The sequence below is a fragment of the Streptomyces sp. NPDC060232 genome (genome assembly GCF_042726555.1).
Classification (GTDB): domain Bacteria; phylum Actinomycetota; class Actinomycetes; order Streptomycetales; family Streptomycetaceae; genus Streptomyces.
On the sequence record NZ_JBHXAG010000004.1, the window covers coordinates 65,890 to 176,627 of the forward strand.

The 110,738-nt window shown below is 70.9% G+C and carries 104 protein-coding genes, 2 tRNA genes and 2 pseudogenes (2 of these 108 only partly in view); 63 read left to right on the plus strand and 45 right to left on the minus strand.

The annotated features are described in order from the left end of the window. Positions 1–354: the 3' portion of a hypothetical protein gene (locus tag ACFWFZ_RS08660; RefSeq protein ID WP_046777816.1), read on the plus strand. 297 nt of this gene lie to the left of the window's left edge; the window shows 354 of its 651 coding nt (coding positions 298–651); its start codon lies beyond the left edge, outside the window; the stop codon is at positions 352–354. 43 nt (positions 355–397) lie between these two features. On the opposite strand, the gene ACFWFZ_RS08665 is transcribed toward ACFWFZ_RS08660, so the two are convergent. After that, entirely contained in the window at positions 398–1,144 is a 747-nt protein-coding gene (locus ACFWFZ_RS08665) for an SLATT domain-containing protein (RefSeq protein ID WP_387118575.1), read from the minus strand. Positions 1,145–1,434: 290 nt separating this feature from the next. Here ACFWFZ_RS08665 and ACFWFZ_RS08670 point away from each other — a divergent pair, with 290 nt between their 5' ends. From ACFWFZ_RS08670 to ACFWFZ_RS08700, 7 genes are all read left to right on the plus strand, one after another. Continuing rightward, entirely contained in the window at positions 1,435–1,779 is a 345-nt protein-coding gene (locus tag ACFWFZ_RS08670; protein WP_075970649.1) for a YbaB/EbfC family nucleoid-associated protein, read from the plus strand. A 54-nt stretch (positions 1,780–1,833) separates the two neighbouring features. Next, entirely contained in the window at positions 1,834–2,433 is a 600-nt protein-coding gene (gene recR, locus ACFWFZ_RS08675; protein ID WP_030648057.1) for a recombination mediator RecR, read from the plus strand. Next, positions 2,426–3,073: a DUF5063 domain-containing protein gene (locus ACFWFZ_RS08680; RefSeq protein ID WP_387118580.1), complete on the plus strand. Its 648-nt coding sequence runs from the start codon at positions 2,426–2,428 to the stop codon at positions 3,071–3,073. Before recR ends, ACFWFZ_RS08680 begins: the two co-directional genes overlap by 8 nt. Before the next feature lie 120 nt (positions 3,074–3,193). Beyond that, positions 3,194–4,468, plus strand: coding sequence for an aspartate kinase (locus ACFWFZ_RS08685; protein WP_053626973.1), 1,275 nt, complete (start codon positions 3,194–3,196; stop codon positions 4,466–4,468). Then, the gene (locus ACFWFZ_RS08690; protein WP_387118583.1) at positions 4,465–5,541 is read left to right on the plus strand and encodes an aspartate-semialdehyde dehydrogenase; all 1,077 of its coding nucleotides are present in this window, start codon (positions 4,465–4,467) and stop codon (positions 5,539–5,541) included. Before ACFWFZ_RS08685 ends, ACFWFZ_RS08690 begins: the two co-directional genes overlap by 4 nt. Before the next feature lie 169 nt (positions 5,542–5,710). Next, positions 5,711–6,523, plus strand: coding sequence for a SigE family RNA polymerase sigma factor (locus ACFWFZ_RS08695; protein WP_387118586.1), 813 nt, complete (start codon positions 5,711–5,713; stop codon positions 6,521–6,523). Beyond that, positions 6,520–7,611, plus strand: coding sequence for a hypothetical protein (locus ACFWFZ_RS08700; RefSeq protein ID WP_387118589.1), 1,092 nt, complete (start codon positions 6,520–6,522; stop codon positions 7,609–7,611). The genes ACFWFZ_RS08695 and ACFWFZ_RS08700 overlap by 4 nt, the downstream gene beginning before the upstream one ends. Here ACFWFZ_RS08700 and ACFWFZ_RS08705 read toward each other — a convergent pair. Together ACFWFZ_RS08705 and ACFWFZ_RS08710 are read right to left on the minus strand one after the other, a co-directional pair. Beyond that, a complete protein-coding gene (locus ACFWFZ_RS08705) occupies positions 7,578–8,432 on the minus strand; it encodes an SURF1 family protein (RefSeq protein WP_387118592.1) in 855 nt (284 codons plus the stop codon). The two genes, ACFWFZ_RS08700 and ACFWFZ_RS08705, sit on opposite strands and share 34 nt — an antisense overlap. Positions 8,433–8,469: 37 nt before the next feature. Further along, positions 8,470–10,281, minus strand: coding sequence for a S9 family peptidase (locus ACFWFZ_RS08710; protein WP_387118595.1), 1,812 nt, complete (start codon positions 10,279–10,281; stop codon positions 8,470–8,472). An 86-nt stretch (positions 10,282–10,367) separates the two neighbouring features. On the opposite strand from ACFWFZ_RS08710, the gene ACFWFZ_RS08715 reads away from it, so the two are divergent. From ACFWFZ_RS08715 to ACFWFZ_RS08735, 5 genes are all read left to right on the plus strand, one after another. Then, on the plus strand, positions 10,368–10,535 hold the full coding sequence (locus tag ACFWFZ_RS08715) for a hypothetical protein (RefSeq protein ID WP_387118598.1): 168 nt from the start codon (positions 10,368–10,370) through the stop codon (positions 10,533–10,535). A gap of 37 nt (positions 10,536–10,572) precedes the next feature. After that, entirely contained in the window at positions 10,573–11,874 is a 1,302-nt protein-coding gene (gene codA, locus ACFWFZ_RS08720) for a cytosine deaminase (RefSeq protein ID WP_387118601.1), read from the plus strand. Between the two features lie 6 nt (positions 11,875–11,880). Beyond that, on the plus strand, positions 11,881–12,465 hold the full coding sequence (locus ACFWFZ_RS08725) for an HD domain-containing protein (protein WP_387118604.1): 585 nt from the start codon (positions 11,881–11,883) through the stop codon (positions 12,463–12,465). Positions 12,466–12,537: 72 nt separating this feature from the next. Further along, a complete protein-coding gene (locus tag ACFWFZ_RS08730; RefSeq protein WP_387118608.1) occupies positions 12,538–13,035 on the plus strand; it encodes a DUF5956 family protein in 498 nt (165 codons plus the stop codon). 431 nt (positions 13,036–13,466) lie between these two features. After that, complete coding sequence (locus ACFWFZ_RS08735; protein WP_387118610.1) at positions 13,467–13,745, plus strand: hypothetical protein; 279 nt, start codon at positions 13,467–13,469, stop codon at positions 13,743–13,745. Positions 13,746–13,816: 71 nt separating this feature from the next. Here the strand turns inward: ACFWFZ_RS08735 and ACFWFZ_RS08740 are convergent. After that, positions 13,817–13,890: transfer RNA gene (locus ACFWFZ_RS08740), tRNA-Pro, on the minus strand. Between the two features lie 100 nt (positions 13,891–13,990). Next, positions 13,991–14,929 carry a metallophosphoesterase gene (locus ACFWFZ_RS08745; RefSeq protein ID WP_387118613.1) on the minus strand — a complete coding sequence of 313 codons (939 nt, stop codon included), beginning with the start codon at positions 14,927–14,929 and terminating at the stop codon, positions 13,991–13,993. Between the two features lie 67 nt (positions 14,930–14,996). On the opposite strand from ACFWFZ_RS08745, the gene ACFWFZ_RS08750 reads away from it, so the two are divergent. Then, positions 14,997–15,458 carry a GatB/YqeY domain-containing protein gene (locus tag ACFWFZ_RS08750; RefSeq protein ID WP_387118616.1) on the plus strand — a complete coding sequence of 154 codons (462 nt, stop codon included), beginning with the start codon at positions 14,997–14,999 and terminating at the stop codon, positions 15,456–15,458. A 77-nt stretch (positions 15,459–15,535) separates the two neighbouring features. On the opposite strand, the gene ACFWFZ_RS08755 is transcribed toward ACFWFZ_RS08750, so the two are convergent. Beyond that, positions 15,536–17,830 carry a transglycosylase domain-containing protein gene (locus tag ACFWFZ_RS08755; protein WP_387118619.1) on the minus strand — a complete coding sequence of 765 codons (2,295 nt, stop codon included), beginning with the start codon at positions 17,828–17,830 and terminating at the stop codon, positions 15,536–15,538. Positions 17,831–18,214: 384 nt separating this feature from the next. Here ACFWFZ_RS08755 and ACFWFZ_RS08760 point away from each other — a divergent pair, with 384 nt between their 5' ends. Beyond that, on the plus strand, positions 18,215–18,565 hold the full coding sequence (locus ACFWFZ_RS08760; protein ID WP_181382488.1) for a WhiB family transcriptional regulator: 351 nt from the start codon (positions 18,215–18,217) through the stop codon (positions 18,563–18,565). A 30-nt stretch (positions 18,566–18,595) separates the two neighbouring features. On the opposite strand, the gene ACFWFZ_RS08765 is transcribed toward ACFWFZ_RS08760, so the two are convergent. Both ACFWFZ_RS08765 and ACFWFZ_RS08770 read right to left on the minus strand, forming a co-directional pair. Next, positions 18,596–19,891 (minus strand): ArsA family ATPase, encoded by a 1,296-nt coding sequence (locus ACFWFZ_RS08765; protein WP_387118622.1) that lies wholly within the window; start codon positions 19,889–19,891, stop codon positions 18,596–18,598. Continuing rightward, a complete protein-coding gene (locus tag ACFWFZ_RS08770) occupies positions 19,888–20,868 on the minus strand; it encodes an ArsA family ATPase (protein ID WP_387118625.1) in 981 nt (326 codons plus the stop codon). Before ACFWFZ_RS08770 ends, ACFWFZ_RS08765 begins: the two co-directional genes overlap by 4 nt. Positions 20,869–20,940: 72 nt before the next feature. Here ACFWFZ_RS08770 and ACFWFZ_RS08775 point away from each other — a divergent pair, with 72 nt between their 5' ends. The 5 genes from ACFWFZ_RS08775 (at position 20,941) to ACFWFZ_RS08795 (ending at position 23,853) form a co-directional block, all read left to right on the plus strand. Further along, positions 20,941–21,102: a DUF4177 domain-containing protein gene (locus ACFWFZ_RS08775; protein WP_007264966.1), complete on the plus strand. Its 162-nt coding sequence runs from the start codon at positions 20,941–20,943 to the stop codon at positions 21,100–21,102. After that, the gene (locus ACFWFZ_RS08780; protein WP_387118628.1) at positions 21,099–21,572 is read left to right on the plus strand and encodes a RidA family protein; all 474 of its coding nucleotides are present in this window, start codon (positions 21,099–21,101) and stop codon (positions 21,570–21,572) included. Before ACFWFZ_RS08775 ends, ACFWFZ_RS08780 begins: the two co-directional genes overlap by 4 nt. A 240-nt stretch (positions 21,573–21,812) precedes the next feature. Further along, entirely contained in the window at positions 21,813–22,712 is a 900-nt protein-coding gene (locus tag ACFWFZ_RS08785) for an NUDIX hydrolase (protein ID WP_387118631.1), read from the plus strand. Beyond that, the gene (locus ACFWFZ_RS08790) at positions 22,709–23,554 is read left to right on the plus strand and encodes an MBL fold metallo-hydrolase (RefSeq protein ID WP_387118633.1); all 846 of its coding nucleotides are present in this window, start codon (positions 22,709–22,711) and stop codon (positions 23,552–23,554) included. The genes ACFWFZ_RS08785 and ACFWFZ_RS08790 overlap by 4 nt, the downstream gene beginning before the upstream one ends. Beyond that, positions 23,551–23,853: a hypothetical protein gene (locus ACFWFZ_RS08795; protein ID WP_387118636.1), complete on the plus strand. Its 303-nt coding sequence runs from the start codon at positions 23,551–23,553 to the stop codon at positions 23,851–23,853. The genes ACFWFZ_RS08790 and ACFWFZ_RS08795 overlap by 4 nt, the downstream gene beginning before the upstream one ends. Here ACFWFZ_RS08795 and ACFWFZ_RS08800 read toward each other — a convergent pair. Both ACFWFZ_RS08800 and ACFWFZ_RS08805 read right to left on the minus strand, forming a co-directional pair. Then, positions 23,834–24,700 carry a nucleotidyltransferase gene (locus tag ACFWFZ_RS08800; RefSeq protein WP_387118638.1) on the minus strand — a complete coding sequence of 289 codons (867 nt, stop codon included), beginning with the start codon at positions 24,698–24,700 and terminating at the stop codon, positions 23,834–23,836. The two genes, ACFWFZ_RS08795 and ACFWFZ_RS08800, sit on opposite strands and share 20 nt — an antisense overlap. A gap of 136 nt (positions 24,701–24,836) precedes the next feature. Then, positions 24,837–25,511 carry a Crp/Fnr family transcriptional regulator gene (locus tag ACFWFZ_RS08805; RefSeq protein WP_003981529.1) on the minus strand — a complete coding sequence of 225 codons (675 nt, stop codon included), beginning with the start codon at positions 25,509–25,511 and terminating at the stop codon, positions 24,837–24,839. A gap of 249 nt (positions 25,512–25,760) precedes the next feature. Between ACFWFZ_RS08805 and nth the strand changes: the two genes are divergently transcribed. The 3 genes from nth to ACFWFZ_RS08820 all read left to right on the plus strand — a co-directional run bounded on the left by nth (position 25,761) and on the right by ACFWFZ_RS08820 (position 28,677). Next, positions 25,761–26,651: an endonuclease III gene (gene nth / locus ACFWFZ_RS08810; RefSeq protein ID WP_387118641.1), complete on the plus strand. Its 891-nt coding sequence runs from the start codon at positions 25,761–25,763 to the stop codon at positions 26,649–26,651. Positions 26,652–26,738: 87 nt separating this feature from the next. Further along, positions 26,739–27,461: an NUDIX hydrolase gene (locus ACFWFZ_RS08815; protein ID WP_387118644.1), complete on the plus strand. Its 723-nt coding sequence runs from the start codon at positions 26,739–26,741 to the stop codon at positions 27,459–27,461. 13 nt (positions 27,462–27,474) lie between these two features. Further along, positions 27,475–28,677, plus strand: coding sequence for a MarP family serine protease (locus tag ACFWFZ_RS08820; protein ID WP_387118647.1), 1,203 nt, complete (start codon positions 27,475–27,477; stop codon positions 28,675–28,677). Between the two features lie 322 nt (positions 28,678–28,999). On the opposite strand, the gene ACFWFZ_RS08825 is transcribed toward ACFWFZ_RS08820, so the two are convergent. The 5 genes from ACFWFZ_RS08825 to ACFWFZ_RS08845 all read right to left on the minus strand — a co-directional run bounded on the left by ACFWFZ_RS08825 (position 29,000) and on the right by ACFWFZ_RS08845 (position 36,864). Beyond that, positions 29,000–29,959, minus strand: a complete 960-nt coding sequence (locus tag ACFWFZ_RS08825) for an alpha/beta fold hydrolase (protein WP_387118650.1) — start codon at positions 29,957–29,959, stop codon at positions 29,000–29,002. Continuing rightward, positions 29,956–30,414, minus strand: a complete 459-nt coding sequence (locus ACFWFZ_RS08830; protein WP_387118653.1) for a phage holin family protein — start codon at positions 30,412–30,414, stop codon at positions 29,956–29,958. Before ACFWFZ_RS08830 ends, ACFWFZ_RS08825 begins: the two co-directional genes overlap by 4 nt. A 100-nt stretch (positions 30,415–30,514) precedes the next feature. Next, the gene (gene nhaA / locus ACFWFZ_RS08835) at positions 30,515–31,978 is read right to left on the minus strand and encodes a Na+/H+ antiporter NhaA (protein ID WP_387118656.1); all 1,464 of its coding nucleotides are present in this window, start codon (positions 31,976–31,978) and stop codon (positions 30,515–30,517) included. Positions 31,979–32,182: 204 nt separating this feature from the next. Then, a complete protein-coding gene (gene acs, locus ACFWFZ_RS08840; RefSeq protein WP_387118659.1) occupies positions 32,183–34,180 on the minus strand; it encodes an acetate--CoA ligase in 1,998 nt (665 codons plus the stop codon). A gap of 161 nt (positions 34,181–34,341) precedes the next feature. After that, positions 34,342–36,864 carry a bifunctional SulP family inorganic anion transporter/carbonic anhydrase gene (locus tag ACFWFZ_RS08845; protein ID WP_387118662.1) on the minus strand — a complete coding sequence of 841 codons (2,523 nt, stop codon included), beginning with the start codon at positions 36,862–36,864 and terminating at the stop codon, positions 34,342–34,344. A 237-nt stretch (positions 36,865–37,101) separates the two neighbouring features. On the opposite strand from ACFWFZ_RS08845, the gene ACFWFZ_RS08850 reads away from it, so the two are divergent. Beyond that, a complete protein-coding gene (locus tag ACFWFZ_RS08850) occupies positions 37,102–38,403 on the plus strand; it encodes a hypothetical protein (protein WP_387118665.1) in 1,302 nt (433 codons plus the stop codon). Here the strand turns inward: ACFWFZ_RS08850 and ACFWFZ_RS08855 are convergent. Further along, complete coding sequence (locus ACFWFZ_RS08855) at positions 38,357–39,415, minus strand: ATP-binding protein (protein ID WP_387118668.1); 1,059 nt, start codon at positions 39,413–39,415, stop codon at positions 38,357–38,359. The two genes, ACFWFZ_RS08850 and ACFWFZ_RS08855, sit on opposite strands and share 47 nt — an antisense overlap. A gap of 107 nt (positions 39,416–39,522) precedes the next feature. Here ACFWFZ_RS08855 and ACFWFZ_RS08860 point away from each other — a divergent pair, with 107 nt between their 5' ends. Beyond that, positions 39,523–40,344 (plus strand): oxidoreductase, encoded by an 822-nt coding sequence (locus tag ACFWFZ_RS08860; protein ID WP_387118671.1) that lies wholly within the window; start codon positions 39,523–39,525, stop codon positions 40,342–40,344. 410 nt (positions 40,345–40,754) lie between these two features. On the opposite strand, the gene ACFWFZ_RS08865 is transcribed toward ACFWFZ_RS08860, so the two are convergent. Next, the gene (locus ACFWFZ_RS08865; RefSeq protein WP_387118674.1) at positions 40,755–41,624 is read right to left on the minus strand and encodes an HAD-IB family hydrolase; all 870 of its coding nucleotides are present in this window, start codon (positions 41,622–41,624) and stop codon (positions 40,755–40,757) included. A 488-nt stretch (positions 41,625–42,112) separates the two neighbouring features. Between ACFWFZ_RS08865 and ssd the strand changes: the two genes are divergently transcribed. From ssd to ACFWFZ_RS08900, 7 genes are read left to right on the plus strand one after another with little or no spacing between them, the layout of a single operon-like run. Further along, positions 42,113–43,324 (plus strand): septum site-determining protein Ssd, encoded by a 1,212-nt coding sequence (ssd, locus tag ACFWFZ_RS08870; RefSeq protein WP_387118677.1) that lies wholly within the window; start codon positions 42,113–42,115, stop codon positions 43,322–43,324. Further along, complete coding sequence (locus tag ACFWFZ_RS08875; protein WP_356810249.1) at positions 43,321–44,469, plus strand: TadA family conjugal transfer-associated ATPase; 1,149 nt, start codon at positions 43,321–43,323, stop codon at positions 44,467–44,469. Before ssd ends, ACFWFZ_RS08875 begins: the two co-directional genes overlap by 4 nt. Then, complete coding sequence (locus tag ACFWFZ_RS08880) at positions 44,466–45,350, plus strand: type II secretion system F family protein (protein ID WP_387118681.1); 885 nt, start codon at positions 44,466–44,468, stop codon at positions 45,348–45,350. The genes ACFWFZ_RS08875 and ACFWFZ_RS08880 overlap by 4 nt, the downstream gene beginning before the upstream one ends. Next, the gene (locus ACFWFZ_RS08885; RefSeq protein WP_387118684.1) at positions 45,350–46,123 is read left to right on the plus strand and encodes a type II secretion system F family protein; all 774 of its coding nucleotides are present in this window, start codon (positions 45,350–45,352) and stop codon (positions 46,121–46,123) included. The genes ACFWFZ_RS08880 and ACFWFZ_RS08885 overlap by 1 nt, the downstream gene beginning before the upstream one ends. Before the next feature lie 47 nt (positions 46,124–46,170). After that, a complete protein-coding gene (locus tag ACFWFZ_RS08890; RefSeq protein ID WP_387118688.1) occupies positions 46,171–46,368 on the plus strand; it encodes a DUF4244 domain-containing protein in 198 nt (65 codons plus the stop codon). A 25-nt stretch (positions 46,369–46,393) separates the two neighbouring features. Beyond that, positions 46,394–46,741: a TadE family type IV pilus minor pilin gene (locus ACFWFZ_RS08895; protein ID WP_387118691.1), complete on the plus strand. Its 348-nt coding sequence runs from the start codon at positions 46,394–46,396 to the stop codon at positions 46,739–46,741. Continuing rightward, complete coding sequence (locus tag ACFWFZ_RS08900) at positions 46,738–47,079, plus strand: Rv3654c family TadE-like protein (protein ID WP_387118694.1); 342 nt, start codon at positions 46,738–46,740, stop codon at positions 47,077–47,079. The genes ACFWFZ_RS08895 and ACFWFZ_RS08900 overlap by 4 nt, the downstream gene beginning before the upstream one ends. Before the next feature lie 122 nt (positions 47,080–47,201). Here the strand turns inward: ACFWFZ_RS08900 and ACFWFZ_RS08905 are convergent, their stop codons facing one another. Then, the gene (locus tag ACFWFZ_RS08905) at positions 47,202–49,676 is read right to left on the minus strand and encodes a DEAD/DEAH box helicase (RefSeq protein WP_387118697.1); all 2,475 of its coding nucleotides are present in this window, start codon (positions 49,674–49,676) and stop codon (positions 47,202–47,204) included. Positions 49,677–49,757: 81 nt separating this feature from the next. On the opposite strand from ACFWFZ_RS08905, the gene bldG reads away from it, so the two are divergent. From bldG to ACFWFZ_RS08965, 12 genes are all read left to right on the plus strand, one after another. Further along, positions 49,758–50,099 carry an anti-sigma factor antagonist BldG gene (bldG, locus tag ACFWFZ_RS08910; RefSeq protein ID WP_030028781.1) on the plus strand — a complete coding sequence of 114 codons (342 nt, stop codon included), beginning with the start codon at positions 49,758–49,760 and terminating at the stop codon, positions 50,097–50,099. Between the two features lie 122 nt (positions 50,100–50,221). Next, a complete protein-coding gene (locus ACFWFZ_RS08915) occupies positions 50,222–50,662 on the plus strand; it encodes an ATP-binding protein (protein WP_387118700.1) in 441 nt (146 codons plus the stop codon). Positions 50,663–50,919: 257 nt separating this feature from the next. Then, entirely contained in the window at positions 50,920–53,319 is a 2,400-nt protein-coding gene (locus ACFWFZ_RS08920) for a sodium-translocating pyrophosphatase (RefSeq protein ID WP_387118703.1), read from the plus strand. Between the two features lie 162 nt (positions 53,320–53,481). After that, positions 53,482–54,051, plus strand: coding sequence for a small secreted protein (locus ACFWFZ_RS08925; protein WP_387118706.1), 570 nt, complete (start codon positions 53,482–53,484; stop codon positions 54,049–54,051). A gap of 146 nt (positions 54,052–54,197) precedes the next feature. Beyond that, positions 54,198–55,727 carry a methyltransferase gene (locus tag ACFWFZ_RS08930; RefSeq protein WP_387118709.1) on the plus strand — a complete coding sequence of 510 codons (1,530 nt, stop codon included), beginning with the start codon at positions 54,198–54,200 and terminating at the stop codon, positions 55,725–55,727. Positions 55,728–56,375: 648 nt separating this feature from the next. Then, positions 56,376–59,204: a type I DNA topoisomerase gene (gene topA / locus ACFWFZ_RS08935; RefSeq protein ID WP_387118712.1), complete on the plus strand. Its 2,829-nt coding sequence runs from the start codon at positions 56,376–56,378 to the stop codon at positions 59,202–59,204. A 195-nt stretch (positions 59,205–59,399) separates the two neighbouring features. Continuing rightward, positions 59,400–62,672, plus strand: coding sequence for a dTMP kinase (gene tmk / locus ACFWFZ_RS08940; RefSeq protein ID WP_387118715.1), 3,273 nt, complete (start codon positions 59,400–59,402; stop codon positions 62,670–62,672). A 72-nt stretch (positions 62,673–62,744) separates the two neighbouring features. After that, the gene (locus ACFWFZ_RS08945) at positions 62,745–63,956 is read left to right on the plus strand and encodes a DNA polymerase III subunit delta' (protein WP_387118718.1); all 1,212 of its coding nucleotides are present in this window, start codon (positions 62,745–62,747) and stop codon (positions 63,954–63,956) included. A 173-nt stretch (positions 63,957–64,129) separates the two neighbouring features. Beyond that, a complete protein-coding gene (locus ACFWFZ_RS08950) occupies positions 64,130–65,701 on the plus strand; it encodes an alpha/beta hydrolase (RefSeq protein WP_387118721.1) in 1,572 nt (523 codons plus the stop codon). A gap of 174 nt (positions 65,702–65,875) precedes the next feature. Beyond that, positions 65,876–65,949: transfer RNA gene (locus ACFWFZ_RS08955), tRNA-Thr, on the plus strand. Positions 65,950–66,205: 256 nt separating this feature from the next. Then, positions 66,206–66,847 carry a hypothetical protein gene (locus ACFWFZ_RS08960; protein WP_387118724.1) on the plus strand — a complete coding sequence of 214 codons (642 nt, stop codon included), beginning with the start codon at positions 66,206–66,208 and terminating at the stop codon, positions 66,845–66,847. 61 nt (positions 66,848–66,908) lie between these two features. Next, the gene (locus ACFWFZ_RS08965) at positions 66,909–67,919 is read left to right on the plus strand and encodes a hypothetical protein (protein WP_387118727.1); all 1,011 of its coding nucleotides are present in this window, start codon (positions 66,909–66,911) and stop codon (positions 67,917–67,919) included. Positions 67,920–68,012: 93 nt separating this feature from the next. Here ACFWFZ_RS08965 and ACFWFZ_RS08970 read toward each other — a convergent pair whose 3' ends face one another. Next, a complete protein-coding gene (locus tag ACFWFZ_RS08970) occupies positions 68,013–69,653 on the minus strand; it encodes a tyrosine-type recombinase/integrase (protein WP_387118730.1) in 1,641 nt (546 codons plus the stop codon). A 2-nt stretch (positions 69,654–69,655) separates the two neighbouring features. Then, on the minus strand, positions 69,656–70,288 hold the full coding sequence (locus ACFWFZ_RS08975; protein WP_387118733.1) for a helix-turn-helix domain-containing protein: 633 nt from the start codon (positions 70,286–70,288) through the stop codon (positions 69,656–69,658). 89 nt (positions 70,289–70,377) lie between these two features. Between ACFWFZ_RS08975 and ACFWFZ_RS08980 the strand changes: the two genes are divergently transcribed. Next, positions 70,378–70,632 carry an integrase gene (locus ACFWFZ_RS08980; protein ID WP_084898236.1) on the plus strand — a complete coding sequence of 85 codons (255 nt, stop codon included), beginning with the start codon at positions 70,378–70,380 and terminating at the stop codon, positions 70,630–70,632. A gap of 286 nt (positions 70,633–70,918) precedes the next feature. Here ACFWFZ_RS08980 and ACFWFZ_RS08985 read toward each other — a convergent pair whose 3' ends face one another. The 3 genes from ACFWFZ_RS08985 to ACFWFZ_RS08995 all read right to left on the minus strand — a co-directional run bounded on the left by ACFWFZ_RS08985 (position 70,919) and on the right by ACFWFZ_RS08995 (position 73,866). Next, complete coding sequence (locus ACFWFZ_RS08985) at positions 70,919–72,451, minus strand: amino acid permease (RefSeq protein ID WP_387118736.1); 1,533 nt, start codon at positions 72,449–72,451, stop codon at positions 70,919–70,921. 56 nt (positions 72,452–72,507) lie between these two features. After that, on the minus strand, positions 72,508–73,464 hold the full coding sequence (locus ACFWFZ_RS08990) for a hypothetical protein (RefSeq protein ID WP_387118739.1): 957 nt from the start codon (positions 73,462–73,464) through the stop codon (positions 72,508–72,510). Between the two features lie 207 nt (positions 73,465–73,671). After that, positions 73,672–73,866 carry a hypothetical protein gene (locus ACFWFZ_RS08995; protein ID WP_387118743.1) on the minus strand — a complete coding sequence of 65 codons (195 nt, stop codon included), beginning with the start codon at positions 73,864–73,866 and terminating at the stop codon, positions 73,672–73,674. A gap of 483 nt (positions 73,867–74,349) precedes the next feature. On the opposite strand from ACFWFZ_RS08995, the gene ACFWFZ_RS09000 reads away from it, so the two are divergent. Both ACFWFZ_RS09000 and ACFWFZ_RS09005 read left to right on the plus strand, forming a co-directional pair. Then, the gene (locus ACFWFZ_RS09000) at positions 74,350–75,750 is read left to right on the plus strand and encodes a helix-turn-helix domain-containing protein (protein WP_387118746.1); all 1,401 of its coding nucleotides are present in this window, start codon (positions 74,350–74,352) and stop codon (positions 75,748–75,750) included. Then, positions 75,747–76,466: an HAD family hydrolase gene (locus ACFWFZ_RS09005; protein ID WP_387118750.1), complete on the plus strand. Its 720-nt coding sequence runs from the start codon at positions 75,747–75,749 to the stop codon at positions 76,464–76,466. The genes ACFWFZ_RS09000 and ACFWFZ_RS09005 overlap by 4 nt, the downstream gene beginning before the upstream one ends. Before the next feature lie 122 nt (positions 76,467–76,588). Here ACFWFZ_RS09005 and ACFWFZ_RS09010 read toward each other — a convergent pair whose 3' ends face one another. The 3 genes from ACFWFZ_RS09010 to tyrS all read right to left on the minus strand — a co-directional run bounded on the left by ACFWFZ_RS09010 (position 76,589) and on the right by tyrS (position 79,280). Further along, a complete protein-coding gene (locus ACFWFZ_RS09010) occupies positions 76,589–77,113 on the minus strand; it encodes a GNAT family N-acetyltransferase (RefSeq protein ID WP_387118753.1) in 525 nt (174 codons plus the stop codon). After that, positions 77,110–77,598 carry an NUDIX domain-containing protein gene (locus ACFWFZ_RS09015; protein ID WP_387118756.1) on the minus strand — a complete coding sequence of 163 codons (489 nt, stop codon included), beginning with the start codon at positions 77,596–77,598 and terminating at the stop codon, positions 77,110–77,112. The genes ACFWFZ_RS09010 and ACFWFZ_RS09015 overlap by 4 nt, the downstream gene beginning before the upstream one ends. Before the next feature lie 278 nt (positions 77,599–77,876). After that, entirely contained in the window at positions 77,877–79,280 is a 1,404-nt protein-coding gene (gene tyrS, locus ACFWFZ_RS09020) for a tyrosine--tRNA ligase (protein WP_387118758.1), read from the minus strand. Positions 79,281–79,687: 407 nt separating this feature from the next. Here tyrS and ACFWFZ_RS09025 point away from each other — a divergent pair, with 407 nt between their 5' ends. Then, positions 79,688–80,518: an RNA methyltransferase gene (locus tag ACFWFZ_RS09025; protein ID WP_387118761.1), complete on the plus strand. Its 831-nt coding sequence runs from the start codon at positions 79,688–79,690 to the stop codon at positions 80,516–80,518. A gap of 10 nt (positions 80,519–80,528) precedes the next feature. On the opposite strand, the gene ACFWFZ_RS09030 is transcribed toward ACFWFZ_RS09025, so the two are convergent. The 10 genes from ACFWFZ_RS09030 to ACFWFZ_RS09075 form a co-directional block, all read right to left on the minus strand. Beyond that, positions 80,529–81,530, minus strand: a complete 1,002-nt coding sequence (locus tag ACFWFZ_RS09030) for a glycosyltransferase (RefSeq protein ID WP_387118764.1) — start codon at positions 81,528–81,530, stop codon at positions 80,529–80,531. After that, the gene (locus ACFWFZ_RS09035) at positions 81,530–82,429 is read right to left on the minus strand and encodes a glycosyltransferase (protein ID WP_387118767.1); all 900 of its coding nucleotides are present in this window, start codon (positions 82,427–82,429) and stop codon (positions 81,530–81,532) included. The genes ACFWFZ_RS09030 and ACFWFZ_RS09035 overlap by 1 nt, the downstream gene beginning before the upstream one ends. Next, positions 82,426–83,181 (minus strand): HAD family hydrolase, encoded by a 756-nt coding sequence (locus ACFWFZ_RS09040; protein ID WP_387118770.1) that lies wholly within the window; start codon positions 83,179–83,181, stop codon positions 82,426–82,428. Before ACFWFZ_RS09040 ends, ACFWFZ_RS09035 begins: the two co-directional genes overlap by 4 nt. Next, a complete protein-coding gene (locus ACFWFZ_RS09045) occupies positions 83,178–84,200 on the minus strand; it encodes an NAD-dependent epimerase/dehydratase family protein (RefSeq protein WP_387118773.1) in 1,023 nt (340 codons plus the stop codon). Before ACFWFZ_RS09045 ends, ACFWFZ_RS09040 begins: the two co-directional genes overlap by 4 nt. A 98-nt stretch (positions 84,201–84,298) precedes the next feature. Further along, a complete protein-coding gene (locus ACFWFZ_RS09050) occupies positions 84,299–85,510 on the minus strand; it encodes a polysaccharide pyruvyl transferase family protein (protein WP_387118776.1) in 1,212 nt (403 codons plus the stop codon). Between the two features lie 17 nt (positions 85,511–85,527). After that, entirely contained in the window at positions 85,528–86,583 is a 1,056-nt protein-coding gene (locus ACFWFZ_RS09055) for a glycosyltransferase (RefSeq protein ID WP_387118779.1), read from the minus strand. Next, a complete protein-coding gene (locus tag ACFWFZ_RS09060; protein ID WP_387118781.1) occupies positions 86,580–87,623 on the minus strand; it encodes a glycosyltransferase family 2 protein in 1,044 nt (347 codons plus the stop codon). Before ACFWFZ_RS09060 ends, ACFWFZ_RS09055 begins: the two co-directional genes overlap by 4 nt. Beyond that, on the minus strand, positions 87,620–88,318 hold the full coding sequence (locus tag ACFWFZ_RS09065; RefSeq protein WP_387118784.1) for a phytanoyl-CoA dioxygenase family protein: 699 nt from the start codon (positions 88,316–88,318) through the stop codon (positions 87,620–87,622). The genes ACFWFZ_RS09060 and ACFWFZ_RS09065 overlap by 4 nt, the downstream gene beginning before the upstream one ends. Beyond that, a complete protein-coding gene (locus tag ACFWFZ_RS09070) occupies positions 88,315–89,292 on the minus strand; it encodes a UDP-glucuronic acid decarboxylase family protein (protein WP_387118786.1) in 978 nt (325 codons plus the stop codon). The genes ACFWFZ_RS09065 and ACFWFZ_RS09070 overlap by 4 nt, the downstream gene beginning before the upstream one ends. A 102-nt stretch (positions 89,293–89,394) precedes the next feature. Continuing rightward, entirely contained in the window at positions 89,395–89,802 is a 408-nt protein-coding gene (locus tag ACFWFZ_RS09075; RefSeq protein WP_387118789.1) for an ATP-binding protein, read from the minus strand. Between the two features lie 372 nt (positions 89,803–90,174). Here ACFWFZ_RS09075 and ACFWFZ_RS09080 point away from each other — a divergent pair, with 372 nt between their 5' ends. Continuing rightward, the gene (locus tag ACFWFZ_RS09080) at positions 90,175–91,212 is read left to right on the plus strand and encodes an AAA family ATPase (protein WP_387118791.1); all 1,038 of its coding nucleotides are present in this window, start codon (positions 90,175–90,177) and stop codon (positions 91,210–91,212) included. After that, complete coding sequence (locus tag ACFWFZ_RS09085) at positions 91,212–91,763, plus strand: guanylate kinase (protein WP_387118794.1); 552 nt, start codon at positions 91,212–91,214, stop codon at positions 91,761–91,763. The genes ACFWFZ_RS09080 and ACFWFZ_RS09085 overlap by 1 nt, the downstream gene beginning before the upstream one ends. On the opposite strand, the gene ACFWFZ_RS09090 is transcribed toward ACFWFZ_RS09085, so the two are convergent. The 6 genes and pseudogenes from ACFWFZ_RS09090 to ACFWFZ_RS09115 form a co-directional block, all read right to left on the minus strand. Then, a complete protein-coding gene (locus ACFWFZ_RS09090; RefSeq protein WP_387118797.1) occupies positions 91,758–92,615 on the minus strand; it encodes a DUF1932 domain-containing protein in 858 nt (285 codons plus the stop codon). The two genes, ACFWFZ_RS09085 and ACFWFZ_RS09090, sit on opposite strands and share 6 nt — an antisense overlap. Next, on the minus strand, positions 92,612–93,277 hold the full coding sequence (locus ACFWFZ_RS09095; RefSeq protein WP_387118800.1) for an HAD family hydrolase: 666 nt from the start codon (positions 93,275–93,277) through the stop codon (positions 92,612–92,614). The genes ACFWFZ_RS09090 and ACFWFZ_RS09095 overlap by 4 nt, the downstream gene beginning before the upstream one ends. A 37-nt stretch (positions 93,278–93,314) precedes the next feature. Then, on the minus strand, positions 93,315–93,776 hold the full coding sequence (locus tag ACFWFZ_RS09100; RefSeq protein WP_084898214.1) for a PPC domain-containing DNA-binding protein: 462 nt from the start codon (positions 93,774–93,776) through the stop codon (positions 93,315–93,317). A gap of 32 nt (positions 93,777–93,808) precedes the next feature. Then, the gene (locus ACFWFZ_RS09105; RefSeq protein WP_387118803.1) at positions 93,809–94,807 is read right to left on the minus strand and encodes an asparaginase; all 999 of its coding nucleotides are present in this window, start codon (positions 94,805–94,807) and stop codon (positions 93,809–93,811) included. Between the two features lie 65 nt (positions 94,808–94,872). After that, complete coding sequence (locus ACFWFZ_RS09110) at positions 94,873–95,745, minus strand: hypothetical protein (protein ID WP_387119243.1); 873 nt, start codon at positions 95,743–95,745, stop codon at positions 94,873–94,875. A 339-nt stretch (positions 95,746–96,084) separates the two neighbouring features. Then, positions 96,085–96,414: pseudogene (locus tag ACFWFZ_RS09115) on the minus strand (helix-turn-helix domain-containing protein); the annotation flags it as partial. A 413-nt stretch (positions 96,415–96,827) separates the two neighbouring features. On the opposite strand from ACFWFZ_RS09115, the pseudogene ACFWFZ_RS09120 reads away from it, so the two are divergent. Next, a pseudogene (locus tag ACFWFZ_RS09120) lies at positions 96,828–97,711 on the plus strand (GNAT family N-acetyltransferase). Positions 97,712–97,838: 127 nt separating this feature from the next. On the opposite strand, the gene ACFWFZ_RS09125 reads toward ACFWFZ_RS09120, so the two are convergent. Beyond that, positions 97,839–98,279, minus strand: coding sequence for a pyridoxamine 5'-phosphate oxidase family protein (locus ACFWFZ_RS09125; protein ID WP_387118806.1), 441 nt, complete (start codon positions 98,277–98,279; stop codon positions 97,839–97,841). 699 nt (positions 98,280–98,978) lie between these two features. Here ACFWFZ_RS09125 and ACFWFZ_RS09130 point away from each other — a divergent pair. From ACFWFZ_RS09130 to ACFWFZ_RS09140, 3 genes are read left to right on the plus strand one after another with little or no spacing between them, the layout of a single operon-like run. Continuing rightward, positions 98,979–99,512, plus strand: coding sequence for a hypothetical protein (locus ACFWFZ_RS09130; RefSeq protein ID WP_387118809.1), 534 nt, complete (start codon positions 98,979–98,981; stop codon positions 99,510–99,512). 3 nt (positions 99,513–99,515) lie between these two features. After that, the gene (locus tag ACFWFZ_RS09135; RefSeq protein WP_387118811.1) at positions 99,516–100,631 is read left to right on the plus strand and encodes an MAB_1171c family putative transporter; all 1,116 of its coding nucleotides are present in this window, start codon (positions 99,516–99,518) and stop codon (positions 100,629–100,631) included. Between the two features lie 24 nt (positions 100,632–100,655). Then, positions 100,656–101,852: an amidohydrolase family protein gene (locus tag ACFWFZ_RS09140; RefSeq protein ID WP_387118814.1), complete on the plus strand. Its 1,197-nt coding sequence runs from the start codon at positions 100,656–100,658 to the stop codon at positions 101,850–101,852. Between the two features lie 40 nt (positions 101,853–101,892). On the opposite strand, the gene ACFWFZ_RS09145 is transcribed toward ACFWFZ_RS09140, so the two are convergent. Then, on the minus strand, positions 101,893–102,795 hold the full coding sequence (locus ACFWFZ_RS09145; protein ID WP_387118816.1) for a helix-turn-helix domain-containing protein: 903 nt from the start codon (positions 102,793–102,795) through the stop codon (positions 101,893–101,895). 835 nt (positions 102,796–103,630) lie between these two features. Between ACFWFZ_RS09145 and ACFWFZ_RS09150 the strand changes: the two genes are divergently transcribed. From ACFWFZ_RS09150 to ACFWFZ_RS09190, 9 genes are all read left to right on the plus strand, one after another. Beyond that, positions 103,631–103,990, plus strand: a complete 360-nt coding sequence (locus ACFWFZ_RS09150; protein ID WP_387118819.1) for a hypothetical protein — start codon at positions 103,631–103,633, stop codon at positions 103,988–103,990. Positions 103,991–103,992: 2 nt separating this feature from the next. Next, positions 103,993–104,934: a hypothetical protein gene (locus ACFWFZ_RS09155; RefSeq protein ID WP_387118822.1), complete on the plus strand. Its 942-nt coding sequence runs from the start codon at positions 103,993–103,995 to the stop codon at positions 104,932–104,934. Then, entirely contained in the window at positions 104,934–105,647 is a 714-nt protein-coding gene (locus ACFWFZ_RS09160) for an ATP-binding protein (protein WP_387118825.1), read from the plus strand. The genes ACFWFZ_RS09155 and ACFWFZ_RS09160 overlap by 1 nt, the downstream gene beginning before the upstream one ends. A 102-nt stretch (positions 105,648–105,749) precedes the next feature. Further along, positions 105,750–106,343 (plus strand): WhiB family transcriptional regulator, encoded by a 594-nt coding sequence (locus tag ACFWFZ_RS09165; RefSeq protein ID WP_387118828.1) that lies wholly within the window; start codon positions 105,750–105,752, stop codon positions 106,341–106,343. Continuing rightward, positions 106,340–107,368: a DUF2637 domain-containing protein gene (locus ACFWFZ_RS09170; protein ID WP_387118831.1), complete on the plus strand. Its 1,029-nt coding sequence runs from the start codon at positions 106,340–106,342 to the stop codon at positions 107,366–107,368. The genes ACFWFZ_RS09165 and ACFWFZ_RS09170 overlap by 4 nt, the downstream gene beginning before the upstream one ends. A gap of 104 nt (positions 107,369–107,472) precedes the next feature. Further along, on the plus strand, positions 107,473–107,697 hold the full coding sequence (locus ACFWFZ_RS09175; protein ID WP_387118834.1) for a hypothetical protein: 225 nt from the start codon (positions 107,473–107,475) through the stop codon (positions 107,695–107,697). Between the two features lie 257 nt (positions 107,698–107,954). Further along, positions 107,955–108,317 carry a plasmid mobilization relaxosome protein MobC gene (gene mobC, locus ACFWFZ_RS09180; RefSeq protein ID WP_241518649.1) on the plus strand — a complete coding sequence of 121 codons (363 nt, stop codon included), beginning with the start codon at positions 107,955–107,957 and terminating at the stop codon, positions 108,315–108,317. Positions 108,318–108,321: 4 nt separating this feature from the next. Continuing rightward, positions 108,322–110,067, plus strand: a complete 1,746-nt coding sequence (locus ACFWFZ_RS09185; RefSeq protein WP_387118837.1) for a relaxase/mobilization nuclease domain-containing protein — start codon at positions 108,322–108,324, stop codon at positions 110,065–110,067. A gap of 77 nt (positions 110,068–110,144) precedes the next feature. After that, the gene (locus tag ACFWFZ_RS09190; protein WP_387118840.1) at positions 110,145–110,543 is read left to right on the plus strand and encodes a hypothetical protein; all 399 of its coding nucleotides are present in this window, start codon (positions 110,145–110,147) and stop codon (positions 110,541–110,543) included. Between the two features lie 89 nt (positions 110,544–110,632). Here the strand turns inward: ACFWFZ_RS09190 and ACFWFZ_RS09195 are convergent, their stop codons facing one another. Further along, positions 110,633–110,738, minus strand: partial view of a hypothetical protein gene (locus tag ACFWFZ_RS09195; protein ID WP_387118843.1) — the final stretch only. It continues 431 nt past the right edge of the window; the window shows 106 of its 537 coding nt (coding positions 432–537); the start codon falls outside the window, past its right edge; the stop codon is at positions 110,633–110,635.

The following is a 110,738-nucleotide window of genomic DNA, read 5'->3' on the forward strand; positions in this document are numbered from 1 at the left end:
CCCACCGCGCAGCAGTCGCACCTGGTGTGGCACTACGACCACGCGGGCGCGTACGTACCGGTCGACTTCGCGGCGCCGCTGGCGAACGAGGAGCTGCTGGCCGGAGGCGGACCGCTGGGGTCCGCGCAGGGGCTGCTGAGGGAGCTTCTGTTCGTCGCCCCCGCCATCGGGATAGACCCGGGGAACCCGCCCGCGGCGCCGGCGCCGCCGGGGCGGCCGACGTCTCTGGAGGAGCCCGCGGGACCGATCCCCTACGACGGCAGTCCCTTCGCCCGTGAGCGGCACGTCTGGCTGGGACTGCACGCCGCGGCGACGCGCAGTCTCGGACAGGGCTCGATGATCATCTTCAGCTGACCGGCGGGCGGGGCGGCCCCGCCCGCCGGTCAGCTCGGCCGGATCAGCGCGGCTGCTCCGGCGGCCGCTGGCGCGGCATGTTCGGGCGGGTGCCCGGCGGCAGCGGGAAGCGGGCCGGCGGGATGTACGCGTCCGCGCGGGCCCCGGAGGCCCCCAGCGACTGCATCACCAGCGGCGCGGGGCCGGCCCGGAACTCCACCATCCAGTCCGCCGTCTCCGACCGCACCAGCTCCGTGATGTCCTCGGAGAAGCGGCGCAGCACGGTCAGGCACCGCTCGGCGGCCTCGCTGGCGGTTCCCTCGGTGGGACCGAGCACCTCGCGGACGTTCTCCGACGCCCAGTCGAACTGGAGGGTCTGGAGTCTGCGCTGCACCGCCTGGGCGGTGGCCACGTCCCGCATCCACCCCGACGTCAGCCCGAAGAACCGGTCGCAGGCCAGCGCGGCCGCGCCCAGCAGCAGCGCCAGGTACCCGTACGTCGACCCGCCCGGCGCCGAGCCCGTCAGCTCCAGCACCGGCATCGCGGCGCCGGTGACGGCGCCCAGGGCCGCGCCGACGCGCAGGACGCGCGCCCCGCGGCGCTTCCACGCCCGGTCGGACAGGTACCACTCGGCGGTGCGCAGCGCGTCGGCCTCGACCCGCCGGTAGAGCTCGTCGAGCCGCTCCGCGGGCTCCCCCCAGTCCCCGAGGGGAAAGGGCCGACCGGTCAGATCGCCCGCCGGCATCGGTCCGCCGCCTTCCTCCCGGGGATCCCGGGGTGGCCCCTCGGGCTGCATCTCCGGCTGGCTCACCCGGCACTCCCTCTGCCTGCGCTGACGTGTGGTGGTGCGCGTGTGCGCAATGATGCGCATGCTCTTCCTACCTTCGAATGACGGGCGATGGACGACGAATCCCGCGATTTCCGCTCGCAAGGAGGTCTCCATCAGGTACGCGCAGGCCCCGACTCTCACTCGAAAGAGTTGGTCCTCTCAGCGTAGGGCGCGGCGCGCGAGGAGCACGTAGGCTCGGATTGACCAAGCGTTCCGAAGGTCTCGGGGCCGCGAAGGTCCCGACGGTACCGACGTACGGAAGTGAGTGCCCTGTGATTCCCGGTGGTGGCCAGCCCAACATGCAGCAGCTGCTCCAGCAGGCCCAGAAGATGCAGCAGGACCTCGCCGCGGCCCAGGAGGAGCTGGCGCGGACCGAGGTCGAGGGCCAGGCCGGCGGCGGCCTGGTCAAGGCGACCGTCACGGGCTCCGGTGAGCTGCGCGCGCTGGTGATCGACCCGAAGGCCGTGGACCCGCAGGACACCGAGACGCTCGCCGACCTCGTGGTCGCGGCGGTCCAGGCCGCGGGTGAGAACGCCCAGGCGCTCCAGCAGCAGAAGCTGGGCCCCCTCGCGCAGGGGCTGGGCGGCGGCAGCGGCATTCCGGGGTTGCCGTTCTAGCAGGACCCTCCTGCGTCCCCCGTTCTCTCCCATCCGACGAAAGAAGGCAGTCCGTTGTACGAAGGCGTGGTCCAGGACCTGATCGACGAACTGGGCAGGCTGCCCGGCGTCGGGCCCAAGAGCGCGCAGCGGATCGCCTTCCACATCCTGCAGGCCGAGCCCACCGACGTCCGCCGCCTCGCGCACGCGCTGCTGGAGGTCAAGGACAAGGTCCGCTTCTGCGCCGTGTGCGGGAACGTGGCGCAGGAGGAGCGGTGCGGCATCTGCCGCGACCCGCGCCGGGACGCGACGGTCATCTGTGTCGTCGAGGAGCCCAAGGACGTGGTCGCGATCGAGCGGACCCGCGAGTTCCGGGGGAAGTACCACGTCCTCGGCGGCGCGATCAGCCCGATCGAGGGCGTCGGTCCGGACGACCTGCGCATCCGCGAGCTGCTGGCGCGCCTGGCGGACGGCGAGGTGACCGAGCTGATCCTCGCCACCGACCCGAACCTGGAGGGCGAGGCGACCGCCACCTACCTCGCCCGCATGATCAAGCCCATGGGCCTGAAGGTCACCCGCCTGGCCAGCGGGCTCCCCGTCGGGGGAGATCTGGAGTACGCGGACGAGGTCACGCTGGGGCGGGCCTTTGAAGGAAGGCGACTTCTCGATGTCTGACGCAATGCTGCACGCTCTCGGCCAGGATCCGGACGACTTCGCCGCCTCGATCGCGGACCAGATCGAGTCGTTCATCGTCGCCGTCACCGAGGTCGCCAAGGGCGAGGACCCCGACAGCGCGGTGCCCTTCCTCCTCCTGGAGGTGTCCCAGCTGCTGCTGGCGGGCGGCCGGCTGGGGGCGTACCAGGACGTGCTGCCGGACGAGCGCTACGAGCCCGACCTCGGCCCGGAGCCGGACGTCGACGACCTGCGCGAGCGGTTCGCGATCATGCTGGAGCCGGTCGACGTGTACTCCGAGGTCTTCGACCCCTACGAGCCGCGCAAGGCTCCGGTCGCCCACCGGATCTCCGACGACCTGGCCGACGTGGTCGCGGACCTGCGGCACGGGCTCATCCACCACCAGGCGGGGCGCATCACGGAGGCCCTGTGGTGGTGGCAGTTCTCGTACTTCACCAACTGGGGCCCGACGGCCTCGGCCACCCTGCGCGCCCTGCAGTCCCTGATCTCGCACGTACGCCTGGACCAGCCGCTGGCGGCCCTGGACGGCCTGGACACGGACGAGGACCTGACCGAGGACGACCTCGCGGAGCAGGCGGGAAAGGTGATGGCGGAGGAACTCGGCGGCCTCGGCCGCAAGTGAGCGTCCGCCGCGGGAACCCGGACTTTGATCTTTTCGTCTCATGATGTGGCACGAGGCGGTCGGATCCCGGGCGCTCGTTACACTGCACCAGCAATGAGACGGACTGAGCGAGGAGCGCACGTGGGCCTTGTCGTGCAGAAGTACGGAGGCTCCTCCGTAGCCGATGCCGAGGGCATCAAGCGCGTCGCCAAGCGGATCGTGGACGCCAAGAAGAACGGCCACCAAGTGGTCGTCGTGGTGTCCGCGATGGGCGACACGACGGACGAGCTGATCGATCTCGCCGAGCAGGTTTCACCGATGCCTGCCGGGCGCGAATTCGACATGCTGCTGACCGCCGGAGAGCGGATCTCCATGGCCCTGCTGGCCATGGCGATCAAAAACCTGGGGCACGAGGCCCAGTCGTTCACCGGCAGCCAGGCAGGCGTCATCACCGACTCGGTCCACAACAAAGCGCGCATCATCGATGTCACGCCGGGCCGTATCCGCACCGCGCTGGACGAGGGCAACATCGCCATCGTCGCCGGTTTCCAGGGCGTGTCCGCGGACTCCAAGGACATCACCACCCTGGGCCGCGGCGGTTCGGACACCACCGCCGTGGCGCTCGCCGCAGCGCTGGACGCCGAGGTCTGCGAGATCTACACCGACGTCGACGGCGTCTTCACCGCGGACCCCCGCGTCGTGAAGAAGGCGAAGAAGATCGACTGGATCTCCTCCGAGGACATGCTGGAGCTCGCGGCCTCCGGGTCCAAGGTGCTGCTGCACCGCTGCGTCGAGTACGCGCGCCGCTACAACATCCCGATCCACGTCCGCTCGTCCTTCTCCGGACTTCCGGGCACCTGGGTCAGCAACGAGAATCCGCAAGGGGACGCGCAGGTGGAGCACGCCATCATCTCCGGAGTCGCTCACGACGTCTCCGAAGCCAAGATCACGGTCGTCGGCGTCCCGGACAAGCCGGGTGAGGCCGCGGCGATCTTCCGCGCCATCGCGGACGCCGAGATCAACATCGACATGATCGTGCAGAACGTCTCCGCGGCCTCGACGGGCCTCACCGACATCTCCTTCACGCTTCCCAAGGCCGAGGGCCACAAGGCCATCGACGCCCTGGAGAAGGCGAAGGGCGCGATCGGCTTCGACTCCCTGCGCTACGACGACCAGATCGGCAAGATCTCCCTGGTCGGCGCCGGCATGAAGACGAACCCGGGCGTCACCGCCTCGTTCTTCCAGGCGCTGTCCGACGCGGGCGTCAACATCGAGCTGATCTCCACCTCGGAGATCCGCATCTCGGTCGTGACCCGCCAGGACGACGTCAACGAGGCCGTCCGCGCCGTACACACGGCCTTCGGCCTCGACTCCGACAGCGACGAGGCCGTCGTCTACGGAGGCACCGGACGATGACGGCGCCCCGGTCGACCCCGGCTCCGGCACTCGCCGTCGTCGGGGCGACCGGAGCAGTCGGTTCGGTCCTGCTCCGGATGTTGTCCCAGCGGGCGGACGTCTGGGGCGACATACGCCTGATCGCCTCCGTGCGCTCGGCCGGCCGCATGCTGTCCGTCCGCGGGCAGGAGTGCGAGGTGCTCGCCCTCACCGAGGACGCCTTCGACGGCCTCGGGCCGGGCGACGTCGCGGTCTTCCTGACCCCGGCCGAGGTCTCGGCCCGGTGGGCCCCCGTCGTCACCGCCCGCGGGGCGGTCGTCGTCGACCAGTCCGCCGCCTTCCGGGACGATCCCGAGGTGCCGCTCGTGGTACCCGAGACCAACGCCCACGCGGCGCGGATCCGGCCGCGCGGGATCGTCGCCGCCCCGGACACCGTCACCGCCGCGATGATCGCCTCGCTGGGCGCCCTGCACGCCGAGTACGGCCTGACGGAGCTGGCCGTTTCCACGTACCAGGCGGCCAGCGCCGCCGGCCGGGCCGGCTCCGAGGCGCTGCGCCGCCAGCTGTCGCTGGTCGCCGGGACCGCCCTGGGCGAGCAACCCGGCGACGTGCGCCGTGCCGTGGGCGAGGACACGGGCCCCTTCGCGGCCCCCCTGGCCCTCAATGTGGTGCCGTGGTGCGGCGAGCTGAACGAGGACGGCTGGTCCTCGCACGAGCTGGCCGTACGGGCGCAGACCCGCCGGATCCTCCAGCTGGAGACGCTCCCGGTATCCGTGACCTGCGTGCGGGTGCCGGTGCTGACCGGGGATTCGCTGGCGGTGCGGGCCGGCTTCCAGAACGAGGTGAAGGCCGCACGCGCCCGGGAGATCCTGGAGGCCGCGCCCGGCGTGGTGCTCGTGGACGACCCCGCCGCGGGGGAGTTCCCCACTCCCGTCGACGCCGCCGGGACGGATCCTGCCTGGGTGGGGCGGGTGCGGGCCTCGCTCGACGACCCCTACGGCCTGGAGTTCTTCGTGTGCGCCGACAATCTCCGCCAGGGGGCGGCGCTGAATGCCACACAGATCGCGGAACTGATCGCAGGTGAATGTGCGTAATTCGCTTTGTAGGATCGGTGCCGATCCCTTGATCAAGGTGATGGCCCGACTGCCGTTTCGCTGGACGGGGCAATCGGGAAGAGCGGGTACGCATGAGCGCAATACGGATTTCTCCGGTGGAGCTTCCACGCGCGTACAACCCTGACGGGGGGACGCGTGTCCTACAGGCGTGGCAGAGGCACTGCTCGAACTGGCCGTCCTACCGGCACGCACGGGGATCCTCCCGCCGCGCCGGGATCTCCGTACGCCCGGCGGCGGTCTTCCCGTGATCGTTCCCGTCCCGCCGACGGGGACCCCCGAGGCTCCCGCCCGGGCCGACGCACCACTCCCGGGCGGCCTCGTGCCCGCGCAGCGCGACAGCGCTGAGGCGGACGGGAGCGGCACGGACGCGACCTCCGAGGCCGAGGCCTTGGCCGACAAGGCCGTGACCGCCGTGGCCGTGACCGATCCGGCCGTGACCGATCCGGTCGTCGCCGACGTGGTGGCCGGCACCACCGTCGACCACCTCACGGCGACCTACCAGGCGCACTACCGCTCCCTCCTCGGCCTCGCAGCGCTGCTCCTCGACGACACCGCCTCCTGCGAGGACGTGGTGCAGGAGGCGTTCATCCGGGTGCACTCGGCCCGCAACCGGGTCCGCGACCGCGAGAAGACCCTGGCGTACCTGCGCCAGACCGTCGTGAACCTCTCACGTTCCGCGCTGCGCCGGCGCATCCTCGGCCTCAAGCTGCTGTCGAAGCCCATGCCGGACATGGCGAGCGCCGAAGAGGGCGCCTACGACCAGCTGGAACGCGACGACCTGATCAAGGCGATGCGGGGGCTGCAGCGCCGCCAGCGCGAGGTGCTGGTGCTGCGCTACTTCGCGGACATGACGGAGTCCCAGGTCGCCGAGACCCTCGGGATATCGCTCGGCTCGGTCAAGGCGTACGGATCGCGGGGCATTGCCGCGCTGCGGGTGGCGATGGAGGCTGCGCAGTCATGATGGACGACCACACGGCGCCTGACGGCGCGAGCGGCGAAGAGGAGCTGCGCATCCTCCTGCGCGGCGCCGTCGAGGGCCTCCAGCCCTCCGAGGACGCGCTGGAGCGGCTGCGGTACGCCGTCCCCGCACGCCGGGCCCGCAGGCGCCGGGCCGTCGTCGGCGCGGCCGCGGCCGCGCTGCTCGCGGGGACCGCGATCCCGGCCGCCCTGCACCTGAGCGGCGACGGGGGCACCTCCCCGGACCGCCAGGCCATGGCCGGCCACGAGGCGCACTCCGGCGACGGGCGGGGCAGCGCGTCCGACCCGCACCTGAACGGATACGGGTCCTACCCGAAGGCCGGCGGCTCCCGCAGCGGCTCCCCGGACGCGGGCGGCGCCACCGGGCAGCCGGACCCCTCGCAGGGCGGCGCCCCCGCGGGCGGCATGACCTCCGGGCCGGCGGGCACCGGCACCTCGGGCGGACCGGCCGGTTCCGCGGCCGGCTCGGGGGCGGGCGCGGGCCCGCTGCCGCCGGTGGCCGCGCCGGGCGTGCCCGGGTGCGGTGCCGAGCAGCTCGGCGTCGTGGGCTTCGTGCGCAATCCGGAGGGCGACGGCCGGGTGGCGGGCGGCTTCCGGGTCACCAACGTCTCGTCCCAGGGCTGCGCGGTCGCCGGCCGGGACGCCGTGACCGCGGCCTCCACGCCCGTCGCGACGCTCGGCCCGGGCGCCGGGGTCGCGGTGGTCGACCACACGGCGGGCGGTCCGGGCAGCGGGCTGCTGCCCGACCCGTCGGCGGAGGCGCCGGTGGTGGTGCTCCCGCCGAACAAGTCCTACGAGGTCCGCTTCGCGTGGGTGCCGCCGGGCGAGCCCTGTACGGCGAGCGGCTCGACCGGGGGCGGCACGCCGCCGCAGACCGGCTCGGGGGGCACGTCGGGCACCCTGGGCAGCGGGGTGGCGTCGGAGTCCCAGACGGCCGCGCCCCAGGCGCCGAGCACGGTCGAGGTGTCCCACACCCCGCAGACCGGCGGCGCACCGACGACGCGGACGTCGATCCCCGACGCCTGCGGCGGCACGGTCTACCGCACGGGTGCGATCCCCGTCGCCGACTGATCATCAGAGGCGGGCGCGGTCACGGTCGCGGCAGCGGCAGGGGCCGAGTCCGCGGCCGGCGCGGGCGCGGACGGGTCGAGCAGGCCCGCCTCCGCGTCGCGGAGCGTCTCCACCTCGCGGCGGTAGAGCCGGAACCACATGAAGAGCACGAAGGCGACGAAGACGAACCACTCGCCGGTGTAGCCGAGGTTCTGGAAGGCCTTCAGGTCGAGCCCGGTGTTGGTCGGAGCCTGCGCGGGCACCGGCAGCATCCCGTCCGCCGGGGTCTGCACGGTCAGCCAAGCGTCGTACAGGTCGTGCGGGACGAGGTTGACCAGCGTGGCCGCCGCGATCACGCCGAGCTGCCCGGAGGGCAGACCGCCCTGGGCGTGGACCCCCTTCGTGCCCGCGTTCTCCGAGGCCTGGAGGGCGCCCGTCACCTCGACCCGGCCCGTCGGCGCGGCTGGCGCCTTCGCGGGGTCCGCCACACCCGGCAGCCAGCCCCGGACCACCGGGACGGCCTTGCCGGAGTCGGTCTTCAGCAGCGTCAGGACGTAGAAACCGGACGCGCCGTCGAGCCGCCGCTCCGGCACCAGCATCTGCTCGCCGTACTCACCGGACGCGGACGCCAGCCGTCCGGAGGTCTGCGTGTCGACCGGGAGCAGCGAGTCCAGAGGCGCGGCCACCTGGTCGGGCCGTTCGGCGGTCGCCTCCCGGTGGCTGTCGACGCGCGCCTCGAACCGGCCGAGCTGCCAGGACCCCATGAACAGGCAGAAGGGGACCGCGAGCGCGACGAAGACGTTGATCCCCCACCAGCGCGGGGTCAGGAGAAACCGGTGCACCCCACCACGGTACGGGGGGCGCACCGGCCACCGGGCCTCAGGGTCGGGCGGGCAGGTGCTTCAGCGCGAACTCCAGCTCCATCCGGACCTGCTTGATCCGCTCCTCCACGACCAGCGAACCGTGCCCCGCGTCGTACCGGTACACCTCGTGCACCGCCCCGCGCGCCGCGAGCCGGTCCACGTAGTTGTCGATCTGCCGGATGGGGCAGCGTGGATCGTTGACGCCGGCCGCGATGTACACGGGGGCCGTCACCCGGTCCACGTACGTCAGCGGCGAGGACGCCTCGAACCGGTCCGGGACCTCCTGCGGCGTACCGCCGAAGAGCGTGCGGTCCAGGGCCTTCAGCGCCTCCATCTCGTCGTGGTAGGCCGTCACGTAGTCCGCGACCGGTACGGCGGCCAGCCCCACGGCCCACGCCCCGGGCTGCGTGCCCAGGCCCAGCAGCGTCAGATACCCGCCCCAGGAGCCGCCCGACAGGACCAGGCGCGCCGGGTCCGCGAGACCGGAGGAGACCGCCCATGCGCGGACCGCCTCGATGTCCTCCAGTTCGATCAGCCCGACCCGGTGCTTGAGGGCGTCCGTCCACGCCCGGCCGTAGCCCGTCGAGCCCCGGTAGTTGACCCGGACCACCGCGAAGCCGTGGTCCAGCCAGGCGGCCGGGGCCGCGGCGAAGGCGTCGCTGTCGTGCCAGGCCGGCCCACCGTGAAGCTCGAAGACGGTCGGGAAGGGGCCGTCGCCATGGCCCGCCGGACGCTGCACCAGCGCGTGGATCCGGCCGCCCGGACCCTCCACCCAGGCGTCCTCCACCGGCACCGAGCCCGGCGGCCTGAAGCCCGGCGGGTCCAGGACGACGCCGCCCGCGGTGGACCGTACCGCCGAGGGCTCGGCGGCCGAGGACCACAGGTACTCCACCGTCCCGTCGGGCCGCGCCGTGGCGGCCGTCACCGACCCCGGCGGCGTGTCCACGCGTACGAGCTCCCCCGCGGCCAGGTCGTAGCGCCACAGCTCGCTGCGCGCCTCGAAACTGTGCGCGATCAGCAGCGCGGAGCCGTCCGGATACCACTCGGCGCTGACGTCGCCCGGCAGGTCGATCGCGAGCTCCTGCTCGGCGCCGGTCGACACATCCCACACCAGCGGCTCCCAGCGGCCGCGCCGCTGGTGGCCGATGAGCAGCCGCGTGTCGCCGGCGACGGGGGCGAAGCCCAGCACTTCCAGGCCGAGCTCCTCCGTCCCGCCCCGGGAGTCGTCCAGCTCGGCGACGGTGGCCCCGTCGAGGGTGAGGACGCGCAGGGCCGAGTGCATCGCGTCGCCGTGCTCGGTGTGCTCGACGGCCACGAGCGTCCCGTCGTGCGACAGGTCGCCGACGCCGGCGGACTCCCGGTGCCGGTAGATCACCGTGGGCGCGGACCCGTCCGGGCGGACCACGTGGACGGTCGAGCCGTCCTCGTCCGTGCAGCGCCCGACGACGGTGGTGCCGTCGCGCCCGATGGCCAGCCCCGCCGGGTAGGAGGGCTCCAGGCCGGGGGTGGCCGGCTCGTCCGGGCCGCCCGCGAAGGGCTGGCGCACCCACGTGCCGAACTCGTCGCCGTCGGTGTCGGAGAACCACCAGATCCACTCGCCGTCGGGGGAGAGGGCCCCGTCCGTGGTGCCGTTGGGGCGGTCGGTGGCCTGCCGCTGCGCGCCGGTGGCCCGGTCCCAGGCGTAGAGCTCGAAGGTGCCGGTCGCGTTGGAGACGAAGAGCGAACGGTCAGGGGCGTCCTCGGCCCAGTCGGGCAGCCCGACGCGCGGCGCCCGGAACCGCTTCTCCCAGTCGGGCATCTCGGGGGTGATCTCGCTGTCGCTGGTCATGCGCCCATTGTTGCCGCAGCGCCCTCCAGGATGCCGACTGCTCCGAACGGGCGCACAGTGGACCCGTACTCCAAGGAGGAACGATCATGGCCAAGAAGGCTCGCACCGGCCACCACGTGCACCAGGACTCCGAGCGCGCGCTGGCGAAGAACACGGCGGCCGAGGCCCGTGCGAAGGCAGCGTTCCGGGACGCGCACTCCACGGCGGCGAAGACGCGCGGCATGCAGCAGAAGGCCCAGGCCAAGCGCGGCTGAGCGCCGTGCCGCGCGCCCTCGTCCGTACGCTGGCGCCATGCGGATGATCGTCCGGGGTGCCCGGCTGCTCCACACACCAGGCCTGTCCGACGTCGAGGTCGGGGAGGACGGCCGCATCGCGCGGGTGATCCCCTACGACGACCAGAAGGAACCGCCGGCCACCGGCCTCCTCGTCGAGGCGTACGGCGGCCTGCTCACCGCACCCTTCGTCGAACCGCACATCCACCTCGACACGGCGCTGACCGCCGGCGAGCCGCGGCCCAACGCCTCCGGCACCCTGTGGGAGGGCATCGCCTGCTGGAGCGAGCGCAAGCGCACCCTCACCCGCGAGGACGTCGTCGCGCGGGCCACCGAGGTGCTGCGCTGGCAGGCGGCGGGCGGCGTCCTGCACGTCCGTACGCACTGCGACGTCACCGATCCGTCCCTCACCGCGCTCGACGCGCTGCTGGAGGTCCGCGACCGGGTGCGGGACGTGATGACCCTGCAGATCGTCGCCTTCCCCCAGGAGGGCATCGTCTCCTTCCCCGACGGCGAGGCGCTGCTGCGCGAAGCCGTCGCGCGCGGGGCGGACGTCGTCGGTGCGATCCCGCACTTCGAGGACACCCGCGAGGACGGCGTCGCCTCCTTGCACACCGCCTTCGCCGTGGCCGAGGAGCACGGGCTGCGCGTGGACGCCCACTGCGACGAGACCGACGACGAGCAGTCCCGTTTCGTGGAGGTACTGGCCACCCTCGCCCTGCGCTCGGGCCTGCGCGAGCGCGCCACCGCCTCCCACACCGCGGCGATGGGCTCCTACAACGGCGCCTACAGCTTCAAACTCCAGCGGCTCCTGTCCCGTTCGGGGATCAACCTGGTCGCCAACCCCTTCGCCAACCTCAACCTCCAGGGGCGCTTCGACGCCTACCCCAAGCGGCGCGGCCTCACCCAGGTCCGGGAGATGCTGGCGGCCGGGGTCAACGTGGCCTTCGGGCACGACGACGTGATGGACCCGTGGAACGCCCTCGGCACCGCCGACCCGCTGCAGACGGCCCTCGTCGGCCTGTACGCCGCCCAGCTCACCGGCGCCGACGACATCCCGGTGGCCTTCTCGATGGTGACGGACCGTGCGGCGCGGGTCCTCGGCCTCGGCGCCGGCGAGTACGGCATCACCGAGGGCGCGCCCGCCTCCTTCGTGCTCCTGCCCGCCCCCTCGCCCGAAGAGGCGCTCCGCCGCCAGGTACGCCCCCGGTACGTGGTCTCGCGCGGCTCCGTCCTCGCCGAGACCCCGCCCGCCCCGACCCGGCTGTCCTGGCCGGGGGAGCCCCCCTCGGACGTCGACTTCACCCGCCGCCTACGCTGACGTGCCATGACGTGGACAGTTGACACCCCTTCAGCCCGGGCCGCCCTGGAGATCGCGTCGGAGTACGCGGACACGGCGCTCCTCAACCACTCCGTGCGCTCCTACGCCTTCGGGGCGCGGTACGCGGCCGACCACGGCCTGGACCACGACGAGGAGCTCTTCTACGTCGCGGCCCTCCTGCACGACCTGGGCCTGACCGCGCCGTTCGACAGCCACACCCTGCCCTTCGAGGAGGCGGGCGGCCATGTGGCGCGCGTCCTGACGGCGGGCCTGGGCTGGCCGGCGGACCGCCGGGCCCGCGCCGAGGAGATCATCGTCCGGCACATGCGGGCCGACGTGGGCGCGTCCGAGGACGTGGAGAGCCACCTCCTCCAGGTGGGCACGAGCGCCGACGTCTCCGGCGCGCGCGTTGCCGGGTTCGACCCCTCCTTCACGGCCCGCCTCCTCGATGCCCACCCGCGGGCCGGCTTCGGCCCCGTCTTCACCGCCCTCGTGGAGGACCAGGCCAGGCGCAAGCCCGACTGCGCGGCCGCCGCGTACGTCGCGGGCGGCGCGGCCGGCCGCATCGCGGCCAACCCCCTGGACGCCTGACGGAGCTCGGGCCGCTGCGGCGCCGGGGCGCGGGTCACGGGGATCCGTCACCGCTTCGGATAGCGTGCCCGCATGTCGTGGGACGAGGACGGAACACCGCACCCGCTCGCACAGCGCCGCACCGGCCGCAGCGAACTGGAGCCGGACCGGCTGCCCGAACTGCGGGAGCTGGAGGTGCTCGGCTGGGAGCCGGCCCCCGAGGACCTGCGCTGGGTCTTCCTCCCGTACGTGTGGCCGCCGACGGCCCGCACCTGGATCCCCGACCGCTCCACCCACTGGGCGGTGGACACCGAACTCGACGGGCACGGCCACATCACCGGCGTGGAGTGCGCCCCGCTGCCCGAGCCGGACCTGCGCGACCTCGACCGGGAGGCCGACGAGGCCCTCGCCGCCTTCGGCATCCCGCCACGGCCCAGGGGCCGCATCTGGCTGCTCCGCCCGGTCGGCCCCTTCCCCACCGTCGCAGCGGTCCTCGACCACCTCGACGCCGCCCTGGCCGCGGCGGGCCCCTCCCCGGACCCGCCGGCCCTGGCCCGCACGGAACTGGCCGCGCTCCACGGGAGCTCTTAGGGTCTGTATCGAGTTGCCCCGTGGAGCAAGGAGCGGCGTTCGGTGCGTGCCCTCGGCGTGCGGGACGCATGTCCTCGTAGCGGAGCTACTAGGACATTCGGCTCGTGCGCCGAGGGTGCGTGCCGGGCGTCGCGACGCCGCGGGGCAACTCGATACAGACCCTGGGTCCTGTCTGGAGTTCCCCCGCGGCGTTGCGGCGTCTGGCACCGCCGCTTCCGGCGTTGTCGTCAGTCGCCGACGCTCCGCGTCGACTCCCTCCTCCGCCTTGGATTCGACGGCATCAGACGCCGCTCCTTCTCCCGCGCCGGAACTCCACACAGGGCCCAGGTCCAGTCATCAAAGTCGCGCCTGGCCTGCGGCGCTCCTTCGACGACGGGACCTGGGGGCTGTTGGCTACCCTGGATGTGGGGGCAGCGGCGGGAGGCGGTCTCATGCGACGGCGGCATCACTTCCACATCGACCACGCGGGCCACTCGGTCAGTGCCACGGTCCAGACCGGCCACCCCGCGGTCGTCGAGGTCCTCGTCGACGGCAAGGAGACCGGCCACGCGACGACGCACCACGACCACCCCGTGACCGTCTGCGTCGAGCTGCCGACGGACCCCCCGACGAAGGTCTCCGTCCGCGCCACCCCGGGCCCGGGCATCCCCCGCTGCGTCTTGGAGGCCCCGGCCATCGAGCCCCACATCATGTCGCCCCGCCCCTACTGACGAGCCCCCGCAAACACAGGAAGGGCCTGATCCGATTTCTCGGATCAGGCCCTTGACCTGGTCTTACTCTGTCGGGGTGGCGGGATTTGAACCCACGACCTCTTCGTCCCGAACGAAGCGCGCTGCCAAGCTGCGCTACACCCCGATCGTCGCCCTGAAGTGTTGCTGTCCTGGCGACATCGATTACTTTAGCGGACCTCTCGCCGGAGACGAAATCCGGTTTTCGCGGAGCGGGCGCGCGGCGGCTACTCCTTCGGGGTCAGCGTCAGGAGCGTCGCCTCCGGCGGGCAGGCGAAGCGGACCGGGGTGAAGCGGTTGGTGCCGCAGCCGGCCGAGACGTGCAGGTAGGAGCGGTGGCCCGCCGCCTCGTGCGTGGACAGCCCCTTCACCCGCCCGGTGTCCAGGTCGCAGTTGGTGACCAGCGCGCCGTAGAAGGGGATGCACAGCTGCCCGCCGTGGGTGTGGCCCGCGAGGATCAGCGGGTACCGGTCGGCGGTGAAGGACTCCAGGACGCGCAGATACGGGGCGTGCACCACGGCCAGCGAGAAGTCCGCGTCCGCTTCCGGGCCGCCGGCGACGCTCTCGTAGCGGTCCCGCTTGATGTGCGGGTCGTCGAGCCCGGTGAAGGCCAGCTCCAGGCCTTCCAGCTTCATCCGGGCCCGGATGTTGGTGAGGTTCAGCCAGCCCGCCGCGTCGAAGGCGTCCCGCATCTCCTCCCACGGGTTGTGCACGGCGCCGACGACCGGCTTGTTGCCGTTCAGGCCGTGCCGTCCCTGCACCTTCTCGACCAGGTAGCGGCCCGGGTTGCGCAGCCGCGGCCCGTAGTAGTCGTTCGACCCGAAGACGTACACGCCGGGAAAGGACATGAGCGGCCCGAGCGCGTCGAGGACCTCGGGGACGCCCTCGGTGTCGGAGAGGTTGTCGCCGGTGTTGACGACGAAGTCGGGGCGCAGGCCGGCCAGCGACTGCAGCCAGGCGCGCTTCTTGCGCTGCCCGCCGACCATGTGGATGTCCGAGACCTGGAGTACGCGCAGCGGGCGCATCCCCCGGGGAAGCACCGGCACCGTGATCCGGCGCAGTCGGAAGGACCGCGCCTCGAAACCGGCGGCATAGGCCACACCCGCGGCCCCCACCGCAGCGATTCCGGCAGCCGCTTTCAGGGGTACTCCGTAACGCGCACGCATGGACCCATCGTCGCAGACCCGAAAACAGGTGGGCGCCATCGTCCCCGCACCTGGCACACTCACCTGCATGACCACGCTCAAGGCCAAGCTCCAGGAAGACCTCACGACCGCCATCAGGGCGCGCGACGAGCTGCACTCGTCCACGCTCCGCCTGACCCTCGCCGCCATCACCAAGGAGGAGGTCGCGGGCAAGGAGGCCCGTGTGCTCTCCGACGAGGAGGTCCTCAAGGTGATCGCCAAGGAGGCGAAGAAGCGCCGCGAGGCCGCGGACGCCTTCGCCCAGGGCGGTCGTCCCGAGCAGGCAGCGCGCGAGACCGCCGAGGGCGAGTTCCTGGATACCTACCTGCCCAGGCAGCTCTCCGACGAGGAGCTCGCCGGGATCGTGGCGGAGGCCGTCGAGGAGGCCCGGTCGGCGGGTGCCGAGGGGCCGCGGGCCATGGGCGCCGTCATGAAGATCGTGACCCCGAAGGTCGCCGGGCTGGCGGAGGGCGGGCGTGTCGCCGCCGCCGTGAAGAAGGCGCTCTCGTAGGACGCGGACAGTCGAAAGGGAGGGCCCAGCCGGATCCGGCTGGGCCCTCCCTCGTGCTGTCGCCGCTTACGGCCCCGTTACGGGCCCTGGCTGTCGCGGCCGCCGATCACGGTGCCCGGATCGATGGTGATGCCGGGGAACGGAGTGTCGGCTCCGCCGGTACCGCCGCCCGTGGCGCCGCCGCCGCCCGTCTGGCCTGCGGTCTGGCCGCCCGGCCGCCCGCCGGGCTTGCTGTCGCCGCCGGGCTTGCCGGGCCGGCTCGGGTTGGTGGACGGCTTGTTGCCGCGGGAGCCGCCGGAGGGGACGCTCGGTTCGGCGATGTGGACCGTGGCGAAGCGCAGGGCCTCGCGGCCGGACAGCGCGCCCGTGATCGCGTCCTTCCAGATCGGGCCGGGCAGGCCGCCGCCGAAGACCTTGTCGTAGGACTTGCCGCCGATCACGATGTTCTCCATCGTGATCTTCTTCGCGCCGCCCGAGCCGACCCACACCGCGCCGGAGATGTTCGGGGTGTAGCCCACGAACCAGGCGTTGTAGCGGGAGTCCGTCGTACCGGTCTTGCCCGCGCTGTCGCGGTCGGTCAGGCCGGCCCGCTCACCGGTGCCGGAGTCGACCACACCGCTCAGCAGGGTGTTGATCGTGTCGGCGGTGTTCTGCGACATCGCCCGCTCGCACTTGCTCTTCGGCACGGCCAGTGCCTTGCCGTGCGCGTCGGTGATCGACTCGATGGCGATGGGGGTGCAGTGGACGCCGCGGTTGGCGAAGGCCGCGTACGCGTTGGCCATCGTCAGCGGGGACATCTCCTCCGAGCCGAGCGCGATGGCGGGGCCGTCGGCCAGCTTCGCGCCGCTCGCCGGGACCACACTGAGCTTCTGCGCCATCTCCGACACCGGGCACAGCCCGATCTCGGAGATCATCTCGACGAAGTAGGTGTTGATCGACTTCTCCATCGCCGTACGCAGCGCGTAGGGGCCGACCTCGTCCTCGGTCTCGTTCTCCGCGGACTCCTTCTTGGTGTTGACGTACTGCGTGCCGTCGCAGCGGGAGATCGGGCTCGGGTAGTCCATCTTGTTCGGGGCCCCGTAGACCTTCGTCGGCGGCATGCCCCGCTCCAGGGCGGCGGCGGCGATGAACGGCTTGAAGGTCGAACCGACCTGGAAGCCGAAGTTCGAGCCGCCCATCCGCTTGTCCACGGAGTAGTTGATCGTGGTCTCGTTCTTCTCGAAGCCGTACGGCTTGGACTGGCCCATCGCCAGCACCCGTCCGGTGCCCGGCTGGACCATGGTCACAGCCGTCGCGATGGAGTCCTCCTGGTAGACGTGGTCCTTGATCGACTCGTTGGCCGCGTCCTGCGACTGCGGGTCCAGGGTCGTGCGTACGGTCAGGCCGCCCTTGTTCCAGACCTTCGCCCGCTCCTCGCGCGTCTTGCCGAAGACCGGGTCGGTCAGGAAGGTGTTGCGCACGTAGTCGCAGAAGAAGCCCGCGCCCTTGACCGCCGTGATGCAGCCGTTCTTGGGCCTGGTGACCTTCAGGGTGACCGGCTTGGCCTTCGCCGCGTCGGCCTCCGCCTGGGAGACGTCCCTGGTGTCGGCCATCCGCTGGAGGACGACGTTGCGGCGCTTGGTCGCCTCCTGGTTGTCGTTCACCGGGTCGTAGCGGCTCGGCGACTGCACGACGCCCGCCAGCAGCGCGGACTCTTCCAGGGTGAGGTCCTTGGCGGGCTTGCTGAAGTAGCGCTGGGCCGCGGACTCGATGCCGTAGGCCTGCTGACCGAAGTACGTGATGTTGAGGTAGTTCTCGAGGATCTTCTTCTTCCCGAGCTCCTCCTCGACCTGGATCGAGTACTTCAACTCGCGGATCTTGCGGCCGAGGCTCTTCTCCTGGGCCTCGCGCACCTTGGTCTCGTCGTCGCCGGCCTCTTCGACGAACACGTTCTTCACGTACTGCTGGGTGAGCGTGGACGCGCCCTGCGCCGCGCCGCCCTCCTGCGCGTTGCGGTTGACCGCGCGCAGGATGCCCTTGAGGTCGACCGCGCCGTGCTCGTAGAAACGCGAGTCCTCGATCGCGACGATCGCCTTCTGCATGTACGGGGAGATCGACGTGAGCGGGACCACCTGCCGGTCGCGCGAATAGACGGTGGCGATCAGGCCACCCTCGGCGTCCAGAATCGTGGTCCGCTGGCTCAGCGGTGGAGTCTTGAGATTGGCCGGGATCTCGTCGAATCCCTCGACCGTGCCCTTGGCGGCCAGTCCCAGGGCGCCTGCAGCCGGAATCGCCATGCCCGCCAGCACAACTCCGGAGAGAACGGACACCCCGAGGAACTTGGCGGCCTGCTGACTCCCGGTGAGCCCGCCGCCCGAGCGCTTCTTTCCCATGGGGGCAGCCTACGTTCTGATTCGCCGGACACACGCGAATGCCTTGGCCTAAGCTGTCCCCAACTGTCACAGCAGTCCGGTGCGACATCAACCCCTCGGCTTGATTTTCACCCTTCCCGAATGGGGTGGACAGATGTCCGAATCTTGCCGCCTCGGCGAACTCGATCTGCCGATTGCACCCGAATCGTCGGAATGGTCGGGCATGTCGCCGGATCACTCCGTCGGGTGATCTGCCGCTTACCCATAGTCCGTTCGGACCATTCAAGATTGGGCCCGTCGGGGGTGTTGCACTGTGCCCGCCTTCCGTAACGTCCTCAACTGGCAGCGGTGAATATGCCGCTACCGCCGTGGGGGAGCCTCGATTCGGGAGAGGACGGCGCCGGGATGGGCTGGGTTACCGACTGGAGTGCGCAGGCAGCCTGCCGCACTACCGATCCGGATGAACTGTTCGTTCAAGGAGCGGCACAGAACAGGGCCAAGGCGGTGTGCACCGGATGTCCGGTGCGGACCGAATGCCTGGCCGACGCGCTCGACAATCGCGTCGAGTTCGGCGTGTGGGGCGGAATGACCGAGCGGGAACGACGTGCGCTGCTGCGCCGGCGTCCCACCGTCACCTCGTGGCGACGGCTGCTCGAAACCGCCCGTACGGAGTACGAGCGCAGCACGGGCATCCTCACCATGGATGCAGACGCGGAGATCGACGTTGCGTACGAGACGTACGCGGCAGCCGGGTAGACCACGCGGCCGCCACCTTCGTACGAACGCCTACGCTCCGGCCGGCACCCCGGCCGCGAGTCGTTCTCCGATGGCCCGCAGCCCGGCGAGGTCGTGCACATCGCCGGGCAGGGCGGCCACTTCGGCCACCGCCACCTCGGGGTGAAGCGAGGTGAAGCGATCACGCGTGCGCTGCTCACGCGCGATCACCTGCATCCGTTCGGCGTGCAGGCGCAGCAGGCCTGCCGTGATCCGGTCGACGGCCGTGGTGTCGTCATCGGCGCCGGGGGGTTCGGCGGCCGTGTCACGAAGTCCAGCTTTCCCGGTCTGATGATCGACAATGCCCCCTTCTTCAAGATTCTCCGCGGCGGCCAACGCCCGTTCGGCGGACAGCTGGTCGGCGCCGCTGCCATGCACCCGGTTGAGCACCAGACCGGCCAGCGGCATGCGCTCCGCGGCCAGCCGCTCCACGAAGTACGCCGCCTCGCGCAGGGCGTCCGGTTCTGGCGCGGCGACCACCAGGAAGGCCGTACCGGGTGCCTGGAGCAGCCGGAAGGTCGCGTCGGCGCGGGTGCGGAAGCCGCCGAACATCGTGTCCATCGCCGCCACGAAGGTCTGTACGTCCTTCAGCAGGGAAGCCCCCATCAGCTTGCTGAGGGTGCCGGTCATCATCGACATGCCGACGTTCAGGAACTTCATCCCTGCCCTGCCGCCGACCTTCGCCGGAGCCATCAGCACCCGGATGAACTTCCCGTCCAGGAAGGACCCCAGGCGCTTCGGCGCGTCCAGGAAGTCCAGCGCCGACCGGCTCGGCGGGGTGTCCACGATGATCAGGTCCCAGTCGTCCCGGGCCCGCAGCTGCCCGAGCTTCTCCATCGCCATGTACTCCTGCGTGCCCGCGAAGCCCGCCGACAGCGACTGGTAGAAGGGGTTGGCGAGGATGGCCCGGGCGCGCTCGGCGTCCGTGTGCGCTTCGACGATCTCGTCGAAGGTGCGCTTCATGTCCAGCATCATGGCGTGCAGTTCGCCGCCGTCTCCCCCGATGCCGTCCCCGCCGTCCCCGCCGACGGTCGCGACCTTGCGCGGGGTGTTGTCCAGCGAGTCGATGCCCATCGACTGCGCGAGCCGCCGCGCCGGGTCGATGGTCAGCACGACCGCCTTCCGCCCCCGCGCGGCCGCCCGTACGCCCAGGGCCGCGGCCGTGGTGGTCTTGCCGACGCCGCCCGCACCGCAGCACACGATGATGCGGGTCTCGCGGTCGTCCAGCAGCCGGTCGACCGCCAGCCGCGGCGGAGTGTCCAGGCCCACCGTGTCCACCCCCTCGCGTCCCTCGTGTCCCTTGCTCATTCGGCCACCGACTGCTTCCGGAGTTCCTTGGCCAGCTCGTACAGCCCGGCCAGATCCATCCCCGCCCCGAGCAGGGGCAGTTCGTACGTCGGCAGGTCCAGGCCCGCCAGTACGGCGCGCTGCGCGCGCTCCAGCTCCACCCGGCCCGCGTGCTCGGCGGCCTGCGCGAGCAGCGGCTCGACCAGCCGCTCGGCCAGTCCGCCGCGGCGCGCGCCGCCCAGGCCCGCCCGGGACAGCGCCTTCGCGACCCCGGGGCGGTGGTCCTCGGCCGCGGTGCGCAGGGTGTCCTCGTCGAGGTGGTGCGGGCGGACCATGTTGACGACGACGCGGCCGACCGGCAGCCCTGCCTCCCGCAATTCCTCGATGCCGTCCGCGGTCTCCTGGACGGGCATCTCTTCCAGGAGGGTGACCAGGTGCACCGCCGTCTCGGGGGACTTGAGCACCTTCATGACGGCCTGCGCCTGGTTGTGGATCGGGCCGAACCGGGCCAGGCCCGCCACCTCGTCGTTGACGTTCAGGAACCGGGTGATGCGCCCGGTCGGCGGCGCGTCCATGATCACGTGGTCGTAGACGTACCGGCCGGCCTTGTCCTTGCGGCGCACCGCCTCGCACGCCTTGCCGGTCAGCAGCACGTCGCGCAGCCCCGGGGCGATGGTCGTCGCGAAGTCGATCGCGCCGAGCTTCTTGAGCGCGCGTCCGGCAGAGCCGAGCTTGTAGAACATCTGGAGGTAGTCCAGCAGCGCCCGTTCGGCGTCGATGGCGAGCGCGAAGACCTCGCCCCCGCCGGGTGCCACCGCGATCTTCCGCTCCTCGTAGGGGAGCGCCTCGGCGCCGAAGAGCTGCGCGAGCCCCTGCCTGCCCTCGACCTCCACGAGAAGAGTCCGTCTGCCCTCGCGTGCGAGGGCAAGCGCGAGTGCCGCGGCGACCGTGGTCTTGCCGGTGCCGCCCTTGCCGCTGACCACCTGAAGCCTGCTCACATCGCCCGAGCCTAACCACTCGGCTCCCGGGGCGCGCATGACCCCCGCATCTCAGGCACTACCCTCGCTCCCATGACCAAGAAGTTCGAATACGCGACGGTCCCCCTGCTGGTCCACGCCACCAAGCAGATCCTGGACACCTGGGGCGAGGACGGCTGGGAGCTCGTCCAGGTCGTGCCCGGCCCGAACAACCCCGAGCAGCTCGTGGCCTACCTCAAGCGGGAGAAGGCATGAGCGGCGTCGTCGACGCGAAGCTGGCCGAGCTCGGCCTGACCCTGCCCGAGGTCGTCCCGCCGCTGGCCACGTACCAGCCGGCCGTGCGGTCGGGTGCCTACGTCTACACCGCGGGCCAGCTCCCGATGGTCAAGGGCAGCATGCCGGTCACCGGCAAGGTCGGCGCCGAGGTCTCGCCGGAGCAGGCCAAGGAACTGGCCGCCACCTGCGCGCTGAACGCCCTGGCCGCCGTCAAGTCGGTCGTCGGTGACCTCGACAAGATCGCACGTGTCGTGAAGGTCGTCGGCTTCGTCGCCTCGGCCCCCGACTTCACGGGTCAGCCGGGCGTGCTGAACGGCGCGAGCGAGCTGCTCGGCGCCGTCCTCGGCGAGAAGGGCGTGCACGCCCGCAGCGCGGTCGGCGTGACGGTCCTGCCGCTCGACGCGCCCGTCGAGGTCGAGATCCAGGTCGAGCTGGTCGCCGGAGCCTGACCCGCGCGGGGAGCGGTACGGGCGCGGGGCGCTGCCCCCAGGGCTTCGCCCCGGCCCCGTCCCGCTCCCCGTCGCGGGAGCCGAGGCGGCCCGGGGCTGCGCCCCCGGGCCCGGCAGGCGCACCCCGGCTCGCTGTCCTGCCCGATCGGGGGACCGTACGGCTCCCCGGAGGTGCCCGCCGCGTGGCGGGCACCGGGTGGGGCCCTCGAACATCGGGCCGGATGGCCGTAGCATCCGGCCATGCCGAATGGTCAGCAGCAGCCCCCCGCCGGGGGCCAGTGGTACCCGCCCGAGTGGCCCGACCGCATCCGCGCGCTCGCGGACGGCTCGCTCACCCCGGTGCAGCCGCGGCTCGCCGCCACTGTGATGCTCCTGCGCGACACCCCGGACGGGCCCGTCGTCCACATGCTGCGCAGGAGGGCCTCCATGGCCTTTGCCGGCGGTGCGTACGCCTACCCGGGCGGCGGGGTCGACCCCCGCGACGAGGAGCACCACGTCGGCTGGGCGGGCCCCTCCCAGGCGGACTGGGCGGCCCGGCTCGGGACCGATCCGCGCACCGCCCAGGCCATCGTGTGCGGCGCCGTACGGGAGACCTTCGAGGAGGCGGGCGTCCTGCTCGCCGGCCCGGCCCCGGACACGGTCGTCGGCGACACCACCGGCGACGACTGGGAGGCGGACCGGCAGGCCCTCGTGGCGCGGGAGCTGTCCTTCGCGGACTTCCTCGAACGCCGCGGCCTGTGGCTGCGCTCCGACCTGCTCGGGGCGTGGGCGCGCTGGATCACCCCCGAGTTCGAGCCGCGCCGCTACGACACCTGGTTCTTCGTCGCCGCCCTCCCCGAGGGCCAGCGCACCCGCAACGCCTCCACCGAGGCCGACCGGACCGTCTGGATCCGCCCGGCCGACGCGGCCGGCGGCTACGACAAGGGCGAGCTGCTGATGATGCCGCCCACCATCTCCACCCTGCGCTCCCTGGAGCCGTACGGGAGCGCCGCGGACGCGCTCACCGCGGCCGCCGCCCAGGACCTCGCCCCGGTGCTGGCCCAGGCCGCGCTGGAGGGCGGCGAGGTGGTGCTCAGCTGGCCCGGCCACGACGAGTTCACCAAGCGCGTCCGCCTCGGCCGCCCCGGAGGCCCCGCATGAGCGACGCCGTCGCCCTGCCGGGACAGCCCCGCGGGTTCGTCACCTCCGGGCCGGCGACCGCCCGCGCGGTGAACGTACTGGCCCCCAACGCCTCCGCGATGACCCTGGACGGCACCAACACCTGGCTGGTGTCCGAGCCCGGCTCGGACCTCGCCGTCGTCATCGACCCGGGCCCGCTGGACGAGGCACACCTGCGGGCGGTCATCGCCACCGCCGAGGAGGCGGGCAAGCGGGTCGCGCTCACCCTGCTCACCCACGGCCACCCGGACCACGCGGAGGGCGCCGGCCGCTTCGCCGAACTCACCGGCACCAAGGTCCGCGCGCTGGACCCGGCCCTGCGCCTCGGCGACGAGGGCCTGGCCGCCGGGGAAGTGATCCGGACCGGCGGGCTGGAGCTGCGCGTGGTCCCGACCCCGGGGCACACCAGCGACTCGCTCTGCTTCCACCTGCCGGCCGACCGGGCGGTGCTGACCGGCGACACCGTCCTCGGCCGCGGCACCACGGTGGTCGCGCACCCCGACGGCCGCCTCGGCGACTATCTGGACTCCCTGCGCCGCCTGCGCTCGCTCACCGTGGACGACGGGGTGCACACGGTCCTGCCGGGGCACGGGCCGGTCCTGGAGGACGCACAGGGCGCCGTCGAGTACTACCTCGCCCATCGGGCGCACCGGCTGGCGCAGGTCGAGACGGCTGTCGAGAACGGCTTCACCAGCCCCGAGGCGGTCGTCGCCCAGGTGTACGCGGACGTGGACCGCTCCCTGTGGCCGGCGGCGCTGTGGTCCGTACGGGCTCAGCTCGAGTACCTTCAAGATCACGGACTGATCCCCGGAGGGCCCGAATGAACACTGTGTTCCTGCTCGTGATGCTCATAGGCACGGCCGGGTGGATCACCTCGACGGTGTCGCTGCGCCTGAAGAGCCTCCAGACGCAGGCGGACCGGGCGGAGCGCCGCCTGGCGCTTGTGCTGGACCACCTGGGCATCGAGGAGCCGGAGCCGGCGGGCATGGACGAGGTGCGGGCCCTGGTCCGGGAGGACCGGCCGATCTCGGCGATCAAGAGCTACCGCCGCATCACCGGCGCGGGCCTGGCGGAGGCCAAGCTGGCCGTCGAGGCCCTCGCCGTCACCGAGAAGAAGGACTAGAGGCGTCCGGCGGGGCGTCCGGCGAGGCGTGGGGCGCGGCAGGAGGCCGGCGGCGCGTCTTCGTGCCGTGGCGCGCCGTGTACTCGTCCGCGAGCCACGGCCCCAGGTCCTCGACGTAACCGCCCGGCACGGCCGGGTCCTCGACCGGATCCAGCGCCACCGCGGCAGCGGCCCGCATCTGGGCGGCGCGCTGCGGGTAGTAGGCGCCGAAGACCTCCGCGGACTCGGTCAGATCGCCGGTCCAGCCGCCCCACCGCGGCATGACCAGGGTGAATCCCGTGCGGACCAGGCGCCGGGCGAAGAGGCGGCTCAGCCGCCGGTACTCCTCCGGGGCCGAGGCCTCCCGGAGCCGCCTGCGCCACTCGGGCAGGAGCGCGGCGAGGTCGCCGTTGGTCTCACGGGCGAGCAGGCTGTCCGGGCGGTAGCGCGGCAGGTGCTCGGCCAGGTCCGCGCCGAGCAGCGGGGTGCACAGGCAGGCGAGGAACCAGCCCAGGTCGAATCGTTCCTCCTCGCTCAGCACGGCGTCCTTGTCGTGGAGCAGGACCGCGACCCCGTCGATCTGCTCGAAGTCCTCGTCGAGACCGCGCGCGAGGACCTCGGCGGTGTCGCGGTCGTCGTCCGAGGGCGCATGGTGCAGGACGAGCAGCAGGCCGAGGTCGGAGCGCCCGGGCCGGGCCGTCCCGCGCGGCACGGAGCCGTACAGGTACGCGCTGTGCAGCCGTCGCCCGTACGCCTCGGCCGTGCGCTCGCGCGCGGCGGCCACGACCTCGCGGAACTCGCCCCGCACCTGTCCGAGGGAGCCCTCCCGCTCGAAGTACCCGTACGCGTCCAGACCCCTGCGCTCCATGCTTCCACTGTGCACAGGCCGGCCCCGTCGGCGTACGAGGCGCGGGGGACGCGGCCCCGCCGACGGGCGCGCGGCGGGCACGCAGAAGGGCCCTGCCCGGTGCGGACAGGACCCTTCTGGCGGGGTGCCGAAGACGTCAGCGTGAGCGCTTCGCGAGGCGCTCCACATCCAGCAGGATCACCGCGCGCGCTTCCAGGCGGAGCCAGCCGCGGCCCGCGAAGTCGGCCAGGGCCTTGTTCACGGTCTCGCGCGAGGCGCCCACGAGCTGTGCGAGCTCTTCCTGCGTGAGGTCGTGCACCACGTGGATGCCCTCCTCCGACTGCACGCCGAAGCGGCGCGACAGGTCGAGGAGCGCCCGCGCCACGCGGCCGGGAACGTCGGAGAAGACCAGGTCGGACATCTGGTCGTTGGTCTTGCGCAGGCGCCGGGCGACGGCGCGCAGCAGCGCGGTCGCGACCTCGGGCCGGGCGTTCAGCCACGGCTGGAGGTCGCCGTGGCCGAGGCCGAGCAGCTTGACCTCGGTCAGCGCGGTGGCGGTGGCGGTGCGCGGGCCCGGGTCGAAGAGCGACAGCTCGCCGATCAGCTCGCCGGGGCCGAGGACGGCCAGCATGTTCTCGCGGCCGTCGGGGGAGGTGCGGTGCAGCTTCACCTTGCCCTCGGTCACGACATACAGCCGGTCGCCGGGGTCGCCCTCGTGGAACAGGGCGTCACCGCGTGCGAGGGTCACCTCGCCCATGGAGGCGCGGAGCTCCGCGGCCTGCTCGTCATCGAGCGCCGCGAAGAGCGGGGCGCGCCGCAGAACGTCGTCCACGAGTCTCTCTCCTATGTCGACCAGCTCAGGGGACCGCTCCCCATTTTGCCGGACGGCTCAAACAGTGCGATCAATCACAAGGATGCCGGACGGACGGGCGTGCTGTGCGGCGAGAGGCCAATCGGAGTGGTGTTACCTGAGGTCCGGGCGGGTGTCAGCGCCCGGCCTTAGGCTGGCCGGGTGTCCAATAAGCCGGTGAGAGCACAGGCCAAGGGGTCCGCAGGAGTGACGGACGCCCAAAATTCAGCCGTGGGCGAACAAGCGCCTTCGAAGGTGCCCCCGAAGGCCGCGACCGCCCCTCAGGGCAAAGTTTCGGCCAAGAAACCGACGTCGGCCAAGCCGGAATCCCGCCTGGCCATGGTGCGCCGGGCGCGCCGCATCAACCGGGAGCTGGCCGAGACCTACCCGTACGCCCATCCGGAGCTCGACTTCCGCAATCCCTTCGAGCTCCTCGTCGCGACGGTGCTGTCCGCGCAGACCACCGACCTTCGGGTGAACCAGACGACCCCGGCCCTCTTCGCGGCCTATCCGACCCCCGAGGACATGGCCGCGGCCGTCCCCGAGGATCTGGAGGAGCTCATCCGCCCGACCGGGTTCTTCCGGATGAAGGCCCGGTCGCTGATGGGCCTGTCGCAGGCGCTGCGGGACGAGTACGGCGGGGAGGTGCCGGGCCGGCTGGAGGACCTGGTGAAGCTGCCGGGCGTAGGCCGCAAGACCGCCAACGTGGTCCTCGGCAACGCGTTCGGCGTTCCCGGGATCACCGTGGACACCCACTTCGGCCGGCTGGTGCGCCGCTGGAAGTGGACCGAGCAGGAGGACCCGGAGAAGGTCGAGGCGGAGATCTGCGCGATCTTCCCGAAGAGCGAGTGGACGATGCTCTCGCACCGGGTCGTCTTCCACGGCCGCCGCATCTGCCACGCCCGCAAGCCCGCCTGCGGGGCCTGCCCGATCGCCCCGCTCTGCCCGGCGTACGGGGAGGGCGAGACGGACCCGGAGAAGGCGAAGAAGCTGCTCAAGTACGAGAAGGGCGGCCAGCCGGGCCAGCGGCTGAGCCCGCCCCCGGACTACCCGGGCCTGCCGGCCCCGCCGTTGGGCGCGGGCGCCGTGCAGGAGGCGCGGGAGTCGTCGCGGGAGTCCTAGGCGGGAGTCCTAGGAACGATTCGGTACCCGGACCGCGTTTGCGGTGTGGGAGACGCTGTTGACAGTAGAACGCGGACAGAGGTGCCTATGACGCGCGGTACACGGGACGAGGCCGGAGTCACTGCGGGAGTGCGCGAGGGGGGCGGCCCGGCCGTCACCACCGCCGGACTGCCCGACTGGCTCGATCCCGTCGTCCAGGCCGTCCGGACCGTGGAGCCGCGGCAGCTGAGCCGGTTCCTGCCGCCCGAGGACGGGCGGGGACGGCAGTCCGCCGTCCTCATCCTCTTCGGCGAGGGCGTCCGGGGCCCGGAGCTGCTGCTGATGGAGCGCGCCGGCACCCTCCGCTCGCACGCGGGCCAGCCGTCCTTCCCGGGCGGCGCGCTGGACCCGCAGGACGGGGATCCGCAGACCACCGGCCCGCTGTCGGCCGCGCTGCGGGAGGCCGAGGAGGAAACGGGACTTGATCCTTCCGGTGTTCAGCTCTTCGGGGTGCTGCCCCGGCTCTACATCCCGGTCAGCGAGTTCGTCGTGACCCCGGTCCTGGGCTGGTGGCACACCCCGAGCCCCGTCGGCGCCGTGGACCTGGCCGAGACGGCCCGGGTGTTCACGGTTCCGGTGGCCGATCTCACTGATCCCGAACACCGGGTCACGACCGTCCACCCGCGGGGCCACCTGGGGCCCGGTTTCACCGTCGAATCGGCCCTCGTCTGGGGTTTCACAGCAGGAGTGATCGACCGGATCCTGCACTTCGCCGGCTGGGAACGTCCGTGGGACCGATCACGCCAGGTCCCGCTCGACTGGCACGCGTGAGACGGTGGCCCACGTGAACGTGCTGGACATCCTGTTGCTGCTCGCCGCCGTGTGGTTCGCGATCGTCGGCTACCGCCAGGGCTTCGTCGTCGGCATCCTGTCGGTGATCGGCTTCCTGGGCGGTGGCCTCATCGCGGTGTCCCTGCTCCCGCTGGTCTGGGACCGAATGACCGACGACGGCACCCAGGTGTCCACCACGGTCGTCGTCATCACCGTGGTCGCGATCATCGTCTGCGCCTCGATCGGCCAGGCCCTGACCACCCACCTCGGAAGCAGACTCCGGCGCCAGATCACGTGGTCGCCGGCGCGCGCGCTCGACGCCACCGGCGGCGCCCTGGTCAACGTCGTCGCGATGCTGCTCGTGGCCTGGATGATCGGACTCCTGCTCGCCCAGACCTCGCTGCCCTCGGTGGCCAGGGAAGTCCGCAACTCCAAGGTGCTCCTCGGGGTGTCACAGGTCCTTCCCCACCAGGCCGAGGGCTGGTTCTCGGACTTCTCCTCGGCCCTTGAACGCAACGGCTTCCCGCAGGTGTTCAGCCCGTTCTCCAACGAGCCCATCACCGAGGTGAGGGCGCCCGACCCGGCGCTCGCCACCAGCCCCGTCGCGGACGTGGCCAAGCGCTCGATCGTGAAGGTCGTCGGTACGGCGCCCAGCTGCAGCAAGGTGCTGGAGGGCACGGGCTTCGTCTTCGCGCCCGGCAAGGTCATGACCAACGCGCACGTCGTCGGCGGCGTCAGCGAGCCGACCGTGCAGATCGGCGGCGAGGGCAAGCTCTACGACGGCAAGGTCGTGCTCTACGACTGGGAGCGCGACATCGCCGTCCTGGACGTGCCCAAGCTGAAGGCACCGCCGCTGGAGTTCACCGACAAGGACGCTGCGAGCGGGAGCGACGCGATCGTCGCCGGCTTCCCGGAGAACGGCGCGTACGACGTCCGCTCGGCCCGCGTCCGCGGCCGGATCAATGCCAACGGACCTGACATCTACCACCGCGGCACTGTCCGACGGGACGTCTACTCACTGTTCGCGACGGTCCGCCAGGGCAACTCCGGCGGCCCGCTGCTCACGCCCGAGGGCAAGGTGTACGGGGTGGTGTTCGCGAAGTCCCTCGACGACCCGAACACCGGCTACGCGCTGACCGTGGACGAGATCAGCGACGACATCCAGAACGGCCGGACCGCCCAGCGCCGGGTCGAGAGCCAGGGCTGCGCCCTCTGAAGCGGCGCCCCCGCCGGGCCCCTACGTCCGTGGATGCCGCAGGCGTGCGGAGACCCATCGGGCCCGGCGGCGCAGGATGCGGGGGATCCCCAGGTGTGGGTCGTGGCCGTGCCGGCCGGCCCTCTCATGCGCGCCCGGCGTAGCGGCCGAGCGGCGTTCGTGCGCGGTGTCACCGTAGTCGTGCGTCCAGCTCATACTCCGTGCTGTGCCCGGGCCCCAAGGTCCGTAACCCCTCACGGGGCGGCCAATTGGCCTATGCGCCGGGCATTTGAATGCCCGTAAGACGAAAGGACGACTGAACTGCCGTTCGTACGAGGCGCGGTCAGCGGTCCGGCTCGGGGTCCTTCAGCCAGTTCACCAGCTCGGTCGAGAAGGCGGCGGGGTCCTCCTCGTGCGGGAAGTGCCCGAGCCCGTCGAACAGCCGCCACCGGTACGGGGCTTCGACGTACTCGCCGGATCCGGCGGCGCTGCGGGTGCGCATCACCGGGTCGAGCGAACCGTGCAGGTGCAGCGTGGGCACCCGTACCGGCCGCTTCATGCGCCGGTTGAACTGGAGCCCGTCGGGCCGGGCCATCGACCGCATCATCCAGCGGTACGGCTCGATCGAGCAGTGCGCGGTGGACGGGATGCACATGGCCCGCCGGTACACCGCGAGGTCCTCCTCCTCGGGAGGCCGCGGCCCCGACCAGTCGCGGATCAGGTCGCCCACGAGGGCCCCGCCGTCGGCGACGAGCTGCCGCTCGGGCACGAACGGCCGCTGAAAGCCCCAGATGTGCGAACTCGCCCGGGTCTGCCCGAAGTCCGACAGCATCGCCGAGCGCCACCGCCGGGGGTGCGGCATCGAGGAGACGACGAGGCGGCGCACCAGCTTGGGCCGCATCACGGCCGCCGTCCAGGCGAGGTATCCGCCGAGATCGTGCCCGACGAGTGCGGCGTCCGGCTCGCCGAGGGACCGTACGACCCCGGTGATGTCGAGGGCCAGGTTGGCGGGGTCGTAGCCGCGCGGGGTGCGGTCGCTGCCGCCGACCCCGCGCAGGTCCATGGCGACGGCCCGGTACCCGGCGTCGGCGAGCGCGGTCAGCTGGTGCCGCCAGGTCCACCAGAACTGCGGGAAGCCGTGCAGCAGCAGCACCAGCGGTCCGTCACCGAGCTCGGCGACGTGGAAGCGCGCGCCGTTGGCGGCCACGTCCCGGTGCGTCACCGCTTGCCCGCCGGGGAGGTCGAGCCGCACCGCCGTGGCAGCGGTGGGCGGAATGCTGGGGTCCGGCGTGGGCGCTGTCATGAGGACGAGCGTGCCACACCCACAGCCTTGTCACTCACCGGCCGCGGGTGCGGCTTGACGGTCCCGACCAGCGCGGCGGTCTGCTTGACCGAGGCGATGGACTTCTCCGGCGGCTTGACCTTCTTGAACTTCCGTACGGCGATCAGCGCGAGGATGCCCGCGATCAGCAGGAACGCACCGCCGACGATCAGGAAGGACCAGGCGAGCCCGAGCCCGAGGTTGTGGATCCCGTACGCCGCGGCGAAGGTCAGCACCGGGAGCGAGAAGGCCGCGAACACTCCCGCGGCGGCGATGGAGGCGGAGCCGGCGCCCACGCGCTTGGCGTCCTCGCGGAGTTCCGCCTTGGCCAGGGCGATCTCGTCGTGAACCAGGGCGGACATCTCGGCGGTGGCCGAGGCGACCAGCTGGCCGAGTGTGCGCTCGGCTCCCTGCGCCTCTTGGTCCACTGCGCTCATCGCTCTCTCCCTCTGTCGTCTGCTGCCGGGCGGCTGTCCCCGCGGCCATCGCCCGGCCGGCGTGCCGCTGTCGTGCGTCGGTCCAGCGTCTTCACTCAGATCATGCCGGACGGTCGGCCTCGGTGGTGGACCCGGCTGCGGTTCGCAGCGCGGCGGCGGCCGCCTTCTCCGCCTTGCGGCGGTGTTCCGCGGCCCGCTCCTCGTAGATCTTCGCCATCCGCAGGTGGTACTCGGGCCGCTCCTCCTCGTAGATGTCCGGGATGCCGTCGTGGTCCTCGTCGCGCTCCTCGGCCTCGATGAGCTCCCGGTAGCGGCGGTTGCGGAGCTTGAGCAGGACGCATGCGAGCGTGGCGGCGATGAGGGAGCCGATCAGGACGGCGGCCTTGATCTCGGACGTGAGGGCCTCGTCGCCCTCGAAGGCGAGCTCGCCGATGAGGAGGGAGACGGTGAAACCGATACCGGCGAGCGTGGCCACGGCGAACACGTCGGGCCAGGTCAGGTCCTCGTTCAGCTCGGCCTTGGTGAAGCGGGCGGCCAGCCAGGTCCCGCCGAAGATGCCCGCGGCCTTGCCGACGACGAGGCCGAGGATCACACCGAGGGTCTCGGGGCGGGTGAAGACCTGGGCGATGGCCTCGTCGGAGAGGGAGACCCCGGCGGAGAAGAGCGCGAAGAGGGGTACGGCGAGACCGGCCGAGACGGGCCGGACGAGGTGCTCGATGTGCTCGCCGGGAGAGGTCTGCTCGCCTTCCGCGCGGGTGCACCGGAGCATCAGGCCCATGGCGACGCCGGCGATGGTGGCGTGGACGCCGCTGTTGTACATCAGGCCCCAGACGACCAGGGCGAGCGGAACGTAGACGTACCAGCCGCGGACGCCGCGTCGCAGCAGGAACCAGAAGAGGACCAGTCCCACGAGCGCGCCGCCGAGTGCCAGGAAGTCGATCTCGCTGGTGAAGAACACCGCGATGATCAGGATGGCGAAGAGGTCGTCGACGACGGCGAGGGTCAGCAGGAAGGCGCGCAGGGCCGAGGGCAGGGAGGTGCCGATGACGGCGAGGACCGCGAGCGCGAAGGCGATGTCGGTGGCCGTGGGGACGGCCCAGCCGTCCATCGATCCGTTGCCCGTGACGTTGACCAGAACGTAGACGAGCGCGGGCACGGCCATGCCGCAGAGGGCGGCGATCACCGGGAGGGCGGCCGCCTTGGGGTCGCGCAGGTCGCCCGCGACGAGCTCGCGCTTGAGCTCGATGCCGGCGACGAAGAAGAAGACGGCGAGGAGCCCGTCGGCCGCCCAGTGCTGAAGCGAGAGGTCCAGGCCGAGGGAGGCGGGGCCGATGTGGAAGGACCGCACGCTGGCGTAGCTGTCGGAGATGGCGGGGATGTTGGCCCACAGCAGGGCGACGATCGCGGCCACGAGCAGCAGCACACCGCCGACCGTCTCGGCGCGCAGGGCATCGGCGATGAAGCGGCTCTCGGTCAGCGAGAGGCGGCCGAGCAGCTTGCGGCTCTTGTGGTCGGTGGGGTCGGGCGCGGCCACGAGGGCACCTCCGGGGCTGTCGGACGGCATGACGGAACTCGTTGCCGACCAGACTTCCCGGCGCACCCTGAGTCTTTATCTTTACGCTTTCAATATTTTACAGGGTGTGCGCGAGGATGTTTCCGGCGAACATCACTTTATGTGCGAAAGGGGCACCCGGCGCGTCGCGCCGCATGCCCCTTCCCTCGTGTGCCGCCGAGGTGGCGACCGGCCGCGGTGGCCGACGCCGACCTGTCAGTCGTCGCTGCCGGCTGCCGGGAGCTTGCTCTGGATCAGGTCCATGACCGAGGAGTCGGCCAGCGTGGTGACGTCGCCGACCGCGCGGTTCTCCGCGACATCGCGCAGCAGACGGCGCATGATCTTGCCCGAGCGGGTCTTCGGCAGCTCCTGGACCGGCAGGATCCGCTTGGGCTTGGCGATCGGGCCGAGCGTGCTGCCCACGTGGTTGCGCAGGTCCGCGACCAGGCTCTCGGTCTCGGAGGCGCTGCCGCGCAGGATGACGAAGGCCACGATGGCCTGGCCGGTGGTCTCGTCGGCGGCGCCGACCACGGCCGCCTCGGCGACCGACGAGTGCGAGACGAGCGCCGACTCGACCTCGGTGGTCGAGATGTTGTGGCCGGACACCAGCATCACGTCGTCCACCCGGCCCAGCAGCCAGATGTCGCCGTCGTCGTCCTTCTTGGCGCCGTCGCCCGCGAAGTACTTGCCCTCGAAACGCGACCAGTAGGTGTCGATGAAGCGCTGGTCGTCGCCCCAGATGGTGCGCAGCATCGACGGCCACGGCTCGGTGAGGACCAGGTAGCCGCCCCCGCCGTTCGGGACCTCGTGCGCCTCGTCGTCCACGACGGTGGCGGCGATCCCGGGCAGGGCGCGCTGGGCGGAGCCCGGCTTGGTGTGCGTGACGCCCGGCAGCGGGGAGATCATCATCGCGCCGGTCTCGGTCTGCCACCAGGTGTCCACGATCGGGCAGCGGTCACCGCCGATGTGCTTGCGGTACCAGACCCAGGCCTCGGGGTTGATCGGCTCGCCGACCGAGCCCAGGACGCGCAGGCTCGACAGGTCGAACTTCGCGGGGATGTCGTCGCCCCACTTCATGAACGTGCGGATGGCCGTGGGCGCCGTGTAGAGGATCGTGACGCCGTACTTCTGCACGACCTCCCAGAAGCGGCCCTGGTGCGGGGTGTCGGGCGTGCCCTCGTACATCACCTGCGTGGCGCCGTTCGCGAGCGGCCCGTAGACGATGTAGGAGTGCCCGGTCACCCAGCCGATGTCGGCCGTGCACCAGTAGACGTCGCTCTCCGGCTTCAGGTCGAAGACCGCGTGGTGGGTGTACGCCGCCTGGGTGAGGTAGCCGCCGGAGGTGTGCAGGATGCCCTTGGGCTTACCCGTCGTCCCCGAGGTGTAGAGGATGAACAGCGGGTGCTCGGCCTCGAAGGCCTGCGGGGTGTGCTCGGCGGACTGGCGGCCGACCAGCTCGTGCCACCAGACGTCGCGGCCCTCGGTGAAGGCGGTGTCCTGGCCGGTGCGGCGTACGACGAGCACGTGCTCGACCTGCGGGCACTTGGCGACGGCCTCGTCGATGGCGGGCTTGAGGGCGCTGGGCTTGCCGCGGCGGTAGCCGCCGTCGGCGGTGATGACCAGCTTGGCGTCGGCGTCCTGGATGCGGGAGGCGACGGCGTCGGCGGAGAACCCGCCGAAGACCACGGAGTGCGCGGCGCCGATGCGGGCGCACGCGAGCATGGCGACGACCGCCTCGGGGATCATCGGGAGGTAGACGGCGACGCGGTCACCGGCCTCGACGCCCAGCTCGGTGAGGGCGTTGGCGGCCCTGGAGACCTCGTCCTTGAGGTCGGCGTAGGTGATCGCGCGGCTGTCGCCGGGCTCGCCCTCGAAGTGGATGGCGACGCGGTCGCCGTTGCCGGCCTCGACGTGGCGGTCCACGCAGTTGTACGCGACGTTCAGCTTGCCGTCGGCGAACCACTTGGCGAAGGGCGGGTTCGTCCAGTCGAGCGTCTCGGTCGGCTCGGCGGCCCAGGTCAGCCGCCGGGCCTGGTCGGCCCAGAAGCCCAGCCGGTCCGCGTCGGCCTGTGTGTACGCAGCCTCTTTCACATTGGCGGCGGCGGCCAGATCGGCAGGCGGTGCGAACCGCCGCTCCTCCTTGAGCAGATTGGCCAGGCTCTCGTTGCTCACGACATCTCCCTTTCCCAGGGTGTCCGTTGTGTCCCCGGGCATAGCTCATCAGTCGGCGGCCCGGGTGACAAGGGGTAACCTGAAATTGGTTTAGACCTATATCATGCAGACGGCCCGCCCGAGAACGGCGTGCGAAGGGCCCCTCCCCGCTGCAGGGCGCGGGAAGGGGCCAATCGATGGCACGGATACCGGAGGTTACCGGTTCAGGCGTGCTGGCCGACGGTGTCGAAGACCCTGCAGTCGAAGAAGTCCTCACCCTCCGACAGCAGGTAGGCCTGGGCCTCGCCCACGTGGAAGTACATCCCGTGCAGCTCCAGGGTGCCCTCGGCGAGCCGCCTGGCCACCGATTCGTGGGCCCTCAGGTGCTCCAGCTGCTGGACCACATTGGTCAGGCACAGCTGCTCCACGGCGTCGGCGGGGAGTCGGCCCGAGATCCGGGCCCAGGCGTGGTGGCGGCTGGCCATCCGCTCCAGGCTGGGCAGCCCGTGCCGCAGCCAGCGGCGCAGCGGGGTCACCGCGACCCCGGGCGCGGAGCTGAGCAGGGCCTGCATGGCTCCGCAGCCCGAATGCCCGCAGACCGTGATGCTGTCGACCTTCAGCACGTCGACCGCGTACTCGATGGCCGCCGCGACGGAGTCGTCCGTGGACTCCGTACCGGGCAGCGGCACGAGATTGCCGACGTTGCGGACGGTGAACAGGTCTCCCGGGCCGCTCGCCGTGATCATGCTGGTCACCAGCCGGGAGTCCGCGCAGGTGATGAAGAGCTGCGAGGGCCGCTGTCCCTCGCGGGCCAGCCGGGCCAGCTCGTCCCGTACGTGGGGTGCGGTGTCCCGCTGGAAGGCGCTGATCCCGCTGGCCAGTTGGCCCGCGCCGCGCCGCCGGGGCGCCGGCGCGGCGTCCGGCACCCCGCCGTCTCCGGCTCCGTCCTCCCTGTCCGCGGCCGCCTCGGCCGCTGCCGCCATGGTCGCCGCCGTGGCCGCGGCCGTACGGGTGCTCGTGGCGCGGTGGTCGCAGTGGTTCTGCCAGGGGGTCCAGGGGCGGCAGCACTGGTGCGTCCCGCGGTGATGGCCGCGCCTGGACCGGTCGGCCTGGTGGCCGCCCTCGGGAGGGCGGGTGCCGTGGCCGTGATCGCCCCCGTGGCCCCCGTCGGGCTCGCCCGCTCCCTCCGCTCCGTCCGGCCCGGCGGTGGGCCCGGTCCTGCCGGCCGCGGCCGGGTCCGCCCCGTTGATCCGGGCGGCCTGCCCCGAGCGGCCGGTGACCTCCAGGGTTCCCCCGTGCGCCAGATGGGACTGCTGCCAGTCCTGGATCGTCTCGTAGGCCGCGTGGTCCATGAAGGAGCCGTCGAGCTCGACCACGGCGTGCGCCTCGTGCGGGATCTGGTTCAGCGCCCGGCTCAGCCGCGGCACCGCCAGGAAGGTCAACTGCCCGCGGGCCCGTACCCGGTGGACGCCGCTGTCCAGCCGCTCCAGGGTGATCCTGGTCCGGGCCAGCCGGTGCAGTGCCAGGGCGACGGCCACCGCGATGCCCACGGCCACGCCCTCCAGCACCCCGCCGAGCACCACGGCCACGATGGTCGTCCCGTAGACGAGCGCCTCCCGGTGCCGGGTGACACTGCGCATGTGCGTGACGCTGACCATCTGCACGCCCACGGCCATCACCAGGGCGGCCAGCGTGGCCAGCGGGATCAGGTCGAGCAGGGGAACCAGCAGGAAGGCCGCGAGCAGGACCCAGAAACCGTGCATCATCGACGACTTCCGGCTGACCGCACCGGATTTGACGTTCGCCACGCTGCGCACGGCCACACCGGTGATGGGCAGGCCGCCCAGGGCCCCGGAGACGATGTTCGCCGCGCCCTGCCCGCGCAGTTCCCGGTCGAGGTCGGCGCGCGGCGGGCGCTTGTCCGTGCCCCGTTCGGAGGCGATCAGCTTGTCGGTCGCGACCGCGGAGAGCAGGGACTCCACGCTGCCGACCAGGGTGATGGTCAGGACGGCGGCGATGAGACCGAGAACCGGCCCTTCGGGCATCTCGGGAAGGGCGTGGCTGCGCCAGGACGGCAGGTCCACCCGGGGCAGGCTCAGCCCGGCCAGTGCGGCGAAGACGGTGGCCGTGGCGACGGCGGCGAGGGGCGCCGGCACCTTGCGCAGGGCGCGGCCCGTCCGCCCGGGCAGCCGCGGCCAGCCGAGCAGGACGACCAGGGTCAGTGCGCTGACCCCGAGCGCCACCGGGTGCAGGTCCGCCAACTGGGCGGGAAGGCCGAGGACGTTCGCCACGGCCGAGCTCTGCGGTGTGCCGCCGAGCACGATGTGCAGCTGGGCCAGGGCGATGGTCACACCGATGCCCGCGAGCATGCCGTGCACGATGGCCGGGCTGACCATGAGCGCGGACCGGGCGGTGCGCAGGGCGGCGAGGCCGAGCTGGCAGGCGCCGGCCAGCACGGTGATGGCGCACGTGGTGCGCCATCCGTACCGCTGGATCAACTCGGCCGTGACCACGGTGAGGCCGGCGGCGGGCCCGCTGACCTGGAGCGGTGCACCGCCCAGGCGCCCGGCGACGATCCCGCCCACCGCAGCCGCGACCAGGCCGGCCTGGAGCGGGGCTCCGGTGGCCAGGGCGATGCCGAGGGAGAGCGGGATGGCGATCAGGAAGACGGTGATGGAGGCGGAGAGGTCCGCTGGAAGGTCTTTGCGAACCCCTCGGGGTGTGGGTGTGGGGGAAATGGCTGTCATGGGGTCCCGTCTCCTCGGGGATGAGGGGTGAAGCGGCGGGAGTCTCAACACTCAGTAAATGGACGGTAATGGAGAGTAAAGATGAGCAGTGGATAATTCGGGCAAATGGCCTATGAATTAGCACTCAAGGGTGATTAAGCATTTTGTCCGGCTTGTCATACCTTCCTCGCGTTGGACCGCATGGGACGTTGCGGCGCAGAAGTCCTGCGATGGAACTGCGAGGGAGAGGTGGGGCGGATGATCGCCGCCACGAAGAAGATCGCCGGCGGCCTGGTCGCCACGGCGCTGGTTCTGGGCGTCGCCGGGTGCACCGCCTCGGAACCCGCGAAGTCCCCGCCCGCCGGCGGCCCGAACGCGCGCAAGGCCCCCCCGGAGGCGCCCGGCAGCGTCAACCGCCCCATCGGCGACGGTTCGACCGCGTACACCGGGCCGCAGCCGAACGTGGTGAAGCCGCAGAAGCTGAAGCCGGGCGAGAAGCCCCCGCAGTTCGTGGTGTTCTCGTGGGACGGGGCCGGCGAAGACAGCCAGAAACTCTTCTCGCACTTCCGCGAGGTGGGCAAGAAGTACAACGCCCGCATGACGTACTTCCTCAGCGGTGTGTACATGCTTCCGGAGGAGAAGCGTTTCCTCTACACCGCTCCGCAGCACGCGCCCGGCCGCTCCGACATCGGCTTCGGCGACCTCCAGGGCATCAAGGACACTGCCGCCCAGGTCCGCGCGGCCTGGCTGGAAGGCAACGAGATCGGCACCCACTTCAACGGGCACTTCTGCGGGCCCGACGGCGGCGTCGGCACCTGGTCCGTGGACGAGTGGAAGAGCGAGATCAACCAGGCCAAGTCCTTCGTCAAGAACTGGAAGACCAACGCGGGCCTGAAGCAGGAGGAGGCGCTCCCCTTCGACTACGACAAGGAGCTCGTCGGCGCGCGCACGCCCTGCCTCGAAGGCCAGAAGAACTTCATGCTGGCGGCGAAAGGCATGGGCTTCCGCTACGACTCCAGCGGGATCAGCAAGCAGATCTGGCCCAAGAAGACGGACGGGCTCTGGGACATCCCGCTGCAGCTGGTGCCCATGCCGGGCCGCGCCTTCGACACGCTGAGCATGGACTACAACTACATGGTCAACCAGTCCGGTACGACCTCGCAGGGCGATCCCTCGCAGCACACCTACTGGGGCGACCAGATGCGTGACGGTCTGCGCCAGGCCTTCGACCGCGCCTACCAGGGCAACCGTGCCCCCCTGATCATCGGCAACCACTTCGAGTCCTGGAACGGCGGCACCTACATGCGCGCCGTCGAGGAGTCGATCAAGGGCATGTGCACCCAGGAGGAGGTCCGCTGCGTGCCGTTCCGGGAGCTGGTGGACTGGCTGGAAGCCCAGGATCCGAAGGTCCTGGAGTGGATGCGCACCCTCGACGTCGGCGAGGCGCCGAAGGAGGGCTGGGCGAAGTTCCTGACCGCGGGGCCGCCGGCGCCGCCGGCCGCCCCCGCCGGCGTCAAGCCGGCTGCGGAGCCGGCCGATGGGTCTGGGGACGAGGGCTGACGATCTCCTCGGCGCCCGCGCCGCCGTCGAACGCGTCGAGGGTGTCGAGGCCCTCGCGCAGGACGAAATCGGGGTCGACCTGCTCCGCCAGGTCGGCCCCGGTCCTGGCGTTGCCCCAGCTCTGCGCGTTCTTGAGGTGGAAGCTCACCATCTGCTCGGTGTACCGGGCCCAGTCGCGGTGCGCGTACGAGTCGTCGGCGGCGTCCTGGAGTGCCTGGAGGGCGAACCGGTTGGTCGCCTCCAGCAGTTCGAAGGGGGCCGGGCGGCCCTTCTCCACCGCCCGGACCCAGTCGGAGTGCCCGACGGTGACCAGCAGGTCCTCGCCCGCCTCGTCCTGGAGGAACTCGATGTCCTCGGGGCCCTGCACCTTGTTGCCGACGACCTTGAGCGCGACCCCGAAGTCCCGCGCGTACTCCTTGTACTGGCGGTAGACGGAGACGCCCTTGCGGGTCGGTTCGGCGACGAGGAAGGTCACGTCGAAGCGGGTGAACATGCCCGAGGCGAAGGAGTCGGAGCCCGCCGTCATGTCGACGACCACGTACTCGTCCGGTCCGTCGACGAGGTGGTTGAGGCAGAGCTCGACCGCTCCGACCTTGGAGTGGTAGCAGGCCACGCCCAGGTCGGCCTCGGTGAACGGACCGGTGGCCATGAGGCGTACGGGCTCCCCGTCGAGCAGGACCGTGCGCGCGCAGGCCTCGTAGACCGGGTTGTCCTCGGTGACGCGCAGCAGGCGCGAGCCGCGGCCGGGCGGAGTGGTCTTGATCATCGTCTCGGCGGACGCGATGCGCGGGTTGGAACCGCGCAGGTACTCCTTGATCAGGGGCAGGTGCGCGCCCAGGGCGGGCAGCGCGGCCGCCTCGTCCTCGGCGAGCCCGAGCGCGGCGCCCAGGTGCTGGTTGATGTCGGCGTCCACCGCGACGACGGGGGCTTCATTGGCGGCGAGGTGGCGGATGAAGAGGGAGGACAGCGTCGTCTTGCCGCTGCCGCCCTTTCCCACGAAAGCGATCTTCATGTTCACCAAGGGTAGTGGGTGAGTAGCGCTGTGTTGTCAAGGTGAGTGAAGAAGACCACTCCAAGGAGGGGTTGGTGCCATGCCCGCAGTGCGTAGGCTCCCTACTTATGAGTAGCGCTTCTGACCCGTTGGCCGCCCTCGCCGGGCTGCCGGGTGTCGCCGATTCCGTGGATTCCGTACGCAAGGCCGTGGACCGGGTCTACGGGCACCGGGTGATGCGCCGCCGCAGCGGTGAGATCACCTCGGAGGCCGCCCTGCGCGGCGCCCGCGGCAGCGCGGCGCTGTCCGGCGCGGACTGGGCGCTGGAGGAGGTGCGGCGGCGGACCGACTTCGGCGCCGAGCCGGAGGCGCTGACCGTGGGCGCCGCCCTGCGCCTCACGGCGGAGGCCGGCCAGCTGCTGAGCATCTGGCGCCAGTCGCCGCTTCGGGTCCTGGCGCGCCTGCACCTGGTGGCGGTCGGATCGACGGCCGAGGGGGACGTGGTGGGCCGCCCGCGCCTCGCGGGCGAGCCGGTGGTGGAGCCCCTGGTGGAGGCGCCGCTGCCCGGTGCCGACGAGGTGGCAGGCCGGCTGGACGGCCTGTCGCGGCTCATCATCGCGGGCGGTTCCGCCCCGGCCCTGGTCACGGCGTCGGTGGTGCACGGCGAGCTGCTGGCCCTGCGGCCGTTCGGCTCGTACAACGGGCTGGTCGCGCGGGCGGCCGAGCGCATCGTACTGATCAACAGCGGGCTCGACCCCAAGGCGATCTGCCCGGCGGAGGTGGGTCACGCGGAGCAGGGGACCGAGGCCTACCTGGCGGCCTTCGAGGGCTACCTCTCGGGGACGGCGGAGGGCATGGCCGCCTGGATCGGCCACTGCGGCCGTGCGATCGAGCTCGGGGTGCGGGAGTCGACGGCGGTCTGCGAGGCCCTGCAGCGCGGCGCAGCCTGAGCCCTCGCGGGTGCAGGGCCGGTCCAGGGCCCGCACGTGGGGTGCCCGGACATGGGGTGCCCGGACATGGGTTGCGGCGACACCGTCCTGCTTTGGTGTCGCCGCTGGCATTCACGCCCAGGTACCAAGCGTCCTCGAAAATTGCCCATCAGGTCGGGTACTTTGCCCGTCACCTGGTGCGGCTGGCCCGTAATCGACGGGTCGACGTCGCGTGGGTGCTCGGCGTTCATGCGTCGGTCCGTGGGCCTTACTGCGTTTAAAGATGATCCTCTCGGATGTTCTTTGGTCTCGCGGGCCGTTGCTTTATTTGTACTCCGCTTTGCCCCTATGCGAAACCCCTGGCTCCACTTTTTACTTTCCGGGGCGAGCGGGGGTGAACCGGACAGTCCGAATCGGTACAGGTGGGGTAATCAGGCAGAGACGGCCGACAGTGCGGCCCGGCGCCGGCTCGCGTACCAGACCAGCCCGGCGGTGGCGGCGGCGGCGCCCACCGCGGCCGCCGCGATCAGCGCCGGGCGGGCGGGCATCGACAGCCCGGGGAGGCGCTGCTTGAGCCGCACGGGCCGGTTGAAGACCAGGACCGGCCACTCCCGCGCCGCCGCCTCGCGGCGCAGCGCGCGGTCCGGGTTGACGGCGTGCGGGTGTCCGACAGCTTCCAGCATCGGGATGTCGGTCGCCGAGTCGCTGTAGGCGTAGCACCGGGCCAGGTCGTAGCCCTCGGACTCGGCGAGTTCCCGTACGGCCTCCGCCTTGGTGGGCCCGTAGGCGTAGTAGTCGATCTCGCCGGTGAAGCAGCCGTCCTCGCCCACGACCATGCGCGTGGCGACGACCCGGTCGGCGCCGAGCATCTCCCCGATCGGCTCGACCACCTCCGCTCCGGAGGTCGACACGATCACCACGTCGCGGCCGGCCGTGTGGTGGGCCTCGATCAGGGATGCGGCCTCGTCGTAGATGATCGGGTCGATGAGGTCGTGCAGGGTCTCCGCGACGATCTCCCGCACCTGCTGCACGTTCCACCCCTTGCAGAGGGCGGACAGGTACTCCCGCATCCGCTCCATCTGATCGTGGTCGGCGCCTCCGGCCAGGAAGATGAACTGGATGTAGGCGGTGCGCAACACGGCTCGCCGGTTGATCAGGCCGCCTTGGTAGAAGGACTTGCTGAACGTCAGGGTGCTCGACTTCGCAATGACCGTCTTGTCCAGATCGAAGAAGGCTGCGGTGCGAGGCGAGGAGTGCGGCAAGGGCTGATTTTCCACGCCCCGAGCATATGCGCCCACCATTCGGCGTAAGGTGTGGCGCGTGGGTTTGCCTGAGAGGGCTCTCGGGTACACCATGGAAGTCACGGATCGTTCGCGACCGTGCTAACCCGGTCTGGCTCCTCCCCCCCCGAGTCGGACCGTGGGGACGACCCCCGCTCTCCCCCCCGGCGGGGGTCGTCGCATGTCCGGACGCGGTTCGCGTCCCCGGCCTCGGCCCCGATCGACCATTTCCCGGTCCTTCCTCTTCGGCGCGGCCCGTCTGCCGCAGGCTCTCACCACGTCGAACTCATGACGCTGTGTAGTGGTTCCGCCGCGCTCCGGAACTCACCTGTGAGGGTGACCGGGTTATTCACAATCGAGGGGTTGTCCACAGTTATTGGGCAAGATCCACTTCTTTTCCCCGATCGCTGCACGGTGATTCCAGCCGCGAAGTCCGCGGTGCTGGGATTTGCAGTGCGAAGGGGGCGGAGATCGTGGCTCGATCGAAGTCGTGCGAAACGCCGAAGACCGTGAAGACCGGAAGGGCGGCGGGGGCGGAGGGAGCCGCCGCAGGGAGCGCCGCGCCCGCGCACGCCGGGCGCCGGCCCCTGCTCATCACCGAAGATCCCCTGCTGCTCGACGACTTGCTGAGGCTGTGTGCGGCGGCGGGGGCCGATCCGCACGTGCTCGACCCCGCACCGGAGCGCGGCGGCGAGGCCGCGGAAGCGGAGGCCGCCCCCGCCGGGAGTGGGGACGGAGGGCCGGTTTTCCCAACTGGCTTCAATCATGGGGAAGTTGGCTGGGATTCGGCGCCGCTGGTGCTGGTCGGGGACGACGCCGCCCGGCACGTACGGGGCGCGCCGCGCCGGACCGGGGTCTTCCTCGTCGGGCGTGACCTCGACGATCCCCTGGTGTGGCAGCGGGCGGTGGAGATCGGCGCCGAGGAGGTGCTGCGCCTCCCCGATGCCGAGAGCCGGCTCGTGGACCGGATCGCCGATGTCGTCGAGGGGGCCGGACGGCCCGCACTCGCCGTCGGTGTGATCGGAGGCAGTGGTGGGGCGGGGGCCTCCACCCTCGCCTGCGCCCTCGCCGTCCGGGCCGCCCGCGCCGGCGAGCGGACCATGCTCATCGACGGTGATCCCCTCGGCGGCGGCATGGACGTGCTGCTCGGCGGCGAGGGCGCCGAAGGACTGCGCTGGCCGGACTTCGCGGCGTCCCGGGGACGGGTGGGCGCCGGAGCGCTGGAGGAGTCCCTGCCCGAACTGCACGCGTTGCGGGTGCTCAGCTGGGACCGAGGGGACCGGGTGGTCGTGCCGCCCGCCGCCGTCCGCTCGGTGGTGGCCGCGGCGCGCCGCCGGGGCGGCGTCGTCGTGGTCGATCTCCCGCGCCGGGTGGACGAAGCCGCGGCCGAGGTGCTGTCCCAGCTCGACCTGGTGCTGATGGTCGTGCCCGGTGAGCTGCGGTCGGTTGCCGCGGCGGGCCGGGTGGCCGCCGGGGTGCGGATGGTGGCCAGGGACGTCCGCGTCGTCGTACGGGGCCGCTGCCCGGGCGGTCTCGATCCGGAGGACGTGGCCGGGTTGTTGGGGGCGCCGCTGGCCGGTGAGGTGCCCGTCGAGGTGGGACTTCCGGGGCGGGTGGCCGAGGGAGAGCCGCCGGGGTCGCAGGCGCGCGGCGCCCTGGCCCGCTTCTGCGACGGCTTCTGGCAGCGGGCCCTCGGCGCCGCGCAGGGGGTGCCGGCATGAGCGCGGTACTGCTGGACGCGGTGCGCAGGCGGCTCGCCGAGAGCGGGGCGGAGCCGACCCCGGCACGGGTGGCGGCGGCCCTGCGCGCCCAGGGCCGGCTGCTGGGTGACGAGGAAGTGCTGGGCGCGGCGGCCGAGTTGCGCTCCGAACTGGTCGGCGCGGGTCCGCTGGAGCCGCTGTTGGCCGATCCGGAGGTGACCGACGTGCTGGTGGCGGCCCCCGACCGGGTGTGGGTGGACCGCGGTGGCGGGCTGGAGCTGACCGGGGTGACCTTCGCCGATGCGGGAGCCGTCCGCAGGCTCGCCCAGCGGCTGGCCGCCGTGGCCGGTCGGCGGCTCGACGACGCCCGCCCGTGGGTGGACGCCCGGATGCCCGACGGCACACGGCTGCATGCCGTGCTGCCGCCGGTCTCGGTCGGCTCGGCCTGTCTCTCGCTGCGGGTGGTGCGGCCGCGGGCGTTCACGCTGGAGGAGCTCGTCGCGGCGGGCACGCTGCCGCCCGGCGGGCAGCGGCTGCTCCGGGACATGGTCGAGGCCCGGCTGTCGTTCCTCGTCTCCGGCGGGACGGGGACCGGCAAGACAACCCTGCTCAGTGCGCTGTTGGGGCTGGTGGGCCCCGGGGAGCGGATCGTGCTGGCCGAGGACTCGGCCGAGTTGCGCCCCGACCATCCGCATGTGGTGCGGCTGGAGACCCGGCCGGCCAACCAGGAGGGTGCCGGTCTGGTCACCCTGGCGGACCTGGTCCGACAGGCGTTGCGGATGAGGCCCGACCGGCTGGTGGTCGGCGAGGTGCGGGGCGCCGAGGTCGCGGACCTGCTCGCCGCCCTCAACACCGGCCATGAGGGCGGGTGCGGCACGGTGCACGCCAATGCCGCCGCCCATGTGCCGGCGCGGCTGGAGGCGCTGGGGACGGCCGCCGGACTCGACCGGGGCGCTCTGCACAGCCAGTTGGCCGCCGCGCTGACCCTGGTGCTGCACCTGGTCCGGGACCGGGAGGGGCGGCGCCGGGTGGCCGAGGTGCACGTGCTGGAGCGGGACGCCGCCGGACTGGTGGTGACCGTACCCGCACTGCGGTGGGCCGCCCGGGGTTTCGTGCGGGAGCAGGGCTGGGACCGGTTGCGTCCGCTGCTGCGAGGTGCCCGGTGAGCGCCGGGGCGGGGCTGCCGCTGCCGCTGTTCGCAGGGGTGTTGTGCGCGGGCGCGGCCGCCTGGGGGATCGCCGGGCGCGACCCGGTGTCCCGGCGGGCCCGGGTGGTGCTCGCCGGCGGGGGGAGGCCGCTCGTGTGCCGGCCGCCGCGCCGGGAGCTGCTGCTGGGCGCCGTCCGGGTGCGGGCCGTCCGGTGGCGGGAGTGGGCCTGCCTCGGGGCCGGGCTGGTGATCGCGCTCCTGGGCGGGTCGGTGTTCCCGCTGCTGGCAGGCGGGGCCGCGGTGCCGCTGGTGCGGCGGTGGCTGCGGGCGCGGGCGCGCGAGCGGGCCCGGTCCGCGCGGGCCGCCGAGGTGGTGGCCCTGTGCGGGGCGGCGGTGGGCGAGCTGCGGGCCGGGGCGCAGCCCGGGCAGGCGTTGACGGCGGCGCTGCGGCGGACGGCCGCGGGTCCGGGCGGGCCGGGCGCGGCGGAGGCAGGCGTGCTGGCGGCCGCGGCGTTCGGCGGGGACGTGCCCGGGGCGCTGCGGCAGGCGGCGCGGGAGCCCGGCGCGGAGGGACTGGCCGGGATGGCCGCCTGCTGGCGGGTGTCGGTGGACGGCGGAGCGGGCCTGGCCGCCGGGCTGGACCGGCTGGAGGGGGCCCTGCGGGCCGAACGGGACCGGCAGGAGTCGCTGCGGGCCCAGCTGGCGGGGGCGCGGTCGACGGTGCTGGTGCTCGCCCTGCTGCCGCTGGTGGGCCTGTTGATCGGCACCGGGCTGGGTGCGGATCCGCTGCGGGTCCTGCTGCACACGCCGATGGGGTGGGGCTGTCTGCTGGCGGGCGGGGTGCTGGAGGCGCTGGGGCTGCTGTGGTGTCGGCGGATCGTCCGGGCGGGGGAGCGGTGATGGCCGGCTTCTCCGTCCACAGGCTGGGGATCGTGATGGGCCTGGCGGCGGTGCTGTGGATGGTGTCGGCGGTGGTGGCGCGGGTCAGGGCGCGTGCCGTCCGGCGCAGGACCGCCGCGCTGCTGGGGGCGGGGCCGCGGCCTCGCGGGCCGGTGCTCGGTGCCGCGCTGCGGGGCGTGGCGGCGGCGTGGGCCGGTCCGGCCGGGGCGCTGCTGGCGGGCTGGGTGCTCGTCGGCGGGGTGGCCGGGGTGGCCGTGGGCTGCCTGACCGCGGTCGGAGTGCGGCGCTGGCAGGCTCGGCCGCGGCCGGCGGCCGGGGTGGATCCGCAGGAGGTGGAGCGCCAGCTGCCGTTCGCCGCCGACCTGTTGGCCGCATGCCTGGCGGCCGGCGCCGGGCCGGTGGAGGCGGCGGAGGTGGTGGGCGAATCGCTGGGCGGCCCGGTGGGCGAGCGGCTCGCGAGCGCCGGTGCTGAGCTGCGGCTCGGCGGCGAACCGGGCTCAGGGTGGGGGAGGTTGGCGGAGATACCGGGTGCCCGGGCGCTCGCCGACTGCCTGGAGCGTGCCGCGCGGACCGGGGCGCCCGCGGCGGAGCCGGTGTCCCGGCTCGCCTCCGGGCTCCGGGAGGACCGGGCCCGTCGGGCCGGAGCCAGAGCCCAGCGGGCGGCGGTCCTCGTCACCGCCCCGGTGGGGCTGTGTTTCCTTCCCGCTTTCCTCTCCATCGGGGTCGCGCCGGTGGTGATCGGTATGGCCTCGGGACTTCTCTCAAGTACCTGAAGTCGCATTGACCACACATCAACAACGGAAATACACAGGAGGTTGCCATGAGGATCATCTGGTTGCGTGTGCGGGCGGCGCTCGGCGGTCGCGGGAGCGATGCGGGGATGTCCACGTCGGAATACGCCATGGGCACGATCGCGGCCTGCGCATTCGCGGCTGTTCTCTACAAGGTGGTGACGAGCGAGGTCGTCGCCACGGCCCTTCAGTCGACCATCGGGAAGGCGCTCGATGTGCCGTTCTGAGGGGAAGTCCGCAGGAGGCCGGGGAATGCGGGACCGCGGATATGTGACCGCGGAGGCCGCCCTGGTGATTCCGGCGCTGGTGCTCTTCGCGGCCATGCTGGTGTGGGCCCTGATGGCGGCTGCCGGACAGATCCGGTGCGTGGACGCGGCCCGGGCCGGTGCCCGGGCGGCGTCCAGGTCGGAACCTTCGGAAGTGGCGGTGGCGGCGGCACGCGAGGCCGCGCCGCCGCGGGCACAGGTGGAGCTGGAGCGGGTCGGCGACCTCTGGCGGGTCCGGGTGGCGGCGCCCGTTCCGGGGCCGGCAGGAATTCCGCTGCGGCTGGGCGCGCAGGCGGTGGCACTCGCCGAGGACAGCGTGGGGCCGCCGCCGTGAGCCGGGACCGGGGCTCGGCCACGGTCTGGGCGGCGCTCATGGCGACGGTGCTGGGGGCGGTGTTCGCGGGGGTGCTGCTGCTCGGCCAGGCCGTCGTGGCCCGCCACCGGGCGGCGGCGGCCGCGGACCTGGCGGCGCTCGCGGCGGCGGCGACCTGGGCGCACGGCCCGGACACGGCCTGCGCCACGGCGCTCCGGGTGGTTCGGGCACAGGGTGCGGAGCTCGCCGGGTGCCGCCTCGGGGGCGAGGTCGCCGAGGTGGAGGCCCGGGTCGAGGAGGGGCCTTTCACGCCCCGGATACGGGCGCGAGCGGGCCCGCCTCGGGAGTCGCCGGGCTGACGGCCCGCAGCTCCCGGATACGCCCCGGGCGGGTCCACCCTGGGAGTCGCCGGGCTGACGGCCCGCAGGGCCCCGTCCGGGGCACGCGGGGCCGCCCCGCCCGGGGGGCGTCCGGTAGGTGGTCAGGGCGGGGCGGGAGGGGCGTCCGAGGGGCTTTCGGAGAGGAGGCGGGTGAGTAGGCGGATGGCGCCGCGCTTGTGGAGGGGGTCGTTGCCGTTGCCGCACTTGGGGGACTGGATGCAGGAGGGGCAGCCGGCCTCGCACTCGCAGGCGGCGATGGCGTCGCGGGTTGCCGTCAGCCAGGCGCGGGCCGTATGGAAGGCCCGCTCCGCGAAACCGGCGCCGCCGGGGTGGCCGTCGTAGACGAAGACCGTGGGGAGGAGGGTGTCGGGATGCAGCGGCACGGAAACGCCGCCGATGTCCCAGCGGTCGCAGGTGGCGAACAGCGGCAGCATGCCGATGGAGGCGTGTTCCGCGGCGTGCAGGGCGCCGCCGAGGATCTCCGGGTTGATCCGGGCCTCGTCGAGCTGGTCCTCGGTCACCGTCCACCAGACGGCCCTGGTGCGCAGGGTGCGGGGCGGCAGGTCCAGCTTGGCCTCGCCGAGGACCTCGCCGGTGATCAGCTTGCGGCGCAGGTAGGAGACGACCTGGTTGGTCACCTCCACGGAGCCGAAGCAGAGCCGGGCCGAGCCCCAGGGGATCTCGGTCTCGGTTTCCAGGACGGAGATGGAGGTGGTGTCGCGGGCCGTGGTGGAGAAGGGCGGGTCCGCCGCCTCCACGAGGGCCGCCGAGCCCTCCAGGTCCAGGTGCTGCACGAGATACGTGCGGCCCTGGTGGAGGTGGACGGCCCCCTCGTGGACGGTGGTGTGGGCCGCCGACTCGTCGACCGTGCCCAGCAGCCGGCCGGTGGAGGCCTCGACGATCTGCACCGGGCGGCCGCCGCCGCCCCGGATGTCGGTCAGGTCCGAGGCCCGCTCCCGGCGGGTCCAGTGCCAGCCGGACGCCCGGCGGCGCAGCAGCTTCGCCGCTTCGAGCTGGGGGAGGAGTTCCTTGGTGGTCGGGCCGAAGAGGTCCAGGTCCGCCTCGGTCAGCGGGAGCTCCTCAGCCGCCGCGCACAGGTGCGGGGCGAGGACGTAGGGGTTGTCGGGGTCCAGGACGGTGGCCTCCACCGGTTGGCGGAACAGCGCCTCCGGATGGTGGACCAGGTAGGTGTCGAGCGGATCGTCGCGGGCGATCAGCACGGCCAGGGCGCCCTGGCCCGAGCGCCCGGCCCGGCCCGCCTGCTGCCACAGCGAGGCCCGCGTGCCCGGGTACCCGGTGATCAGTACGGCGTCCAGGCCGGAGACGTCGATGCCCAGCTCCAGGGCGGTCGTGGCGGCCAGCCCCAGCAGCTCGCCGGAGTGCAGGGCCCGCTCCAGGGCCCGTCGCTCCTCGGGCAGGTAGCCGCCCCGATAGGCCGCGACCCGGCGTGGCAGGGACCGGTCCACCTGCGCGAGGCGCTCCTGCGTGATCACGGAGATCAGCTCGGCGCCGCGCCGGGAGCGCACGAAGGCGACCGTACGGACGCCCTGGACCACCAGGTCGGCCAGCAGGTCGGCGGTCTCCGCGGTGGCCGTACGGCGTACGGGAGCGCCCCTCTCGCCCCGCAGCTCGGTGAGCAGCGGGGGCTCCCAGAGGGCGAAGACCACCTCGCCGCGCGGGGAGGCGTCGTCGGTGATCTCGATCACCGGTACGCCGGTCAGCCGGGACGCGGCGGCCGCCGGTTCGCTGGCGGTGGCGGAGGCCAGCAGGAACACCGGCTGCGAGCCGTAGCGGGCGCACAGCCGCCGCAGCCGGCGCAGGACCTGGGCCACATGGGAGCCGAAGACCCCTCGGTAGGTGTGGCACTCGTCGATCACCACGTAGCGAAGGGCGCGCAGGAAGGAGGACCAGCGGGGGTGGGCGGGGAGGATCCCCCGGTGCAGCATGTCGGGGTTGGTGAGGACGTGGTTGGCGTACTGGCGCACCCATTCGCGCTCCTCGACGGGCGTGTCCCCGTCGTAGACCGCGGGGCGGACGGCGTTGCCCAGCGGTGCGGCCAGGTCCCGTACGGCCCGCCGCTGGTCGGCCGCCAGGGCTTTGGTGGGGGCCAGGTACAGGGTGGTGGCGCCCCTGCCGTTCGGCGCCTGCGCGCCGTCCACGAGGGCCGAGAGCACGGGTGCGAGGTAGGCCAGGGACTTCCCCGAGGCGGTGCCGGTGGCCACGACGACGGATTCGCCGTCCAGGGCGTGTTCGGCGGCCGCGGCCTGGTGTTCCCACGGATGGCCGATCCCGGCGGACTGGATGGCGGCTACTACATCCGTTCGGATGCGGTCGGGCCAGACTGCATGACGGCCCTCCCGAGGGGGCAAGTGCTCCGTATGGGTGATGCGCGCAGAGCGGGAAGGCCCCCGTGACAGGCGGTCCAGGACCGTGTCGGGGGTGGGTCGGGAGTCCGCGTCTGCCGTGGGCCGTCCGGGACCGTGAGTGTTGGCCATCGGAACCGAGTGTGTCACCGGCGTGCGGGACAATGGTCGGAAGGCGTCGTGCGCGCCTGCCGGTAAGTGATTGAATGCCATTGCGGCAGCCAATCCCTCACCTACCTTCGGGTGGGGAGGCCCCTGGGGGGCGCCGCTCGATAGCAAGGTGCTGGAGGATCCGTGGACCTGTCCCTGTCGACTCGCACTGTCGGCGACCGTACGGTCGTGGAGGTCGGTGGCGAGATTGATGTGTATACCGCGCCCAAGCTGCGCGAGCAGTTGGTCGAGTTGGTGAACGACGGCAGCTACCACCTGGTCGTCGACATGGAGCGAGTGGACTTCCTCGACTCCACCGGACTTGGTGTGCTCGTGGGAGGCCTCAAGCGCGTCCGTGCGCACGAGGGTTCGCTCCGCCTGGTGTGCAACCAGGAGCGCATCCTGAAGATCTTCCGTATCACCGGTCTGACCAAGGTGTTCCCGATCCACACCACGGTGGACGACGCCGTCAACGCCACCGACTGACGCTTCCAGGCGGCCCCCGGCAGTCTCCGGGCAGCCGGGGGCCGACAAGGAGACCGGGGGTGCCGGGCCATGGATGGTCCGGGCCCCTGTCAAGGCACGCCCGTAGTCCGAGGGGGATGCGCATGGCCACCGTTGAACTGCGCTTCAGCGCCCAGCCCGAGCACGTCCGGACGGCCCGCCTGGTCGCGGCCGCCGTGGCGCGCAGGGCCGGTGTGGAGGAAGCCGTCCTCGACGAGGTCCGCCTCGCCGTGGGCGAGGCCTGCTCGCGTGCCGTCGGACTCCACCGGACCAACGGGCTGACCGCACCCGTCCGGGTGGTGCTGACCGAAGAGGACAAGACGTTCTCCATCGAGGTCGGCGACGAGGTCCCCGGACCGGGCGGGAGCCCGGCCGAGACCGTGTCCGGCATCGCCGCGGTCCAGGACTCCGACGGGGACACCGAGGACGAGATGGGTCTCGCGGTGATCAGCGGTCTCGTCGACGACGTCGAGGTGACCAGTGGGGAATCGGGCGGGAGCATCCGGATGAGCTGGCCCGTCTCGGCATCCTCCGACCTTCCTTGAGATCTACGGCGCGCGCATTCCCTCCTATCTTCTGATCTTTATCAAGGCCCTGCTGAGCAGGGCCTTTTTCATTCCTCTAGATCGACGATCAACCGTCAATGCCTTTGCCCCATTACCACTTTCGAGGGTAATGGAGTGACGCGATCTATTGCTGAGGAGCAGGAGCACGCCAATTGCGTTTCCTGCGCACTGTTTTGATCGGGGTGCGCTCCCTACAATCCGTCCACATCTTGAGCTCATCACGTCAAGGAGGACGAATGACGGGGCTCTTCACCCCACTCGCGCCGGATAGCACCTCTGATCTGGCATCCGCAGTACTCACCGATGACAATCGGCTCATCGTGATGGTCATTGCGGCCGTGGCACTCGCCGCACTCGTCGTGGCGCAGTTCCTGGTCCGCCAGGTCCTCGCCGCCGACGAGGGAACCGACAGCATGAAGAAGATCGCCGCGGCCGTCCAGGAAGGCGCCAACGCCTACCTCGGCCGACAGCTGCGCACCCTCGGCATCTTCGCCGTCGTGGTCTTCTTCCTGCTCTTCCTGCTCCCCGCCGACGACTGGAACCAGCGGGCGGGACGCTCCGCCTTCTTCCTCGTCGGCGCCATCTTCTCGGCGGCCACCGGCTACATCGGCATGCGCCTGGCGGTCCGCGCCAACGTCCGCGTAGCGGCCGCGGCGCGCCAGGCCACCCCGGCCGAAGGGGAGCCCGCCAAGGACCTGACCGAGGTCTCCCACCAGGCGATGAAGATCGCATTCCGTACGGGTGGCGTGGTGGGCATGTTCACCGTCGGCCTCGGCCTCCTCGGCGCCTCCTGCGTCGTCCTGGTCTACGCCGCCGACGCACCCAAGGTCCTGGAGGGCTTCGGTCTCGGCGCCGCTCTGATCGCGATGTTCATGCGCGTGGGCGGCGGAATCTTCACCAAGGCCGCCGACGTCGGCGCCGACCTGGTCGGCAAGGTCGAACAGGGCATTCCGGAGGACGACCCGCGCAATGCCGCGACCATCGCCGACAACGTGGGCGACAACGTCGGAGACTGCGCCGGAATGGCGGCCGACCTCTTCGAGTCCTACGCCGTCACCCTTGTGGCCGCGCTCATCCTCGGCAAGGCGGCCTTCGGCGACCTGGGCCTCGCCTTCCCGCTGATCGTCCCCGCCATCGGCGTCATCACCGCGATGATCGGCATCTTCGCCGTCTCCCCGCGGCGCAGCGACCGCAGCGGCATGACCGCCATCAACCGCGGCTTCTTCATCTCGGCCGTGATCTCCCTCGTGCTGGTCGCCATCGCCGTCTACGCCTACCTCCCGGCCAGCTACAAGGACCTCGTCGGCGTCGAGAACCCTGCCATCACCAACCACTCCGGGGACCCGCGCGTCCTGGCCGTCGTCGCCGTCGCCATCGGCATCGTGCTGGCGGCCCTGATCCAGCAGCTCACCGGCTACTTCACCGAGACCAACCGCCGTCCCGTCCGGGACATCGGCAAGTCCTCCCTGACCGGCGCGGCCACCGTCGTCCTCGCCGGCATCTCCGTCGGCCTGGAGTCCGCCGTCTACACGGCGCTGCTCATCGGCCTCGGCGTCTACGGGGCGTTCCTGCTCGGCGGCACGTCGATCCTGCTCGCCCTCTTCGCGGTGGCCCTGGCCGGCACCGGCCTGCTCACCACCGTAGGCGTCATCGTCGCCATGGACACCTTCGGACCCGTCTCCGACAACGCCCAGGGCATCGCCGAGATGTCCGGAGACGTCGAGGGCGCGGGTGCCCAGGTCCTGACAGACCTGGACGCCGTGGGCAACACCACCAAGGCCATCACCAAGGGCATTGCCATCGCCACCGCCGTACTCGCCGCCGCCGCGCTCTTCGGCTCGTACAACGACGCCATCGCCACCGCGGTGAAGGAAGTCGGGGCCAAGGCCGGGGAGATGAACCTCAGCCTGGACATCGCACAGCCCAACAACCTCGTCGGGCTGATCCTGGGCGCGGCCGTGGTCTTCCTGTTCTCCGGCCTCGCCATCAACGCCGTCTCCCGCTCCGCGGGCTCGGTGGTCTACGAGGTGCGCCGCCAGTTCCGCGAGCACCCCGGGATCATGGACTACAGCGAGAAGCCCGAGTACGGGCGCGTCGTCGACATCTGCACCAAGGACGCGCTGCGCGAGCTCGCCACGCCCGGCCTGCTCGCCGTCCTGACGCCGATCGCGGTCGGCTTCAGCCTCGGCGTGGGCGCGCTCGGCTCCTTCCTCGCCGGCGCCATCGGCACGGGCACGCTGATGGCGGTCTTCCTCGCCAACTCCGGCGGCGCGTGGGACAACGCCAAGAAGCTCGTCGAGGACGGCCACCACGGAGGCAAGGGCAGCGAGGCCCACGCGGCGGTCGTCATCGGAGACACGGTCGGCGACCCGTTCAAGGACACCGCCGGTCCCGCGATCAACCCCCTGCTCAAGGTCATGAACCTGGTGGCGCTGCTGATCGCGCCCGCCGTGGTGCAGTTCAGCTACGGCTCGGACAGCAGCCCGACCGTACGGGCGATCGTCGCGGTCCTCGCGATCGGCGTCATCATCGGCGCCGTGTACGTCTCCAAGCGCCGCGGCATCGCCATGGGCGACGAGAGCGACGGGACGGCCGAACGGGCGGCCCAGTCGGCAGACCCGGCGACGGTCTCCTGACGGAGGCACCGACGGCAGGACGGGCCGGGCCGGGCAGGGCCGGCCGTGCGCCCGAACGGCGGACAGGCGGTGCGGACTGACGCGCCGTCTGTCCGCCTTTCTGCGTCTCCGGAGGGCAGGCGTGTATCTTCCGGGCCGAGAGCCTTCGAAGGGACCAATCCGGTGAACAAGAAGCTTGCGGCCGCGTTGTCGGGCAGTGCGGTGCTGATGCTCCTCCTGTCCGGCTGCGGCGGAGACGACGGCGACGAGAAGGCCAACGCCTGGGCCAAGAAGGTCTGCGACCAGTGGCAGCCCGAACTCAAGAAGATCGAGACCGCCAACGCCGACGTCAAGCGCGTGGCGACGACGGAGAGCAGCAACCCCGACGAGGTCAAGCAGACGGACTCGGCGGCCTTCGCGACCATGTCCGAGTCGTACAAGACGATGGGCAGCGCCCTGCAGCAGGCGGGCGTCCCACCGGTCAAGGACGGCGCCTCCACCCAGGCGGCGGCGGTCCAGGGCTTCGAGTCGACGTCGAAGGGCTACGCCGACCTGAAGGCCAAGATGGACGCCCTCGACCCCGCGGACAAGACCAAGTTCGCCGACGGCCTCAAGGAGGTCGCGGGCGGTCTGCAGGAGGCGACGAAGGGCGGCCAGGACGCGCTCACCACGCTCAAGGCGGGCGGTCTGGACAAGGCCATCAACAACCAGAAGGGCTGCCAGGTGGCGGTGGGTTCGGCGTCGCCCCAGTAACCCGGCCGCGCAGAACCGCGCGGGGCCGCGCAGCGCCGTACGAAGACCCGGGCGGCCGGGCTCCCGTGAGGGGGCCGCGGCCGCCCTTTCGTGCGTACGGGCCCGTGGTGACCGGCAGGACGGGCCTCAGCGGACACAATGGACGGGTGAGTACCACCAGCCTCCCCACCCCCGACCACGCCGCCGAGCTCCGCAGCGCGATGCTGGCCGCCGGCTTCACCGCCGACGGCCTGCTCGACCTGCTCGGCGCCCCCGCCTACGCCGCGCTGGCCCGCAGTGAGACCGTGCCCGCCCTGCGCGCCACCCGGGGCGGCGGCGACGGCCCGCTCGCGACCCTGGTCCGGCTGTTCCTGCTCCAGCAGCCCGTGCCGTACGCCCATGCCGCGTCGGCGATGCCGGTCGAGGCCGCCCTGGCCGACGGCTGGCTGCGGCGCGAGGCTGCCGCCGACGGCGAGGACACCGTGCACGCCACCGTCGACGTGCGCCCGTATGGCGGCCCGGACGGCGAGGACTGGTTCATCGTCTCGGACCTCGGCTGCGCCGTGGGCGGGGCCGGCGGGATCGGCAGCCATGAGGAGGGCGTCGTCCTCGGCGTCGGCGGCGCTTCCACCACCCTGGCCGGGATCACGGTGCGCACCCCGGTCGGCTCCGCCCTCGACCTCGGCACCGGATCCGGCATCCAGGCGCTGCACGCCACCCGGCACGCGACGAGGGTCACCGCCACCGACGTCAACCCCAGGGCTCTCGGATTCACCCGTTTGACGCTGGCGCTCTCCGGGGCGCCCGAGGCGGAGCTGCTCGCCGGTTCGCTCTTCGAGCCGGTCGGCGAGGCCACGTACGACCTGATCGTGTCGAACCCGCCGTTCGTGATCTCCCCCGGCGCCCGGCTGACGTACCGCGACGGCGGGATGGGCGGCGACGACCTGTGCCGGACCCTGGTCCAGCAGGCGGGCGCGCGGCTCAACCCCGGCGGGTACGCGCAGTTCCTCGGGAACTGGCAGCACGTGGAGGGCGAGGACTGGCACGACAGGCTCCGCTCCTGGGTGCCGCGCGGCTGCGACGCCTGGATCGTGCAGCGTGACGTGCAGGACGTGACGCAGTACGCGGAGCTGTGGCTGCGCGACGCGGGCGACCACCGCACCGACCCCGCAGAGTACGCGCGGCGGTACGAGGACTGGCTGGACGAGTTCGACGCGCGCAAGACGAGGTCCGTCGGCTTCGGATGGATCACCTTGCGCCGGACGGACGCGGCCGAGCCCTCGATCGTGGTCGAGGAGTGGCCGCACACGGTGGAGCAGCCGCTCGGCGAGGCCGTCCTCGCACACTTCGCCCGCCAGGACTACCTGCGCGAGCACGACGACGCTGCCCTGCTGGAGGCCCACTTCACGCTGGTGGAGGAAGTGGTCCAGGAACAGGTCGGCCCGCCCGGCGCGGAGGACCCGGAACACGTCGTGCTCCGGCAGAACCGCGGAATGCGGCGCGCCACGAAGGTCGACACGGTCGGCGCGGGCTTCGCGGGGGTGTGTGACGGCTCACTGAGCGCAGGGCGGATCCTGGACGCGATCGCGCAGCTGATGCACGAGGACCCCGTGATGCTGCGGGACCGGACCCCCGAGGCCATCCGGCTGCTGGTCGAGCAGGGCTTCCTGGAGCCCGTGGCGCGCCCCGGGCAGTAGCCGGCAGCGTGACGCAGGCCGGGGATCCGCCCGGCGTGTCCCCGGGGCCGGAAGTGTGTGCCGGACCGTGGGGTCCGGGGGGCCCGAGAGCGGCCCGGGGGCGAGGGGTAGCGGCGCGGAATGGCGGTCCGGCGATCTTCGCGGGGGCCGTGTTCCCGCTGCTCGGGGCCGCTCCGCAGGCCTGGACGGGAGCGTGCGCCGGCCGCGGTGCGCCGGTGGCCTGCGGTGCGCGCCCCGTCGTGGTCGAAGTGGTGGTTCCGCTTTTCCGGCGGGGCTTCGGTGAGGGCCTCGCCGGGGTTTCGGCGGGAGGCCTCGGTGGCGGTTTCGGTGAGGGTTTCGCCACCCTCGGGGCCCGGCGCGCCGCACGGCCCCGCCGCCGCCGCGGGGGCCGACGACGACCCTGGCACCGGCCCGGAATGCCGGTGCGGGACGGGGTACGGGCGCGGGGCCAGACGGCCCCCCGGCCACTCGGCCCGGTGATCGGGAAGGGGCGGGCGCGGCATCCGGGCGGCAGAAACGGCACTTGTCGGGTTACCGTTCGAGTGGCCGTTGCGGGCTTGTGCCGTTTGACACGGGGGCGGGTTGTACCGTCACACTCCGCAGCGTCGCCGTACTGCGACCGAGTGCCGACCGGAGAGAAGAGCCAAGTTGTCCCCGACTAGCGAGACCGCAAAGGGCGGCCGCCGACTCGTCATCGTCGAGTCCCCAGCCAAGGCGAAGACGATCAAGGGCTACCTCGGCCCGGGATACGTCGTCGAGGCGAGCGTCGGGCACATTCGCGACCTCCCGAACGGCGCGGCCGAGGTTCCCGACAAGTACACCGGCGAGGTCCGCCGCCTCGGCGTGGACGTCGAGCACGACTTCCAGCCGATCTACGTCGTCAACGCCGACAAGAAGGCCCAGGTCCGCAAGCTCAAGGAGCTGCTGGCCGAGTCCGACGAACTCTTCCTCGCCACCGATGAGGACCGCGAGGGCGAAGCCATCGCGTGGCACCTGCAGGAAGTCCTCAAGCCCAAGGTCCCCGTCCACCGGATGGTCTTCCACGAGATCACCAAGGACGCGATCCGCGACGCCGTCGCCAACCCGCGCGAGCTGAACCAGCGCATGGTCGACGCCCAGGAGACCCGCCGCATCCTCGACCGCCTCTACGGCTACGAGGTCTCGCCGGTCCTGTGGAAGAAGGTCATGCCGCGCCTGTCGGCCGGACGCGTCCAGTCGGTGGCCACCCGCCTCGTCGTCGAGCGGGAGCGTGAGCGCATCGCCTTCCGCTCCGCCGAGTACTGGGACCTGACCGGAACCTTCTCCACCGGCCGCGCCGGGGACCTGTCCGACCCGTCGTCGCTGGTCGCCCGCCTGAACACGGTGGACGGCAAGCGCGTCGCGCAGGGCCGTGACTTCGGCGCGAACGGGCAGCTCAAGAGCGAGGTGCTGCACCTCGACGAGGCGGGCGCCCGGGCGCTCGCCGCCGCGCTGGAAGGCGCCTCGTTCGCCGTCCGGTCCGTCGAGTCCAAGCCGTACCGCCGTTCCCCGTACGCGCCCTTCCGTACGACGACGCTCCAGCAGGAGGCCTCGCGCAAGCTGGGCTTCGGTGCGAAGGCGACGATGCAGGTGGCGCAGAAGCTGTACGAGAACGGCTTCATCACCTACATGCGTACGGACTCCACCACGCTGTCCGACACCGCGGTGTCGGCGGCCCGGGCGCAGGTCACCCAGCTCTACGGCGGCGACTACCTGCCGGAGAAGCCGCGCGTCTACGCGGGCAAGGTCAAGAACGCGCAGGAGGCGCACGAGGCGATCCGCCCCTCGGGTGATCGTTTCCGCACCCCGGCCGAGACCGGGCTGACCGGCGACCAGTTCCGCCTGTACGAGCTGATCTGGAAGCGCACCGTCGCCTCCCAGATGAAGGACGCGGTCGGCAACAGCGTCACCGTGAAGATCGGCGGCCGTGCCTCCGACGGGCGCGACGCCGAGTTCAGCGCGTCCGGCAAGACGATCACCTTCCACGGCTTCATGAAGGCGTATGTCGAGGGCGCGGACGACCCGAACGCCGAGCTCGACGACCGTGAGCGGCGCCTGCCGCAGGTCGCGGAGGGCGACGCGCTCGCCGCCGAGGAGATCACGGCGGACGGCCACTCGACCAAGCCGCCGGCCCGCTACACCGAGGCCTCGCTGGTCAAGGAGCTCGAAGAGCGCGAGATCGGCCGCCCGTCGACGTACGCGTCGATCATCGGCACGATCCTCGACCGCGGCTACGTCTTCAAGAAGGGCACCGCCCTGGTGCCGTCCTTCCTGTCGTTCGCCGTGGTCAACCTGCTGGAGAAGCACTTCGGCCGGCTCGTCGACTACGACTTCACCGCGAAGATGGAGGACGACCTCGACCGCATCGCGCGGGGCGAGGCCCAGTCCGTGCCGTGGCTGAAGCGCTTCTACTTCGGCTCCGAGGACGCCACCGAGGTCGTACCGGCCGACGGCGACCACCTGGGCGGTCTGAAGGAGCTGGTCACGGACCTGGGCGCGATCGACGCAAGGGAGATCTCCTCCTTCCCGGTCGGCGAGGGCATCGTGCTGCGCGTCGGCCGCTACGGGCCGTACGTGGAGCGGGGCGAGAAGGACGCCGAGGGCCACCAGCGCGCCGACGTCCCCGACGACATGGCGCCGGACGAGCTGACGGTCGCCTACGCCGAGGAGCTGTTCGCGAAGCCGAGCGGCGAGTTCCAGCTCGGCAAGGACCCGGTCAGCGGGAACGAGATCGTCGCCAAGGACGGCCGCTACGGGCCGTACGTGACGGAGGTCCTTCCCGAGGGCACCCCGAAGACCGGCAAGAACGCGGTCAAGGCGCGGACGGCCTCGCTCTTCAAGACGATGAGCCTGGACACCGTCACCCTCGACGACGCCCTGAAGCTGATGTCGCTGCCGCGGGTCGTCGGCGCGGACGCCGAGGGCGTGGAGATCACGGCGCAGAACGGCCGCTACGGCCCGTACCTGAAGAAGGGCACGGACTCGCGGTCCCTGGAGACCGAGGACCAGCTCTTCACGATCACGCTGGACGAGGCCCTCGCCATCTACGCGCAGCCCAAGCAGCGCGGGCGGGCCGCGGCCAAGCCGCCGCTGAAGGAACTGGGTACGGACCCGGTCAGCGAGAAGCCGGTGGTGGTCAAGGACGGCCGCTTCGGGCCGTACGTGACCGACGGCGAGACGAACGCGACGCTGCGGCGGGACGACGACGTCGAGACGATCACGCCGGAGCGGGGCTACGAGCTGCTCGCGGAGAAGCGGGCGAAGGGCCCGGCCAAGAAGACGGCGAAGAAGACCGCCGCCAAGAAGGCCCCGGCGAAGAAGGCGACCGCGACGAAGACCGCGGCAGCGAAGAAGACCGCCGCCAAGAAGACGACGACCGCGAAGAAGACGGTCGCGAAGACGGCGGCGAAGAAGACGGCGGCGAAGAAGACGGCCGCAGTCCCGGCCGCGGACGAGTAGTCGCGACGAGAGCCCCGCGCCCGGCGCGGGGCTCTCGCGTATGCGTCGTTCAGCCCGGTCGGTGTGGGCGGTTCGCGGTCCGGGGCAGAGCCCCGCCACGGCGCCGGGCCGCTTCCCGGAAGGTGGGTCCGGGGTCACACCCGACCTTGTCCACAGGCCTCCGCAGCCGCCATGCACAGCGGATAGGCTGGGCGGATGACGCGAGCCGAGCAGCCGGCGGTCGTGACCGCCCCGGCGAACCCCACCTACGACGAAGCCCTAGCCGCGGATTCCCGTGAGCGTGCGGTGCGCGCACTGCTGCGCACCCCCCGGCTGCGCCGGCTGTGGAGCGCCCAGCTGGTGAGCGGCATCGGCGATGCCCTCGCCCTGCTGGTGCTGGTTCTGCTGGCCCTTCAGGCAGCCGCCTCCGAGGGCGCCTTCGGCGGCGGGTACCGCGGTGCGGCCCTCGCCGTCGCCGCCGTCTTCGGCGTCCGGATCCTCGCCACCCTGCTCTTCGGCGCGGTCCTGCTCGGCCCCCTGGCCGGGCTCCTCGGCGCGGCCGGCAAGCTGGACCGCCGCTGGACGATGATCGGGGCCGACGGGGTCCGCCTCGCCCTGTTCGTCGTCGCCCCGCTGTGGCTGGACTGGATCCCGGCCCACGCGCTCACCGCGCTGCTGGCCACCGTCTTCGTGTCCGGCGCCGCCGAACGGCTGTGGACGCTGGCCAAGGAGAGCGCGGCGCCCGCCCTGCTGCCCGAGCCGCCGCCGGAGGGGGCCACCGTACGGCCGCTTCCGGACCACATGGACGCCCTGCGGCGACTGACCCTGCGTACCGCCTTCGCGGCGCTCCCCGTCGCGGCGGCCGCGCTGCTCGCCGCGACCCTGGTCGGCAAGGCCCTCGGCCTCGGCGTGGACTGGTTCGCCGCGAACCAGGCCGCCCTCGGCTCGTACGTCGCCGCCGGCCTCTTCGCCGCGTCGGTCTCCCTGCTGCTGCCGCTGGTGCTGCCGACCGCGGCGACCCCGCGGCCCCGTTCCCCGCTGGAGGGCCTGCGCGCCCCCAAGGCGGGCGACCGGCCCGACAAGGGCCGTACGGGCGCCGTCCCCCTGCTGGTCCTGAGCTGCGGCGCGGTCGCCGCAGCGGTGTCCAGCGCCGTCGCCGTGGCCGTCCTGCACGCCTTCGACCTGGGCGGCGGCCCGGCCGCCTTCGCGCTGTCCGTCCTTGCGCTGGTCGGCGGCACCGTCGCCGGCATCCGCGCCAACCAGGCCGGCAAGGTGCTGCCCGGCCTGTCCCGGCGCCGCCTGCTGGCCCTCGCCATAGCGGTGACCGGCCTCGCGCTGCTGCTGAGCGGCCTCGTCCCGGACATGGCGACCGTGCTGTTCCTCTCGCTGCTCACCGGCACTTCCGCGGGCGTCGCCGCCAACACCGGCCACACGCTGCTGGACCAGGAGACCGAGGAGTTCCGCCGGGCCCGGGTCACCGAGCACCTCCAGGCCGTCGTACGGGTGGCCGTGGCGGTCGGCGCCGTCGCCGCGCCGGTCCTGGCCGCGGTGATCGGCCCGCACCGGCTGACCGGCGCCGAGATCGTCTTCTCGCACGGGGGGGCCGCCTTCACCCTGATGCTCGTCGGTGCGCTGCTGCTGCTGGTCGCCGTGCTCGTCCTGACCAAGGCCGACGACCGGGGCGGCGTGCCGCTGCGCCGCGACCTGCGCGACGCGCTGCGCGGCGGGGAGCCCGTACAGGCCCCGGCCGCCACCGGCTTCTTCATCGCCCTGGAAGGCGGCGACGGGGCCGGCAAGTCCACCCAGGTCCAGGCGCTGGCCGAGTGGATACGGGGCAAGGGACACGAGGTCGTCGTGACCCGCGAGCCGGGAGCCACCCCGGTCGGCAAGCGGCTCCGCTCGATCCTGCTCGACGTGTCCTCGGCCGGACTGTCGAACCGCGCCGAGGCCCTGCTCTACGCGGCCGACCGCGCGGAACACGTGGACACGGTGGTGCGCCCGGCCCTGGAGCGCGGCGCGGTCGTCATCTCCGACCGCTACATCGACTCATCGGTGGCCTACCAGGGCGCCGGCCGCGACCTCTCCCCGACGGAGATCGCCCGGATCTCGCGCTGGGCCACCGACGGGCTCGTACCGCACCTGACCGTGCTGCTCGACGTGTCGCCGGAGGCGGCGCGGGAGCGGTTCACGGAGGCGCCGGACCGGCTGGAGTCGGAGCCGGCGGAGTTCCACCAGCGGGTGCGGGCAGGCTTCCTGACCCTGGCCGCGGCCGACCCCGGCCGCTACCTGGTGGTCGACGCCGGGCAGGACCCGGACTCGGTGACCACGGTCGTACGGCACCGTCTGGACCGGATGCTCCCGCTCTCCGAGGCGGAGGTGGCCGCACAGGCGGAGGCCCGGCGCCTCGCCGAGGAGGAGGCGCGGCGCAAGGCCGAGGAAGAGGCGGCGCGCAAGGCCGAGGAGGCGCGGCTGCGCGCCGAGGAGGAAGCCCGCAAGGCCCGCGAGGCCGAGGAGGCGCGGATCAGGGCCGAGGCCGAGGCCGCCCGCAAGGCGGAGGAGGAGCGGCTGCGGGCCGAGGAGGAGGCCCGGGCCCGGGCCGAGGCCGAGCGGCTGCGCGCGGAGGCCGAGGCGAAGGCGCGCGCGGCGGAGGCCGAGCGGCTGCGCAGGCAGGCCGAGGAGGAGGCCCGGCTGCGGGCCGAGGCCGAGGAACGGCGGCTGGAGAAGCAGCGGCGGGCCGAGGAGGCCCTGCTGAAGGCCGAGGAGGCACGCCGGCTGGTGGAGGCCTCGGCGGCCGAGGCAGCCGCGAAGGCGGCGGCTGCCGCTGCGGCGGCCGAGGCCCAGGCGGCCGCGGCGGCTCAGGCGGCTCAGGCGGCGCCGGGTTCCGGGCCGGCGGCGGGTACCGCCGCGGCGCCCGCGCCCAGGGTCGACATGACGAAGGAGCCGCACCCGGACGACGCGGTGACGATCGAGACCCCCGCGGTCAAGCGGGTCGTCCGCCCGGACGACGTCACGCAGACCGTCCCGGTGCCGAAGGTCGACCTGTCGGCCGCGGCGCCCGACGCTGCGGAGACTGCGGTGCTTCCGCCGGTGCGTCCCGCCGACGAGACGGCCGTGCTGCCGCCCGTACGCCCGGACGACCCGCAGGGCACCGGCTCCGGTCGCGGCGCGGGTGACGGCTCCGGCAGCGGGGCGGGTGGCGGCTCCGGCAGCGGCGGACGGGCGCATTCCGCCACGCGGCCGACGGCCCGGCGCCCCGAGGAGGACCCGGCCGACCGGGTTCCGTCGGGCATCTTCCGGGATTCGAGCAACGACCGGACCCGGGAGCTGCCGGTCGTCGACGGCGACGGGCGCCCGCGGCGCCCCCGCCCGGACTGGGCGGAGGAGACCCCGCTCGACGACCTGCCGACGCTGGCGGACGAACTGCTCGGCCGCCGCAGGGACGACGAGGACGACGACGAGGGCGAACGCGGAGCGCGCCGCCGCCGCTGACCGGCGGGCGTACGGGATTGTCAGTGGCGCCCGCGACAATGGGTGCACGGAGAGTGAGAGGTGGTGGGCGGGATGTCCGTATGGGACGACCTGGTGGGCCAGGAGCGGATCCAGGCGCAGCTGGCCGCCGCCGCCCGCGATGCCGATGCGCTGGTCACAGCCGCCACGGACGGGACCGCGCCGCCCGCCGCGTCGAGGATGACCCATGCCTGGCTCTTCACGGGGCCGCCGGGATCCGGGCGGGTCACCGCCGCCCGGGCCTTCGCGGCGGCGCTGCAGTGCACCAGCCCGGACCGCGCCCTCGGCGGTGAGCCGGGCTGCGGGTTCTGCGACGGCTGCCACACCACGATGGTCGGCACGCACGCGGACGTCTCCGCCATCGCCGCGGTCGGCAGCCAGATCCTCGTCGACGACATGCGGGACACCGTCCGCAAGTCCTACACGTCCCCCGCCACGGGCCGCTGGCAGATCATCCTGGTCGAGGACGCCGAGCGGCTGAACGAGAAGTCCGCCAACGCGGTCCTCAAGGCGGTGGAGGAGCCCGCGCCGCGCACGGTCTGGCTGCTGTGCTCGCCCTCCCTGGAGGACGTGCTGCCCACCATCCGCTCCCGCTGCCGACACCTCAGCCTGAGCACCCCCTCGGTCGCGGCCGTCGCCGACACGCTGGTGCGGCGCGACGGCGTCGAGCCGTCGGTGGCCCTGGCCGCCGCCCGGGCCACGCAGGGGCACGTCGACCGCGCCCGCCGGCTGGCCACGGACGCGGCGGCCCGGGAGCGCAGGGCGACGGTCCTGAAGCTCCCGCTCCGGGTGGACGACGTCGGAGCCTGCCTCAAGGCCGCCCAGGAGCTGGTGGACGCCGCCGGCGAGGACGCCAAGCAGATGGCCGAGGAGGTCGACACCAAGGAGACCGAGGAGCTGCGGGCAGCCCTGGGCGCCGCCGCCGGGACGGGCGGGCGCATGCCGCGCGGCACCGCGGGCGTGATGAAGGAGCTGGAGGACAAGCAGAAGCGGCGCCGGACCCGCACCCAGCGCGACAGCCTCGACCTCGCCCTCACCGACCTGACCGGCTTCTACCGCGATGTCCTGGCCCTCCAGCTCGGCTCCGCCCTCGCCATCGCCAACGAGGACATACGGCAGGACCTGGAGCGCATCGCCAGGGCCTCCGGCCCGGAGCGGACCCTGCGCCGGATCGAGGCGATCATCGCCTGCCGGGACGCCCTCGACCGCAACGTCGCGCCGCTCCTCGCGGTGGAGGCGATGACGATGTCGCTGCGCGCGGGCTGATCCCGCCGGGCGGGTTCCACACTCCTGGTTGACCGGCTCACCCTTGCGGGCGAACCGGCTGCCGGAGCCGGAGCGGGCCCGGCCGTGCGCCGCCCGGCAGGCGCCACGGAAGGCCCGGATCCGTCCGGCGCAGCGGGACCGCCGGTGCCTCCGCCAGGACGTAGGCTCCGAGGATGGACACCAGTCGCGTGCTGCGTACCACCGGGACCGTGATCGCAGCGGCCGGGCTGCTGCTCTCCGGATGCACCACCGGCGGGCCGGAGACGCTCCGGGCCGCCGCGTCCGCACGGGGTGAGGCCGGCGGCACGCCGTCGGTGCAGCCCTCTCCCGACGCCGCCGCGATGCGCCCGTACTACGAGCAGAAGCTGACCTGGCGCGACTGCGGTGTGCCCGGCTTCCAGTGCTCCACGATGAAGGCCCCGCTGGACTACGCGAACCCCGGCTCCGGCGAGGACGTGGACATCGCGGTGGCCCGCCGTGCGGCGACCGGCCCCGGCAAGCGGCTCGGCTCGCTCGTGGTCAACCCCGGCGGCCCCGGCGGCTCCGGCATCGGCTACCTCCAGGCGTACGCGGGCGTCGGCTATCCCGCCCCGGTCCGGGCCCGGTACGACATGGTCTCCTTCGACCCGCGCGGCGTGCAGCGCAGCAGCCCCGTCGAGTGCCTGACCGGCCCGGAGATGGACAAGTACACCCAGGTGGACCAGACCCCGGACGACGCGGCCGAGCGGGCGAGGCTGGTGGCCGCCTTCGAGGAGTTCGCGGACGGCTGCCAGGCCCGCTCGAAGCGGGTCCTTCCGCACGTCTCCACGGTCGACGCCGCCCGCGACATGGACCTGCTGCGCGCCGTGCTCGGCGACAGGAAGCTCAACTACGTCGGGGCCTCCTACGGCACCCTCCTGGGGGCGACGTACGCGAACCTCTTCCCGGACCGGGTCGGCCGGCTGGTCCTGGACGGCGCGATGGACCCCGCCCGCGCCTCGCTCGACCTCAACCGGGACCAGACCGCGGGCTTCGAGACGGCCTTCACCTCCTTCGCCGAGGACTGCGCGAAGCAGCCCGACTGCCCGCTGGGCAAGGGCAGCCCGGAGCAGGTGGCCGCCCGCCTGAAAGACTTCTTCCGCAAGCTCGACGCCCAGCCCGTGCCCAGCGGCGACGGGAGCCGCCCGCTCGGCGAGGCCCTCGCGACGACCGGGGTGATCGCGGCGCTCTACGACGAGAACGCCTGGCCCCAGCTGCGCGAGGCGCTGACCTCGGCGATGAACGGCGACGGGGCGGGCCTGCTGGGCCTGGCCGACAGCTACTACGAGCGCGGGGCGGACGGCAAGTACGCCAACCTGATGTTCGCGAACGCCGCCGTCAACTGCCTCGACCAGCCCGCGGCCTTCAACGGCCCGGGCGCGGTCGACGCGGCGCTCCCCTCCTTCGAGAAGGCCTCCCCGGTCTTCGGCGCGGGCCTGGCCTGGGCCGCGTTGAACTGCGCGTACTGGCCGGTGAAGCCCACGGGCCAGGCGGGGCCGCTCACCGCGAAGGGCGCCGCGCCGATCGTGGTGGTGGGCACCACCCGCGACCCGGCGACCCCGTACAAGTGGGCGCAGTCGCTGGCCGACCAGCTCGACTCGGGCACCCTCCTCACCTACGACGGCGACGGCCACACGGCGTACGGACGCGGCAGCGACTGCATCGACACCGCGATCAACCGCTACCTGCTGGAGGGCAAGCCACCCCAGACCGGCAAGAAGTGCTGAACCGCCGCCGGACCGCACCCCTGCCCTGACCGCCCCGGGCCGCGCCCAGCCGGGTCCGTGACCTGCGCCGCACCCTCGCGGAACCTGGTTCAGGGCACCCGCCGAGACCCTGTAGACTTGGCGCCGCTGCTGATGAGCGATCCCTTCCGAGGGAACACTTGTCTCCCCAGTGGTGCCGCCTTAGCTCAGTTGGCCAGAGCAACGCACTCGTAATGCGTAGGTCTCGGGTTCGAATCCCGAAGGCGGCTCTGTAGAAGCCCCAGGACTCACTCGCCGTGACCTGGGGCTTTTGCTTTTTTCGGGGTGCCGCAGAGGTCGTTACTCCTCCTCGCTTCGTGCCACCGAATCCAAGGGGTGCGCGAGGGGAGCGCATGAGCGCAGCGCGTGTGCGGAGGGGTGCGCGGCGGGCAGCGCGGCGGCGCTGCTGATCGGATCGGCGCGGCTCCTCGGAGATCACGCCGGTTTTGTGGAAACGCTCCAACCGCTGCTTCTACGCTGGTCCCTGTGGCAGACCCAAAGGACACCCTCGCGTTCAAGACGCTCGTAACGCAGTCGAGCGCCGTGCTGCTGACCCATGGGGTCGAGGTAGAGGCGACATCGGTGCGGGGCGTCGCGGACCACCTCGTTGAGGTCATGGCTGAGCGGGTCGGCGTGGACCACGAGGAAGCCGTCCACCTGGTGACCCCCGAAGCCGTCGCCGAGATCATCATGAAGGCGGCGACCGAAGACAACCGGGGAGCGTCTGTCGGCCCGCACGCGATGCGGCCGGTGCGGATCGACGACCGTACGGTCAGCGTCTCCGTCGAGGCGCTGGGCCACCTGGTCATGGCCGCATCGCAGGCCGGCAAGTACGCCAGCATCAACGACGACGGGTCAGCGGCGGCCCACCTTCTGGACCTCGCCACCGAGATCGGTGCCGCCTTGGTGAAGGAGCACGACGACGGAGCCGCCGACGTCGCGGTGGGGGTGCTCGACGAGCTGGCCGAACTGGTGGACGCCGTGGCCGACCGCATCGAGGACGACGGCTGGAGCATCTGCCCCTGCGGAGAGGACCACGACCAGGGGAAGGTCGACGTCGGCACCCTGCCGGTCATGCGTCGGCATGCTGCGCTGGCCCGCGGTCTTGGCCACCAGGTAGAGGGATAGCGCCGGCTCGCACCACTCCTATCCTCGTCTTCACTTATGAGATGAGGGGGACGTCAGGTCGATGTCCATCAGTCCGTTCGGCCCTGCGGCAGACAAGGCCCGCTCTGAAGGAGCTCGCGCCGAGTTGGATCGTCTATTGAAAGCGATCGACGAATCGGGCAAGCAGGGCAAGCAGCTCATCGAGCTCTACAAGAAGGAAGCAGCCAAGTACAAGCGGCTTGCTGAGATGGAGCGAGACCGGCGCCGCGAGGTCGAGGTCCAGTTGCGGGCCTGCACCAAGCTGCTCGACGAAGGGCCGGACCTTGAGGCGAAGCTCAACTCCATGATCCCCGATCTGGTACGAGCATCAGCGAGCCTTCCGCCGCCGCCTGAGGTGTCCGAAGTTCAGGCGCAGCTTGAGGCAACGGAGAAGGACCGAGACACGTTCGCCGAGTTGCTCGACACCGCGACGAAGGAACGGGACGCGGCACTGCGCGCCCGTGACGCCGCTATTGCCCGGCTGCAGACCCGCCAGAACGACGAGCAACCCCCAGGGGAGGCGGAGGCGTTGAGAGCGCGTCTGGACGCCCCCACTCTCCGTGGCGTGCTTGAACAAGCTCAGTGGCACTGCTCGTCGCTCGTCATTACGGCAGACCTGGACGGGACAAAGAAGCTGGAGCATCACCAGAAGGCTCCGCACTGGCGGAACCGTCTGGCCGCCACGCTGGCCACCATGCAGGCGTACGCCGAGACCAAGGACCTCGCGCGGGCACGCGGCGGCAAGGCCGGCCCTGAGCTGGCCAATCTCAAGGCGTACTGCGCGAGCCAGCCGTTCCCTCTGTTGGCGGAGGGCAAGGTGGTCGTCAGCGAGGGGCAGACCGCCAGCAGCAGCCCGCGAGGCAAGGCCCAACGAACCCTCCGCGTCCCTGAGCACATCGACCCCTCGGGGAAGGCTGTGATGCTGGAACACATCCGCATCGGCGACGGCGCTCCTCCGGCGCCGCGACTGCACTATCTCGATGACACCGACAGAAGCGGGACGGTCGTCATCGGGTTCTTCGGCGACCACCTGTACAACGCCGGAACCAACTGAGCGCGGAACGCACACCCCGGACGCAGACGAAGGCCGGGCTCAACCGCGCTGTGGCTGAGCCCGGCCGGAGCGGTCGGAGGGGTGGCGTGCGCGCTACGCCGTGAGCGTCTGACGGTCGGCGGCGCCGCACGTGCACGAGCAGGTGCACCCGCTCGTGGCCTTGATGGGAGCCGTAGGCCGAGCTGCGTGCTGTTCGATCGCCGAGCGAACCGCACGCGGGGCGCGGGGCACGAGCTTGACGACCGCCGCCGCTGCGGCGTGGGCGAGGTCGTCGAGGACAGACTGGTAGATGTCCCGGGTGATGCGGGAATCGCTGTGCCCGAGGGTCTCCGAGACGACCTTGATGTCGACGCCAGCGGCGAGCATGAGCGTCGCGGCACCGTGACGCAGGTCGTGGAGTCGGATGGGCGGCAGATCGGCCTCGGCTACCAGGCGGTCGAACAGGTCGGAGATCCTACCCGGGTGGAGCAGGGAGCCGTCCTCTTCGGTGAAGATGCGGCCGGTGTCCTTCCAGGCGTCACCCCATTTGCGCTTCTCCTCCTCCTGAGCGATCCGGCGAAGCTCGATGAGTTCGACCGTCTCGTCGTCCAACGCGACGGAGCGGATACCGCTGTTGGTCTTGGGCAGCCCTTCGAGGACCTGCCAGCCGTCTTGGACGAGCTGGGTGGCGATCTCCAGCGACCGGTTCTTCTTCGAGTAGTCGACCCAGCGAGGTCCGCACCCCTCCCCTCGGCGTAGGCCACGGAAGGCGATCATTCGCCACATACCCTCCAGGCGGTCCCCGAAGACGTGGTCGAGGAACGTGCCGGTCTGCTCCGGCGTCCAGACCATCACGGGGCTGGGCTTCTCGCCGGTGGCCCGCCAGCGGGCGACGCGCTCATCGGTCCACACGAGGGCCTTCGGCTTGGTGCCGGGTTCTAGCTCGACGTGCTCGGCCGGGTTGTAGTTGGGGATGATCCGCTGTGCGATAGCCGTGTTGAGGGCCGCACGCAGGGTGGCCTTGATGTGGTGCTGGGTGTTGACGCTGGTCACCCGGCGGAAGGGCGGCATCTGGTCGATGGCTGACTTCAGCCACTTGCGGCGAGCCCGGTTCTCCAAGCCCTTCCACGGGATGGCTTTCAGCTCATCGAGTGCTGCACGCCGTTGAGCGTTCTGCTCCTGGATCTCGATGTTCGCCTCGTTGATGGCGTCGAACATCCGGTCCAGGTGCGGCACGTTGAGCTTGTCGAGGCGTATCTCGCCCAGGTGCGGCTTGAGGTGAACGCGCACGTCCACGTCGTACCGCTTGTAGCCGCTGACCCGCAGGCGCTTCTTGCCTCCGAGCCACAGGTCGAGCCACTCGGCCACGAGCATCTTGGGGTTGAGGGCCTGACCGGCCGCCAGGCGCCGCCGGGTCTCGTCGTAGCCCGGCAGGGGTTCCTTGTTCTTGGCGCAGGACTCCAGCATTTCGCTGATCGCGAGGTGCCCTGCGGGGTCGTCCTCGTCCGGGATGGCTAGCAGGGCCCGGACCTTGCTGAGTTCCTTGGTGGCCTCGGTCGAGGACTCGAACCCGCTGCGGCGGAACTCCCGGCGGGTCCCGTCGGGTCGGTTGGTCAGTTCGTGGCGTATGGACCAGTTGCCGTGACGCCGGTTGGTCAGCTTGGGGCATGACTTGCCGTAGTTCTTGCCGGTCTCGGGGTTGCGGCAGGAGCAGCGGCGCGTGACGGTGCCGCCGGACGTGGTGGTGCTCGGCAACGCTAGTCCTCGGGGTTGTCGACGAACGTGAGGTCGGTGGGGAGAGCGGGGGGAATGAGTCCGCGCTCCCGCATCGCGTCGCGGAACTCACGCAGTTCTCTGCAGTCGTCGAAGGCGAGCTGCTCGTACGAGGCCGCGGTTTCGAGGAGGGCGTCACGGCGGGCGGCGTCGAGGGTGACGCTGGCCTTCCGGCGCCGTTCCTTCGCCAGCCGGCTGGACGCCAGGGCGGTGGCCACGGCGTCGCTGTGCGCGCGATAGGTGTCGAGCACGTCTCGGGCGGACCCCTCGGGGGCGGGCTTGTCGAGGGGAGTCTCACCGGTGAACCAGGAGACCGCCTCCCACGTCGGGACCTCCCTGTCGGGGAGCACGGCTACCGAGGCGTCGGTGCCCAGAGGGAACAGCAGGCTGACCGGGGGGACCTTGTAGACCTCGGCCAGGACGAGGAACTCCGCCAGGTCGATCGAGCTGCGGCGTCCGGTCTCCAGGTTCGTGATCGTCGTCTTCGGGACCGGGAGCCCCAGAGAGGCGCACGCCTCGCCGGCCTCCGCCACCGTGAGGCCGGCGGCCTTACGGGCCCGGCGCATCTGCTCGGCGACGCGGGCGGTGAAGCTCGGGGACCAATCAGGGTTCGTCATGGCTGCAACTTACGCTGTCAAAATATGTGGCCGCAACATTCGTGATACTCGTTCTCTCGTCAGAACAACTTTTTCCGATGGGATGCGTCATGGGTACGTGTAAGGCTGTCAGGGGGATGGCCCGCGAGGAACTGCTCGCTCTGCCTGTCGCCGTCGACCTCGACACGGCGAACAAGGCGCTGACGATCGGCCGCAGCACGGGCTACGCGCTGGCGAAGCGGGGCGAGTACCCGGTCACGGTCCTCAAGCTCGGCAACGCGTATCGCGTGGTCACGGCGGACCTGCACCGCCTACTGGGTATCACCGTGGGCGGTGGCGCAGGGGAGGCCAGGCTCGCGGCGTGAGCCGGGCGCGCGAGTGGTGCTCGTACACGCCCCGGCACTCACGTTGAATACCTAGAGGTCGGGCATATGGGACTTTCAGCAGGGCGTCTCACCCAAGAGGAATCGTGACCGCGAGGTCGGCATCAGACTCGTACCTGGCGCCGACATCCGCCGTCGCTCGCACACCCCTGAGTGATTACGCATACGCACGAGGTGACGGGGTGGTGGGCAGGATGTTAGGGCTGCTGACAGCGCGGCGCGCGAGTGCCTGTACGTGTGCCCTGTCAGGCGGATTGACCGCCGGGCCTCAGCGAGACGCCTTCTCCGGCCTCCTGCCGAGGGGTTGTGACAGGTCGTTCTTCGGATGAGCCGGGTTGAGGAACCACTTGCGGGCGGAGACGAGCCACCAGGTCCCGGCGAAGGCGAGCACCACGCCGACCGCGACGGGGGCGTAGTTGAAGGTGTCGACGGTCACCGGGGCGGACTGGGGCAGCATGAACAGCACGGTGATCACCGCGACCCACGCGACTGCGAACACGCCGACGGGCTTGGACCAGCGGCCCAGGTGCCAGGGGCCGCGCTGGAAGAGCTCGCCTTGGCGAAGGCGGAGGAAGGTGGGGATGACGTAGGCGATGTACAAGCCGATCGTCGCGATCGACGTCACGGCCGCGTAGGCCGTGCTGTTGAAGAGGTAGGGCAGACCGAGGACGAACGCGCCGCCGGCGGCCAGCCAGACCGCGTTGGTCGGCGTGCGCGTCCCGGGGTTGAGCTTGTGCCACACCGTGGAGAAGGGCAGCGCGCCGTCGCGGGAGAAGGCGTAGATCATGCGGGAGTTGGCGGTCACGGAGGCCATGCCGCAGAACAGCTGGGCGCCGATGACGACGAGCAGCATCAGCTTGCCCGTGCTCGCGCCGAGCGCGTCGAGGAAGATCTGCGCGGGAGGCACTCCTGTCCCGGACTCGAGGGCGTCGGTGTACGACTGGATGGCGAACGTCAGGCCGAAGAGCAGGACGAAGCCGGCGGCCCACGAGACCAGGATGGACCGGACGATCCCCTTCGGCCCCTCGACGGAGGCGTTCTTCGTCTCCTCCGTCATGTGAGCGGACGCGTCGTAGCCGGTGAACGTGTACTGCGCCATCAGCAGGCCGATGAGAGCGACGTAGACGGCGGAGCCCCAGCCCGTGTTGTTGACGAACTCGGTGAACACGAAACCGGGGGACTGGTGCCTGTCGGGGACGGCGAGCAGTGCGCCGACGATCACCACGACGCCGATCAGGTGCCACCAGACGGACACGGTGTTGAAGAAGCCCACGATCCGCACGCGGAACGTGTTCACGACGGCGTGGAGCAGCAGGATGAGGCCGAAGAGGACGATCGTGTGGCCGGGCGTCGCGGCGTAGCCGAACTGGAGGTTCAGGTACGCGTTGAGGAATGAGGCGGCGCCGAAGTCGATGCCCGCGGTGACGGCGACCTGCCCGAGGGTGTTGAACCAGCCGGTGAACCAGGCCCACGCGGGAGCGGACCTGCGCGGGGCGAGTTTGTGGGCCCAGAAGTAGAGGCCGGCGGACGTCGGGTAGGAGGAGCAGACCTCCGCCATGGACAGCCCGACGAAGAGGGTCATCAGGCCGACGAAGGCCCAGCCCCACATGATCAGGGCCGGCCCGCCGGCGTTCATGCCGAAGCCGTACATGGTCAGGCAGCCGGACAGGATGCTGATGATCGTGAACGAGACGGCGAAGTTCTGCTTCCCGGACATGGAGCGGTCCAGGGTCTGGGTGATGCCGAGCTCGGCGAGGCGCTCCTCCTCGGAGGGAGTCACGCTGGGTATGTCCAAAGGCATAGGGGTGCCCTCTCAGGTTCGGTGATACAGGGGATTTGGCGCGAGCGGTGCGCTGATCAGCGCCGCTGGGGGTACGGTGCGGACGCTTTCACCGCCCAGTCGCGATGCCGCGAGAACAGCGTCCGGGCGTCGCCGCAGTAGCTCCACGGGACATCTGTGGCGTACGGGCCGATGGCGTCGAAGACCTCGGCCGCTTCTCGGTGCCGGTTCGCGAACGACAGGGCGTGGGCGAGGTAGTTGGCGTCCTCGTGGAAGCCGGCGTGCAGGCGGGTGGGGGCCCGGTAGGCCCACCAGCTCTCCCACGCCTGCCAGGTGGACGGGTTGTCCGTCCACGGATGGACGGTCAGTCCGTATCGATGCCCGTCCTTCTCCATCCGTTGCCGGTGGGACTCGGCGAGTGCGACCAACGGGAGGACGTGCAGCGGCAGGCCCCGGGGCGCGTGCGCGCACCGCTCCTGGGCCCAGTGGAACATCTCGCCGCCCGTGCCGTGCCAGGCGGGGAACATGTAGGTGAGCAGCTCGTGGTGCGCCTCACGGCTCCACCGGTCTCGTTGCTCCACCTGCTCCCACACCTGCCGTACGGTGGCCCGCCAGGCCGGATCACGGTCGGGAGAGTGGAAGCGGAGCAGAGCGAGCATGACGATGTACGGCGACGGGTCCGGCGGCAGGGCGTCGGCAGCGGCGTCGCACGCCTCCCACGCCCGTTCCATCGCCTCGCTGCGGCCACGGCCCCGGCCGCCGGCCATCGATCGCAGGGCCTGAACATGGGCGAGCAAGGCCAGGGCGTGCGGCGAGCGGGGCTCGGCCTGCGCCCAGGTGTCCGCGAAGGTCAGCCGCGCTCCGGTGCGGGCGAGGACCTGGAGCCGGAAGACCCGCCGGTCCCAGTCCGCCCCCGTCGCGGCCAGGAGCTCCCGGGCGCCTTCCCAGCGGCCCATCGCCGCGTCTTCGACCACCCTGCGCAGGGGGAGGTCGTCGAACGCCGGATTCCGGTCAAAGGCGGGGCGGGGGCTCACAGCTGCCTCACTCGGCCGGCCTCGGACGAATAGGGCAGCGCTTCCGCAGACGCGGCGGTGGTGTCGGCTGTCACCTTCGTACCTCCGGAAAAGGGAGTCCGCCGATCGGGCGGTAGCTGAGATAGGGCGAGCGGCTCGGGGAAGGGCGGAATGGTCTCTCGCCACGAGATCGGCTGTGCCGGATCCGGCACAGCCGGGGTGAGCCCTTCAGAAGCGGATCCCGCCGATCATCCGGGCCACGCTCGCGGCGGCCTCCCCGATCGTCGGAGCGAGCGACGAACCGGCGAGGTAGAAGCCGAGCAGCATGCAGACGATGGCGTGGCCGACCTTGAGCCCCGCCTTCTTGACGAACAGGAAGGTGAGGACCGAGAGAAGCACGACGGCGGAGATGCTGAGGGTCACCGTGTGCCCTCCGTCGGGAGCGCGCTTCCGACGCTAGCGTCGGACCGAGCGGCACCGAGCCGCGTGGGAACCGATGGCGCCGGCGGCGGGATTCCCTCCAACTCTGCGTGCAAGACCGAGGGCACTTTGGACTCCGTTGACAGGACGACGAAGAGCGGATGTTCCACCGCAGGTCCACCCACTCAGGCCCGCCCGAAAGATCACGCTCTCGGCTCGTTCGCCTGAGCCGATGGCCGGCGGCGCGCACCCAGACTGATGGCCGAATACCCGATGCACACATTTCCCGGGTGATATCACTGGAGTAATTTCAGCTTCACCAGAGGTAGTTGAACCGCACGCTCTCGCTCAACGGGGAGGCAAGAGGTGCTCCAGCAGTCGCCGAGGCACTGTGATCGATGCGGCTGCCGTCTGAGCCAGTACAACTCCGACGCACTGTGCTCCGCATGTGCACGAGCGCATGCTCTCGATCGCCACACTCCGACCGTGCCGGCCCGCGTATGGCGCGACCCTGATGTGCGCCAGGCGCTCGCGGCCTGGGACTTCGGCCGAGCCAGCCGACTGGTCCGACAACGAGGATCCCTTCGACAAGAGGATCTCGCCCAGCTCACGGGGCTCAGCCAGGCGTTCCTATCCATGCTCGAAGCGGGGAACCGGCGCCTTACCAACATCGACAAGATCGTCGAGTTCCTGGCTGGCCTCGGCGTACCCGCCGAACTCGTACCACTCCCACTCCCACTGCCACGCCCGGCGACCACTCCGTCGCAGCCACCCGACCTGGTCGCCGACGACCAGGACCCGCTCCTGCCGTGGACATCGGCCCGTATGGTGACGGCACTGGGCGCAGCGGTTGGAGGCAGTGCGATGGACCGTCGTCGATTCCTCGGTGTGAGCGGCATCGCGCTCACCGCCTTCGTGCACCAATGGGGCACTGCCGAAGCCGAACCACTCGTGCGAGCGGCAGACGGAAGTCAGCTCACGGACGAGCTTCTTGACAGCCTGCAGCGGACGACGGACAGCCTCCGCGTGATGGACGCGAGCACGGGCAGCGGCACCCTCGCCGAGCTCGGCGACGCACACCTCGCGTTCCTCAAGCGCCTCGTCCAGCATGCGTCGTACGACGAGGAGAAAGGCCGACGCCTCGCCTCGATCACCGCCGACACCGCCACCCAGACAGGATGGTTCACCTTCGACTCCGGGAACCACGACGGCACGCAGGTGTACCTGCTCGCCGCGCTCCGCGCCGCGAAGGCTTCGGGGGATGTCCGGCTGGGAGCCGGCGCACTCTCCTACCTGGCCATCCACGGCTACTCCACCGGATCTCCCCGCAGCGCGGTGATCGCGGCAGCAGCGGCACGCGAGAAGGTCAGGAACCTGGACGTGCCGGCCCTGGAGGCCATGCTGCTGACCCGCCAAGCGCGGGGGCACGCGAAGCTCGGCGAGCAGGGCGAGGCAGTCGCGGCGCTCGACCACGCCGCGGAACTCTGCGCCCGAGGCCGATCCGACAACGACCCGGCCTGGCTGTACTGGATCAACACAGGCGAGATCCATGGACAGTCCGGCAGCTGCTACCTCGACCTCGGCGAGCCCGACAAGGCCGTGGCAAGCTTCACCCAGGCGCGGAAGGCGCTCAACCCGGCTGACCAGCGCACCCGTGGCCTGTTCCTCACCCGCGCCGCATCCGCCCACCTCCGGGAAGGTGACGTCGACGCGGGATGCGCGACGGCGCACGAAGTACTCGACCTCGCCGAGCAGCTCCAGTCCGCCCGGCTGAACGATCACATCCAGAACATGCTGGCCGAGCTGCAGCCGGTCAGCCACACCCCATACGCTCGGGACCTGCAGGAGCGGGCTGCCGCTGTGATGGGAACGAGGAGCCGAACGTGACGCAGGCCGAGCAGGTTCTGATCCTGTGGGACATCGACCGTACGTTGCTGTACGTCGGCGACATCGACCGACAGGTCTACCGTGAAGCCTTCGCCGAGGCCGTCGGTCGTCCCGCTGAGCATCTTCCGGCCCGCGGCACCGGTGTCACGATGCCCCTCGCGATTCGATCCCTCCTCCTGGACAACGGCGTCTCGGAGGACGACGTCCCCGAGCTGCTGCCGCGGATGGTGGACCTCGTCCCCCAACAACTCGCCGCCCATACGGATGACCTGCGGGAGCATGGCGTCCTCATGCCCGGCGCTATCGAGGCGCTGCGATCGGTCCACGAGCGCCCCGAATACGTTCCGACCGTTGTCACGGGCAACCTCAAGCCGAACGCTTTGCTGAAGCTCGCGGCCTTTGACCTCGGAGGCTACGTCGACACAGAGATCGGCGGGTTCGCCTCAGACGATCAGCACCGGCCGGCGCTCGTCGGCATCGCGCAGAAGCGCGCTCAGGCCAAGCACGGGACGATCTTTACCCGCTCCAACACCGTCATCATCGGCGACTCGCTGGAGGACGTCCGCACAGGTCTCGAAGGCGGCGCCGCGGTCGTCGCGGTCGCCTCTGGGAAGACCGCGGCTCCCGCCCTGAGAGACGCAGGGGCCGATGTGGTTCTCGAAACTCTGGAAGACGTCCAGGAACTGCATGACGCCATAGCAAGCCGGTGTCGGTGAACGCGACAGCGCCCCCGCAACGCTTGCCGGTGGCGCTGCGCATGGGTGTCCTCCGTACGGTCGGCTGCGGCATGGCGCGCGGTGCGTGAGCGGGTGCCGCAGCCTACCGTCGGCGGTCGACCTCAGGTGTTCCTGGTGAGCTCCTCGGGCAGGAGTGATCCGGTCCAGCAGTCTCGAAGGCGGCCCTGGGATGCGATGCGCAGGCGCAGGGTGCCCTCCATCTTGAAGCCGGTCTTCACGGCGACGGCGCGGGAGGCTTCGTTGCCGACGTTGGCGGTCCACACGATGATCGGTGCGCCGAGATCGTCGAAGGCCCAGCGGCAGATCCGTGCCAGGGCTTCGGTCGCGATCCCTTGGCCGCGGGCGTTCTTCCCGATCCAGTAGCCCACGCTGGGGGCGTGCTTGGGGCGCTGGTGCAGGCTGATGACGCCCAGGCGCTGTCCGGTGTGGGTGTGGGTGATCACGAACGTCTTGGGCGTGTCGTCGGTGTTGGCCTTGTCGACGAAGTGCTCGGCGTCGGTGCGGTGGTAGGGGCTGGGGATGGTGGTGTTCCGCTGGATCTCCGGATCCTGCGCTTCGGCCGTCACCCAGTCGATGTCGTCGGCTTGGGGGCGGCGCAGGGTCAGGCGGCGGCTGGTGAGGATCACAGGGTGTGCCCTACGTACTGGAACTGCCACTGGCCGGCCCGGTAGGTGTCGATCACGGTGGGCAATTCGGTCGGGAAGGTGGTGGGCACCATCAGCAGGGTGGGGACCTTGGTGATGGGGACCCATTCGACGCCGGTCTGTGCCTGGTCGTGGTGGTGGCCGCCGAGGGCGGCGGGCTCGTCGAGGATGTCGCACCAGAACAGGGCATCGACCCTGTGGCTGATCGTGCCGTTGCGGGGCTCGTAGTTGGGGTCGCGGTCCGGGATGTACTCGCGGATACGCATCAGGTCGACGGCGCGGCCTCGGACGCCGGTTTCCTCCAGCAGTTCCCGTTCGACGCATTCGGCCCAGGTCTCGCCGGGTTCCTGTCCGCCGCCGGGTAGCGACCAGGTGCCGGGCCATGGGAAGTCGCCGATGGTCAGCAGGACGTGATCGTCCTTGACGACGAGGGCGCTGGTGGCGGGGCGTAAGCGGCTGATGTTCACGGTGCCTCCAGATCGGGGAGAGCGGTGAGCGGTGAAGCGTAGTCGCGACCCAGGTGGGATGGCATTCGCTTTCCTGGGGCCGGGCCGTACTCCTTCATCGCGTGCTCCGCTCCCCGAGCACTGCATTGCAGGTTCGGCAGGGTCCGCAGACCCCTAGGGGTGGGCAGCCTTGACTACCCACCCCTGGTGGAACTGGCGTTTCCGCCGACGGAAGCACCTGCGGCGCGGGTAGCAGAACGGCGCCGACCCGGACGGGTGGGTCGGCGCCGGGCCTGATCTCAGACGTCGATGCGGGCGACCTTACGGCCCACCTTGAGGTACAGCTCGGCACCGTCGAGTGCCCCGAGCTCGCTCACGACCGAGCTGAGCGTCTGCTGGACAGAAGCCTCCGAGAGCTGCGTGGTCTGCTGGTCTCCATCGGATTCGCGGATCAGGCGGAGACCGTTCTGCTGGGCCACGCGGCGCACGGCGGACATGCTGGGAGCGAAGTCCAGCGTGTGGCTGATCAGCGTCCCGAGGGTGTCCTCCGCATGGTCCTTCAGGACGACGACGGGGAGGTTCTGGGTGTCGCCGAAGGAGCGCTTGGAGAAGCGCGCCGTGAACTCGGCGCGGGCGGCGGCAGCGGCGTCGAGGCCGTGGAGGGCGGCCACCACCTCGCCGGCGAGGATCCGCTTGACCGCCATCGGGTGCGCAGTCCCCTCCTCCAGGCGCTTAGTGATCACGCGGATCTCGTCGTCGGTCCACTCGGTGAGCAGCTGGAGGTAGGGCTCGGTGAGGTGGTCGGGGATGGACATCAGCTGGCCGTAGACGTCATCAGGGGACGCCGTCAGCCCTACGTAGTTGCCCTTGCTCTTGCTCATCTTTGTGCCCGTGCCGTCGGTGCCCTCGATGAGCGGGGTGGTGATGACCACCTCGGGGGTCTGGTCCGAGATCTCCATGACCTTGCGGCACATCTGGAGGTTCAGCAGCTGATCCACGCCGCCGAGCTCGACGTCGGCGTCGATGGCCACGGAGTCCCACGCCATGACGACGGAGTAGACGAACTCGGCGACGGACAGCCCATGGCCCTCAGCGAGCCGGGTGCGGAAGTCCTCGCGCTGGAGCGACATGGAGACCGGTACCCGGGCGAGGACGCCGACGAGCTCAGGCAGGGTGATCTTGTTCAGCCACTCGCCGTTGAAGCGCAGGTCGGCACGCTCGAAGTCGATGAACGGGGCGACCTGCTGCTGGTAGCCGCTGAGGTTGCGGGCGATGTCCTCGTCGGTGAGGGCCGGCCGTTCCGAGGAGCGGCCGGACGGGTCGCCGATCTTGGCCGTGACGTCGCCGATGATGAAGACGACGTGGTGACCCATCCGCTGGAACCGGCTAGCGATGATGATCGGCACCGCGTGGCCGAGGTGGACATCCGGGGAGGTCGGGTCGATGCCGTACTTGACGACGAACGGCCGTCCCGCCGCCTGCGCGGCCTCGATCTTCTCCGCCAGCACCGCTGCCGAGGGGATCAAGTGATTCGTGCGCCCCTCGACCAGGGCGGCCTGCTCCTTCGGGGAGAGGTCGGAGAGGTCGAGGGAGCGCCGCGCTGTTGTCTCGCCGAGCAGCTGCGCGACCGTATAGTCCGCGCCCAGGTCCGCTCCATCGAGGATGTGCATGACACGCGTGACGGACTCACTCAAACGGCTCATGGCGCCTATACGCTCCTGCGTCGAACAACTGGCCGAACTGGTATGCAGATTGGGAAACGGCGAGTCTATCGTCGCCTCCTTCGGAGCGTCGTTGGATTAATCATGAATGAGCCTGCCGTCCCCAGCCGGCCGCATCAACGGGCGACCCGCGATCATGCTTGAGAGGGAGCCGCACCCGGTACGTACAGGTGAACGAGGTCCGAGGGGCAAAGCCCACTGCCGGCCTCACGCAATGCGTGCAAGAAGATCTCGCCGCTGGCCGGCAGGGGCCGAGGGCTGTCTCTGGTGACCGGTCCGGCACGCGGGGTTCCGGGGGTGGCTGCGTGTACCCTGCTAGGTGCCCCGGTGCCGCGTTTCACCTGGGATGGTAGGGCTCACGACAATAGGTATTTCAGCTTGGAGGACGGGTGGCGGTACAGCGGATTACGACCCGCAATGCCCGTTTTCAGCAGCTGGAGACGCTGCTCAACAATCGCACCAAGCGAGGGCGCGCGAAGGAATTCCTGGTTCAGGGCGTGCGGCCGATCACGATGGCTGTGGAACACGGCTGGACGATTCACTCCCTGCTGTACGACGCCAGCCGCCCCCTGTCGCGCTGGGCCGAGGAACTGCTGCGCGGAAACGGTGCCGAGCGCGTTGCGATGGCACCACAACTCCTCGCGGAGCTGAGCGAGAAGGCCGACGGGGCAGCGGAGATCCTTGCTGTCGTCGAGATGCCGCCGGACATCCTGTCGCGGATCAAGGTCCACGACTCCTTCCTCGGTCTGGTCTTCGACCGTCCGACGCAGCCCGGCAACATCGGAAGCATGGTGCGGTCGGCCGACGCCTTCGGTGCTGACGGGCTCATCGTGACGGGCCACGCTGCGGATCCGTACGACCCCAAGTCGGTACGTGCCTCCACCGGCTCCTTCTTCTCCGTTCCTGTGGTGCGCAGCCAGTCGCACCACGAAGTCATGGAGTGGCTGGAGAAGGAGCGCGCTCAGGGGCGGCCGGTGGCCGTCGTCGGTACGGACGAGAACGGTGACGCCGACGTCTCGGAATTCGACCTGACCCAGCCGGTCCTGCTGCTGATCGGCAACGAGACCGCCGGCCTCAGTGCTGCGTGGCGTGAACTCTGCGATCATGTGATCAGCATTCCTATGACCGGCTCGGCTAGCTCCCTGAACGCGTCGAACGCCGCCTCCGTCGTCCTCTACGAGGCGCGCCGCCAGCGTCTCGCGAAGCAGCGCACGACGTAACCCGCCGACGTCACCTCCAGACCTCGCCGCTGACCGCTCTCTTATAGACCGCCAGGTACTGGCGAGCGATGGTGTGGTGACCCCATCGGTCCAACGCTGTCTTGCGGACGGCCTGGGCTGTGGGCAGCGACGCCAGCACCCGCCTCGCGTCGCTGGGTTTGACCTCCCGGCCGGCGGGCAGCACCGCCCCGACGCCGGGGACGATCTCGGGCAGGCAACCGTTGTCGCTGGCGATCACTGGGGTGCCGCTGGCGGCGGCTTCCGAGACGACGGTGGCGCCGGGCTCGATCCATCGTCCGCCGAACGGTCCTCCCCAGGGCTGGGACAGAACGAGCTGCGCTCGGGCGCGTGCGATCAGTCGGGTACGAGCGCTGCCGCCGACCTCGCCCACGTAGCGGACGGTGTGTGGGAAGTCCGCCAGTAGAGCGTCAAGGTAGTCCTTCTCCCAGGCTGGTCCGGCGACCGTCAGCGGCAGGCCGGCGGCGTGCGCGAATGCCGCCGCCTCGCGTACGCCCTTGTGTGCGGAGACCCGCCCCAGGAAGAGGAAGTAGTCGTCCTTCGCCTCCTGGAACGGATACCGGGAGGGGTTGACCGGAAGCCGGATCACCGGAGCCGATATGGACCCCGCTGCGGCGCGTTGGGCGCGGGAGAGGTAGATGCCGTTCCTCCGGCGCTCTGGCACGCCGTTGAGGTGGTGCGTGCTCACGGTCGGCCTGAGCCCGCCGGGAGGAAGTGCGGCGGTGTTCGAATGGTCGTGGACGATGTCCGGGGCGAATGCCTCGATGGCGGCGTGAATGTCGGCTGTCTCGACGGCGGCGGACACCGTGACGCCTTCCTGGACGGGGCTTCCAGGGGCTCCAAGGAGCAGGATCTCGCACCCGGCCTCCAGCAGCCCGTCCATGAGCGTGGCAACGACCCACTGGATGCCGCCGTAGCCCTGGGGTGGCACGGTAATCCACTGGGTGGGGTCGACCCCATACCGATACGGCGGAATGACTATGGCCACCTTCATCAGTCACCCCTTTTGGTCTCGTCATCGATGGCGCTGGCCTGGTGCCCCGTGATGACCTCCCAGCAGACGCCGAGGAGGACGCTGGCTGTGTAGAGCATCGCCAGGGCGGTCCGCACTCGACGGACGCCGTCCCCTGACCGGTTACGGCCCCATTCCTTCGCGATTCCTCGCCGCGCGTCGTTGCGCCGTGCTTCGCTGCGCCCCTGCCAGAAGGCGCGGCGCAGCAGGTAGGACAGGGTCAGCCGGTGGGTGGGGATCAGGTGTTGGACGTCAGCGCCGTGCAGGATCGTCGCGGTGGCACCGCCTGTGGTCATCTCCCGTACGAAGGTGGTGTCCTCGGCGGAGGTGAGGGAGCTGCCGATCCGGCCGAGACGTTCGTCGAAGCCCACACCCAGCAGCCGGGCGTGCTCTACGTCGATGGCGAAGCTGCCGCCCCAGATCGATGCCGGACGGGAAGGGGCGTGGGAGCCGAGGTAGTGCAGCTGGCCCGAGGTCAGGAACCACGGGCGACGGTGCCCTTGGAGATGGGCGGTGATCCTCGTCCCCGTCACATGTGCCCCAGCAGCCAAGGCCCCCCGCATCTCGTCGAGAGCGTGAGCGTTGGGGACGATGTCGTCGTCGAGGAAGACAAGGTGCCGGGTAGGGGATTCCTTCATGGCCTTGTTGCGGCTGTAAGCAAGCCCACGGTTGGCCTCGTTGCAGATCACGCGGAATTGGGAAGGGGTCGGGGAGACACCCTCGGGCAGTAGGGGCAGTTGGTGCGCCGGCATGTCCGCGATGATCAGCATGGAGTCCCGGGGGCCCATCGCAGGGGTGATGCGGGCGATCGCCCCCGGCAGGCTGTCCGGGCGGTTGCTGCACACGGCGATGGTGAGCGGGAGAGTAGCGCTGGGGGTCACGGGTGCACCTTTCGGTCGCCCCTGGGGCCGTGCTGGTCGCGGTCGAAGGCCTGCAGCACATCGGACAGATCCCCGAGCGTGGCGAGCGCCCAGTACCCCGTGCTTTGGCCTCTCGTATGATCTCGCCGGCCTCGCAGATCGCGGTACGCGGTCACGATCTCGGGAGCCACTCCGGAAGGAGCGCTCCATCCGTCATCCACGCTGACGATCGCGGCCGAGCAGCCGAGGGCCAGTGCGGGAATGGCGTCGTGGTCGAGTCGGTCTCCGACGACCACGGTGTGGTCCGGCTTCCAACCCAGCTGGTCCAGTGCCCACGTGAAGAGACGGGGGTCCGGCTTGGCGTAGCCGACGAGCGAGTCGAGCGCGACGAGGCGGACTTGGCGCTCGATGCCCAGCGTGCGAAGGGCGGCGAGGCATTCCGGGGGCTGGTTGGCGACGACGCACACCTCGTAGGTCCCGGCGAGCCCGGTGAGCGCGTCGACTGCTCCGGGGATCGGCTGGACGAGCGAGGTCCAGCGGGCGCGGACGCGCTGCCAGCTCTTCGTGCCGTTGGGCGGGAAGAGACTGGGCGGCGGCGAGCCGGGCGTGCGGTCCTGGTAGAAGGTGCGCATGGCCCGGAGGAAGGCGTCCATGGTGAGCGCGGGCTCGTCCGCCCGCGAGAGTTCCCAGACGCCTTGGAGCCATGCGAGGTCGAACGGCTCGTCGTAGTAGAGGACTCCGCCGACATCGATGGCGAGGGTGTGCGCGGTCATGACGTGACCGCCCGTCCGGAGGCCCATGTGAGCCACTCGGGCTTGTCCGCTGCGTCGTTCTCGATGGTGAGGGAGGTCGTGGGTTCCACGGGGCCGTGTTCGCGGGCCCAGCCCGCAGTGCGGCGCAGCCCTTCGGCGAGCGGGGTGTCGGCCCAGTCGCCGAGCATCGTACGCGCGAGGGTGTTGTCGGTGTAGGCGGCGTGAACCTCGTCGCGGGCAGCCAGGTGAATGATCGGGTGGTCGGGCACGCCCATCGCGGTGCGCACGGCGTGCGCCATTTCCAGCACGGTGGTGGTCTGCGAGGAGCCGACGTTGAACACCTGGCCCCAGGCGCTGGGCTGGTCGGCGGCGGCGAGGAAGGTGCCGACGATGTCCGGGGCGTAGGTGAAGGCACGGATCTGGCTGCCGTCTCCGTACACGCTGATGGGTTCGCCCCGCATGATCTGGTTGAAGAAGATGGCGACGGCGTTGCGGTAGGGATCGCCCATGTTCTGCCGCTCGCCGTAGACGTTGTGCATCCGCATCGCGAAGTACGGCAGGCCCTGCAAGTGCATGGTGACGGCGAGCTCACGCTCGACCGCGAGCTTCGCGTTGCCGTAACTGTCCGCCGGCGTGGGTTGCTCGTCCTCGCGCATGGGTACGTGCCCGTGTCCATACACCGCGACCGACGAGGCGAAGCCGAAGAACTGGACCTTGGCGGCCAGCGAGGCGTTGATCAGGTTGATGCTGCCGAGCAGGTTCACGGAGTAGTTGTGGTGCTTGACGGCGTGGCTGATGCCTTCGGCGGCGAAGGCGGCCAGGTGATAGACGCCGTCGAAGCGGTACGAGGCGAAGAGCTCGGTGACCGCGGCTTGGTCGGCCACCGAGCCGACGATGAGGGTCGCGCCGGCGGGTACGTTCTCGGTCTTGCCGCCGTCGAGGTTGTCCAGGACGACGACGTCGTCGCCGCGCTCGATCAAGGATGCGGCCAGGTGGGACCCGATGAAACCGGCGCCGCCGGTCACCAGATGCGTAGGCATGGCTGATCTGTCTCCTCTTGCCTGAGTGGGGTCCACCCGCGGACCGGGATTGTCCATCTGCGGGTGGTCGTACGAGCTACTGCGCCGGCCTGGGGGCTTCAGGCACCGAGGAGCTTGCGGATCCGGGCGAAGTCGTCGTGTGCGCGATCGGTGATCAGCGGGAGTCGCTGCCGCAGGATGGCGCGCAGCCCGGCCGCGTCGGTGTCATTGACGAGCCGGTCGATGACGGAGGGGTCCTCGGCGAAGGCCCGGACGTCCATGTGAATGCCGGCCACGTCGACCGAGTCTCCGTAGGTCTCGGCCAGGACGCCGTTGAACTTGTGCGAGTGACCGATGGCGATAGCCGGCACTCCGCTGGACAGCGCGCCGATCGCGGCATGCAGGCGCTCGGAGACGACGAGCTCGGCCCGCGCCAGGATGCCCTTGTAGTCGGATGCGGACAGCGCACCGGGCAGCACCTTGACCTGGGGCGAGCCGAAGGCTTCCGCGATGCGGGCGGCGAGGATGCGGTCGTCGTTGTGCGACCGGGAGTCGTGGCAGTGCGGCACGAGCAGGACCGGCATGTCCCAGGTCCGTACGAAGGAGGTGACGAGCCGTGTCAGCGCCGCGAGGTGTCGCGCCTCCTCCAGGGCGCTGAAGCGGGTGATGCCCTGGCTCGGAGCGACGCAGACGTACGGCTCGCCGGGGGTAAGCCCCAGGTGGCTGAGCACGGCGGACACGCTCTCGCTGGTGGCAGCCGACAGCAGGAAGGCGGGGTCGGAGGAGAGACTCACCCTCTGCTCCGGCAGGCCGAGCTTGTCCACGACGTAGCGGTGGGAGACGCTCTCCCGGACGGTGAGGAGCTGGAGGCGGTCGGCCACCGTCAGCCATGCCTCCGCGTCGGAGGAGTCGTCGAAGGGGCCGACGGACTGGCCGATCATCACCGTAGGGATGCCCCGCTGCTGGGCGGCGATCAGGGCGCGGAGGTAGGGCGTGGAGACTCCGTAGTCGGAGGTGTGCAAGTCGCCCCCGGTGGCGATGACCAGGTCCGTGTCGGCGAGCAGTCGTTCGCGGCGGGCACTCAGCTCGGACGGGCTCTCCTGGGGACGCATCTGCTGCCAGGAGCGGGAGACGACGAACGGATCGGCCGCGCAGTCGGCACCGGTGGGGGCGAGGACTTCCTTGTCGAGAGCCGGGGTCTGGGTGAGGACGGTGACCTGGTGAGCGCCCGTGGCGCCACGGGGATTCAACTGGTCGACGATGGATCGGGCCAGGGCCTCGACCCCTCGGCTTTCGCAGCTGGTGATGCCGGTTATGAGGATGTTGGGCACAGCGGACCTCCCAGAGGTCATAAGGTGAACTGGATGAGTTCGGCCAGTACGGTGCGGTAGTTGAAGCGCTCGTGCACTCGGCGTTGGATGGCAGCCAGCGGTCTGCGGTACCGACCTGGATCACGGAGCATCTGGGCGAGGGTGTCGGCCGGATCGCCGCCCAGCAGAAACAGCTCGACGTCATCGCCGTAGAGGGCGGAGAGGTGGCCCAGGTCCGGCCAAAGCACGGGGATGCTGCCCGAAGCCAATGTTTCGAACATGCGTGGGGTCAGCAGTTCCATCCGCGCGAGAAGCGGTCGTGCGAGCACGGGCGTGATCGCCGCCTGAGCCATGGCGGAGACCACCTGCCCGAACGGCACGGGCGGCGCCACCTCGACGCCGCGCTCCTCCATCCAGCCGGGCTCGTTGGCGGTCGCGAGAAGGTGGTCGGGATGCGGATCGCCGGTCCACCAGCGTCCGCACACCCGAATGCGGTGGATCGGCGGCCGACTGGCGCCTGCGGCCTGCAGGAGGCTGGTCATCTCCTTCCAGCGCCACCAGTTCGCGCCGACGTACTGCAGCTCGTACGGCATCGTCCGCGGGTTCGGGTAGTCGGTGGCGAGGCGGTGGATGTCCGGCATCCCGAAGTAGCTGAAGAACTGGGCACCGTCGGGGAGGTGCTCGCCGAGGCGCGGCTGGAGGATCACATCGCTCAGGTCGGCGTATAGCTTGTGCCAGGAATCGATGGTGTCCACGCCGGCGTTGTTGTCGACCCCGGCGCACACCTGCGGCCCCCAGTGACCGTCGGGGTCGAGCACGATTCGCCGCTGGCGCGGCACGACCTCGCACAGTTCACGCTGCTGGAGGGAAAGGAACTGGGCGTTCTCGAAGACGAGGACGAGGTGGGTGGCCCAGGTGATGTCGTCCACGAGGGGCAGGTGGGCGTTCACCGTGCCATCGAGCCGCGACAGCTGGCTCGAGACCCCGACTTCGCATCCGACGGCCTGAGCGACCCGGGCGTACTCGGCGATCATGTGGCTGGAGCCCGCGTTCCAGTGGAAGACACCGGCGAACAGGATCCGGGGCGTGGTCATCGCGTGCTCCTTGCCTGCTGTGCCGCGTAGTCGGCCACCTGTCGGCCGAGCTGGCGGTGGGCACGTCGGCGGCCCCGGATCAGCGGTACGCGCCGCACAAGCCACCACACGGCCCCGGTGGTCTCCCAAGTCCCGCGCCACCAAGTGGTCTCGCCCCCGACGCCGCGTCCGCGCAGATCGTCTTTCAGCCACCGGCTCGCCAACCGCAGCGTGGGACGTGGGCGCCAGTCGATGTCGGTGAGCAGGTAGTAGTAGCGGTTGCGGCGCATTTGGACGCGTCGGTAGCGGCTGCCCGCAGTTCCCCCGCCGCCGAAGTGCTGGATGCCGACATCAAGCAGGAGGGCAACGCGCCAGCCGGCCCAACGGGCGCGGCGGCACAGGTCGGTCTCCTCGTAGTACGTGTGGAAGACCTCGTCGAAGAGGCCGACGGTACGCAGCAGTGTGGCGCGGACGAAGAAGGCGGCCCCTTGGACGTAGGCGTGCTCCAGGGTGTGCGGGGCCCTGCCTTCGAGCGGGCCGGCAGGTGAGGGGTGGTTCGGCCAGTCCCCGGCGAAGGCGTGCTGCTCGCCCCAGCGCAGTGCGGTCTTCGACCAGTTGTTGTGGGCGCCGAGCGCGGTGTTGCCCGACTCGTCGTACTCGTACTGCATGGGGCCGACCACGCCGTAGCCGGTCCAGGTCTCCATGAACTCGACCAGGTCGCGCAGCAGGGAGTTCGGCGTCTGGGTGTCCGGGTTCACGAGGAAGACGTAGTCCGCGCCGTCTTCGAGTGCCGCGCGCATCCCGATGTTGTTGGCGCGGGCGAAGCCGACGTTGGTGTCGTTCTGGATGATCCGCACCCGCGGGAAGCGCTTCTGCACGAAGGCTGCGCTGCCGTCCTGTGAGTCGTTGTCGACGTACCAGATGGTCAGGTCGAACCCGGCGGCGTCACTTTCGAGGAGTGAGGCGAAGCAGGGCTCCAGCCAGCTGAGCTCGTTGGTGCCCACGGTGATCGCCGCCACCCGTACGCGTCGCACTGGTCCGATGGGGGCGGAGCTGGTCACGGCAGCTCCATTTCGACCGGGGCGAACTCGATGACGATGCTGCGCCGGATGCGTGCGGAGGTGTTACGGCGTGATGCGTGGGCGACACGTACGTCATGGACGCCGACGTCGCCGGCCGCGAGCGAGAGCGCGCGGACGGGGCCACGTGCTTGAAGCGCTTCCGTGTCCATCTCGTCGGGCAGCAGGTGCGATCCGGGGACGAACTCCAGACAGCCGTTGGCCGGGTCGGAGTCGTCGAGGAAGAGGCTCAGGTTGCACACGGTGTGGGCGGGCACCGTGGTCCGGTCGCGATGCCAGGGCACGGGGGCGGCCACCTCAGGCAGTTTGACGATCATGGCGCAGGCGGTGGCGCGGACCGGGCAGCCCAGGATGGCCGCAGCCAAGGGGTGCAGGAGACCGTCGGAACCGTAGAGGCGCGCAGTCGCGGGCGCCTCCTGGTCCTGCAGGTTGTGGATCCGGTAGAGGACGGAGGTACTGGTGCCGGCGGGTGTGAAGTGCCAGTAGTCGGGCGACCGGAAGCCGTCGTGCGTGAAGCGACGGATCAGGTGGTCAGCCTCGGCACGGAGGGTGTTGAGCGCGTCTCCCCCGACCTGCTGGGAGAGGGCGGCATAGCCGTCCGCACGAAAGTCCCGGAGCACCCCGTCGGCGAGCGGCGCAGAGGGGCCGCCGGTCGGGCTCTGTGCCTGCTGTGTCATCGTTCCCCCGCTGCGGTGTGGTGGAGCTGCGTGGCGAACCAGTCGATGGTGGTGCTCAACCCCTTGCGGGGCTCGGTCTCCGGCCTCCAGCCGAACTTGTCCCAGGCCAGGGCGATATCCGGCTTGCGGCGACCCGGATCGTCTACCGGGCGGTCTACGAATTCGATCGGCGAGGCGGAACCGCACAGCTCGCGAACCAGGTGAGCGAGCTCCAGGACCGTGGTCTCGGCGGAGTTGCCCAGGTTCACGGGGCCGGTGTGCCGACCCGAGGCGACGGCGAGGATGCCCCGGACGGTGTCGTCCACGTAGCACAAAGACCGCGTCTGCGAGCCATCGCCGGTGACGGTCAGCGGTTCTCCCGCCAGCGCCTGGCGGACAAAGGTCGGCACCGCTCGCCCGTCGTCGGCCCGCATCCGGGGGCCGAAGGTGTTGAAGATCCGTACGATCGCGGTGTCGACGCCGTGCTCGGTGCGGTAGGCGGTCGTCGCCGCCTCGGCGAACCGCTTCGCCTCGTCGTAGACGCTGCGCGGCCCGACCGGGTTGACGTTGCCCCAGTACGACTCGCGCTGCGGGTGCTGGAGCGGGTCGCCGTACACCTCGGAGGTGGAGGCGAGCACGAAGCGGGCCTTCTTCTGCCTGGCCAGCTCCAGCGCGTTGAACGTTCCCTGCGCCCCGGCCTGAAGGGTCTCGATCGGCAGGCGCAGGTAGTCCTGCGGGGAGGCCGGCGAAGCGAGGTGGAGCACGAGGTCAACCCCACCCGCCACCGGGATCGGGGTCGTGACATCGTGCACCAGCAGTTCGAACCGGTCGTCGGCCCGCCGATGCACGACGTTGTCGGCCGTGCCCGTGAGGAAGTTGTCGACGCAGACAACCTCGACGCCGCTGTCGAGCAGCAGGTCACACAGATGGGAGCCGACGAACCCGCAGCCGCCGGTGACGACGGCTCGACGGAAGGGGACCTGGCCCGTTGCCATGGCCCTTCGTTGCGAAGAGGTGCTCATAATGCCTCTTTCTCGGCAATTCGAATGAAAATCGACATGCTTGTGCCCTCCTCGGGCGTCACGAGAGGCTGGGATTCAGCAGGGTGTGGCGGAGCTGGTCTCCGAGCAGACGGCGGAGCTCGCGCTGATGAGTCCCCATACGGCCTTGCCTCCGGGAACCGGGGTCCATCCCCAGTCCCGGGTGAGCTCTTGGACCAGCAGAAGTCCCCGGCCGGTCTCGGCATCCTGGTCGTCGGCTGACCTCTTCGGCTCGCCGTCGGCCTGGTCGATCACCTGGAGGACGACATCCCCGTTGTCCAGCCATGCACCGAACTCCACGGAACCGGAATCCCCCGTTGCCGTGACGGCGTTGGCGACGAGTTCGGTTATGACCAGGCCGACGTCGGCGATGACGCTCGCGCTCAGCATGCCAGCGAAGCAGGCGCTCACGAGATGGCGCGCCACCTGGGCGGCGACGGGCTCGGCCGCGAGAGCGCAGCGCATTCGGGGCGTCCGTGTGGACTGCCCGGTTGTGATCAACAAGGTCATCGCCTGGCCCTCGCCATGCGTGGTCCCCTGGCCCAACACGGTGTCACCTCCGCTGAGAGCCGCCGCCGTGGCACATGGAGTGCATGCGGTCGGCCCGCACTCCACGATGACGTCGAACCGCGCCCTCGCTTATGAGCGTTTATGAGAGCGCAGCTTCGTCCCGCCCTACAGGGGCTCTGGTCTGCCGCTCGGTGGCCCCCATCTCACCTCCTGTGGCGCCCTCGGGGTATCACGTGGGACTGCTCGTTCCGCTCGCCCGACGCCGTCACTTCTTTTCAACATCCGCTTACACATGGGCTCATGAGAGGGACACTTAGGGTCCGGATCATGTCGAGAAGCGAAGAGGCGGTACGTGGCGTGGGAAAGATCCGCGTCGGCTGGCGGCCGGAGGTTCTCCGGGCGCGGCGTGAGGCACACGGCCTGACGCTCGAGGGTGCGGGCGAGAAACTGCGCGCTGTGGCTGCGGCGGCCGGACTGACCGTCCCGGCCGCGAACTTTCAGACGCTGTGGCAGCACGAGCAGGGCGAGATCTATCCCGGCCCGCACTATCGCCGCGCGTACTGCCTTCTCTACCGGGCTACAGAGCCCGAACTCGGCTTCCGGCAGGCACTACCCGGCGAAACCACGGGCGTGCAGCTCGCCCCCTACTCCGAGCCGCTCGCCGGCGCACACGTCCTGGCGGTGGAGCGCGCTCTGCTGCAGATCGCTCCAGGCCGGCCCGACTCGCCCAGCGATGATCTGCAGCATCGAATAATGGATGCCTGGAAGCGTCGGCACACCGGTGGCGACCCGAATCGCCCCACGCTTGTCCTGGTCGGCGGTCTCGCGGGCAGCGGGAAGTCGGAGTTCGCACGGTTCATCTCGCAGCTGACCGGATGGCCGGTGCTCGACAAGGACCCGATCACGCGTCCCCTCGCGGAGCGGCTGCTCTCCGAGCTCGGGTGCGACCCGAACGACCGGCACAGCGCGCTCTACCGAGAGAAGGTGCGCCCCCTGGAGTACCAGTGCCTCCTGGAGGCCGCGTACGCCAACGTCGACTGCTCGATCAGCACTGTGCTCACCGCGCCGTTCATCGCGGAACTTAGCGACCCGCGGTGGGTTCAGCGCCTGGTGAACCGTTGCGAAGCACGAGGGGTGTCAGTCTCCGTCATGTGGATCCAGTGCGACCTCGACACCATGCGGGAGTACATCACGTTCCGCTCAGCGGCCCGGGACTCGTGGAAGATCCAGAACTGGGACGAGTACGCTGCCACGGTCGATCCGGAGCTGCGTCCCTCCGTCCCGCACCTGGTGGTCGACAACCGCCTGGGCGCTGCTATCTCCCTTACCGACCAGGTACGCCAAGTCTTCGGGACGGTTCACTGATGGACACCGGAATCCTCCTATACGGGCCGCCAGCCTCCGGCAAGGACACCGTCACGGCTGCGCTCACCGCCCTCGATGCGTCGTATGCGCCCTTCGCGAGGCTGAAGATCGGCACCGGTCGTACGCATGGCTACCGCATGGGTACGCGCGACCAGTTGGCCGAGCTGGAGGAACGCGGCGAGGTCATCTACCGCAACGACCGTTACGACAGCACGTACGTCGTCGACCAGCCCGGTCTGGACATGGCGATGGACGGCGGTCAGGTTCCGATCGTGCACCTGGGCCAGGTCGAAGGCGTACAACGGGTCGCGGACGGCTACGCCGCCCGGTGGTGGCGGGTGCTGTTGTGGTGTCCCCGCGATGTCACGGCACTTCGGTCCGTGGGGCGGGGCGATGCCGATACCCCAGCCCGCCTGGCAGCCTGGGACGCGACCGAGCGCGACCTCGACCTGCACCCCGGTGTCACCTGGGATCTGACGATCCACACCGATCGCGTACAGGTGCAGGACGCCGCCGCTGAGATCCACGCGCTGGTTTGGGCCCGGTCATAGCCCGCGGTGGCCCTCGGACTGCAGCAGGGCCAAGGCGTCCTCGACGGTGAGATCGGCGTCCCGAGCCTCATCCCAAAGGGCAAGGACGGCTACGACGGCATGCATGAGGTCGTCCGGTAGGCCCGCGTCAGCGAGGAGGGCCGCCGCTTCCTCCATCTCCGGACCCCAGCGCCACGCGCGTGCGGCGGTCTTGGGGATGTAGTCGGTCTCAACGAGGTAGCTGCGGCTTCGCTGGCCGGCGACATCGAGCAGCTCCTCGCCCACGCCGTACGCTTCGGCAAGGCCGTACGAGAGGGCCGCCAGGACGCGTGATGCCTTTTGGTAGCTGGAGTAGGTCAGCTTGAGCGCGGAGGCTCGACCAAGCTCGGTGCCCAGAGACCGTACCCGCACGTCCGTCCCGGCGAAGAGCTTCTCGAGCAGGGCGACAGGATCGGCTGCGCCCGCGATGTAGAGGCGGGGCTGCTTCCCGCCGACCGGCGGGGACCCGATGACCGCCGCGTCGATGACCACGGTGTCCGGCAGGATCTGCGAGATCCACCCCACGCGCTGCGGAGTGATCGCGTTCGCCTCCACATAGATCTTGTCCGCGAAGCCGTACTCCGCGACCATCTCCGCCATGCTCTCGGCGGCGCCCGGCGGGCACAGCGACAGGACGAGATCCGCGCGCTCAAGGAGCTCGCCGAGGTCATCCACGGCCGCCAGATCGGCATCGACCGCCCGCTGTGCTGTGGCGCGGCTTCGCCCGGTCGGGCACCACAAGACGTCCGTCCCCTGTCGACGCAACTGGCCGCCCACCGCGGCTCCCATGCTGCCGGGGTGCAGAAGTCCCACGGTCATGCGGGGACTGGTCATTGTGGCTCCCTTTCCGGGGCTGCGGCCGCCAACAGGTCAATCGCGGCGCGAGCACCGCTCACCTCATGGTCGGGTGCGAGACATCCGTCCGGCCAGACGACGCCCCGGTTGATCCACACTGTCCTGAGACCGGCATCACGGCCGCCGTCGATGTCGGTGACGGGGTTGTCGCCGACTATCCAGCCGGTACCGCCGGCGTCACCCTTGCACCGGCGGATCGCTTCCAGGAAGAAAACTCGGTCCGGCTTGCGGGCGCCGACCTCCTCGGAGATGCACACGGCGTCGACGCGCCTGGCGATCCCCGTGGCCCGCAGCTTGGCCCACTGGATGTCTGCCGCCCCGTTCGTCGCGATGCCGATGCGCCAGCCCGCAGCCCTGAGCTCGTCCAGGCCGACGAGGACGTCCGAGGGACAGTGCACTGAGGCGGCGATATCAGAGCAGTAATCCCTCCATAGTTGCTCAGCGGGTTCAGCGAAGCCGAACCGTTCACGTACCTCCACGAACTGCCCAGGCCCCGCCCGGTCCTTGAACAACTGGCGGACCCACTCGGCCTCCTGCGTACCGAGGCCCCTCAGAGCGCAGAACTCGGCTGCCCATTCCACGAGGGCGAGCTTGCGGTCGATGAGCGTGTTGTCCAGGTCAAACAGGACGAAGGGCTTCATGATGTCCGTCTGTCATCGGCACGCCAGGACGCCGCCTCTACTCGCCGAAGGTGAGCAGGGGTACGTCGTAGAGTGCGGGGTTGCGTGGCCTAGTCATGGTCGGCGAGACGACCTCCACGACGAAGAGCTCGCTGAGGAACTGGACCTTGGCGCTCAGAAGGTGGCTGGTGCGGCCGTCGGCCGACTGAGCCTTCAGGCCGGCGGACACGTGGATGTGCGGCAGGATGCCGCCGGTCAGAGGATCGTGGGCGAGCGTGCCCGCGCCGAATGCTTCGACGTTAGTGACGTAGGTCTTGGCCCAGACCGGGGCGTCGGGATCTTCGAGTTTCTCGCAAGCGCCGACGATTTCGGCTTCGGCGAACGCGCCGATGAACGAGGGAATGTAGCCCTGTCGTACCCCGTGGTCGCGACAGAACGCGGAGAGTGCGTCGAAGAAGTCCTCGCCGTGGTCGAAGGTAACGCCGAAGGTTCGGCCGATGGTCAGTTCATGGGCGCGCACGGGTGTCCTTTCGAGGGGGTGACGTGTGTGACTCAGTGCGCGAAGACGGCGAACTGCTTGGTGATCGTCTCGCGGTCCGCGTGTTGGGCGAGCAGCGCTTGGAGCAGGAGACGAGCCTGGTAGGGACCGAGGTCGCCGGCCGGGATGAGCCCGCGGTTGATCAGGTCCTTCTCCGAGCCGGGGAAGCCGTACGTGCTGGTGAGGACAGGGCCGTTGCCGATGCGCGAGGCGAGGACTACGGGGATGCTCGCGGCGAGCCGGTCGATACTCTCGACCAGTCGCTGAGGAACATGTCCCACGCCGAACGCGGCGACGACAAGCCCGTCACAACTGCCGTCCCATGCCGCGAGCAGTGTGCCGTCGTCGCCGAGGCAGACCGTGTACAAGCCCACACGCGCGTCACGGTTCGGCGGCGCCAGGGGACCGAATCGGCGGGGCAGCGGGCCGGCCAACCGCACACGGTCCTCCGCAACCCGGCCGATGGGCCCAGTCCCGGGGGACGCGAAGGCGGCGGGGCTGGTGGTGTGGGACTTGCGGACATGTCGCGCGGCGTGGATCTCGTCGTTCAGGACGACCAACGCCCCGGCTCCGTGCAGCTGCGGGTCAGCTGCGGCGACGACCGCCGCGTACAGGTTGGCGGGTCCGTCGGGTCCGGCCATGGTGGGGTTGCGCATGGCGCCGGTAACGATGACCGGCTGGTCGTGACCGTGGTGGAGGTCGAGGTAGAACGCGGTTTCCTCGATGGTGTCGGTGCCCTGGGTGATCACGACCCCGTCGACGCCGCCGCCGTCGAGGGTCCTACCGATCGCCGCCCCGAGCTCCGTGAGGTCCTCGAACGTGAGCGACGCACCGGGCACCCGGCGAAAGTCGTGCACGCGCAGGTCGATGCCGCGACCGGCCAAGCCGGGGACGGCCGCGAGAAGGTCATGGGCAGAGAGAGCCGGGACGACTCCACCGGTCGCCGGATCGGCAGTCATGGCGATGGTGCCGCCAAGAGAATAGACAGCCACCGTGCGTGTCGCGCCCACCATCGCCCCCAACTTCCCTTCCGTCTCTCACCTATTGGATCTCACGCTCGGAGATCGTTCCCTGCAGGCTATCGGGTAGCCCCCACAAGGTCACCAGCCTCGGACCGCAGCTCGGCGGCCACGTATGCGCAGGCCCGGTCCAAGGCGCCGAGGCTGAGATGCCGGCTCCGGGGCATGGCGAGTCTGGTGGTCCCCACAGCAGCGAGCTGTCCACAACGGCGTATCAACCAGGGGCGATCGAGGCCCAGATAGTCGGCAGTTGCCGACAGCCGAACCCCAGGCGTGGGGCCCGTGGTCATCGTGTGCGCTTTCGCGTGGCCGGTGATGTCCGCAAAGGCCCGGAGGGAACGCGCCCCGCCGGTCATGGCTGTCTGGGGGACGGGAGCAGCCCGTACCCAGGTCGCGATGGCAGCCCTGTGCCCTGGCACGAGCACGAAGCCATCCGTCTGCTGAAGGTCCGGTTCGTCGGTCAGCCAGGTCGTGACGCCGTACGACTCCATCAGCGCGATAGCGAGGAACAGCAGCACGCGCTCGTATGTAGGCGAAGCAACGACTTCTGGGCCGGGAATGCAGAAGGCGCGCCCCACGCCACTGTGCTCGCGCTCGGGAGCCATCATCTGGAGGTACCGGTGCTTGTGCTCGAAGAGCAGCCAGGTCGCAGCCTCCTCGCCGCGCTGTTCCCGGGTCCAGAAGACCGGATCGCCGGCTAGCTCGTCTCGCTGGTCGAGGATGAACTCCGCGCACGCCCGGGAGCCGACAAGCATCTGGGACCCGTCGGTGAGGTCACCCAGGGCGATCGGCCCACGGCCGTGGCCTAATAGTTGCTGCGGAGGAAGGCTGTCTTCTCCGTGAAGCACCGCGTCATCGCCCAGGACAGCGGAGTCGAAACCTGCCACGGCCCACAGAATCCCGTACGTGAGGTCGTCCAGCTCGTAGGCCACGGGGACGGCAAGGGTGCTCCCCTTTCCGCCACGAACACCCTCTCGCGCGTCCATTACGAAGTGCCGGCGCGCCCCATCCACATTGTGGTGTGCGGCGAGCAGGGCCCTGAGGGGCATCCGACTCCACGTCTCGGACTCTCTGCTCGACCCGAGATGCAGGGCGTCGCCGCGGAAGGACGTGGCCGGTCCAGTCAGCACGGGGAGCGCCGTCGGTGGCAGGTTCCGCCCGGCGGGCAGAAGGAGTTGTCCCGGTCCCTCCCGCAGCGTCAGGCGTCCGCCCAAGCCGTCCGATGTCGACGGGGGCAGGGTGCTGTCGGGCAATGGGCCCAGAAGCCGCCCGGGTACGCCGAGGGCCTCGCTCCACTGTGCGAGTTGGCGACGGTCACCGATCTTCTTCTGACCACGCTCCAGCCGACTGACCTCGGCTTGATCGATACTGACCAGCCTGGCGACAGATGCCTGCGAAAGTCCGGTGTGCTTCCGGAAGAGCCTAACGACCACGCCGAGGTCCCAGGCGCGAACAGCCGCCTCGACGTCCGGGTCCGCCCAGAATTCAGGTGCCACCCTGGGCATCGCGCTCCGCTGGCAGGGCCCGCATCGCGTTCCCGAATTGAACCGGCTGAGCGTCGCACGGCACGCCGAACAACGTCGCTCTGCCCCGCCGCCCATCCCCACCTCACCTGTATGTGATCAGGCGAACCCCCAGCGTGCCCAGGCTCCCACATGCGCCACAGTCCTCAGAAGCCGATATTCAACCGATCTTGGAGCGCGTGATCTGGACTGACAGCGGGCATGTGTGGTGCCTTCTCCGTCGGGTCCGACTCTCGGAGCGCACGGCTGCACTCTCCATGCCGGGCTTCATTGGCGACGAGAACCGCCTTGTGTCAGCTGCGGCAGACGGGACGGTGCGCGTAGATCGCCAAGGTCGGTCGGCGGCGAAGCCCCCTCTCTGATGGCAGAGGTGTTTGCCGCACTGCGACAACGCGGCCCGCCGTAGTTTTCCGGCACGGCACGCTGGGCCTGGCGCCTCGCCCACGCGGATAACTGAGGGCGCACGCCGACAGCAGGAGGGATCATGAGGCATGCGCCCGGATGGCTGGCACCTCACTGAAGACCTCGACGGCTTTCTCGCCCGAGCCGGAGACTTCCTGCGCTCGCGTCCCGCCCTGCACACCGTCCCGCTGACGGTGACCGAGGCGCTGCGCACACGCGGGGCGAACGCGTACGGCGCCGAAGCGGCCCCCGTCTTCGGCTGGCTGGAGCGGGCGGGCGAGGTCCGCGCGGCCTTCTTCCGCACCCCGCCCCGCCGCCCGTACCTCACCCCCCTCACCCCCGAAGAGGCCGACGGCCTCGCCGCCCACCTAACCGACCTCGGCCACCCCCCTTCCCGGCGTCAACGCGGACCACGACACCGCCACCGCCTTCGCCGAGGCTTGGCAGCGGCATACGGGCGCGACGCCGACGCTCCACGAGCGGGAGCGCCTGTACCGCCTCGGCACGCTCACACCACCGGAGCCGCTCCCGGAGGGCCGAGGTCGAACTGCGCGCGAGCAGGACCGCGAGCAACTCATGCTCTGGCACCGCGAGTTCGTCGCCGACATCGGAGGAATCCCCGCTGCGGACAAACAGCTCATGGGCGGACACGCGCATCGCCCACGGACGCGTCAGGTTCTGGGAGACCCCGGACGGCACCCCTGTCTCCATGGCCGGCATGACCCCGATGGTCGCCGGCCAGATCCGGGTGGCCCCCGTCTACACCCCGGCCCACCTGCGCGGCCGTGGCTACGCGGGCGCCGCGACGGTCGAGGTGAGCCAGGCCGCGCTGGCCGCAGGCGCGGCGGAGGTACTGCTGTTCGCGGACCTGGCCAACCCCACCAGCAACGGTCTCTACCAGCGGATTGGATACCGCCCGGTCGCCGACTTCGCGGTGTACGACTTCTCGTCTGCCGCGCCCGAGATCCGTTGAAGAATCCCGTGGCGGCAGCACAGCGAACACCTCTGCCATCAGGGGACTTCGCCGCAAGCACGTCTTCTCGGTATGGCCTGGCTCTCGTGCCGCCCACAACGACAACGGCTCGATCGCGGCTTGATCCCTAGGCTGCGGCGTCCGAGACCTTGGACCTGGGCGCATCGACATGTCCCATAGCTCGGTCGATCGTGATCTCGATGACCACACGCTCCGGGTCCGGAGCTGGCGTGCGCCGGTACCGCTTTCCGTAGCGCGTCACAGCGTCGGCCACTGCGGCTGCGTCCGTGCGCACTTCAGCCGTGCCTTCCAGCGTCGCCCAACGCCCTCCGTCCACCTGGCAGACGGCGGCGCGTGCTTGGCCGGGAAGCGCCGCCTGTACGTTGGCGACTTTCCTACTCGATTTGCGGGTGATAACCCGCGCGATGCCGGCGGCGGCGTCCACGGTGACCCCAACGGGCACGACATGTGGACGGCCATCTGGGCGGAGTGTGGTCAGAGTGCACAGGTGGTACTCATTCCAGAACTCCAGGTAGTCAGTTCCTCTGCGGTGTATCTCGGCGTGCATACCTGGAAGCCTAATCGCGAGTGATGTCCTGACTATCCGAAAGTGGCCCTGGCCACACCCCACCTCCCGTCATGAGAGGCGGGGCTTTTCTGTGCTGAATGACCGATTCAGCGCAATTGCTCGCGATGAAAGCGTCTCGGATCGGTAACGAAGGCAACCCCTCTTGAGGTGCTTGGCATGGCCACATCGTTCGTGAGAACTGCCAGCTCAAAAGCATGATCTACAAGTAGGTGTGCTGATTTAGTGCGATTTGGTGCGTCGATGCTGCTGCGACCCGGTAGGCGCTTTCCAGCCGGATCTTGATGCGGCTTCGCGTAGTGTCCGATGAAGTCCCCAGAGCCTGCCCGGGATGCTTTATGTCGTGTCATTGCTCGTTCGCGTCAGTGACTTCGATGTGTGAGGAGTCTTGGGCGCGCGCCCGTTGTGGTTCACGGATCAGGTCCTTCGCGGCCTGGATCGACGTACTGCCCTCGATACCCGTGATCACTTTCGGCTGCGCTGTGCGGAGGGACTGGACATGGTCGAAATGGGCGCGGCCGTCGCCCGGCTTCGTGTCGGAGCAATCCACGGCTGGTGCGAAGGGGATTACTGATGTGGCCGGGAAGAACTGACCGCGGCACGACTGAACACAAGGTGCCGGCGCAGGGCGGACTGAGCGTTCGGCGCTTTGGGCGGTGGCGTACCGCGCAGAAGCGGACGGTGGAACGAGACCTGCACCGTCGGCTGCGTCGCGAGCTTCGGGACCTCGGCGTCCAGCCGCCGCTGGACGTGAAGGAGCTGTGTAGGGCGCTCGGCGAGAGGCGAGGACGGCCGATTGTCCTGCGGCCCTTCCCGCTGGAGAAGCCCGGACCGTCGGGGCTGTGGGTCGACACGCCTCAGATGGACGTGGTGCTCTACCAGCAGGAAACGACCCCCCTGCATCAGGATCACATCATCCTGCACGAGGTGTTCCACATCATCGTGGCGGAGGACGAGCAGGCCGAGGAGGAGCAGGAAGCTCCGGACGACTTCGTCGAGGGCTGGGCCACGATGATCCCGGTGCTCGATCCCGCGCTGATCCGGCGTGTGGCCCGCCGATGCTCGTACGACGACGGGGAAGAGTGCGCCGTCGAGCTGGCGGCCACGATCGTCCTGGAGTGGTCGTCGGTGCTTGACCATGTTGCCCCGATGCCGGAGGACCCCACGGTGCAGCGAGTACAGGCGGCCCTCGGCGACCGACGAGGATGGCTGTAACCCATGACCGAACTGATCCTCCTCGGCCTCGCCGCTGCCGTGGCGTGGAAGCTCTACCAGTGGTCACGAGCCCCGCAGGACGCGCCGCTGCGTTCCGTCACCCTGTGCCTGCTCACCGCCCTGCTGTCCTACCCCCTGGCCATGCCGGGTGGCGGTTCGGGCGTCGACACCGTGGCCGGGCATGGCACAGCGAAGCTCATACAGAACGTGCTGCTCCTGCTGACGGTCTACTTCCTGATGTGCTTTTACCTGTACTCCGCCGACGGGCCGACCGCCCGTCGACGAGCCCGACGAGAGGCCGTCGTCGTCGCGTTGGTGGCCGTGGCCATCGTCGTGGCCGCGGAGACGGTCCCCCATGACGTCTTCGCCGGCTCCTTCAGCACGGCGGACATGACGATCCCGCAGATCGCCTTCTTCTACGGTGTCACCGGCCTGTACCTCATGTACGCCCTCGGCGTCACCGGTCGGTGGACCCGCCAGTACGCCCGAATGTCGCAGCGCCCGCACGCGACGGGATTGTGGATGGCCGCTGTGGGCCTGAGCGCGATGGCGGTGGCCTGCGCCGTCCGCGCGGTCTTCGTGGCCGTCCGTTGGAGTGGCGGGACCGTGCCGCAGCCGCTCATGGCCGGCGTCGCGGTGTTCCTCGTCGTGTCCATCCTGCTCTTCGTCGCCGGTGTCACTTATGCGGGGGCCCGCGCGAGGGCCACCTCGGCGCGGCTCTGGCTGCGGCGACGCCGTGACCACCGCCGCCTGGCCCCGCTGTGGCAGTTGCTCACCGACGCGTACCCCGAGAACGTGCTGCGGCCGGCTTCCTCGGCGCTTTGGGATCGTTGGAGGGCGCGTGGCGTGCACCGGCGCTACCACCGGCGGATAGTGGAATGCCGGGACGGGTTGGTTGATATCAGCCCGTATCTGGCTCGCGAGGGTGAGGGCACCGAAGTCCTCTCCCTCCCCCCGACCGTGCTGGCGGAACGCCTCCGCCAAGCCGTGACCACGATCGGGAAGGACGCTCGTCCAGCGCGTCAGGCCGTAGCCCTGGCAATGCCCCAGGCGGATGACCGGGACGCGGACGTACGTCAGCTGATCGCGGTATCGGACGCGCTGCGTCTGTCCGCCTGACCATCGACGATCAAGGAGGCCGAGATGCTGATCACCGCCCGCCGAGTCCTCGTGGGCCCCGGAACGTATCTGGACGATGGCGCAGTCCTCGTCGAAGGCGACTCGATCACTGCGGTGGGGCCGCGCGCGGAGATCGCGGCGCGGGTCGGTTCGGACAAGACGCACCTCGCGTTTTCCGAGGGCACGGTGGTGCCCGGTCTCATCGACGCCCACGTGCACCTCGTGTTCGACGGCGGCGCGGACCCGGTGGCCACGCTCCACGAGTCGAGCGACGAGACCCTGCTGAAGGACATGCGCCGCCGCGCGGAACAGCTCCTCTCCAGCGGCGTGACGACCGCGCGTGACCTGGGGGACCGCAACGGCCTCGCCCTCCAGCTGGACGCAGAGGTCGCCAGCGGCAGCACTCCCGGTCCCCGGATCGTCTCCGCGGGCACACCCGCGACCCCGCCTGGAGGCCACTGCCACTTCTTCGGCGGTGAGGTTTCCGGGGAAGCCGAGGCCCGCGCTCTCGTACGGCGCAACATCGAGGCGGGCGCCACCGTGATCAAGGCGATGGTGACCGGGGGCGGTCTGACCAAGGGTGGGCCGCAGAGCTGGCAGAGCCAGTTCTCCCCCGAAGAACTCCAGGCCCTGGTAGACGAGGCCCACAGGGCCGGCCTGCCGGTGGCCGCCCACGCGCACGGTACGGATGGCATCACCGCGGCCGTCGAGGCCGGGGTGGACACGATCGAGCACTGCACGTGGATGACGAGCGATGGCTTCGACCTGAGGCAGGACGTCCTGAAGCAGATTATCGACCGGGGCATCGTGATCTGTCCGGCCGTGAGCCCACACTGGCAGATGCTCCCTCGCTTCTTCGGCGAGGAGCGGGCGGCGGCCATGTTCGACCTTGTACGGCAGATGGCGGAGGCCGGAGCCAAACTCATCGCCGGAACCGACGCTGGAGTCCAGCGCGCAGGGTTCGACGGACTGGTGCCGGCCTTGTCGTTCTACGCGCACCTGGGCCTGTCGAACGGCAGGATCCTCGACATGGCGACTGGCGACGCGGCCGACGCGCTCGGACTGGGCGGGACGACAGGCCGGATTGCTCCGGGGTTCCGCGCGGACCTGCTGGTGGTCGACGGAGACCCCCTCGAAGACCTCGGCGCCCTGAAGGCGGTCCGGGCCGTGGTCGCCGAGGGCCGCCTGCACGAGCCGGGCAAGACGTCAGGGCATCAGTAGCCGCGCCGCCCGTCCGCGGTCCAGGAGCTGCGGACGGGCGCTACTCGTCGGCGTCCGCTTCCTTCTCCTCCAGCTCCGCCACCAACTCGTTTACGAGCGCCATCGCCTTCGGTGACAGGCCCTGGGAGCCCAGCCCGCGAGCCTTCACCCGGCCCACGGCCCCCTTCTTCGCGGCTGCGAGGAGCTGAAGACCCTCATAGACCTGAGCAGCCACGGCGGCGTCTGGCTCGAAGTACATCCGCGAGACGCCGACGACGGCTGAGAGTGCATCCAGAACCGCAGGAGACGCGGTCCCGGTGATGCCCGTACGGAGATCCCGGAAGCCCTCCTCGGTGATGACCTGCGCCCCGGCGTGAGCGTTCACCTCGTTCGCCATCTCGGCATCCGAGGGAGGCCCCTGGGGCCCGGGATACGAGCTGTCCAGGAGCAGGGTGATCTTCTCGGCCAGCGATTCGGGAGGGGTGCCAAGAGCCGAGGCGCTCCCGGTTCCCGACGGCGCAGGTTCAGAAACCTGCACACCCTGCGCCTTGGCGATCGACCGAGCCTCCGCTCGCCGCAGCTCCTCCGGGCTGACCCCATACGCCGCCGCCAAGGCCGGGACGTACTTGTCCTTGAGACGTCGCTCTCCGCGTTCGGCCGCCGCTACTGGTCCGGCGCTTTTGGTTCCGATCAGCTCAGCCGTCTCGTACTGGTAGTAGCCGGCATCGCAGCGCAGGTCAGTCAGATCGGGTTGCCCAGATCGTGGGAACAGGTCGTTTACGTCCTGTCCGAGCGCGCGCGCCAGCGCGGGCAGTTTCTCCGGATCGGGAGTCTGCGCGCCGGTCTCCCAGCCAGCGACCGCCGAGTCGGACACTCCCAGCGCCTCGCCAACGGCAGCCTGGAAGATCTCGGCGGCTCGCCGTACCGCACGTAGACGGCTTCGGTCGAAGTGACGGGCAGGCATCGGACCTCGTTTTTATGCAAACTGGAGTCGATCCAGTGCGTTGACTTTTTCTTCGGTCGGGAATAGTTTCAGCTTAGCGAAGTGCGAGCGGCGTTGCACGCTTGCTCGATCTTCGTCTTCGAACCCTGCCAAGGCTCTGGGCCGAGGGAGGGAGCGATCGGAGTCCGCCGCGACAACCTGTGCGCGGAGAGCTCTCAAAGGAATCGGTGCCGGGGGGTCGTCTCTCGGGCGTTGGAAAGTGTGCGGCTTTGGCCCCGGAGGGGCACGGAGATCGTACTTCGGTCGCTCCATGCCCTGAACGGCATTCGCGAGTGGCTGTTGCGTGAGGAGTGTCGTGTGTCTCTGCTCTGTCGAACGGGCGGCGGTAACCCGCTCGGCCCGAGGGGGCGGTGACTGCAGAGCCTCGGTCGTGCATCAAGCCACGCACCCGCTGATCCTTACCCACTGCAACAGCTGGGAAGCCGGGCCGGGGGCGCAGTGTCCGGCCGGGGCCGTGAGTCCTGAACACTCACTGACCAGCGATATATGTCGAGTTGGCGTCGAATTGGCTCAGTACCCGCTGTCCGCTGGAGTGTTGACGGACGTCTGCATATGTTGCTGGTCCCTCGCCGGGAAACGCCGGCACCAGGCTCAACGCACGGGAGCAAAGTAGGACTTACCCCAAGCGCCACGGACGCGCTTCCTTGAGGGGAAATGAAACCGGCGCCCAGAAGTTAGCCGCTTCCGGACGCCGAGCCCGCCACCCGAAGGGGGCGGATCCATAACCGGAGCGGGTCGGCTGACCTTTTCGACGAGAACGGCCGTCCCACTCCACCTACGAGTGAGGAATTCTCGCATGCCCGAGTCCCGGAACGGAAGGGCGCACACCGCCCGGCCCGTCCAGGTCACCGACCCTGCCACCGGATCCCGCCGGCGTCGCCTTGCCGCCCTCCTCGCGGACATGGTGCCCGGTGCTCGCACCATCCGCGTCTCGCAGCGTGAACCCGAGCGGACCTGGCCCAGCCCCCACGCCCGCGCCTACGACGAGCAGGGGAGCCCTGTCGCCCTCAACCGGGCCCAGGGCCTGACGGCAGCACGCTGGGTGATGCGCACCCACCCCGAGGTGAACTGGAACGAGGCATACGACCTCGACCTCGCCACCGGTGTCCTGCGCCCCGCCGCTGAGGCGTACGCGGTCGCGGACGGGAGGCGCTGACCGTGGCGAGGATTCGAACCTTCAAGCCCGAAGCCTTCACCTCCGAGTCCCTGGCTCAGGTGAGCGTCTACGCTGAACGGACCTTCTTCGGCCTGATCAGCCGGGCCGACGACCACGGCCGCCTCCGTGACCAGCCCGCCGCGCTCTGCGGAGAGCTCTGGGCCGTTCGCGGCGGGCGCGTGCCGGTCGACGTCGAAGACGACCTGATCCAGCTCGCCGCCGCCAGCCTGATCTGCCGCTACGAGGACGACGAAGGCAAGCGGTACCTGCACATCGTCACCTGGCACCGGCACCAGAAGATCAACCGCGCGAGCCGCAGCCGACTCCCCGAGTGCCCGCAGCACACCTCCGGGAAGCCGAAGCCGGATGCGCCGCAGGCTCACGGAGACGTCCCGGAGTCCTCAGTGAAGGCTCACGGAGGACTCACTGATGACGCACGAATCCCCGCCGCATCCTCCGGAATGCACGAAACCGCAGGTCGCGAGGCATTCAGTGAGTCCTCGCTGAACACTCACGGAGGGAGCGCTGAACCCGCGGTGAGCCCTCACGCCCTGGATCTTGGACCTAGGAACCTGGATCTAGGAACTTCTTCCCCTTCGGGGGGCGCGAGCGCCCAAGCACCGGAGACCACCTCGGCTCAGCAGCTCATCGCCGAGTACGCCGCGGCCTGCGCACATCACCCGCCCAGCGGCGTCCTCGGTCACCTCGGCCGCGAGACGGCCAAGCTCCTCGCGGAGGGCATCGAACCCGGCCACATCCGCGCCGGGCTGGCCCTCCACCGCGCCAAGGGCCTACACCCCAGCACCCTGCCGAGCCTTGTCCACGAGGCCATGAACGCCACCCGCGCCGGTTTGGTCCGGCCGGATTCCCGGCCTAGCGTGCCGGGTCACCGGTCCTGGGCCAATCCCGCCGACCCTGCCGCCGCCTACGCCGAGGAGCTGTGATGCGCGACTACGACGCCCAGCCTGTCGGCGGCATCGCCCGCCGCCTGGCCCACATCCTGACCTCGCGTGGCCTCGACCCGAACGCCAAGCTCACCGACCCGGCGGAACCCCTCCCCGCGCTCCAGGCAGCCCAGGCCCGTATCCCGGCCCGCTACCGTGCCGCCGTCGCCGACCACCCGGCCGTCGTCGCCTGGGTCCGCGAAGTCGCCGAGGGCGGACGTCCGGGGCCCGAAGGCGCACCGGGGCTCGCCGAGGGCCGCTCGCTGCTGATCGTCGGCACCACGGGAACGGGCAAGACGTACCAGGCGTACGGGGCGGTCCGCTCGCTCCTGATCGCCGGGGTTCGGCTGCGCTGGAAGGCGATCACCGCTGCCGACCTGTACGCGGAGCTGCGGCCCCGTCCCGGCCACGACGGCGAGCGGGAGTTGATGGACCTGGCCCGCTGCCCGCTGCTGATCATCGACGACCTCGGTGCCGCGAAGACCAGTGAGTGGACCGAGGAGATCACGATGCGGCTCATCAACCGCCGCTACAACGCGATGCTCCCGACCCTGATCACCACCAACCTCGGCATGGCCGACCTGCGGGCCCACATCGGCGACCGCGTCGCCTCCCGTCTCACCGAGATGACCGACCGGGTCATCCTCGACGGCCCCGACCGCAGACGAGCCCTCGCGGCCGAGCGGCGTCGTATCGCCGCCGCCAGCGCCTGACCCTTCCCCGCGACGGCCGGCACCGGCCCGCATTCCTCACCTGCACCAACCCCCAGGCCGCCCCTGCCCGAACGCGGCCCGGGGGGATACGGAGACATCCCCATGCACCGCACTGACACCCCGCAGCCCCGAGCTCTCGGCGACCACACCTGGCGCGACCAGGCCGCCTGCCGCTCGACCCCGCACCACCAGGTCGACCCTGAACTCTTCTTCCCCGAGCCCGACGAGGTCGACCGCATAGCCGCCGCCAAGGCTCTGTGCGCGCAGTGCCCGGTCCGCAGCACCTGCCTCGACGCCGCCCTCGAGAACGGCGACCGCGACGGCATCCGGGGCGGCATGACCGAAGAGGAGCGAGAGGCCCTGCACAGCAAGTTGGGGGGCCGCCTCAGCTACTCCCGCGTCAACGAAGCCCTGGCCGGCCGCGACATCCACCTCACCAAGGCCGAGCGCAAGGCAGTCGTCCGCGCCGCCTACCAGGCCGACATCCCCGCCGAGCAGCTCGCCCGGATGCTCAAGGTCACCGAGGCACACGCCGGGAAGCTCTACCGCCGCACCCGCCGCGAGATCCGCAACCGCGCCGTCGACCAGCAGAAGAAGGCGAACGAGGCAGCGAAGACACCCGACAACGCCCCCCAGGTCCTGAAGAATCCCGCCGCCAAACTCCCGGCCCGCGACGACCTTGGGACGGCGGCGTGAGCCACATCGCGCCCGTACCGGCGCGGATCAACGGCTGGGACCGGGCCGCCGTCGTCGCCCTCGGCGGCGCGGGATGTGCCCTCTCGTACGACGCCCTCCAACAGATGGCCACCGCGATCCACGTCCGAGGGCTCCTGACCTACCTCTTCCCCCTGGTCATCGACGGATTCATCGCCTACGGAGTGCGTGCCCTCCTGGTCCTGCGTACGGCTCCACTCGCCGCCCGCTGCTACGTGTGGACCCTGTTCGGCACCGCGACCGCCGCCAGTATCTGGGCCAACGCCCTGCACGCCGTACGGCTCAACCAGCAGCACGGTGGGGCGGGCCTTCGGCTCGGTGACCTCACCGTCGGAGTCTTGTCCACGCTGGCCCCGCTCGCCCTGGCCGGAGCCGTCCACCTGTACATCCTGATCGCCCGGCGGGCCACCGAGGTCGACCTGTCCGGACACCCGGAGACCTCCGGCGTCCGGACGGAGCGGGTCACCGGTCACCGCCCGGACACCCACTTCGGCTGGGGCGGACGAGGCCCAACCCCGGTCACCTCCGGTCACCCCGCCGCGTTGCCCGGCCCGGACACCGACAGCCCGGCGGTCACCCAGCGGCCGGACACCTCGGAGACCCACACCCCGGACACCGTGTCCGGAACGCGGGAGAAGCCGGTCGAACCGGAGCCCCAGCACGGTGGCCGCGACGCTGACCAGGGCGGACACCCCGCTCCCAGACCCCGCCCGGTCACCCACCCCGTCGATCCGGCCAAGCGTTCGGACGCCGCTTCGGGCCCGATCCCAGAGGCTGGGCCCACCACCCGTCCGGACGACGGCGCCCGCAAGTCGGCCCCGGTCACCGACGAGCAGCTTCTCGCGATCGCCCGCCCGGCGGTCACCGAGGCTGGCGACCTGACCCGGAAGGTCGTGGCGGACGCCATCCGCGGTCACGGACACGGCCTCGGCAACGACCGGCTCACCGTCCTGATGCAGCACCTCCGCAAGGAAGCGGACAAGGCTCCGGACACCCGGACCGGCTGACCGGACAGCCCGCTCGGCGGGTGCCCCACCCCGGACATCCGGACCGGCGCACCCGCCGAGCGCACGACTCCCTCCCACTCCACACACGTACTGGAGCCGCCACCATGCGCACCACCACGGCCACCCGAGCCGAAGCCGACGCCTGGATCACCGTGCTCAGCCGGTACGGACACCTCCATCACGCCGAACCCGGCCCCGACGGAGCCTGGACCGTCCAGCGCACACACACGAGCACACCCCGCACCCTCCACCACCCCGTCCTCGCACTCGACTTCGTCGCCGAAGTCCTGCGCGACGTACGTCGCGACCCCTCCGGACTGCTCCGATGACGCCCACCGATCGGCCCTCCGCCCCCGCTGACCTGGGCGAGGGCCACTGCCCGGCACGAGGCCGAGCAAGCTGTACCTTCCGAAACTCCTCCGCAGCCACGGGCGGCGGAGGAGTTTCGGAAGGGCTTGCCCCCGCCCCCGAAGGGGCGGCGGAGGCCCGGCACCAGGGGGTGCCGGACTCTGGGGCTGCGACCGAGGGCGGATCGCAGCCGGAGGGACAAGAAGCCGCGCGTTCCACGCCGCGTACGCGCCCCCGCATGCGCCAGAGCGTCCACCGCGACCAAGTCCGCAGCGTCCGCCTGACCCGCGACGAACTCGACACCGTCAAGCGCGCCGCCGAAACGGTCGGCCTGAAGACCGCCGGGTTCCTCGCCGACGCCGCGGTCGCGGTCGCCCAGGCCCAAGGCGGTCCCAAGGCATGGCTGTTGGACCAGCGCGGACGCGTCGAGGAACTGATGTCCGCCAGCGCCCAGCTCGCCCGCGCCGGCAACAACCTCAACCAGGTGGCCCGCGTCCTCAACTCCGGCGGACATGCCGAGTACGCCGACGACGCCGTCGCCCGAGTCCTGCGCGCCGCCGCCCGCATCGAGGCAGCCGCCATCGAGATGGCGAGGCGCTGACACCGTGGTCCCGGACATCTCCACCGGCAGCCGCACGTACGGACTCCTCGCCTACCTCTACGGCCCCGGCCGCCGGGACGAACACACCGCCCCGCACCTCGTCGCAGCCTGGATGCCGGAACTCGCACCCGACCCCGGTCGCGATCCGACCGCCACCCTCAAGCAGCTCACGGACCGGCTCGACCTCCCCGTCCTCGCCCTACCGAAGGACCGCCGCCCCGCCCAGCACGTCTGGCACTGCCCGGTCCGCACCGCCCCCGGTGACCGGCACCTCACCGACGCCGAATGGGCCGAAGTCGCCCGCCGCATCGTCCACGCCACCGGCATCGCCGAGGAAGGCGACGACAAGGCGTGCCGCTGGATCGCCGTCCGCCACGCCGACGACCACATCCACATCGTCGCCACCCTCAAGCGCGAAGACGGACGAAGCCCGCGCCGCCACCAGGACGGCATCCGCGCTCAGGCCGAGTGCCGCAGGATCGAAAAGGAGTGGGGCCTGCAGATCCTCAACGAAGGAGACCGCACCGCCGCCCAGCGCCCCACCAGCGCCGAACGCGCCAAGGCGGAGCGCACCGGCCGAGCCGAGCCGCCCCGCGAGACGCTGCGTGATCACGTCCGGCAGGCGCTGGCCGGCGCCGCCGACGAGGACGAGTTCTTCCGCCGCCTCACCGAAGCCGGCCTCCGCCTCGACAAGCGCCTCGCGCCCTCCGGCGACGTCCTCGGATACAAGGTCGCCCTCCCCGGCGACCGCAACCGTGACGGCGAACCCATCTGGTTCCCCGGCTCCCGCCTCGCCCCCGACCTCTCCCTCCCCAAGATCCGCCAGCGCCTCGCCGCCGGACCGCCCGAGGACGAGCTGACGTCCACCACGGGCCCCGCCCCACGCTATGGGCGCCCGGCCGGCGCGCGTCGCGACGCCACCCACGTCGCCGAACAGGCCGTCACCGTGCTCACCGGGGACGACGACGCGGCGGGCGCCGCCCAGCTCGTCGGCATCGGCGAACTCCTCGACGCCGTCGCCCAGACCGCCCCGGCCTCCACCCGCAAGGAACTCGCCGAGGCCGCCCGCGCCTTCGAACGCGCCACCCGCTCCCACACCCGCGCCGAGCACGCCGACCACCGCGCCCTCCGCTCCGCCGCGCGCGGCATCGTCCGGGCCGGCAACGCCCTCGGCAAGGGCGAAGATGGCGGCGCCACCGCGATGCTCCTGTCCACGATGGTCCTCGTCACGATCGCCGCCATCCGCTGGCACTCCGCTCGCGGCCACGCCCAGCAGGCCGCCGCCGCCCGACAAGCCGCGCAGCACCTGCGTGCCGCCTACCGGTCCGCAGCCGCCACCCCCATGAAGGAGATGCGCGAGCAAGGCCGCCGACTCCCCACCCCTGTACGCGATCGCTACGTCCACACCGTGGAAGCCGCACTGCCTGGGCAGGCCAGCCACATCCTGCGTGAGCCCGGCTGGGACGCGCTCGCCGCCACCCTCGCCCAAGCCGAACGGGCGGGACACGACCCCGACGCCCTGCTCCAGCAGGCGATCGAGTCCCGCGAGTTGGACACCGCCGACAGCGCTACCGACGTTCTCGTCTGGCGCCTGCGGCGCATCGGGAAGCTACCCGCCACAGCGGACCTGTCCCGCACACGAGCGCACCAGCGGACACCGGCGCCGCCCCGAGCCTCGAAGCCGCAGGCAGCCGAGCCCACGGTTCGCAACGACACGAACAGCTCCCGCAGGTCGGGACCCCGGCGCTGACCAGCACCTCAAAGGGTTGGACGCCCACGGCCAGCGGTGTTATGGCTGGTCAACAACAGGACGAGGAGACGATGCCGATGCTCAGCGAAGACCTCCGGACCCGGAGAACCGTGCTGCCGGAAACGGCACCCGACGACCCCTTGCTGAGACTCCAGGAGGAGATGCGGCTCGGCGACGGCATTATCCGTCTCCGCGCCACCACCCACCCCGAGGAGATCCGCGTCGGCGGCATCCTGGTGATGTGCCCGAACTGCGGAGCCCGGCGCAACTGGATGGTCATCTGCGACCGCAGCCAGATCAGCATCCGATGCCGGTGCGCGCACCAGTGGGTCGAGCCCGAGCTGACGCGCGCGGACTACGAGGCGATGATCGACATCGGCGGCCAGGACTACCCAAGCCTGGAGGACGCCGCCCAGGCCGTGGGGTACGACGGCACGCTCGCCGGCACTTATCTGTCGGAGCCGAGACTTGAGTAGAGCTCATGTCGGCGTTCGCGACGCCCCTTGCGGGGCAAGGGCTGCGGCAGCAGCCCCGGCCCTCTACCGCGATGGGACGGCTGCCCCAATCAACCCTTTCTCAGCTTCTTGGCGATCTCCTTCAGTTGTCCCACAACGGTCTCCGAATGAATTGCGGTCTCCGGCCAGACGTCCAGATCCATGTCGTAAGTCATG

Excerpts from the sequence above, each read along its gene's own strand:
- ACFWFZ_RS08680 (WP_387118580.1), top strand. The coding sequence starts at position 2,426 with ATGTCTGACGCAATGCTGCACGCTCTCGGCCAGGATCCGGACGACTTC.
- ACFWFZ_RS08690 (WP_387118583.1), top strand. The coding sequence starts at position 4,465 with ATGACGGCGCCCCGGTCGACCCCGGCTCCGGCACTCGCCGTCGTCGGG.
- ACFWFZ_RS08700 (WP_387118589.1), top strand. The coding sequence starts at position 6,520 with ATGATGGACGACCACACGGCGCCTGACGGCGCGAGCGGCGAAGAGGAG.
- ACFWFZ_RS08710 (WP_387118595.1), bottom strand. The coding sequence starts at position 10,281 with ATGACCAGCGACAGCGAGATCACCCCCGAGATGCCCGACTGGGAGAAG.
- ACFWFZ_RS08715 (WP_387118598.1), top strand. The coding sequence starts at position 10,368 with ATGGCCAAGAAGGCTCGCACCGGCCACCACGTGCACCAGGACTCCGAG.
- codA (WP_387118601.1), top strand. The coding sequence starts at position 10,573 with ATGCGGATGATCGTCCGGGGTGCCCGGCTGCTCCACACACCAGGCCTG.
- ACFWFZ_RS08725 (WP_387118604.1), top strand. The coding sequence starts at position 11,881 with ATGACGTGGACAGTTGACACCCCTTCAGCCCGGGCCGCCCTGGAGATC.
- ACFWFZ_RS08730 (WP_387118608.1), top strand. The coding sequence starts at position 12,538 with ATGTCGTGGGACGAGGACGGAACACCGCACCCGCTCGCACAGCGCCGC.
- ACFWFZ_RS08735 (WP_387118610.1), top strand. The coding sequence starts at position 13,467 with ATGCGACGGCGGCATCACTTCCACATCGACCACGCGGGCCACTCGGTC.
- ACFWFZ_RS08745 (WP_387118613.1), bottom strand. The coding sequence starts at position 14,929 with ATGCGTGCGCGTTACGGAGTACCCCTGAAAGCGGCTGCCGGAATCGCT.
- ACFWFZ_RS08750 (WP_387118616.1), top strand. The coding sequence starts at position 14,997 with ATGACCACGCTCAAGGCCAAGCTCCAGGAAGACCTCACGACCGCCATC.
- ACFWFZ_RS08755 (WP_387118619.1), bottom strand. The coding sequence starts at position 17,830 with ATGGGAAAGAAGCGCTCGGGCGGCGGGCTCACCGGGAGTCAGCAGGCC.
- ACFWFZ_RS08760 (WP_181382488.1), top strand. The coding sequence starts at position 18,215 with ATGGGCTGGGTTACCGACTGGAGTGCGCAGGCAGCCTGCCGCACTACC.
- ACFWFZ_RS08765 (WP_387118622.1), bottom strand. The coding sequence starts at position 19,891 with ATGAGCAAGGGACACGAGGGACGCGAGGGGGTGGACACGGTGGGCCTG.
- ACFWFZ_RS08775 (WP_007264966.1), top strand. The coding sequence starts at position 20,941 with ATGACCAAGAAGTTCGAATACGCGACGGTCCCCCTGCTGGTCCACGCC.
- ACFWFZ_RS08780 (WP_387118628.1), top strand. The coding sequence starts at position 21,099 with ATGAGCGGCGTCGTCGACGCGAAGCTGGCCGAGCTCGGCCTGACCCTG.
- ACFWFZ_RS08785 (WP_387118631.1), top strand. The coding sequence starts at position 21,813 with ATGCCGAATGGTCAGCAGCAGCCCCCCGCCGGGGGCCAGTGGTACCCG.
- ACFWFZ_RS08790 (WP_387118633.1), top strand. The coding sequence starts at position 22,709 with ATGAGCGACGCCGTCGCCCTGCCGGGACAGCCCCGCGGGTTCGTCACC.
- ACFWFZ_RS08795 (WP_387118636.1), top strand. The coding sequence starts at position 23,551 with ATGAACACTGTGTTCCTGCTCGTGATGCTCATAGGCACGGCCGGGTGG.
- ACFWFZ_RS08800 (WP_387118638.1), bottom strand. The coding sequence starts at position 24,700 with ATGGAGCGCAGGGGTCTGGACGCGTACGGGTACTTCGAGCGGGAGGGC.
- ACFWFZ_RS08815 (WP_387118644.1), top strand. The coding sequence starts at position 26,739 with ATGACGCGCGGTACACGGGACGAGGCCGGAGTCACTGCGGGAGTGCGC.
- ACFWFZ_RS08825 (WP_387118650.1), bottom strand. The coding sequence starts at position 29,959 with ATGACAGCGCCCACGCCGGACCCCAGCATTCCGCCCACCGCTGCCACG.
- ACFWFZ_RS08830 (WP_387118653.1), bottom strand. The coding sequence starts at position 30,414 with ATGAGCGCAGTGGACCAAGAGGCGCAGGGAGCCGAGCGCACACTCGGC.
- nhaA (WP_387118656.1), bottom strand. The coding sequence starts at position 31,978 with ATGCCGTCCGACAGCCCCGGAGGTGCCCTCGTGGCCGCGCCCGACCCC.
- acs (WP_387118659.1), bottom strand. The coding sequence starts at position 34,180 with ATGCCCGGGGACACAACGGACACCCTGGGAAAGGGAGATGTCGTGAGC.
- ACFWFZ_RS08845 (WP_387118662.1), bottom strand. The coding sequence starts at position 36,864 with ATGACAGCCATTTCCCCCACACCCACACCCCGAGGGGTTCGCAAAGAC.
- ACFWFZ_RS08850 (WP_387118665.1), top strand. The coding sequence starts at position 37,102 with ATGATCGCCGCCACGAAGAAGATCGCCGGCGGCCTGGTCGCCACGGCG.
- ACFWFZ_RS08855 (WP_387118668.1), bottom strand. The coding sequence starts at position 39,415 with ATGAAGATCGCTTTCGTGGGAAAGGGCGGCAGCGGCAAGACGACGCTG.
- ACFWFZ_RS08860 (WP_387118671.1), top strand. The coding sequence starts at position 39,523 with ATGAGTAGCGCTTCTGACCCGTTGGCCGCCCTCGCCGGGCTGCCGGGT.
- ACFWFZ_RS08865 (WP_387118674.1), bottom strand. The coding sequence starts at position 41,624 with ATGGTGGGCGCATATGCTCGGGGCGTGGAAAATCAGCCCTTGCCGCAC.
- ACFWFZ_RS08875 (WP_356810249.1), top strand. The coding sequence starts at position 43,321 with ATGAGCGCGGTACTGCTGGACGCGGTGCGCAGGCGGCTCGCCGAGAGC.
- ACFWFZ_RS08885 (WP_387118684.1), top strand. The coding sequence starts at position 45,350 with ATGGCCGGCTTCTCCGTCCACAGGCTGGGGATCGTGATGGGCCTGGCG.
- ACFWFZ_RS08890 (WP_387118688.1), top strand. The coding sequence starts at position 46,171 with ATGAGGATCATCTGGTTGCGTGTGCGGGCGGCGCTCGGCGGTCGCGGG.
- ACFWFZ_RS08895 (WP_387118691.1), top strand. The coding sequence starts at position 46,394 with ATGCGGGACCGCGGATATGTGACCGCGGAGGCCGCCCTGGTGATTCCG.
- ACFWFZ_RS08905 (WP_387118697.1), bottom strand. The coding sequence starts at position 49,676 with ATGGCATTCAATCACTTACCGGCAGGCGCGCACGACGCCTTCCGACCA.
- ACFWFZ_RS08915 (WP_387118700.1), top strand. The coding sequence starts at position 50,222 with ATGGCCACCGTTGAACTGCGCTTCAGCGCCCAGCCCGAGCACGTCCGG.
- ACFWFZ_RS08920 (WP_387118703.1), top strand. The coding sequence starts at position 50,920 with ATGACGGGGCTCTTCACCCCACTCGCGCCGGATAGCACCTCTGATCTG.
- tmk (WP_387118715.1), top strand. The coding sequence starts at position 59,400 with ATGACGCGAGCCGAGCAGCCGGCGGTCGTGACCGCCCCGGCGAACCCC.
- ACFWFZ_RS08945 (WP_387118718.1), top strand. The coding sequence starts at position 62,745 with ATGTCCGTATGGGACGACCTGGTGGGCCAGGAGCGGATCCAGGCGCAG.
- ACFWFZ_RS08950 (WP_387118721.1), top strand. The coding sequence starts at position 64,130 with ATGGACACCAGTCGCGTGCTGCGTACCACCGGGACCGTGATCGCAGCG.
- ACFWFZ_RS08965 (WP_387118727.1), top strand. The coding sequence starts at position 66,909 with ATGTCCATCAGTCCGTTCGGCCCTGCGGCAGACAAGGCCCGCTCTGAA.
- ACFWFZ_RS08975 (WP_387118733.1), bottom strand. The coding sequence starts at position 70,288 with ATGACGAACCCTGATTGGTCCCCGAGCTTCACCGCCCGCGTCGCCGAG.
- ACFWFZ_RS08980 (WP_084898236.1), top strand. The coding sequence starts at position 70,378 with ATGGGTACGTGTAAGGCTGTCAGGGGGATGGCCCGCGAGGAACTGCTC.
- ACFWFZ_RS08985 (WP_387118736.1), bottom strand. The coding sequence starts at position 72,451 with ATGCCTTTGGACATACCCAGCGTGACTCCCTCCGAGGAGGAGCGCCTC.
- tyrS (WP_387118758.1), bottom strand. The coding sequence starts at position 79,280 with ATGAGCCGTTTGAGTGAGTCCGTCACGCGTGTCATGCACATCCTCGAT.
- ACFWFZ_RS09030 (WP_387118764.1), bottom strand. The coding sequence starts at position 81,530 with ATGAAGGTGGCCATAGTCATTCCGCCGTATCGGTATGGGGTCGACCCC.
- ACFWFZ_RS09040 (WP_387118770.1), bottom strand. The coding sequence starts at position 83,181 with ATGACCGCGCACACCCTCGCCATCGATGTCGGCGGAGTCCTCTACTAC.
- ACFWFZ_RS09045 (WP_387118773.1), bottom strand. The coding sequence starts at position 84,200 with ATGCCTACGCATCTGGTGACCGGCGGCGCCGGTTTCATCGGGTCCCAC.
- ACFWFZ_RS09055 (WP_387118779.1), bottom strand. The coding sequence starts at position 86,583 with ATGACCACGCCCCGGATCCTGTTCGCCGGTGTCTTCCACTGGAACGCG.
- ACFWFZ_RS09065 (WP_387118784.1), bottom strand. The coding sequence starts at position 88,318 with ATGACACAGCAGGCACAGAGCCCGACCGGCGGCCCCTCTGCGCCGCTC.
- ACFWFZ_RS09070 (WP_387118786.1), bottom strand. The coding sequence starts at position 89,292 with ATGGCAACGGGCCAGGTCCCCTTCCGTCGAGCCGTCGTCACCGGCGGC.
- ACFWFZ_RS09075 (WP_387118789.1), bottom strand. The coding sequence starts at position 89,802 with ATGCGCTGCGCTCTCGCGGCCGAGCCCGTCGCCGCCCAGGTGGCGCGC.
- ACFWFZ_RS09080 (WP_387118791.1), top strand. The coding sequence starts at position 90,175 with ATGTCGAGAAGCGAAGAGGCGGTACGTGGCGTGGGAAAGATCCGCGTC.
- ACFWFZ_RS09085 (WP_387118794.1), top strand. The coding sequence starts at position 91,212 with ATGGACACCGGAATCCTCCTATACGGGCCGCCAGCCTCCGGCAAGGAC.
- ACFWFZ_RS09090 (WP_387118797.1), bottom strand. The coding sequence starts at position 92,615 with ATGACCAGTCCCCGCATGACCGTGGGACTTCTGCACCCCGGCAGCATG.
- ACFWFZ_RS09095 (WP_387118800.1), bottom strand. The coding sequence starts at position 93,277 with ATGAAGCCCTTCGTCCTGTTTGACCTGGACAACACGCTCATCGACCGC.
- ACFWFZ_RS09105 (WP_387118803.1), bottom strand. The coding sequence starts at position 94,807 with ATGGTGGGCGCGACACGCACGGTGGCTGTCTATTCTCTTGGCGGCACC.
- ACFWFZ_RS09125 (WP_387118806.1), bottom strand. The coding sequence starts at position 98,279 with ATGCACGCCGAGATACACCGCAGAGGAACTGACTACCTGGAGTTCTGG.
- ACFWFZ_RS09135 (WP_387118811.1), top strand. The coding sequence starts at position 99,516 with ATGACCGAACTGATCCTCCTCGGCCTCGCCGCTGCCGTGGCGTGGAAG.
- ACFWFZ_RS09140 (WP_387118814.1), top strand. The coding sequence starts at position 100,656 with ATGCTGATCACCGCCCGCCGAGTCCTCGTGGGCCCCGGAACGTATCTG.
- ACFWFZ_RS09145 (WP_387118816.1), bottom strand. The coding sequence starts at position 102,795 with ATGCCTGCCCGTCACTTCGACCGAAGCCGTCTACGTGCGGTACGGCGA.
- ACFWFZ_RS09150 (WP_387118819.1), top strand. The coding sequence starts at position 103,631 with ATGCCCGAGTCCCGGAACGGAAGGGCGCACACCGCCCGGCCCGTCCAG.
- ACFWFZ_RS09160 (WP_387118825.1), top strand. The coding sequence starts at position 104,934 with ATGCGCGACTACGACGCCCAGCCTGTCGGCGGCATCGCCCGCCGCCTG.
- ACFWFZ_RS09165 (WP_387118828.1), top strand. The coding sequence starts at position 105,750 with ATGCACCGCACTGACACCCCGCAGCCCCGAGCTCTCGGCGACCACACC.
- ACFWFZ_RS09175 (WP_387118834.1), top strand. The coding sequence starts at position 107,473 with ATGCGCACCACCACGGCCACCCGAGCCGAAGCCGACGCCTGGATCACC.
- mobC (WP_241518649.1), top strand. The coding sequence starts at position 107,955 with ATGCGCCAGAGCGTCCACCGCGACCAAGTCCGCAGCGTCCGCCTGACC.
- ACFWFZ_RS09190 (WP_387118840.1), top strand. The coding sequence starts at position 110,145 with ATGCTCAGCGAAGACCTCCGGACCCGGAGAACCGTGCTGCCGGAAACG.